Origin of the sequence: Nocardia terrae, from assembly GCF_009760405.1 — a bacterium.
GTDB classification, from domain to species: Bacteria; Actinomycetota; Actinomycetes; order Mycobacteriales; family Mycobacteriaceae; genus Nocardia; species Nocardia terrae.
This window is the reverse complement of sequence record NZ_WRPP01000003.1, coordinates 911739-1022887: the sequence shown is the minus strand read 5'-3', so window position 1 is coordinate 1022887 and position 111149 is coordinate 911739. Positions and strand designations below refer to the sequence as shown.

116 protein-coding genes, 1 tRNA gene and 1 riboswitch (2 of these 118 cut by a window edge) are annotated in these 111149 nt (G+C 67.7%); of the genes, 69 read left to right on the top strand and 48 right to left on the bottom strand.

Annotated features, from left to right (window positions below; all coding sequences use genetic code 11):
• Positions 1-168: the 5' end (the start) of a transglycosylase domain-containing protein gene (locus GPX89_RS20065; protein WP_328602053.1), read on the bottom strand. Its footprint begins 2199 nt before the window's first position; the window shows 168 of its 2367 coding nt (coding positions 1-168); the start codon lies at positions 166-168; the stop codon falls past the left edge of the window.
• Between the two features lie 301 nt (positions 169-469).
• Here GPX89_RS20065 and GPX89_RS20060 point away from each other — a divergent pair, with 301 nt between their 5' ends.
• Entirely contained in the window at positions 470-793 is a 324-nt protein-coding gene (locus tag GPX89_RS20060; RefSeq protein WP_033089817.1) for a WhiB family transcriptional regulator, read from the top strand.
• A 124-nt stretch (positions 794-917) separates the two neighbouring features.
• On the opposite strand, the gene GPX89_RS20055 is transcribed toward GPX89_RS20060, so the two are convergent.
• Both GPX89_RS20055 and GPX89_RS20050 read right to left on the bottom strand, forming a co-directional pair.
• A complete protein-coding gene (locus tag GPX89_RS20055; RefSeq protein WP_157389038.1) occupies positions 918-2099 on the bottom strand; it encodes an ArsA family ATPase in 1182 nt (393 codons plus the stop codon).
• 2 nt (positions 2100-2101) lie between these two features.
• A complete protein-coding gene (locus GPX89_RS20050; protein WP_328602052.1) occupies positions 2102-3124 on the bottom strand; it encodes an ArsA-related P-loop ATPase in 1023 nt (340 codons plus the stop codon).
• A 167-nt stretch (positions 3125-3291) separates the two neighbouring features.
• Between GPX89_RS20050 and GPX89_RS20045 the strand changes: the two genes are divergently transcribed.
• The 3 genes from GPX89_RS20045 to GPX89_RS20035 all read left to right on the top strand — a co-directional run bounded on the left by GPX89_RS20045 (position 3292) and on the right by GPX89_RS20035 (position 4799).
• A complete protein-coding gene (locus tag GPX89_RS20045; RefSeq protein WP_157389037.1) occupies positions 3292-3456 on the top strand; it encodes a DUF4177 domain-containing protein in 165 nt (54 codons plus the stop codon).
• The gene (locus tag GPX89_RS20040) at positions 3456-3911 is read left to right on the top strand and encodes a RidA family protein (RefSeq protein WP_157389036.1); all 456 of its coding nucleotides are present in this window, start codon (positions 3456-3458) and stop codon (positions 3909-3911) included. The genes GPX89_RS20045 and GPX89_RS20040 overlap by 1 nt, the downstream gene beginning before the upstream one ends.
• Before the next feature lie 81 nt (positions 3912-3992).
• Entirely contained in the window at positions 3993-4799 is an 807-nt protein-coding gene (locus GPX89_RS20035) for an MBL fold metallo-hydrolase (protein ID WP_157389035.1), read from the top strand.
• 70 nt (positions 4800-4869) lie between these two features.
• Here the strand turns inward: GPX89_RS20035 and GPX89_RS20030 are convergent, their stop codons facing one another.
• Both GPX89_RS20030 and GPX89_RS20025 read right to left on the bottom strand, forming a co-directional pair.
• Entirely contained in the window at positions 4870-5544 is a 675-nt protein-coding gene (locus GPX89_RS20030; protein ID WP_213558957.1) for a Crp/Fnr family transcriptional regulator, read from the bottom strand.
• 272 nt (positions 5545-5816) lie between these two features.
• A complete protein-coding gene (locus GPX89_RS20025; protein WP_033089361.1) occupies positions 5817-6059 on the bottom strand; it encodes a hypothetical protein in 243 nt (80 codons plus the stop codon).
• 271 nt (positions 6060-6330) lie between these two features.
• Here GPX89_RS20025 and nth point away from each other — a divergent pair, with 271 nt between their 5' ends.
• The 4 genes from nth to GPX89_RS20005 are packed head-to-tail and all read left to right on the top strand — an operon-like array spanning position 6331 to position 9585.
• Positions 6331-7011 (top strand): endonuclease III, encoded by a 681-nt coding sequence (gene nth / locus GPX89_RS20020; RefSeq protein WP_157389251.1) that lies wholly within the window; start codon positions 6331-6333, stop codon positions 7009-7011.
• Complete coding sequence (locus tag GPX89_RS20015) at positions 7008-7670, top strand: TlpA family protein disulfide reductase (protein ID WP_328602051.1); 663 nt, start codon at positions 7008-7010, stop codon at positions 7668-7670. Before nth ends, GPX89_RS20015 begins: the two co-directional genes overlap by 4 nt.
• The gene (locus GPX89_RS20010) at positions 7667-8395 is read left to right on the top strand and encodes an NUDIX hydrolase (protein WP_328602050.1); all 729 of its coding nucleotides are present in this window, start codon (positions 7667-7669) and stop codon (positions 8393-8395) included. The genes GPX89_RS20015 and GPX89_RS20010 overlap by 4 nt, the downstream gene beginning before the upstream one ends.
• On the top strand, positions 8392-9585 hold the full coding sequence (locus tag GPX89_RS20005; RefSeq protein ID WP_157389034.1) for a MarP family serine protease: 1194 nt from the start codon (positions 8392-8394) through the stop codon (positions 9583-9585). The genes GPX89_RS20010 and GPX89_RS20005 overlap by 4 nt, the downstream gene beginning before the upstream one ends.
• Before the next feature lie 54 nt (positions 9586-9639).
• Here the strand turns inward: GPX89_RS20005 and GPX89_RS20000 are convergent, their stop codons facing one another.
• The 4 genes from GPX89_RS20000 to acs form a co-directional block, all read right to left on the bottom strand.
• On the bottom strand, positions 9640-10590 hold the full coding sequence (locus tag GPX89_RS20000; protein ID WP_328602049.1) for an alpha/beta fold hydrolase: 951 nt from the start codon (positions 10588-10590) through the stop codon (positions 9640-9642).
• 23 nt (positions 10591-10613) lie between these two features.
• Positions 10614-11129 carry a phage holin family protein gene (locus GPX89_RS44700; protein WP_157389033.1) on the bottom strand — a complete coding sequence of 172 codons (516 nt, stop codon included), beginning with the start codon at positions 11127-11129 and terminating at the stop codon, positions 10614-10616.
• 41 nt (positions 11130-11170) lie between these two features.
• Complete coding sequence (gene nhaA, locus GPX89_RS19990) at positions 11171-12397, bottom strand: Na+/H+ antiporter NhaA (RefSeq protein ID WP_328602048.1); 1227 nt, start codon at positions 12395-12397, stop codon at positions 11171-11173.
• A gap of 201 nt (positions 12398-12598) precedes the next feature.
• On the bottom strand, positions 12599-14548 hold the full coding sequence (gene acs, locus GPX89_RS19985; RefSeq protein ID WP_157389031.1) for an acetate--CoA ligase: 1950 nt from the start codon (positions 14546-14548) through the stop codon (positions 12599-12601).
• A gap of 373 nt (positions 14549-14921) precedes the next feature.
• Here acs and GPX89_RS19980 point away from each other — a divergent pair, with 373 nt between their 5' ends.
• The 5 genes from GPX89_RS19980 (at position 14922) to GPX89_RS19960 (ending at position 20941) form a co-directional block, all read left to right on the top strand.
• Positions 14922-16517 carry a peptide ABC transporter substrate-binding protein gene (locus tag GPX89_RS19980; RefSeq protein WP_235947525.1) on the top strand — a complete coding sequence of 532 codons (1596 nt, stop codon included), beginning with the start codon at positions 14922-14924 and terminating at the stop codon, positions 16515-16517.
• Positions 16518-16588: 71 nt separating this feature from the next.
• Complete coding sequence (locus GPX89_RS19975) at positions 16589-17515, top strand: ABC transporter permease (protein ID WP_157389030.1); 927 nt, start codon at positions 16589-16591, stop codon at positions 17513-17515.
• Positions 17508-18482, top strand: coding sequence for an ABC transporter permease (locus tag GPX89_RS19970; protein ID WP_157389029.1), 975 nt, complete (start codon positions 17508-17510; stop codon positions 18480-18482). Before GPX89_RS19975 ends, GPX89_RS19970 begins: the two co-directional genes overlap by 8 nt.
• A 4-nt stretch (positions 18483-18486) precedes the next feature.
• A complete protein-coding gene (locus GPX89_RS19965) occupies positions 18487-20175 on the top strand; it encodes a dipeptide ABC transporter ATP-binding protein (RefSeq protein ID WP_157389028.1) in 1689 nt (562 codons plus the stop codon).
• A gap of 19 nt (positions 20176-20194) precedes the next feature.
• Entirely contained in the window at positions 20195-20941 is a 747-nt protein-coding gene (locus GPX89_RS19960) for a Fic family protein (RefSeq protein WP_328602047.1), read from the top strand.
• 435 nt (positions 20942-21376) lie between these two features.
• Here the strand turns inward: GPX89_RS19960 and GPX89_RS19955 are convergent, their stop codons facing one another.
• A complete protein-coding gene (locus GPX89_RS19955) occupies positions 21377-22186 on the bottom strand; it encodes an HAD family hydrolase (protein ID WP_157389245.1) in 810 nt (269 codons plus the stop codon).
• Positions 22187-22615: 429 nt separating this feature from the next.
• Here GPX89_RS19955 and ssd point away from each other — a divergent pair, with 429 nt between their 5' ends.
• The 7 genes from ssd (at position 22616) to GPX89_RS19920 (ending at position 27871) form a co-directional block, all read left to right on the top strand.
• Positions 22616-23932, top strand: a complete 1317-nt coding sequence (gene ssd / locus GPX89_RS19950) for a septum site-determining protein Ssd (protein WP_157389027.1) — start codon at positions 22616-22618, stop codon at positions 23930-23932.
• A 147-nt stretch (positions 23933-24079) separates the two neighbouring features.
• Entirely contained in the window at positions 24080-25276 is a 1197-nt protein-coding gene (locus tag GPX89_RS19945; protein ID WP_157389026.1) for a TadA family conjugal transfer-associated ATPase, read from the top strand.
• Positions 25277-25468: 192 nt separating this feature from the next.
• Complete coding sequence (locus GPX89_RS19940; RefSeq protein ID WP_157389025.1) at positions 25469-26281, top strand: type II secretion system F family protein; 813 nt, start codon at positions 25469-25471, stop codon at positions 26279-26281.
• On the top strand, positions 26278-26874 hold the full coding sequence (locus tag GPX89_RS19935) for a type II secretion system F family protein (RefSeq protein ID WP_157389024.1): 597 nt from the start codon (positions 26278-26280) through the stop codon (positions 26872-26874). Before GPX89_RS19940 ends, GPX89_RS19935 begins: the two co-directional genes overlap by 4 nt.
• Positions 26875-26976: 102 nt before the next feature.
• The gene (locus GPX89_RS19930; RefSeq protein ID WP_157389244.1) at positions 26977-27147 is read left to right on the top strand and encodes a DUF4244 domain-containing protein; all 171 of its coding nucleotides are present in this window, start codon (positions 26977-26979) and stop codon (positions 27145-27147) included.
• Positions 27148-27182: 35 nt separating this feature from the next.
• The gene (locus GPX89_RS19925; RefSeq protein WP_157389243.1) at positions 27183-27497 is read left to right on the top strand and encodes a TadE family type IV pilus minor pilin; all 315 of its coding nucleotides are present in this window, start codon (positions 27183-27185) and stop codon (positions 27495-27497) included.
• The gene (locus tag GPX89_RS19920; protein ID WP_157389023.1) at positions 27494-27871 is read left to right on the top strand and encodes an Rv3654c family TadE-like protein; all 378 of its coding nucleotides are present in this window, start codon (positions 27494-27496) and stop codon (positions 27869-27871) included. Before GPX89_RS19925 ends, GPX89_RS19920 begins: the two co-directional genes overlap by 4 nt.
• Positions 27872-28224: 353 nt before the next feature.
• Here the strand turns inward: GPX89_RS19920 and GPX89_RS19915 are convergent, their stop codons facing one another.
• Positions 28225-30621, bottom strand: coding sequence for a DEAD/DEAH box helicase (locus GPX89_RS19915; protein WP_157389022.1), 2397 nt, complete (start codon positions 30619-30621; stop codon positions 28225-28227).
• 435 nt (positions 30622-31056) lie between these two features.
• On the opposite strand from GPX89_RS19915, the gene GPX89_RS19910 reads away from it, so the two are divergent.
• The 5 genes from GPX89_RS19910 to GPX89_RS19890 all read left to right on the top strand — a co-directional run bounded on the left by GPX89_RS19910 (position 31057) and on the right by GPX89_RS19890 (position 36518).
• The gene (locus tag GPX89_RS19910) at positions 31057-31260 is read left to right on the top strand and encodes a cold-shock protein (protein ID WP_033089373.1); all 204 of its coding nucleotides are present in this window, start codon (positions 31057-31059) and stop codon (positions 31258-31260) included.
• Positions 31261-31576: 316 nt separating this feature from the next.
• Positions 31577-34459: a type I DNA topoisomerase gene (gene topA / locus GPX89_RS19905; RefSeq protein ID WP_328602073.1), complete on the top strand. Its 2883-nt coding sequence runs from the start codon at positions 31577-31579 to the stop codon at positions 34457-34459.
• A gap of 118 nt (positions 34460-34577) precedes the next feature.
• A complete protein-coding gene (locus GPX89_RS19900; protein WP_157389021.1) occupies positions 34578-35084 on the top strand; it encodes a DinB family protein in 507 nt (168 codons plus the stop codon).
• Between the two features lie 61 nt (positions 35085-35145).
• Positions 35146-36360: a DNA polymerase III subunit delta' gene (locus GPX89_RS19895; RefSeq protein ID WP_328602044.1), complete on the top strand. Its 1215-nt coding sequence runs from the start codon at positions 35146-35148 to the stop codon at positions 36358-36360.
• Between the two features lie 82 nt (positions 36361-36442).
• Positions 36443-36518 (top strand) — tRNA-Thr (locus GPX89_RS19890).
• 89 nt (positions 36519-36607) lie between these two features.
• On the opposite strand, the gene GPX89_RS19885 is transcribed toward GPX89_RS19890, so the two are convergent.
• From GPX89_RS19885 to GPX89_RS19790, 20 genes are all read right to left on the bottom strand, one after another.
• Positions 36608-37222 (bottom strand): hypothetical protein, encoded by a 615-nt coding sequence (locus tag GPX89_RS19885; protein ID WP_157389020.1) that lies wholly within the window; start codon positions 37220-37222, stop codon positions 36608-36610.
• 142 nt (positions 37223-37364) lie between these two features.
• Positions 37365-38636 (bottom strand): site-specific integrase, encoded by a 1272-nt coding sequence (locus GPX89_RS19880; protein WP_235947522.1) that lies wholly within the window; start codon positions 38634-38636, stop codon positions 37365-37367.
• Between the two features lie 50 nt (positions 38637-38686).
• A complete protein-coding gene (locus GPX89_RS19875) occupies positions 38687-38917 on the bottom strand; it encodes a hypothetical protein (protein WP_157389018.1) in 231 nt (76 codons plus the stop codon).
• Positions 38918-38919: 2 nt separating this feature from the next.
• A complete protein-coding gene (locus tag GPX89_RS19870; protein WP_157389017.1) occupies positions 38920-39876 on the bottom strand; it encodes a DUF2637 domain-containing protein in 957 nt (318 codons plus the stop codon).
• A complete protein-coding gene (locus GPX89_RS19865) occupies positions 39873-40289 on the bottom strand; it encodes a hypothetical protein (protein WP_157389016.1) in 417 nt (138 codons plus the stop codon). Before GPX89_RS19865 ends, GPX89_RS19870 begins: the two co-directional genes overlap by 4 nt.
• A gap of 42 nt (positions 40290-40331) precedes the next feature.
• Positions 40332-41327 (bottom strand): toprim domain-containing protein, encoded by a 996-nt coding sequence (locus tag GPX89_RS19860; RefSeq protein ID WP_157389015.1) that lies wholly within the window; start codon positions 41325-41327, stop codon positions 40332-40334.
• A gap of 6 nt (positions 41328-41333) precedes the next feature.
• A complete protein-coding gene (locus GPX89_RS19855) occupies positions 41334-41792 on the bottom strand; it encodes a hypothetical protein (protein ID WP_157389014.1) in 459 nt (152 codons plus the stop codon).
• Positions 41789-42214 (bottom strand): hypothetical protein, encoded by a 426-nt coding sequence (locus GPX89_RS19850; RefSeq protein ID WP_157389013.1) that lies wholly within the window; start codon positions 42212-42214, stop codon positions 41789-41791. The genes GPX89_RS19855 and GPX89_RS19850 overlap by 4 nt, the downstream gene beginning before the upstream one ends.
• Positions 42186-42566 carry a hypothetical protein gene (locus GPX89_RS19845; RefSeq protein WP_157389012.1) on the bottom strand — a complete coding sequence of 127 codons (381 nt, stop codon included), beginning with the start codon at positions 42564-42566 and terminating at the stop codon, positions 42186-42188. The genes GPX89_RS19850 and GPX89_RS19845 overlap by 29 nt, the downstream gene beginning before the upstream one ends.
• Positions 42567-42568: 2 nt before the next feature.
• Positions 42569-43549, bottom strand: a complete 981-nt coding sequence (locus GPX89_RS19840) for a hypothetical protein (protein ID WP_157389011.1) — start codon at positions 43547-43549, stop codon at positions 42569-42571.
• A 35-nt stretch (positions 43550-43584) separates the two neighbouring features.
• Positions 43585-43950, bottom strand: a complete 366-nt coding sequence (locus GPX89_RS19835) for a hypothetical protein (RefSeq protein ID WP_157389010.1) — start codon at positions 43948-43950, stop codon at positions 43585-43587.
• 46 nt (positions 43951-43996) lie between these two features.
• Entirely contained in the window at positions 43997-44548 is a 552-nt protein-coding gene (locus GPX89_RS19830) for a hypothetical protein (protein ID WP_157389009.1), read from the bottom strand.
• Between the two features lie 40 nt (positions 44549-44588).
• Positions 44589-45266 carry a hypothetical protein gene (locus GPX89_RS19825; RefSeq protein ID WP_157389008.1) on the bottom strand — a complete coding sequence of 226 codons (678 nt, stop codon included), beginning with the start codon at positions 45264-45266 and terminating at the stop codon, positions 44589-44591.
• 20 nt (positions 45267-45286) lie between these two features.
• Positions 45287-45910, bottom strand: a complete 624-nt coding sequence (locus tag GPX89_RS19820; protein WP_157389007.1) for a hypothetical protein — start codon at positions 45908-45910, stop codon at positions 45287-45289.
• A gap of 35 nt (positions 45911-45945) precedes the next feature.
• Complete coding sequence (locus tag GPX89_RS19815; RefSeq protein WP_157389006.1) at positions 45946-47979, bottom strand: hypothetical protein; 2034 nt, start codon at positions 47977-47979, stop codon at positions 45946-45948.
• The gene (locus GPX89_RS19810) at positions 47976-49043 is read right to left on the bottom strand and encodes a hypothetical protein (protein WP_157389005.1); all 1068 of its coding nucleotides are present in this window, start codon (positions 49041-49043) and stop codon (positions 47976-47978) included. Before GPX89_RS19810 ends, GPX89_RS19815 begins: the two co-directional genes overlap by 4 nt.
• Positions 49040-49519, bottom strand: a complete 480-nt coding sequence (locus GPX89_RS43890) for a GIY-YIG nuclease family protein (RefSeq protein ID WP_198347500.1) — start codon at positions 49517-49519, stop codon at positions 49040-49042. The genes GPX89_RS19810 and GPX89_RS43890 overlap by 4 nt, the downstream gene beginning before the upstream one ends.
• A complete protein-coding gene (locus tag GPX89_RS19800) occupies positions 49516-49836 on the bottom strand; it encodes a hypothetical protein (protein WP_157389004.1) in 321 nt (106 codons plus the stop codon). The genes GPX89_RS43890 and GPX89_RS19800 overlap by 4 nt, the downstream gene beginning before the upstream one ends.
• Positions 49833-50129 carry a hypothetical protein gene (locus GPX89_RS19795; protein ID WP_157389003.1) on the bottom strand — a complete coding sequence of 99 codons (297 nt, stop codon included), beginning with the start codon at positions 50127-50129 and terminating at the stop codon, positions 49833-49835. Before GPX89_RS19795 ends, GPX89_RS19800 begins: the two co-directional genes overlap by 4 nt.
• Positions 50130-50277: 148 nt before the next feature.
• Positions 50278-50532: a hypothetical protein gene (locus tag GPX89_RS19790; RefSeq protein WP_157389002.1), complete on the bottom strand. Its 255-nt coding sequence runs from the start codon at positions 50530-50532 to the stop codon at positions 50278-50280.
• Positions 50533-50816: 284 nt separating this feature from the next.
• Between GPX89_RS19790 and GPX89_RS19785 the strand changes: the two genes are divergently transcribed.
• The 4 genes from GPX89_RS19785 (at position 50817) to GPX89_RS19770 (ending at position 54103) form a co-directional block, all read left to right on the top strand.
• Positions 50817-51563: a GntR family transcriptional regulator gene (locus GPX89_RS19785; protein WP_328602043.1), complete on the top strand. Its 747-nt coding sequence runs from the start codon at positions 50817-50819 to the stop codon at positions 51561-51563.
• A gap of 11 nt (positions 51564-51574) precedes the next feature.
• Positions 51575-52243 carry a YdcF family protein gene (locus GPX89_RS19780; RefSeq protein ID WP_157389000.1) on the top strand — a complete coding sequence of 223 codons (669 nt, stop codon included), beginning with the start codon at positions 51575-51577 and terminating at the stop codon, positions 52241-52243.
• A gap of 257 nt (positions 52244-52500) precedes the next feature.
• On the top strand, positions 52501-52938 hold the full coding sequence (locus tag GPX89_RS19775; protein ID WP_328602042.1) for a hypothetical protein: 438 nt from the start codon (positions 52501-52503) through the stop codon (positions 52936-52938).
• Positions 52939-53473: 535 nt separating this feature from the next.
• Positions 53474-54103 carry a hypothetical protein gene (locus GPX89_RS19770; protein ID WP_157388999.1) on the top strand — a complete coding sequence of 210 codons (630 nt, stop codon included), beginning with the start codon at positions 53474-53476 and terminating at the stop codon, positions 54101-54103.
• A 54-nt stretch (positions 54104-54157) separates the two neighbouring features.
• On the opposite strand, the gene GPX89_RS19765 is transcribed toward GPX89_RS19770, so the two are convergent.
• The 3 genes from GPX89_RS19765 to GPX89_RS19755 form a co-directional block, all read right to left on the bottom strand.
• Positions 54158-54871, bottom strand: a complete 714-nt coding sequence (locus GPX89_RS19765) for a hypothetical protein (RefSeq protein WP_157388998.1) — start codon at positions 54869-54871, stop codon at positions 54158-54160.
• Positions 54872-55188: 317 nt separating this feature from the next.
• Positions 55189-56253: an NAD(P)H-dependent amine dehydrogenase family protein gene (locus tag GPX89_RS19760; protein WP_157388997.1), complete on the bottom strand. Its 1065-nt coding sequence runs from the start codon at positions 56251-56253 to the stop codon at positions 55189-55191.
• A 25-nt stretch (positions 56254-56278) separates the two neighbouring features.
• A complete protein-coding gene (locus GPX89_RS19755; protein WP_157388996.1) occupies positions 56279-57067 on the bottom strand; it encodes an SDR family oxidoreductase in 789 nt (262 codons plus the stop codon).
• Between the two features lie 111 nt (positions 57068-57178).
• On the opposite strand from GPX89_RS19755, the gene GPX89_RS19750 reads away from it, so the two are divergent.
• Positions 57179-57814: a TetR family transcriptional regulator gene (locus GPX89_RS19750; protein ID WP_157388995.1), complete on the top strand. Its 636-nt coding sequence runs from the start codon at positions 57179-57181 to the stop codon at positions 57812-57814.
• On the opposite strand, the gene GPX89_RS19745 is transcribed toward GPX89_RS19750, so the two are convergent.
• The gene (locus GPX89_RS19745; RefSeq protein ID WP_157388994.1) at positions 57811-58305 is read right to left on the bottom strand and encodes a hypothetical protein; all 495 of its coding nucleotides are present in this window, start codon (positions 58303-58305) and stop codon (positions 57811-57813) included. The genes GPX89_RS19750 and GPX89_RS19745 overlap by 4 nt on opposite strands.
• A 121-nt stretch (positions 58306-58426) precedes the next feature.
• Between GPX89_RS19745 and GPX89_RS19740 the strand changes: the two genes are divergently transcribed.
• Entirely contained in the window at positions 58427-58882 is a 456-nt protein-coding gene (locus tag GPX89_RS19740) for a DUF2752 domain-containing protein (RefSeq protein ID WP_157389239.1), read from the top strand.
• Between the two features lie 20 nt (positions 58883-58902).
• Positions 58903-59091: a hypothetical protein gene (locus GPX89_RS19735; protein ID WP_157388993.1), complete on the top strand. Its 189-nt coding sequence runs from the start codon at positions 58903-58905 to the stop codon at positions 59089-59091.
• 15 nt (positions 59092-59106) lie between these two features.
• Here GPX89_RS19735 and GPX89_RS19730 read toward each other — a convergent pair whose 3' ends face one another.
• On the bottom strand, positions 59107-60420 hold the full coding sequence (locus GPX89_RS19730; RefSeq protein WP_157388992.1) for an aminotransferase class V-fold PLP-dependent enzyme: 1314 nt from the start codon (positions 60418-60420) through the stop codon (positions 59107-59109).
• A gap of 67 nt (positions 60421-60487) precedes the next feature.
• Positions 60488-60601: riboswitch (SAM riboswitch) on the bottom strand.
• A gap of 231 nt (positions 60602-60832) precedes the next feature.
• Here GPX89_RS19730 and GPX89_RS19725 point away from each other — a divergent pair.
• Complete coding sequence (locus GPX89_RS19725) at positions 60833-61492, top strand: biliverdin-producing heme oxygenase (protein WP_157388991.1); 660 nt, start codon at positions 60833-60835, stop codon at positions 61490-61492.
• Positions 61493-61648: 156 nt separating this feature from the next.
• On the top strand, positions 61649-62287 hold the full coding sequence (locus tag GPX89_RS19720; protein ID WP_157388990.1) for a LysE family translocator: 639 nt from the start codon (positions 61649-61651) through the stop codon (positions 62285-62287).
• A 1-nt stretch (position 62288) separates the two neighbouring features.
• Here the strand turns inward: GPX89_RS19720 and GPX89_RS19715 are convergent, their stop codons facing one another.
• The 3 genes from GPX89_RS19715 to GPX89_RS19705 form a co-directional block, all read right to left on the bottom strand.
• Positions 62289-62837 carry a flavin reductase family protein gene (locus GPX89_RS19715; protein WP_328602040.1) on the bottom strand — a complete coding sequence of 183 codons (549 nt, stop codon included), beginning with the start codon at positions 62835-62837 and terminating at the stop codon, positions 62289-62291.
• Between the two features lie 100 nt (positions 62838-62937).
• Positions 62938-63411, bottom strand: coding sequence for a YbaK/EbsC family protein (locus tag GPX89_RS19710; protein WP_157388989.1), 474 nt, complete (start codon positions 63409-63411; stop codon positions 62938-62940).
• A gap of 40 nt (positions 63412-63451) precedes the next feature.
• On the bottom strand, positions 63452-63766 hold the full coding sequence (locus tag GPX89_RS19705; protein ID WP_235947518.1) for a 2-oxo-4-hydroxy-4-carboxy-5-ureidoimidazoline decarboxylase: 315 nt from the start codon (positions 63764-63766) through the stop codon (positions 63452-63454).
• Between the two features lie 152 nt (positions 63767-63918).
• On the opposite strand from GPX89_RS19705, the gene GPX89_RS19700 reads away from it, so the two are divergent.
• Together GPX89_RS19700 and GPX89_RS19695 are read left to right on the top strand one after the other, a co-directional pair.
• Positions 63919-64740, top strand: coding sequence for a crotonase/enoyl-CoA hydratase family protein (locus GPX89_RS19700; protein WP_157388987.1), 822 nt, complete (start codon positions 63919-63921; stop codon positions 64738-64740).
• A gap of 83 nt (positions 64741-64823) precedes the next feature.
• A complete protein-coding gene (locus GPX89_RS19695) occupies positions 64824-66479 on the top strand; it encodes an MDR family MFS transporter (RefSeq protein WP_157388986.1) in 1656 nt (551 codons plus the stop codon).
• Positions 66480-66550: 71 nt separating this feature from the next.
• On the opposite strand, the gene ppa is transcribed toward GPX89_RS19695, so the two are convergent.
• Positions 66551-67042, bottom strand: a complete 492-nt coding sequence (gene ppa, locus GPX89_RS19690) for an inorganic diphosphatase (RefSeq protein WP_328602039.1) — start codon at positions 67040-67042, stop codon at positions 66551-66553.
• A gap of 168 nt (positions 67043-67210) precedes the next feature.
• Between ppa and dacB the strand changes: the two genes are divergently transcribed.
• From dacB to GPX89_RS19665, 5 genes are all read left to right on the top strand, one after another.
• Positions 67211-68671, top strand: coding sequence for a D-alanyl-D-alanine carboxypeptidase/D-alanyl-D-alanine endopeptidase (dacB, locus tag GPX89_RS19685; protein WP_328602038.1), 1461 nt, complete (start codon positions 67211-67213; stop codon positions 68669-68671).
• Between the two features lie 13 nt (positions 68672-68684).
• Positions 68685-69785, top strand: a complete 1101-nt coding sequence (locus GPX89_RS19680; protein ID WP_198347499.1) for a zinc-dependent metalloprotease — start codon at positions 68685-68687, stop codon at positions 69783-69785.
• A 130-nt stretch (positions 69786-69915) separates the two neighbouring features.
• A complete protein-coding gene (gene tilS, locus GPX89_RS19675; protein ID WP_157389235.1) occupies positions 69916-70860 on the top strand; it encodes a tRNA lysidine(34) synthetase TilS in 945 nt (314 codons plus the stop codon).
• A 59-nt stretch (positions 70861-70919) separates the two neighbouring features.
• A complete protein-coding gene (gene hpt, locus GPX89_RS19670; protein WP_040802845.1) occupies positions 70920-71474 on the top strand; it encodes a hypoxanthine phosphoribosyltransferase in 555 nt (184 codons plus the stop codon).
• A 381-nt stretch (positions 71475-71855) separates the two neighbouring features.
• Positions 71856-72743 (top strand): LysR family transcriptional regulator, encoded by an 888-nt coding sequence (locus GPX89_RS19665; protein ID WP_157388984.1) that lies wholly within the window; start codon positions 71856-71858, stop codon positions 72741-72743.
• Positions 72744-72903: 160 nt separating this feature from the next.
• On the opposite strand, the gene GPX89_RS19660 is transcribed toward GPX89_RS19665, so the two are convergent.
• Positions 72904-74358 (bottom strand): amidase, encoded by a 1455-nt coding sequence (locus GPX89_RS19660; RefSeq protein ID WP_235947517.1) that lies wholly within the window; start codon positions 74356-74358, stop codon positions 72904-72906.
• A 193-nt stretch (positions 74359-74551) separates the two neighbouring features.
• Here GPX89_RS19660 and GPX89_RS19655 point away from each other — a divergent pair, with 193 nt between their 5' ends.
• From GPX89_RS19655 to GPX89_RS19645, 3 genes are read left to right on the top strand one after another with little or no spacing between them, the layout of a single operon-like run.
• Positions 74552-77065 carry a serine/threonine-protein kinase gene (locus GPX89_RS19655; RefSeq protein WP_157388983.1) on the top strand — a complete coding sequence of 838 codons (2514 nt, stop codon included), beginning with the start codon at positions 74552-74554 and terminating at the stop codon, positions 77063-77065.
• Positions 77062-79257 carry a protein kinase domain-containing protein gene (locus GPX89_RS19650; RefSeq protein ID WP_328602037.1) on the top strand — a complete coding sequence of 732 codons (2196 nt, stop codon included), beginning with the start codon at positions 77062-77064 and terminating at the stop codon, positions 79255-79257. Before GPX89_RS19655 ends, GPX89_RS19650 begins: the two co-directional genes overlap by 4 nt.
• A 19-nt stretch (positions 79258-79276) precedes the next feature.
• A complete protein-coding gene (locus GPX89_RS19645) occupies positions 79277-79963 on the top strand; it encodes a nucleoside/nucleotide kinase family protein (RefSeq protein WP_328602036.1) in 687 nt (228 codons plus the stop codon).
• On the opposite strand, the gene GPX89_RS19640 is transcribed toward GPX89_RS19645, so the two are convergent.
• The 3 genes from GPX89_RS19640 to GPX89_RS19630 are packed head-to-tail and all read right to left on the bottom strand — an operon-like array spanning position 79948 to position 83347.
• On the bottom strand, positions 79948-80856 hold the full coding sequence (locus GPX89_RS19640; protein ID WP_157388982.1) for a PfkB family carbohydrate kinase: 909 nt from the start codon (positions 80854-80856) through the stop codon (positions 79948-79950). The genes GPX89_RS19645 and GPX89_RS19640 overlap by 16 nt on opposite strands.
• A 17-nt stretch (positions 80857-80873) precedes the next feature.
• A complete protein-coding gene (locus tag GPX89_RS19635; RefSeq protein WP_157388981.1) occupies positions 80874-81704 on the bottom strand; it encodes an SDR family oxidoreductase in 831 nt (276 codons plus the stop codon).
• Positions 81704-83347: an aldehyde dehydrogenase family protein gene (locus tag GPX89_RS19630; RefSeq protein WP_328602035.1), complete on the bottom strand. Its 1644-nt coding sequence runs from the start codon at positions 83345-83347 to the stop codon at positions 81704-81706. Before GPX89_RS19630 ends, GPX89_RS19635 begins: the two co-directional genes overlap by 1 nt.
• A gap of 156 nt (positions 83348-83503) precedes the next feature.
• On the opposite strand from GPX89_RS19630, the gene GPX89_RS19625 reads away from it, so the two are divergent.
• Positions 83504-84751 carry a PucR family transcriptional regulator gene (locus GPX89_RS19625; protein ID WP_328602034.1) on the top strand — a complete coding sequence of 416 codons (1248 nt, stop codon included), beginning with the start codon at positions 83504-83506 and terminating at the stop codon, positions 84749-84751.
• Positions 84752-84762: 11 nt separating this feature from the next.
• Here GPX89_RS19625 and GPX89_RS19620 read toward each other — a convergent pair whose 3' ends face one another.
• Entirely contained in the window at positions 84763-85029 is a 267-nt protein-coding gene (locus tag GPX89_RS19620; RefSeq protein ID WP_157388980.1) for a DUF2277 domain-containing protein, read from the bottom strand.
• A 193-nt stretch (positions 85030-85222) separates the two neighbouring features.
• Between GPX89_RS19620 and GPX89_RS19615 the strand changes: the two genes are divergently transcribed.
• On the top strand, positions 85223-86047 hold the full coding sequence (locus GPX89_RS19615; RefSeq protein ID WP_033087693.1) for a DUF1266 domain-containing protein: 825 nt from the start codon (positions 85223-85225) through the stop codon (positions 86045-86047).
• 41 nt (positions 86048-86088) lie between these two features.
• Here the strand turns inward: GPX89_RS19615 and GPX89_RS19610 are convergent, their stop codons facing one another.
• Positions 86089-86955: a hypothetical protein gene (locus GPX89_RS19610; RefSeq protein ID WP_328602033.1), complete on the bottom strand. Its 867-nt coding sequence runs from the start codon at positions 86953-86955 to the stop codon at positions 86089-86091.
• A gap of 367 nt (positions 86956-87322) precedes the next feature.
• Between GPX89_RS19610 and ftsH the strand changes: the two genes are divergently transcribed.
• From ftsH to GPX89_RS19505, 21 genes are all read left to right on the top strand, one after another.
• Positions 87323-89674 carry an ATP-dependent zinc metalloprotease FtsH gene (gene ftsH / locus GPX89_RS19605; RefSeq protein ID WP_157388978.1) on the top strand — a complete coding sequence of 784 codons (2352 nt, stop codon included), beginning with the start codon at positions 87323-87325 and terminating at the stop codon, positions 89672-89674.
• Between the two features lie 175 nt (positions 89675-89849).
• Positions 89850-90449, top strand: coding sequence for a GTP cyclohydrolase I FolE (gene folE / locus GPX89_RS19600; RefSeq protein ID WP_328602032.1), 600 nt, complete (start codon positions 89850-89852; stop codon positions 90447-90449).
• Between the two features lie 11 nt (positions 90450-90460).
• Positions 90461-91384 (top strand): dihydropteroate synthase, encoded by a 924-nt coding sequence (gene folP / locus GPX89_RS19595; protein ID WP_456237930.1) that lies wholly within the window; start codon positions 90461-90463, stop codon positions 91382-91384.
• A complete protein-coding gene (gene folB, locus GPX89_RS19590) occupies positions 91381-91779 on the top strand; it encodes a dihydroneopterin aldolase (RefSeq protein WP_328602031.1) in 399 nt (132 codons plus the stop codon). Before folP ends, folB begins: the two co-directional genes overlap by 4 nt.
• A complete protein-coding gene (gene folK, locus GPX89_RS19585; protein ID WP_328602030.1) occupies positions 91776-92309 on the top strand; it encodes a 2-amino-4-hydroxy-6-hydroxymethyldihydropteridine diphosphokinase in 534 nt (177 codons plus the stop codon). Before folB ends, folK begins: the two co-directional genes overlap by 4 nt.
• Before the next feature lie 16 nt (positions 92310-92325).
• The gene (locus GPX89_RS19580; RefSeq protein WP_328602029.1) at positions 92326-92793 is read left to right on the top strand and encodes a DUF3180 domain-containing protein; all 468 of its coding nucleotides are present in this window, start codon (positions 92326-92328) and stop codon (positions 92791-92793) included.
• 69 nt (positions 92794-92862) lie between these two features.
• Positions 92863-93879, top strand: coding sequence for a DUF6779 domain-containing protein (locus GPX89_RS19575; RefSeq protein WP_157388976.1), 1017 nt, complete (start codon positions 92863-92865; stop codon positions 93877-93879).
• A gap of 122 nt (positions 93880-94001) precedes the next feature.
• Entirely contained in the window at positions 94002-95003 is a 1002-nt protein-coding gene (locus GPX89_RS19570; RefSeq protein ID WP_328602028.1) for a Rossmann-like and DUF2520 domain-containing protein, read from the top strand.
• A 5-nt stretch (positions 95004-95008) separates the two neighbouring features.
• Complete coding sequence (gene panC, locus GPX89_RS19565; RefSeq protein ID WP_157388975.1) at positions 95009-95935, top strand: pantoate--beta-alanine ligase; 927 nt, start codon at positions 95009-95011, stop codon at positions 95933-95935.
• 13 nt (positions 95936-95948) lie between these two features.
• The gene (gene panD / locus GPX89_RS19560) at positions 95949-96368 is read left to right on the top strand and encodes an aspartate 1-decarboxylase (protein WP_157388974.1); all 420 of its coding nucleotides are present in this window, start codon (positions 95949-95951) and stop codon (positions 96366-96368) included.
• A gap of 13 nt (positions 96369-96381) precedes the next feature.
• On the top strand, positions 96382-97188 hold the full coding sequence (locus GPX89_RS19555) for a type III pantothenate kinase (RefSeq protein WP_157388973.1): 807 nt from the start codon (positions 96382-96384) through the stop codon (positions 97186-97188).
• Positions 97189-97381: 193 nt separating this feature from the next.
• Complete coding sequence (locus GPX89_RS19550) at positions 97382-97987, top strand: cysteine dioxygenase (RefSeq protein ID WP_157388972.1); 606 nt, start codon at positions 97382-97384, stop codon at positions 97985-97987.
• Positions 97984-98415, top strand: coding sequence for a rhodanese-like domain-containing protein (locus GPX89_RS19545; protein WP_198347498.1), 432 nt, complete (start codon positions 97984-97986; stop codon positions 98413-98415). The genes GPX89_RS19550 and GPX89_RS19545 overlap by 4 nt, the downstream gene beginning before the upstream one ends.
• A gap of 169 nt (positions 98416-98584) precedes the next feature.
• The gene (gene lysS / locus GPX89_RS19540; RefSeq protein WP_157389222.1) at positions 98585-100051 is read left to right on the top strand and encodes a lysine--tRNA ligase; all 1467 of its coding nucleotides are present in this window, start codon (positions 98585-98587) and stop codon (positions 100049-100051) included.
• Between the two features lie 116 nt (positions 100052-100167).
• Complete coding sequence (locus GPX89_RS19535) at positions 100168-100530, top strand: histone-like nucleoid-structuring protein Lsr2 (RefSeq protein ID WP_157388971.1); 363 nt, start codon at positions 100168-100170, stop codon at positions 100528-100530.
• A 238-nt stretch (positions 100531-100768) separates the two neighbouring features.
• Positions 100769-101392, top strand: a complete 624-nt coding sequence (locus GPX89_RS19530; protein WP_036545715.1) for an FHA domain-containing protein — start codon at positions 100769-100771, stop codon at positions 101390-101392.
• Positions 101393-101510: 118 nt separating this feature from the next.
• Positions 101511-102197: an anthrone oxygenase family protein gene (locus tag GPX89_RS19525; RefSeq protein ID WP_157388970.1), complete on the top strand. Its 687-nt coding sequence runs from the start codon at positions 101511-101513 to the stop codon at positions 102195-102197.
• A 196-nt stretch (positions 102198-102393) separates the two neighbouring features.
• Positions 102394-103338: an esterase/lipase family protein gene (locus GPX89_RS19520; protein ID WP_157388969.1), complete on the top strand. Its 945-nt coding sequence runs from the start codon at positions 102394-102396 to the stop codon at positions 103336-103338.
• A 273-nt stretch (positions 103339-103611) separates the two neighbouring features.
• Positions 103612-106164: an ATP-dependent Clp protease ATP-binding subunit gene (locus tag GPX89_RS19515; RefSeq protein ID WP_157388968.1), complete on the top strand. Its 2553-nt coding sequence runs from the start codon at positions 103612-103614 to the stop codon at positions 106162-106164.
• Positions 106165-106296: 132 nt separating this feature from the next.
• Positions 106297-107088, top strand: coding sequence for a phytanoyl-CoA dioxygenase family protein (locus GPX89_RS19510; protein WP_157388967.1), 792 nt, complete (start codon positions 106297-106299; stop codon positions 107086-107088).
• 60 nt (positions 107089-107148) lie between these two features.
• Positions 107149-107799, top strand: coding sequence for a vWA domain-containing protein (locus tag GPX89_RS19505; RefSeq protein WP_157388966.1), 651 nt, complete (start codon positions 107149-107151; stop codon positions 107797-107799).
• On the opposite strand, the gene GPX89_RS19500 is transcribed toward GPX89_RS19505, so the two are convergent.
• Together GPX89_RS19500 and GPX89_RS19495 are read right to left on the bottom strand one after the other, a co-directional pair.
• Positions 107800-108462 (bottom strand): response regulator transcription factor, encoded by a 663-nt coding sequence (locus GPX89_RS19500; RefSeq protein ID WP_157388965.1) that lies wholly within the window; start codon positions 108460-108462, stop codon positions 107800-107802. It abuts the gene before it with no gap.
• Positions 108463-108489: 27 nt separating this feature from the next.
• A complete protein-coding gene (locus GPX89_RS19495; protein ID WP_157388964.1) occupies positions 108490-109716 on the bottom strand; it encodes a sensor histidine kinase in 1227 nt (408 codons plus the stop codon).
• A 125-nt stretch (positions 109717-109841) separates the two neighbouring features.
• Here GPX89_RS19495 and GPX89_RS19490 point away from each other — a divergent pair, with 125 nt between their 5' ends.
• Together GPX89_RS19490 and GPX89_RS19485 are read left to right on the top strand one after the other, a co-directional pair.
• Complete coding sequence (locus GPX89_RS19490; protein ID WP_157388963.1) at positions 109842-110738, top strand: ABC transporter ATP-binding protein; 897 nt, start codon at positions 109842-109844, stop codon at positions 110736-110738.
• On the top strand, positions 110735-111149 hold the beginning of the coding sequence (locus tag GPX89_RS19485; RefSeq protein ID WP_157388962.1) for an ABC transporter permease subunit. Its footprint extends 434 nt past the window's final position; the window shows 415 of its 849 coding nt (coding positions 1-415); the start codon lies at positions 110735-110737; the stop codon falls past the right edge of the window. Before GPX89_RS19490 ends, GPX89_RS19485 begins: the two co-directional genes overlap by 4 nt.

Genomic DNA, 111149 nt, shown 5'->3' with positions numbered 1-111149 from the left:
GGGCACGGTGCCCTCGACCAGTTCGGCGGAGACATTGTCCACGGCGTCCGCGGCTCGGTTGGAGATGAACCCGAAGCCACCGGCGAGGGGGAACAGCAGACCGGCGAGCAACACCGCGGCCAAGACGCACGCGCCTGCCAGTCTCCAGAGCGTTCGTGTGATCGGCACGGGCCCTAGCCTAATTGGCCTTTCGGACACTCGGTGTTCGCCCGTCGGGGTGTCCATTCGTCCTAAAAGAGACGGACTGCCCGGTTCCGTGCAACGAATGCGTGGACGGACGTACCAGAAAATCTCGGGACGGTCTTGCGCAGGCCATGCACCTTTACCTAGATTGAGAACCCAGTGTGATAGAGCTAACACTCAAAGTGGAATGTGGTGCAGAACGCAGTGGGGTTGGGTAACTGCGCGCTGCACTCGCGATTCTGGAGCGCCGTTGACCCGGTGTTCGGACTGCAAAGGGGCACACCAAATGCACATGACTACCCCGATCGCTCGATTGGACGTGGAGCAGGCCGAAGCGAGAATCGCCTGGGTTTCCCAGGCCCGATGCAAGGAAGTGGATCCCGACCAGCTGTTCGTGCGTGGCGCCGCGCAGCGCAAAGCGGCCACCATCTGCCGGCACTGCCCGGTCCTGATGGAGTGCGGGGCGGATGCCCTGGACAACCGCGTCGAGTTCGGTGTGTGGGGCGGCATGACCGAGCGGCAGCGCCGTGCGCTGCTGAAACAGCATCCGGAGGTGACGAGTTGGGCGGACTTCTTCCGCGTCCAGCGATCACAGAAGGTAGCGATGTAACCGAGTATCCCTTACCCAGATCCCCCCTATAAGCAGAACGGATCGAGCCCGCGGAAGCGGGCTCGATCCGTGTCCGGGGTCAGATCGGGCATACGTCGCAGATGGGTCGAAAGCCCTCGGCGTGTCAGGCGGACTTGGCAGAACCTGCGTCTACCAGCTGATCGCCGACCGCGCGTAGCGCTTCCAGGTCGGCGACCTCGAACGGCAGCGTGGTGACGGCCACCATCGGGACACTCGGGTGCGCGCCCGTGAAGCGGTGCAGCAGATGCTGTTCCCGCTTGGCGGTGGCGGCACGGCGAGCGTGGATGCGCAGTACCGCGGCCGCGAGCGACTCGGGCGTGTCCGAGTCCGGCTCGGAGCCATTGCCGTTCGGTGACGTCAGGGGGGCTAGACGGTCCGCGGCGACCTGAGCCTCCTCCGCGGACAGGCTGCTCAGCACCGGATGCGTCCGATTCAGCACCAGACCCGCCAGCGGCATCTTGTCGTGCGAGAGCCGATCCACGAAGAAGCTCGCCTCGCGCAACGCGTCCGGCTCGGCCGCGGCCACCACCAGGAAGTGGGTGCCGGGCCGCGAGAGCATGGCGTAGGTGCGGTCGGCGCGATCCTGGAAACCGCCGAACATGGACTCCAGTGACTGCAAGAAGACACTGGCGTCTTTGAGTAATTGCCCGCCCACGATGGTCGAGACGCCGCGCAGCGCCAAGCTCATGGCACCGGCCACGAACTTCCCGACCCCGCGGCCCGGCGCCATGATGACGCGGATCATCTTGCCGTTGAGGAAATTCCCCAGCCGCTTCGGCGCGTCGAGGAAGTCCAGCGCATTACGCGAGGGCGGGGTGTCGACCACGATCAGGTCCCATTCCCGCTTGGACGCCAGCTGTCCCAGCTTCTCCATCGCCATGTACTCCTGCGTGCCACCGAAGGAGGACGCCACGGTCTGGTAGATGGGGTTGGCGAAGATCTGCTCGGCCTTCTCGGGGCTGGTGTGCTCGAGCACCATCTCGTCGAACGTGCGGCGCATGTTCAGCATCATGGCGAACAGCTCGCCCTTGGCGTCGGAGCCGAGCTCGACCTTCTGCGGCACGTTTCCGAGGTCGCTCACGCCCAGCGACTGGGCCAGTCGGCGCGCCGGGTCGATGGTCAGCACCACGACCTTGCGGCCCGACTCCGCCGCGCGCAGCGCGATGGCGGCGGCCGTCGTCGTCTTGCCCACGCCGCCGGAACCGCAGCACACCACGATGCGGGCCGACGGATCGGCGATGATCTTCGAGATGTCCAGGGGCACAGTGCCTGCCGGAACGACCATGACTAGCGAACCCCCTGCGCGCTCAAGACTTCGGCCAGCTCGTAGAGCCCGCCCAGATCCATGCCGTCGGTCAGCGACGGCAGGTACAGCCGCGAGATGTCGACCGCCGACAGCTCGGCGGCGCTCTCGTCCTGGGCGGCCAGTCGCGCGGAATGCTCCACGGTCTCGGCGACCAGGCCCTGGAAATCGGCCTCGGACAGGGTGATTCCGGCCTCGGCCAGTCCGGCCTTCAGGGCGTCGGTGTCGATCTCGCCGGTGGCGGCGCGTTCGCGGACCGAGCGCGGCAGGTAGCCCTCGCTCGCCCGATTCACGATCACCGTGCCGATATTCAGGTCATTGGCCGTGAGTTCGGCGATGGCGTCGGCGGTTTCCTGCACCGGCAGCGCTTCCAGCAGCGTGACCAGGTGAATCATGGTCTGCGGCGAGTGCAGCAGCTTGGAGACGCCCTCGGCCTGCGAGGCGATCGGCCCGCCGCCGGCGATCTCGGCCATGGCCTGGGTGACGTCCAGGAAGCTGGCGATGCGGCCGGTCGGGGGCGCGTCGATGACGATCTCGTCGTAGGCCGGCTTGCCGGTCTTCTTGTCCACCCGGACCGCGCATTCCTTGATCTTGCCGGTGAGGATGACGTCGCGCAGACCCGGCGCGATGGTGGTGACGAATTCGATGGCCCCGACCCGCTTCATGGCGCGACCGGCGAAGCCCAGGTTGTAGAACATGTCGAGGTATTCCAGGAAGGCGTGCTCGACATCGAGTGCCAGCGCGATCACCTCGCCGCCGCCGTCCGCGGTGGCGATGCGAGTCTCGGTGGGCGGCAACGGCGGCAGATCGAACAGCTGCGCGATGGACTGCCTGCCCTCGACCTCGACCAGCAGCACGCGGCGGCCCCCCGCCGCGAGTGCCAGGGCCAAGGCCGCCGCGACCGTCGACTTACCGGTCCCACCCTTGCCGGATACGTAATGCAGGCGAGCCTTGTCCGCTCGCTCCGGCCACCCTGCTTCGACCCCCGGCTCAACCGAAACGGGCACTGCTATCGGTACTCCCACGCTCGCGAGCCTATAACTCGTTCTGGATTCCTGCCCACAGGACTCGGCAACTGTCTGATACACCACTCGGGACTTGTATTTCCCAATCCCGCAGCGTAGTCGGAGGGTCCGGGGAACTGGGGTTACCTCGCCGGGGCTAGTCTCAGGCCATGAGTGATGTGACCGTGTGGGAATACGCCACCGTGCCGCTGTTGACCCATGCCACCAAGGCGATTCTGGACCAGTGGGGCGCCGACGGATGGGAACTCGTCACCGTGCTTCCCGGGCCCACCGGCGAACAGCATGTCGCCTACCTGAAGAGGAGGAAGGGCTGATGGGTTGGGCCGAGAACCTGAAGGAACTCGGGCTCGAACTGCCGCCGGCTCCCAAGCCTGTCGCGGTGTACGTGCCCGGTGTCCGGTCCGGCAACTACGTCTACACCTCGGGTCAGCTGCCGTTCGTCAACGGTGAACTGCCGCTGACCGGCAAGCTCGGCGCGGAGATCAGCATCGAGCAGGGCGCGGAAATGGCCAAACTGGCCGCGCTCAACGCACTTTCGGTCGTGCACGATCTGGCCGGGCTCGACAATGTGGTGCGCATCGTCAAGGTGGTCGGCTTCGTGGCCTCCGCGGCCGGGTTCAACAGCCAGCCGCTGGTCATCAACGGTGCGTCCGAGCTGCTCGGCGCGGTGCTGGGCGATGCCGGAGTGCACGCGCGCTCCGCGGTCGGCGTCAACGAGCTGCCGCTGAACACCCCGGTCGAGGTGGAACTCATCGCCGAGGTGCGATAACCCCGAAACGCTTGGGGCACAGTCGAAAACGTGATGCGTTCAACCCTGGACGCATCACGCTCGGTGCATTAGGACGAAAAGATGACGCTCACCCATCCCGCGTATGGCCAACTGCGGCAAGTGACTCCGTCCGCCGCCGTCGTGCTGGCCGACAATCCCAGCGGAATGACGTTGCAGGGCACCAACACCTGGCTGCTGCGCGCGCCCGGCGCCACGGAATACGTTCTGGTCGACCCGGGCCCGAAGGACCGCGAGCACACCGCGAACCTGGTGCGTGAGACCGGCGGGAACATCGCGCTGACCCTCATCACCCACCATCACGCCGACCACACCGGCGGCATCGACCATCTGGTCAAGGCCACCGGAACCCCGGTGCGCGCCAAGGAAACCGAATTCCTGCGCGGCACCGACGAAATCTTGGCTGACGGCGAGGTCATCGAAGCCGCCGGACTGCGCATCACCGTCCTGGCCACCCCCGGCCACACCGAGGACTCGCACAGCTTCCTGCTCGACGGCCCGGACGGCGAACGGGCCCTGCTCACCGGCGACACCGTCCTGGGCAGCGGCACGACCGTCCTGGAATCCCGAGACGACGCGCTGGCGGACTATCTGGACTCGCTGAACCGGCTCGCGGCGGTCGCCCCGGGGCGGCATCTGCTCCCGGCCCACGGTCCGGACCACGCCGACGCCGATCCGGTCATTCGCTACTACATCGCGCACCGCGAGGAGCGGCTGAACCAGGTTCGCGCGGCCCTGGAGAAGCTCGGGCCCAAGGCGGGCTCGCTGCGGATCGTCGCCGAGGTCTACGCCGATGTGGACAAGCGGCTGTGGCCCGCCGCCCAGAGCTCGGTGAAAGCTCAACTGGCCTACCTGCGCTCACGAGGCTAGAAACACGAGAGGACCGGGCATCACCGCTACGGCAGGTGACGCCCGGTCCTTCGTCTGTAGTTGTGGCGCTTTACCGGGCGCGGCGAGCCAGTCGCTCGGAGTCCGAGATCAGCACGCTCTTGCCCTCGAGCCGCAGCCAGCCGCGGTGCGCGAAGTCGGCCAGCGCCTTGTTCACGGTCTCGCGGGAGGCGCCGACCAGCTGGGCGATCTCTTCCTGGGTCAGGTCGTGGGTCACGCGCAGCGCACCCGCTTCCTGGGTGCCGAAACGCTGAGCCAGCTGCAGCAGCGCCTTGGCGACACGACCCGGAACGTCGGTGAAGATCAGGTCGGCCAGGTTGTTGTTGGTGCGGCGCAGGCGGCGGGCGAGGACCCGCAGCAGCTGCTCGGCGATCTCCGGGCGCTGATCGATCCACGCCTTGAGCGCGTCCCGGTCCATGGTGACGGCTCTGACCTCGGTGACGGTGGTTGCCGTCGACGTCCGCGGACCCGGGTCGAAGATCGAGAGCTCGCCGAACATGTCGGACGGGCCCATGATCGTCAGCAGGTTCTCGCGACCATCGGGCGAACGGCGGCCGATCTTCACCTTGCCGGAGGTGATGATGTACAACCGATCGCCGGGCTCGCCCTCGTTGAAGATGACGTGGCCGCGCGGGAAATCAACGGGCTGCAGCTGTTTGGTGAGAGCGGCGACCGCGGTGGGCTCGACGCCTTGGAAGATGCCTGCTCTGGCGAGGGCCTCGTCCACGAATGTGCTCCTTATGGGAAATGGCTCTGTCCTGGACCGAAACGACTCGGCCGACAGTGCAGTCTACTTTGCAATACCGCCGGGTAGTGATAGACACCACGCGCCGAGCTCATTCTCAGACACGTGGAGCCCCAGTACGCGACATCCAACGACGGTTTCGCGACACGCTTCCCTAAGAATCTACGACACGCCGTGAGACCGGCGTCATGAAGATCGTAAAAGTGGTCCGGAGCCGTTTGCCACCGGACCACTCGATCACCGACCAGCCCCGATCAGCTGGCCTGAGCCACATCCATTCCCTTGGCCGCGGGCCGGGCGCGCCGCGGACGCGCCGCAGCGGCGGGTAAACCCAGCTTGGTCAGATCGCTGACCTCGGCATTCGTGGCTCGATCGAGGTACTGCTGGACTTCGGGGTCGGGTTCGAGGAGCTTGCGAAGCCGATTCTCGACTCGTTCCATCACCAATGCGAACAGCATCAGCGCTATCGGAAACAGCACCACAGCGAGTCCTTGCATAGGCAGCAGTAAACACGCCGAAGGTCTCAGATGGAACACGGCGGGTACTCAGCCCGGTTGTGGCGACAGAGTGGTTCCGTAAGGTGGACGCGTGCGTGTCACTGAAACCAACGCGGCCGTGAGCGGGGCAGACCCGGATAATTCGGGCGTTCCTACAGCTGCCGACGCGGCGTCGGCGGATGTCTCGGATGCGCCACGGTTTTCGCGTCCCGGCAAAGCGAACAAGCGCGCGAAAGAGACTCGAATCGGCCTGGTCCGGCGCGCGCGGCGCATGTACCGGGATATGACCGTCGAGTTCCCCGGCGCGCACTGTGAGCTTGATTTCACCACCCCCCTCGAATTGGCGGTCGCCACAATTCTTTCCGCCCAGTGCACCGATGTGCGGGTCAACATGACTACGCCGGCGCTGTTCGCGAAGTACCGTGGCGCAGCCGATTACGCGCAGGCCAATCGCGCCGAGCTGGAGGAGTACATCCGGGCGACCGGCTTCTATCGCAACAAGGCCAATTCACTGATCGGGCTGGGGCAGGAGCTGGTCGAGCGTTTCGACGGCGAACTCCCGGGCACCCTCGAAGAACTCGTCACCCTGCCCGGCATCGGGCGCAAGACCGCGAACGTCATCCTCGGCAATGCCTTCGGTGTGCCGGGGATCACGGTCGACACCCACTTCGGCCGCCTGGTGCGGCGCTGGAAGTGGACCGCCGAGGAGGATCCGGTCAAGGTCGAGCACGCCATCGGCGAGCTGATCGAGCGCAAGGACTGGACCATGCTCTCGCACCGGGTGATCTTCCACGGTCGCCGCGTGTGCCATGCCCGCAAACCCGCCTGCGGGGCGTGCTTCCTGGCCAACGAGTGCCCGTCCTACGGCGAGGGCCCGACCGATCCGACCGAGGCCGCCAAACTCGTCAAGGGCCCGGAGACCGAGCATCTGCTCGAGCTGGTGGGGCTGTGAGCGCCGACCCGGCGACGGGCAATACCTGGTGGCGATGGGTGCTGGCCGGGGTGATCGTGGTCGTGGCGGCGGGCGTCGCCCTGTGGCCGCAGTTCGCCCGCCACGACTCCGGGCACACCGCGACCGGCTCCACCAGCGTCGCTCCGCCGGTCGAAGCGGCTGTCCCCGAGGCGGATCGGGCCGATGCCGCGCTGGCCGCCTGCCCGCAGCCCAGCGGCGCGCCGGTGGGCGACAGCCCGTTGCGCGGGATCACGCTGAACTGCCTGGCCGACGGCACGCCGGTGGATCTGGTCGCGGCGCTGGCCGGAAAGCCCGCCCTGCTCAACCTGTGGGCGTACTGGTGCGGTCCCTGCGCCGAGGAACTGCCGCTGCTGCAACGATTCTCGCAGCAGGCCGGGAACGCGCTCACGGTGCTCACCGTGCACAGTGACGCCGGGGCGTCGAAGGCGCTGTCCCGGCTGACCGGGCTCGGCATCCACCTGCCCGGCGTCGAGGATCCGAATACGAAGGTGCGCACGGCCGTCGGAGCGCCCGCGGTGCTGCCGATCTCGGTGCTGTTGCGCGCGGACGGCACCGTGGCCAAGGTCGTGGTACGTCCTTTCACCAGCGTCGACGACATTTCCGCTACCGTCGCCGCCGAATTGGGAGTGAAAGCGTGAGACTAGAGGCGTCCGCCAAGGGGATTCCCGCGTGGCTACGCGGTGTGGCCGAGCACGATCCGGCCGATCCGACGGGCGTGAACCCGGTACTGCGGCGAACCACCATGCGGCGCTTCGCCGCCGCGGTGACCCCGTCCCGGGAGGCGGCGGTGCTGGTGCTGTTCGGCGGCTCGCCGGAGGCGAATCCGGCCGGGCCGGGCGGACTTCCGGACGATGCCGACGTGCTGCTCACCCAGCGCGCCGCCACCCTGCGCCAGCACAGCGGCCAGGTGGCCTTTCCGGGCGGCGGCGTCGAGCCGCAGGACGACGGCCCGGTCAGCACCGCGCTGCGCGAGGCGTGGGAGGAGACCGGCCTGGACCCGGCGAGCGTGGAGCCGCTGGCGGTGCTGCCCAAGATCTTCGTGCCGCCCTCGCGGTTCGATGTGACGCCGGTGGTCGCCTATTGGCGCACCCCCGGCCAGGTGGGTGTGGTGAGCGAGACCGAGGCCGCGCGCGTCGCGCGGGTGCCGCTGGCCGAACTCATCGATCCGGCAAACCGTTTCGTGGTGCGGCATCCGCTGGGCTATATGGGTCCCGCGTTCGCCGTGGACGGAATGCTGGTGTGGGGGTTCACCGCCGGCGTGCTCGCCGGGCTGCTGGCGGTGTCGGGGTGGGAGACGGAATGGGACCATCACGATGTACGTGATCTGCAGGCCTCGCTGGCCGCGGTAGGGATGACATTATGAGCGCCTCTGGCTGGCTCGACCTCGGAATCATCATTCTGGCGCTGCTGGCGGCCACCTCGGGGTGGCGGCAGGGCGCGGTCGCCTCGGCACTGGCCTTCCTGGGCGTGATTCTCGGTGCGGTGGCGGGCATTCTGATCGCCCCGCACATTCTCAAGCACCTCAGCGAGGGCCGCACCCGCGTGCTGGTGGGCGTGCTGCTCATCGTGGCGCTGGTGATCGTCGGCGAGGTCGCGGGCATGGTGCTGGGGCGGGCCGCACGCGGCGGCATGCGGGATCCGTTCACCCGCAGCGTGGACAGCGTGGTGGGCGCGGGCCTGCAGGCGGTGGCGGTGCTGGCCACGGCCTGGCTGCTGGCCCTGCCGCTGACGAACTCCTCCCAGCCCGGAATCGCGGCCGCGGTCACCAACTCCCAGGTGCTGCGCAATGTCGACCACGTCGCGCCGGACTGGCTGCGCCGGGTGCCGACCGACTTCTCCAACCTGCTCAACACCTCCGGCCTGCCGGACGTCATCGGCCCGTTCGGGCACGTCCCGATCACGGCGGTGGAGCCGCCCGACGCGAGCGTGCTGCAGCTGCCGGTCGCCCAGCAGCTGCAGAGCAGCGTGCTGCGCATCCGCGGCATCGCGCCGAGTTGCCAACGGCAGCTGGAGGGTTCGGGCTTCGTGGTGGCTCCGGACCGCATCATGACCAACGCTCACGTGGTGGCGGGCACCAACACCGTGAGCGTGGATACCGCCACCGGCAACAAGCCGGCCACCGTGGTGCTGTTCGACTCGAACAAGGACATCGCGATCCTCGCGGTGCCGGGCCTGAACGCGCAGCCGCTGCAGCTGGCCCCGGCCGACGCCACCTCGGGCGAGAGCTCGATCGTGCTCGGCTACCCGGGCGGCGGGCGCTACACCGCCAGCGCGGCCCGCGTGCGCGAGACCCTGAACCTCAAGGGGCCCAACATCTACCGCGACAACGACGTCAAGCGTGAGGTGTACACGATTCGCGGGCAGGTGCGGGCCGGTAACTCCGGCGGTCCGCTGGTGGACACCGACGGCCGGATCCTGGGCGTGGTGTTCGGCGCGGCGGTCACCGACGACGACACCGGGTACGTGCTGACCCTCGACGAGGTACGGCCGGAACTGAATTCGGCGGCGAACCAGACGCAGGCGGTCGGCACGGGCAGCTGCGTGCTGAGTTAGCGAGAACGAGAACGGCCCCGGCGAACCTGATTCGCCGGGGCCGTTTTTCGTCTGTCAGGCCAGGAGTTTCGCGATCTCCGCCGTGACCGGTTCCGGATTCTCCTGATGCGCATAGTGACCCGCGTCCGGAATGGCCACCAGCCGTCGCTGCGGTGACAGCTGCCCGGCGCGGCGGATGGTGTTCGGCAGGATGTACCGGTCCCGGTCGCCGTAGAGGGCCAGGGTGGGCACGCGCACCGGTTCGCTCATGGCCGACATGAATCGCCTGCCGTCGGGCCGCCATTGGCTACGGAAGGCCCAGCGCTGATACTCCAGCGCACAGTGCGCCGCGCCGGGAATCCGGATGGCGGTGCGCATGCGGCGGGCGGTGTCGGCGAATTCGGCGGTGGCCGACCACTGTTCGCCGACGCGTTCGCGCAGCATGAGTTCGATCTCGATGCCGTCGTCGCGGGTGAGCCGGGCCTCCGGCAACCGCGGCAGCTGGCAGTTCAGGAAAGCGGGCAGCCAGGCCGAGCGCTGTGCCTTGTCGCGCAGCACGGCTCGTTTCAGGGCTACCGGATGCGGGGAGCTGATCAGGGCGATGGAGCGCACCACGCGGGGATGCAGCACGGCGGTCGCCCAGCAGACCAGGCCGCCCTCGGCGTGGCCGACCAGGGTGGCGTCGGTGTGGCCGAGCGCGCGGATCAGGCCGGCGACATCACCGGCGAGGGTCCAGCCGTCATAGCCGCGCGGCGGCTTGTCGCTGTCGCCGTAGCCGCGCAGATCCACCGCGACGGTGCGGAACCCGCGGGCGGCCAGTCCGGTCAGCTGGTGCCGCCACGTCCACCAGAAGTCGCCGAAGCCGTGCAGCAGCACGACCAGCGGGGTGTCCGGGTCGGCGTAGGCCGTTCCGGCGGGCACGGCCTCGACGACATGGAAGCGAATGCCGTTGGCGTGCACGTCCCGATGGGCCCACGGTCCGTCGTAGCGGACTGTGGACGGATCGGGATGCGTATTCGACGACACGCCGAAGCAGCGTAATCGAAGGTCTAGGTCCGGGGCTTGCCGAGTTCGACCGTGGCGTCGACGGTCTGCTCCTCGCTGTGACCGAAACCGCTCGGCAGCACGCTCTTCGCCTCCTTGAGGGACTCGATGGTCTTCTCCGGGGCGCGCAGCTTGCGCACCTTCAGATACCCGAGCAGCGCGAACGCGGCCACCGCGGCGATCATCAGCAGGAAGACCACCAGGAACGCGGCCCAGCGGTACAGCCACACGTCCAGCAGTTCGGCGAGGAAGAAGAAAAAGAAGAAGGAGCTGAACAGCAGGATGGTCAGCGCGACGATGAAGTAGACGCTGCCCTGCAGGCCCTTCTTGATCTCACCGGTCACCTCGGCCTTGGCGAGCTCCACCTCGGCGCGCACCAGGGTCGACATCTGCTCGGTCGCGTCGCGGACCAAGGTGCCGAAGGTGGCCGACTGATGGGCGTCGACATCGGACAGCGGAATCGAGGTGACGGTGCGGGTGCGGTTCCCGTCGTAGCCGTTACCGCCCTGTGTGAAGCTCAATTGCTCGACCCTTCTCCATGTCCCGGTAGTACTGTCCGGTGTCACTCTTGACTTTGCAGCGCTCGCGCTTCTCGTCGTGCCTGGTGAACACGCCCACGACGCAACAGTAGCGCCGAACCGGCCAGGGAAGCCGCCAAAGACGTGAGCAACACCGCCGCTTTTGCGAGTTCTGCCTCGCTGCCGTCGCCGACGCCTTCCAATGCCAGTTCTGCCACCAAGAGGCTAACGGTGAAGCCGATCGCGCCCAGTACCGACAGGGCGAACATGTCCCGATAACCGAGATCCGCCGGTCGCACCGCGATCCCCAATCGCACCGCGAGCCAGCTGAATCCGAAGATGCCCACCGTCTTGCCGACCAGCAGGCCCACGATGATCGCCAGCGACAGCCGGTTGGTGAAGATCTCCGAGAGCACCCTCGAATCCAGCGGGACGCCCGAGGCGAACAGGGCGAACAGCGGCACGCAGAGCGCGGCGGAGATGGGCTGGAAGAAGTGCTCGAGCCGGGCGGCGGGCACACAGTGCTCGTCCTCGTCCGGATCCGGGCGCACCCGGGTCAGCAGGCCGCACGCCACCCCGGCCAGGGTGGCGTGAATCCCGGCCTCGTGCAGGGCATACCAGGCCAGCAGGCCCAGCGGCACGTAGATGAACGGACTGCCGAGCCGGAACCGCTGGGCCAGCGCCCACCCGGCGAGGCACAGCACCGCGATCAGCAGCCACAGCATCTTCAGGGTGGTGGTGAACAGCACCGCGATCAGGATGATGGCGATCAGGTCGTCCACCACGGCCAGACTGAGCAGGAACACGCGGGCGCTGGCCGGAATCCGCGAACCCGTCATGGCCAGCACGGCCAGTGCGAAGGCGATATCGGTGGCGACCGGGATGGCCCAGCCGCGGTCCATGCCGTCCACGCCCCAGCCGATGCCCATGGCGATGAGCGCGGGCACCAGCACCCCGCCGACGGCGGCCACGATGGGCAGGGTGGCGCTCTTGCGGTCGGCGAGTTCGCCCACGACCAGCTCGCGTTTGAGCTCGAGCCCGGCCACGAAGAAGAAGATGGCCAGCAGACCGTCCTTGGTCCAGTCGGCCAGGGTGAGATCCAGGTGCAGGGCGGGTATCGCGAGCCGGGTGTCGACCATGGTCGTGTAGCTCGCTCCCCACGGCGAGTTGACCCAGATGAGCGCTCCGGCCGCCGCGATGAGAAGCAAAGCGCCGCCGAAGGTTTCGGTTCTCAGATAGCGGGCCAGCTCCGATCGGACCTGAGCGATCACGGGTGCACCTTTCAGCCGTACGTTCGACAGAACAGCGGCGTGCACACCACTGACGGGATCCTCGGCACACCGCATGCCGACCAGACTTCCCGGCACACCTTTTGCGCAATTCTAACGGTTTGCCTGGAACTTCTTGACCACCCGGTACGCGAAGAGGCCCCGTGACCGCAGGTCACGGGGCCCCGCCGACTGTCGACGCGCTTACGCGTTACCCGCCCGAATGGCTTCGAAAACGTTGGGGTCCACCAGGGTTGAGGTGTCACCCAGCTCGCGGCCCTCGGCCACGTCGCGCAGCAGGCGGCGCATGATCTTGCCCGAGCGTGTCTTCGGGAGTTCGGGCACCACGTGGATCTCGCGCGGGCGGGCGATCGGGGAGATCTCACGCGAGACCTCGGCCTTGAGCGCGTTCACCAGGTCCGCGCCGGTGTCCTTGGCGTCGGCGGTCAGGATGACGAACGCCACGATGCCCTGGCCCGTGGTCTCGTCCGACGCGCCGACCACGGCGGCCTCGGCCACGTGCTCGTGCCCGACCAGCGCGGACTCCACCTCGGCGGTGGAGATGCGGTGGCCCGAGACGTTCATGACGTCATCGACCCGGCCGAGCACCCACAGGTCCCCGTCCTTGTCGAGCTTCGCGCCGTCACCGGCGAAGTACCAGCCCTTGTCGGCGTAGCGGGACCAGTAGGTGTCCACGTAGCGGGCATTGTCGCCCCAGATGCCGCGCAGCATGGACGGCCACGGCTGATCGAGCACCAGGTACCCGTTGGCCTCGGTCTCGCCCAGCTCGACCGGGTTGCCTTCCTCGTCAACGACTTTCGCGGAGATGCCGGGCAGTGGGGTCATGGCCGCGCCCGGCTTGGCGGCGGTGACGCCCGGCAGCGGGGAGATCATGATCGCGCCGGTCTCGGTCTGCCACCAGGTGTCGACGATGGGAGTCCGGTTGCCGCCCACCACATCCCGGTACCAGCGCCAGGCTTCGGGGTTGATCGGCTCGCCGACCGAGCCCAGCAGCCGCAGGCTCGACAGGTCGTGGGCGTCGGGGATCTCGCGGCCCCACTTCATGAACGTGCGGACCAGTGTCGGCGCGGTGTAATAGATGGTGACGCCGTACTTTTCGATGATCTGCCAGTGCCGGTGCTCGTCCGGGAAATTCGGGGTGCCCTCGTAGACCACCTCGGTGGCCCGGTTGGCCAGCGGGCCGTACACGATGTAGCTGTGCCCGGTCACCCAGCCGATGTCGGCGGTGCACCAGTACACGTCCTTGCCCGGCTTGTGGTCGAACACGTAGTTGTGGGTGTACGCGGCCTGGGTCAGGTAGCCGCCGGTGGTGTGCAGGATGCCCTTGGGTTTTCCGGTGGTGCCGGAGGTGTAGAGGATGAACAGCGGGTGCTCGGCGTCGAAGGGCTGCGCCTCGTGCTCGGGGGAGGCCAGAGCGACAGTCTCGTCCCACCAGATGTCGCGGCCCTCGACCATCGGGGTGTCCAGGCCGGTGCGGCGCACCACGAGCACGTGCTCGATGGTCGAATCGCCTTCCGACAGCGCCTCGTCGACCGCGGTCTTGAGCGGGGCCGGCTTGCCGCGCCGCCACTGGCCGTCGGTGGTGATGACCAGCCGGGCCTCGGCGTCGTCGATACGCTGACGCAGGGCGCTGGGGGAGAAGCCCGCGAACACCACCGAGTGGGTCAGGCCCAGGCGGGCACACGCGAGCATGGCCACGATCGCCTCGGGGACCATCGGCATGTAGATGGCGACGCGGTCGCCCGCGACCAGGCCCAGGCCGGTCAGGTAGTTGGCGGCACGCGACACCTCGGCCAGCAGATCGGCGTAGGTGAGGTCGCGGGAATCGCCGGGCTCGCCCTCCCAGTGGATGGCGACCTGATCGCCGTGCCCGTCGAGCACGTGCCGGTCGACGCAGTTGTAGGCGACGTTCAGCTTGCCGTCGGCGAACCACTTGGCGAAGGGCGCGTCGTCCCAGTCCAGGACCTGGGTGAAGGGCTGATGCCAGTGCAGGCGCTTCGCCTGTTCGGCCCAGAACCCGTCCCGGTCGGCTTGGGCTCGAGCGTAAAGAGAGGCGTCGCCATTGGCAGCGGCCGCGAACTCAGTGCTGGGCGGATACGCGTCCAGGTGGTCGGCGGCGGAGGTTTCGGTCATCTCGTCTCTTCTTCTCTCGCGTGCAGGCCGCGCGGGGTGACGGCGGCCACGTTCGACCCTAACCGACTGTGACCTGCGTCGTGTCCTGCCGTCTCGATCGGTGGGCGGTCGTGATGAACCTGCCAGAGCGGGTATGACCGAACCGTGAACGGTCTTCCCTCGGCGCTGTGCACTGTGTCACCCGAAGTCCTCTCTCCGTATGACCCATGTTGCCGGATTGCTAACAAGCTGAACATTCCTGTTTCGATCCGCTGACAACACCGGCGGGGATGGTTACTGTCCGATTCACCCAAGGTGGATTGTTATAACCACCGGCGACCCCGGCTGGTTGTCCGATCCTCCTTCGCACCTTCCTGGACACGGGAGTAAAGCGTTGAGAATCAAGACGATTACCGCACTGGCCGCGGCGGTCATACTGGCGACCGGCCTGGCGGTGACAGGTTGTTCCTCCGGAGGCGGCGACGATTCCGGCTTCGTGACGGTCAACGGCGGTGAGCCGCAGCGACCACTGGTACCCACGGACGTCAACGAGAACATGGGCGGTCGCGTGATCGACCGGCTCTGGGCGGGGCTGAAGTACTACGACGTCAACGGCACCGCTCACAACGAGGTGGCGCAGTCCATCGAGACGACCGATCGGCAGCACTACAAGATCACCCTCAAGGACTGGAAATTCACCGACGGGACGCCGGTGACCGCGAAGTCCTTCGTCGACGCGTGGAACTACGGCGCTCTCTCCACCAACGGCCAGTTGCAGAACTGGGCTTTCGAGGGGATCGCCGGCTACGACGACGTCCAGGCGAATCCGCCCAAGGCGCAGACGATGTCGGGTCTGAAGGTGATCGACGACCACACCTTCACCGTCGACCTGACCAACCCGTCGATCGACTTCGAGCTGAAGCTGGGCTTCGCCCCCTTCTATCCGATGCCGGACTCCTTCTACAAGGACCCCAAGAAGTTCGGTGAGAACCCTGTCGGCAACGGCCCGTACAAGTTCTCGACCTGGCAGCACAACGTCAAGATCGAGGTGGTCCCGAATCCGGACTACCACGGCGGCCGCCCGGCCAAGAACAAGGGTCTGCGGTTCGTGATGTACCAGTCCTACGACACCGCCTACGCGGATCTGTTGCAGGGCAACCTCGATGCCCTCGACATCATCCCGGATACGGCCCTCGCCACCTATGAGAAGGATCTGGGCGACCGCGCCATCCACAAGCCCATCGCCTACAGCCAGCACATCGGCATCCAGCCGACCGTGCCGCACTTCGCCGGCGCGGAGGGCGTGCTGCGCCGCAAGGCCATCTCGATGGCGATCAACCGGGAACAGATCGCGCAGAACATCTTCCACGGCACCCGAGTGCCCTGCCAGGACTTCACCGCGTTCACGCTGCCCGGCTTCCGCAAGGATCTGCCCGGTTCGGACGTGCTGAAGTTCAACCCGGACGAGGCGAAGAAGCTGTGGGCACAGGCGAATACGATGTCGCCGTGGTCGGGCACCTACCAGATCGCCTACAACGCCGACGGCGGTCACCAGGCGTGGATCGAGGCCGTGGCCAACAGTGTCAAGAACACCCTGGGCATCGACGCGGTCGGTGTGCCGTACCCGACGTTCAAGAACATTCGTGACGAGATCACCAACAAGACCATCGGCAAGGCGTTCCGCTACGGCTGGCAGGGCGACTACCCGTCCATGTTCGAGTTCCTGACCTCGCTGTACCTCACCGGATCCGGCACCAACAACACGCAGTACAGCAACCCGGAGTTCGACAAGCTGCTGACCCAGGCCCAGGGGGCCGCCACCCCGGAGGCCGCCTACGACATCCTCGCGCAGGCCCAGCAGCTGTTGTTCAAGGACATGGCCGATATCCCGATCTTCGACTACAACGTCGCGGCCGGGCGCTCGGACAAGGTCAAGAAGGCCGAGGTGTCCTGGTCGGGTCTGTTCGACTTCGAGAACATCGAGAAGTAGCCGCCGCGGGTGGTGCGGCGGCGCGCTCACCCGTGCCGCCGCACGCCCGCTCTCGCAGTGGAGTGTGAACCATGGCTTGGTATGTCGTGCGGCGGTTGCTCCAGATGATTCCGGTCTTTCTCGGAGCGACGCTGCTCATTTACGCGATGGTGTTCCTGGTTCCGGGCGACCCGATTCAGGCGCTGGCCGGTGACCGGCAGATGACACCCGCGGTGGAGGCGGCCCTCAAGGCGCGCTACCACCTCGATCAACCCTTCTACATCCAGTACCTCGAATACCTGAAAGGCATTGTCACCCTGGACTTCGGCACCTCGTTCTCGGGGCGGCCGGTCCGCGACGAGCTCGTTCGCGCCTTCCCGATCACCTTCCGGCTGGCCATCATGGCGGTCTGTATCGAGTTCTTCTTCGGTGTCGTGTTCGGCCTGGTCGCCGGACTGCGCAAGGGCAAACTGTTCGACTCCACCATGCTGGTGCTGAGCCTGATCATCATCGCCGTGCCGATCTTCGTGGTGGGCTTCCTCGCCCAGTACCTGCTCGGCATCAAATGGGGCATTGCCCCGGTGACCGTCGGCGGCAAGGCGAGTTTCGGCGATCTGCTGGTGCCGGCGTTCGTGCTGGGCTCGCTGTCGTTCGCCTACGTGCTGCGGCTGACGCGAAACGCGGTGGCGGAGAACATGAGCGCGGATTACGTGCGCACCGCGACCGCCAAGGGGCTGAGCCGCCGGCGGGTCATCGTGGTGCACATCCTGCGCAACTCGCTGATCCCGGTGATCACCTTCGTCGGCACCGATCTCGGCTTCCTCATGGGCGGCGCGGTCGTCACCGAGGGCATCTTCAACATCCCGGGCGTGGGAGGCACGCTGTACCAGGCGATCACGCGCGGTGAACCGCCCACGGTGGTGGCCTTCGTGACCGTGCTGATCGTGATCCTGCTGCTGACGAATCTGATCGTCGATCTGCTCTACGCCGCACTCGATCCGAGGATCCGCTATGCCTGAGCCGCAGACCGAAACCCGGACTGAGACACCTGACGAGAACCGGCCCGGGCAAGAGCATTTCGTCGCGCCGCCGGACGAGGTGGAGGTGCTCGCGACCGACCGGGTCAACGAAACCGCCGCCCCGACCAGCGTGTGGCGCGAGGCCTGGCAGCAGCTGCGGCGCAATCCGATCTTCATCGTCGCGACGCTGCTGATCCTGTTCATCCTGTTGGTCGCCGTGTGGCCGTCGCTGTTCAGCGGTCAGGATCCGCGGTACTGCAGCGGCGATTTCAGCATGCATCCGCCGTCGTCGGGCCATCCGTTCGGCTTCGACAAGCAGGGCTGCGACATCTACACCCGCACCGTGTACGGCGCGCGGGCGTCGGTGGAGACCGGGCTCGGTGCGACCCTGCTGTTCGTGCTGATCGGCGGCACGCTCGGGGCGTTCGCCGGGTACTACGGCGGACTGCTCGACGCGGTCGTGTCGCGCATCGCGGAGATCTTCTACGCGCTGCCCCTGACCCTCGCCGCGATCGTGCTCATGCAGCTGCTGCACACCCGCACGGTGTGGACGGTCATGATCACGCTGGCCTCGTTCAGCTGGCCGCAGGCCGCCCGCATCGCCCGGGGCGCGGTGATCGAATCGCGCAACAGCGAATACGTCACGGCGGCAAAGGCGTTGGGCGTCTCCAGATTCCGGACCCTGATCCGGCATGTGCTGCCCAACTCCACCGGGCCGCTCATCGTGGTCAGCACCATCTCCCTCGGCGTCTTCATCGTCACCGAGGCGACGCTGTCCTACCTCGGCGTCGGGCTGTCCCGCCAGATCGTGTCCTGGGGTTCGGATATCGCCGCGGACCAGAAGGAGATCCGCACCTCGGCCATCCTGTTCTATCCCGCGACGGCACTGGCGCTCACGGTGCTCAGCTTCATCATGCTCGGCGACGCGGTGCGCGACGCCCTGGACCCCAAGGCTCGGAAGAGGTGAGGACATGACCGAACCACTGCTCGACGTCCGCGACCTGAACGTCTGCTTCACCTCCGAGGGCAAGAAGATCCCGGCGGTGCGCGGGGTGAATCTGACGGTGTACCCCGGACAGACCGTCGCCATCGTCGGCGAATCCGGTTCCGGCAAGTCGACGACCGCGCACGCCATCATCGATCTGCTGCCCGGCACCGGCCAGATCACCTCCGGATCGATAGCTTTCGGCGGCAAGGACCTGGCCAAGGCGTCCAAGCACGAGATCGTCAAGGTGCGCGGCAAAGGTATCGGCTTCGTGCCACAGGACCCGATGTCGAACCTGAATCCGGTGTGGAAGGTCGGATTCCAGATTCGGGAAACCCTGGAGGCCAACGGGATCGCCAAGGGCAAGGCCGCGCGACAGCGTGCCGTGGAACTGCTCAGCGAGGCGGGCATGCCCGACGCCGAGCGGCGGGTCAACCAGTACCCGCACGAGTTCTCCGGCGGTATGCGCCAGCGCGCCCTCATCGCCATGGGCCTGTCCTGCCGGCCCCAGCTGCTCATCGCCGACGAGCCGACCTCCGCGCTCGACGTCACCGTGCAACGGCAGATCCTCGACCACCTCGAGGGACTCACCAACGAGCTCGGCACCGCTGTCCTGCTCATCACCCATGACCTGGGCCTGGCCGCCGAACGGGCCGAGCACCTGGTGGTCATGTACCGGGGCCGGGTCGTGGAATCCGGTCCGGCGCTGCAGATCCTGCGCGAACCGCAGCACCTGTACACCAAGAGACTGGTGAACTCCGCGCCCTCGCTGGCCTCCCAGCGATTGTCCTCGATGCGCAAGCGGGCCGAGGTGCGCGAGCAGGCCGTCCAGGTCGCCGGGCAACTGGCGGAGACCAATGCCGAATTCGCCAGCGCCCCCGACGATGTGCTGGTCGTCGACAAGCTCACCAAGGTGTTCCGCATCCGCGGCAACGCGCCCTGGAAATCCACCGAACTCGTTGCCGTGGACGATGTCTCGTTCACCCTCCGGCGCGGGACCACCACCGCCATCGTCGGCGAATCGGGCTCCGGGAAATCGACCGTGGCGCAAATGGTCCTGGGCCTGCTGCCGCCCACCTCCGGCCGCGTCACCTTCGACGGCCGCCAGGTGGCGACACTGGATGCCAAGGGCGCGTTCGCGTTCCGCCGTCGAGTACAGCCGGTCTTCCAGGACCCCTACGGCTCCCTGGACCCGATGTACTCCATCTACCGCACCATCGAGGAGCCCCTGCGCACCCACCGCATCGGCACCCCGAAGGAGCGGGAGGCCACCGTCCGGGACCTCCTCGACAAGGTCTCCTTGCCGGCCTCGGTCATGCGCCGCTATCCCAATGAGCTCTCCGGCGGCCAACGCCAGCGCGTCGCCGTCGCGCGCGCCCTGGCGCTGTCGCCGGAGGTGGTGGTGTGCGACGAGGCCGTCTCGGCCCTCGACGTTCTGGTCCAGGCACAGATCCTGCAGCTGCTCAACGAACTGCAGGCCGAACTGGGCCTCACGTATCTGTTCATCACCCACGACCTCGCCGTGGTCCGGCAGATCGCCGACGACGTCCTGGTCATGTGCCAGGGCAAGGTCGTCGAGGCCGCCTCCACCACCGAGGTCTTCGACAACCCGCAATCCGACTACACCCGGCGCCTGCTCGACGCCATCCCCGGCCGCGATCTCCTCGCGGGGTGACCCGCTAGCCTCGTACCTCGTGACCGACCCGCTGCAGCCCCTCGTCGACCTGCCCGGTGTCCGCGATGCCGCCGACAAGGCCCGCGACGCCCTCGCCGAGGTGCACCGCCACCGGGCCAACCGCCGTGGCTGGCCCACCACCGCCGCCGAGGCCGCCGTCCGTGCGGCGCGGTCCTCGGCGGCCATCGAGGGCGGCACCATCGACCTGCCCGCCGACGGTCGCGTCGAGGACCCGATCCTGGCCGGCTCCCTGCGGGTCGGCCAGGCCCTCGACGCCGAAGCCCTGACGAACCTGGTCGGCGTGTGGCAGCGCGCCCCGCTGCAGGCCCTGGCCCGTCTACACCTCTTGGCGGCGGCCGACATGGTCGAGGACGAACAGCAACTCGGCCGCCCCCGCGATGTCCCCGGCGTCGCCGAGCGCCTGGACCTGCTGGCCCAAACCATCACCACCACAAAGGCCCCCGCCCCGGTGATCGCCGCCATCGTGCACGGCGAACTGCTCACCCTGCGTCCCTTCGGCACCGCCGACGGCATCGTCGCCCGCGCCGCCTCCCGCCTGGTCGCGGTGTCCAGCGGTCTCGACCCGCACAGCCTCGGCGTCCCCGAGGTCTTCTGGCTGCGTCGCCGCCAGACCTACCTCGACGCCGCGGCCGCTTTCGGCATGGGCACCCCGGAAGGCGTGGGCGGCTGGGTGATCTTCACCTGCGGCGCGCTGGAAGATGGTGCGCGAGAGGCTCGTTCGATCGCTGACTCGGCCTCGGGGTAACTCCCCCTGAACATCAGAGCGGGCGGCGTTGTCGCGATTTGCGACCTCACCGCCCGCTAGCACGGACTACCCGGTTACCAAGCGTGCTTCTCGGGTTGTGTCTTCTCGGCCTCGGCGAGCTCTCCAGGATCCGGTGGTTCATCCCCGCGTTGATGCGAGGCCCTCGCCGTCGAAATCCCGGATAACGCAGGCCCACAACTACTCGTGCCCTTGTCGCGGCGTGCTCCGCGTGGGTGCCTGGTGTCCGTGCTGGGAAGGGTGGGATGGGAGGTCGAACCTTCTCTTCCGATCCGATCTTGGCCTTCCGTCCTTCCGTGCCTCCATTGTTACCCCGTGACCGCCGTCACATCAAGACCTGGGGAAACATTCCATTACTCGGCGTGTTCGGCAGTTTTGCGTCCGGGCGTTTCGGTTTTGTTCTCCGACGGCCGGGCTTCAGCCGCGCCGGCGCAGCAGCCGATAGGTGAGCGCTCCGGCGGCCAGCGCGCCCAGGCCGACCGCGGCGGTCGCAGCCACCGTGGTGGTCGTCGGAGCCGGGATCCGGGCCCACAGCGACACCGGATTCGAGAAGGTGAGCACGGGCCAGCCGCGGGCGGCGGCCTCGCGCCGCAGGCCGCGGTCCGGGTTCACCGCCGTCGGATGGCCGACCACCTCGAGCATCGGCAGATCGGTGACCGAATCGGAGTAGGCGTAGCAGCGGCTGAGATCGTAATCGTATTGGGCCGCAAGCTTTTCGATTGCCTCGACCTTGCCCTTGCCGTAACAGTAGAACTCGACTTCGCCCGCGTACTTGCCGTTTTCGATGACCATGCGGGTGGCGGCGAAGTGATCCGCGCCCAGCGCCGCGGCGATCGGCGCGACCATCTCCTCGCCCGAGGCCGACACGATGATCACATCGTGTCCTCGAATCCGGTGGTCCGCAATGAGATCCGCGGCTTCGGCGTAGATGAGCGGATCCACGATGTCGTGCAGGGTCTCGGCGACGATCGAGCGCACCTGATCCACGTCCCAGCCCGCGCACATCTTGGTGAGGTGCTCGCGCATGCGTTCCATCTGATCGTGGTCGGCGCCCGATAAGAGGAACAGGAAGTGCGCGTAACTGCTCTCCAGCACGGCACGGCGGCTGAGCAGGCCCTGATCCAGGAACGGCTTGGAGAACACGAAGGCACTCGACCGGGCGATCACCGTCTTGTCGAGATCGAAGAAGGCGGCGACTCGTCCGCGTTCGGCTGTCACGTGGTCCAGGATATGGTTCGGCGGCTCGCCGTGGGCATCCTGGGCGTCGCGGGCGGGTCTCGTGACGTACCTGCTCTTTTCATGCGGCGTCCGGGCTCGGGTGGCAGTGGTCACTTCCGCGGCAGGAATGTCCGGGTTAGCCAGCCGGAAGCCGGGCCGCTGGGGCGGGAAAAAGACTCGCCGGGCGGACTTGCAATCCGGCCGGGGCTTGGGTGTAGTATCGCAGTTACCTGGACATGGTCCAGGCGCGTTCAGCCCGACCCCCCGGGGCTGAACCCGACGGCCCCAGCCTCCTCCCCCCCCGGCTGGGGCCGTCCTCTATTTCCGGACAGTTCGGATTCCATTCGTATCGGCAGAGTTCTGCACAGGCCGCGTGTTATCCACACTCGCCGTGCGGCCGCTTTCGGAGGGTGGGCCGATCGGGCGACGCTGACCAGCATGAACTCCGATGCCGCCACACCGCCGGCCCTGTCACTGGTCGCCGATCCCCGTTTGCGCGAAGAGATCCGCCGCATCGCCGCCGCGGCCGACCGTCCGCTCGACGAACGGGTGCCGCCCCCGGGCCGGCCCGCCTGGACGGCCGCGTCGGTGATCATCGTCGATACGGCGGCCGCGCTTAGCTGCGCATCCGCCGGGTACCCCCGACGCGCCGGAATTCTCCTGGTGACACTCGGCGAGCCGAGTTTGCTCGACTGGCAGACCGCAACGGCCGTCGGCGCCGAACCGGTGCTGGAACTCCCGGCCGGCGCCGACTCCCTCATCGCCGCCTTCGCCGCCCACGACGGCCGCCGCCCCGGCGACGGCGCGGTCCTCGCGGTGGCAGGTGCGGGCGCGGGTGCGGGCGCCTCCGTCCTCGCCGCGGCCGTAGGCCTCACGGCCGCAAGCCGTTTCCGCGACCGCACCCTGCTGGTCGACTGCGCCCCGTACGGCGGCGGTCTGGACCTGCTGCTCGGACTCGAGAGCGTCCCGGGGCTGCGCTGGCCGGACCTCACCATCGAACACGGCCGGATCGCCGCGCCCGCTCTGCACGCCGCCCTCCCCGCCGTCTCGGGCCTGGCCGTTCTCGCTTGCGGAAGGGCGGTCACCGCAACCGAACTCGGCTCGACGGGCCCGGCGGCCGTGGAACCCGTTGGGCCGTCGACCGACCCGGGCAGCTGTGAGTCCGTCGATTGCCTGATCGAGCGGGGTGCTCCGGCATCCGCGTTCGAATCCGGGGGTACCGCAACCGCACTCGCGCCCGCCGCGGTTCGTGCCGTGATCGAGGGCGGCCGGGCCGCGGGGGATCTGGTGGTCGTCGATCTCTCCAGTGATCACGGGCCTTACACCGAGCAGGTGCTCGATATCGCCGACCTGGTGGTGCTGGTCGCTCAGGCCCGGCTGCGATCGATAGCGGCCGCGAAATCGGCCGCAGCCTATCTCCGTGCCCGGAATCCGAATGTGTGCTCGGTCGTGCGCGGTCCGGCCCCGGGCGGGCTCGCGCCCTCGGACATCGCGCAGTCTCTCGAAGTACCACTGCTGACGGCTGTTCCCTCGCAGCCCGGGCTCACCGAGCGGCTGGAACGCGGCGGGCTCACGGTGCGCCGCCGCGGCCCCCTGCGCACCGCCGCCGAAACCTGCCTGACCGCACTGTTTTCCGAGGGCGCGCGGCACGCCGGGGCATCCGTCGGGCCAGGGCCCTCCTGGTGGCGGATAGCCCGCTCGCGGAGCGAGTCCTGCACCCCCGCGGTGCCGCAGTCCGCCGGAGCGCGGTCGTGAGCGCCGCGCACCGGCCGGGTCCCCCGATTCGGGTCGGGGTGTGGCCAGGGACGAGGAGATCGCGTTGGGCCGAGCTGCGGCGGGGATATTGCCGGATCAGCTCCGGCGGCGTGTCCCGGTGGTTCGTCGTCGGGGCGCAGGTCCGCGATGAGTGAGCTGGTGACGGCGGAACTGCTGGAACGTGTGCGGGAGCGATTGGCGGACGGCACTGCCTATCCGGATCCGGCGCGGGTGGCGGCCGCCCTCCGCACCGAGGCGGGCGGGGTCCTCGCGGACACGGATCTGTTGCGCGCCTTGCGATTGCTGCAGACCGAGATGACCGGGGCCGGGGTGCTGGAGCCGCTGCTGCACGATCCCGACGTGGCCGACGTACTCGTCACCGGGCCGGATTCGGTGTGGGTGGATCGGGGCCGGGGGTTGCGGCGGACCTCGGTGCGGTTCCCGGACGAAGCGGCGGTGCGCCGGCTGGCGCAACGGCTGGCCCTGGCCGCGGGCCGCCGGCTCGACGACGCGCAGCCCTGGGTGGACGGACGACTGGCGGGAACCGAAGCGGCGCAGGGCGATTCCTTCGGCGTGCGGCTGCATGCCGTGCTGTCGCCCATCGCGCACGGCGGCACCTGCCTCTCGCTGCGGGTGCTTCGGCCCGCCACCCAGGGGCTGGACGCGCTCGCTGCGGCCGGGGCGGTGCCGCCGGATGCGAAGGCCCTGTTGGAGCGGATTGTTCGAGCCCGGCTCGCCTTCCTGGTGGTGGGTGGCACCGGGGCGGGCAAGACCACGTTGCTGTCGGGTCTGCTGGCGAAGGTCGACCCGGCCGAGCGCATCATCTGCGTCGAGGACGCCGCCGAACTCGCGCCGCCGCATCCGCACGTGGTCCGTCTGGTCGCGCGCCCCGCCAATGTCGAGGGAGCGGGCCGGGTCACCGTGCGTGATCTGGTCCGCCAGGCCCTGCGCATGCGTCCGGATCGCATTGTGGTGGGCGAGGTTCGGGGCGCGGAGGTCGTGGATCTGCTGACAGCCTTGAACACCGGGCACGACGGTGGGGCGGGCACGGTGCACGCGAACTCTCCCGGTGAGGTTCCGGCGCGCCTGGAGGCCCTCGCGGCTCTGGGCGGCATGTCCGCGGCGGCGCTGCACAGTCAGTTGGCGGCGGCCATCCAGGTCATCCTGCATGTCCACCGCCGCCCCGACGGCCGTCGCGCCCTGCGTGAGATCGGCCTGGTCGAACCGGTCGACGGCCGCGTCCGCATCACGCCCGCATGGACCGCCGACGCCCGGCCCGCCCCGGCGGCCAGCGGTTTGAAAGACCTTCTCGAGGAAAGGCTTCCGGATGATTCCCGCGAGTGATGAGGGCGAAGCCGGTCGGCTCCAGCCCAACTGTGTCAGTGGAAACTCGCTGTGTTGCAGTCCCTTCGGAATCCGCGGCTCGCGATTCTCGGGGCTCCGGCTGGTTCGGCGGCGTGGGTGTCTCGACTGTGACTCGATCGATCACGCTGGTGCCGAGGATGATTCGGGGCAGTTGCCGAGCGAGGGGTGCTGATGTCACCCGATATCGGGTCGCTGGCCCCGGCCCTCGCCTGCGTCGGTTCGGCCGTACTCGTGGCGCCTCCGTCCGCCGGGCGTCGCCGGTTCGAGCGGTTGTTCGCCCGAACCCGTCATGCGCGAAAGACGCTTTCCCGGTGGGGTATTCGAGTCGTGCCACCGGCCATGATTTTTGGTGCGCTGCTGGCCGGTCCGGGGGTTTCGGTCGCGGCGGTGCTGGTCACCGCCACCGTCGTGTTCCGCCGCCGGCGGGCGCGGATGACACGGCTGCGGATCGCCGACTCGGCGCAACTGCTCGACGGTTTGGACGCCGTGATCGGGGAGTTGCGGGTGGGCGCGCATCCGAGCGCGGCGGCTCAGGTGGCAGCCGCGGAAACAGCGGGGGAGGTGGCGCGGGCCTTCGCGGTCAGTGCCGCGCGCAGCCGGCTGGGCGGCTCGGGTGCGGAGGGCTTGCGGCGTCCGGGCACGGCCGTGGCCCGCGAGTTCGCATGTGTGGCCGCGGCCTGGCAGCTGGCCGAGCGCCACGGCCTCGCCCTGGCCGAGCTGCTGGCGGCCGCGCGCCTGGACCTGCTCGGCCGCAAACGTTTCCGGGATCGCACCCGGGCCGCCCTGGCGGGCGCTCGGGCCACCGCGACGGTACTGGCCCTGCTTCCCCTGCTGGGTATCGGTCTCGGCCAGCTGATGGGCGCGTCGCCGCTGCGTGTGCTGTTCCTGTCTCCGGCCGGCACTGTGCTGCTGCCCCTGGGTTCCGCTCTGACCTGTGCTGGTCTGCTGTGGGCCGACGCCATTACGGACAGAGCGTTGCGATGACCGTTGCGATCGCCGCGCTGCTGGCCGCCCTCGCGCTGATGATGCTGCCCGGGCGTGTGGGCGCGGTGCGTCGGCTGCGGCGGCTGCACGACTCGGGTCGGGCCGAACCACCGCGGTCCGCCGCCGGAACCGCCGCGGATCCGCTCGGCGTCGCCACGGCCCTCGACCTGCTCGCGGCCTGTCTGCGTGCCGGATTGCCCACGGCCGCGGCCGCGGCGGCCGTCGCGATCGAGGCGCCCGAGCCGCTGGCCTCGGTCCTGCGCCGGGCGTCGGATCTGCTGGCGCTGGGCGCGGATGCCGCCACGGCGTGGGAACAAGCCGCCGCCGGGACCACCGACGACTCCGTCGTGGGTCTGGCCCGCACGGCTCGCCGCTCGGCGCGGTCGGGGACCGGATTGGCCACGGCGGTAGCGGAATTGGCGGAGCGCCGCCGGGGTGAGCTCGAGGACGCCGCCGCCGCGTGCGCCGAGCGGGCCGGTGTGCTGATCGGCGGCCCGCTCGGTCTGTGCTTCCTGCCGGCCTTCCTGTGCCTGGGGATCATCCCGGTCGTGATCGGTCTGGCCGGCCGGGTGCTGGAGGGCGGGCTGCTGTGATCGCCGACGACTGTGCCGGTGCGGAACCGCCGCGCCGGAGCGAGGGAAGGAGCGACCGTGGGAACGACTGTCCGAAACCTCTTCTGGGAAGCACGAACCCGCCTGCTGCGCGTGCTGACCGCCGAAAACGGTATGAGCACGGCGGAATACGCGATCGGGACCATAGCCGCCGCGGCCTTCGGAGCCGTGCTGTACACGGTGGTTACCGGCGACAGCATTGTGAACGCGCTGACCAAGATCATCGACAAGGCGTTGAAGACTCCCGTCAAGTGACGTATGCCACACCACCTCCGGATGCCGAGGCGGGCATGGCGACGGTCGAGGCGGCCATTGCGCTGGCCGCGCTGGTCGCGGTGCTGGTCCTCGGCCTCGGAGCCCTGCTGGCGGTATCGGCGCAGGTGCGCTGTGTCGATGCCGCCCGCGAGGCGGCCCGGCTGGCCGCCCGCGGTGACCGGGCCGCAGCGGTACCCGCGGCCCGCCGGGTCGCGCCGCCGGGCGCACGGGTCGAGTTGCGGTCCGAGGGAGACCTGATCGTCGCCGAGGTCAGCGCCCGCGCTCAGCTGCTTCCGCTCACCCTGCACGCGGCCGCGGTGGCCGCGCGCGAGCCCGGGGAGCCCCGATGACGACCTTCGTCCGAAGCCCGGCGGACGGTGAGGCCGGAGGAGTCACCGTGACCGCGTGCCTGGCCCTGCTCGGGATGCTCGCCACGATGGTCCTGATCGCGCAGATCGGCGTGGCCGTGGCCGGACGGCACCGGGTGCAGTCCGCCGCTGATCTCGGCGCGCTCGCCGCCGCAAGTGGCCTCGACGCGGGAACCGTGGCGGGCTGCCGCCGGGCGGCGGACATCGCGGACCGGATGTCGGTGCGGCTGGTGGCCTGCGAGGTGCGCGGGTGGGACGCGACGGTGACCGTCGAGGGGCGGATATCGCTGGGTGCGCTCGGGGCGCGAGAGGTGCGCGCGGCGGCGCGGGCGGGACCGGCGGAAGGGGTCGGGTAGCGAGGCAATATCTCGTACCGAGCGGTTGGTTAGAAATGCGATGGCGCGGGCCACATCGGTAGTCGATCAATGTCGAAATTCGATGAATGTCATAGGCGAATTGATTGGGTATCGATCGCTTTCCAATTCGTTCTCGGAGACTCATTGGAATGAATGCACAGGTAAATCCGGGAGCGACATTATCGAACGGAGCAACCCCCCAGTTAACAGGATCACATCCCTTTTTATTCGACTCGGGGCCCCGGCGTGTCGCAGACACCCCCCAGCACCCTGATTGCCCCCGATACCAACCAGCTGACAACGCCGACCAGTTGGTCGGATGGCGGTCCGGTCTCGCCCCGACGACGGCGGCGTCACGGTTCGGCGTGGTCGCCGTCACCTTCCCCGAGCTCGGCCAGCACGGCCCGCAACAGCCGTGCCGCACCCGCCTTGTCCAGCGGATTGTTGCCGTTTCCGCACTTCGGTGACTGCACGCAGGACGGACAACCGCTCACGCACACGCAGGACCTGATCGCCCCCAGGGTCGCGGCCAGCCAGTGCCGCAGCTGGGAGAACCCGCGCTCGGCGAAACCCGCCCCGCCCGGATGCCCGTCGTAGACGAACACCGTCGGAAGCCCCGTATCGGCGTGTTCTGCCGTCGACACGCCGCCGATGTCCCATCGATCGCAGGTCGCGACCAACGGCAGCATGCCGATGGCGGCGTGCTCGGCCGCGTGCAGCGCGCCCGCGGCGTGTCGCGCGTCGATTCCGGCGCGGGCCAGCAGCTCCGTCGTGACGGTGTAGAAGACGGCCCGGGTGGGCAGGGTCTGCGCCGGCAGGTCCAGCTCGACCATGTCCAGGACTTCGCCGCTGGGCAGTCTGCGCAGGTAGCCGATGACCTGCCGGGTCACCAGCACGCGCGCCAGAGCGGTGGTGACCGGGCCGAACCGGCGTTCCTCGGTCACCTCCTCGATCTCGAGCGAGGTCACCGCCCGCGCGCTGGTGGTCCATCCGGGCGTGTCAGCGTGCACCAGCGCCACGCCTTCCTCGAGGTCCAGCTCATCGACCACGTAGCTCTCGCCCTGGTGCAGGTGGACCGCCCCCGGATGCAGGGTGGCCGGGGCGCGCCCGGCATCGGTGGTGCCGAGCATGCGGCCGGACTCGCCGTCCACCACCGCGATCGCGGTGCCGATGCCGCCGCGCACGTCGACCGCGTCGTGGGGATGCGCGTCGGCGGTCACGAACCAGCGTGCCGTCCCGTCCCGCGCCACGCCCGCCCGCCGCCGGATCAATCCCTGTTCGGCCAGGTCGGACAGCAGTTCCCAGGCTCGGAAACCGTGCACCTCGGCATCGCTGAGCGGCTGTTCCAGGGCCGCGCACAGCAGGTGCGGCCCGAGCACGTACGGGTTGTGCGGGTCGGTGATGCTGGCCTCGAGCGGCCGCCCGAGCAGTGCCTCCGGATGGTGCACGAGATAGGTGTCCAGCGGGTCGTCACGCGCGATGAGCAGCACCAACGACCCCTGCGTGCGGCGCCCGGCCCGGCCGGCCTGCTGCCAGAACGAGGCCACCGTCCCCGGATATCCCGCCACCACAACGGCATCCAGCCCCGCGATGTCGACGCCGAGTTCCAGCGCGTTCGTGGTGGCCGCGCCCAGTAGCGAGCCTTCCGACAGCGCCGCCTCGAGCGCCCGCCGATCCTCGGCGAGATACCCGGCCCGATAGGCGGCGACACGCGGGGGGAGCTGGGCATCCACGTCCGCGAGCAGCCGCTTCGCGTCCATCGCCACCGCTTCGGCCCCGCGTCGCGAGCGCACGAAGGTCAGCGTGCGCGCACCCTCGGCCACCAGATCCGCCATCACGGCGGCGGCCTCGGCCCCCGCCGAACGTCGCACGGCCGCACCGTTTTCCCCGGTCAAGCCCGCCCCGAGCAGCGGCGGCTCCCACAGCGCCACGGTCCGCGACCCCTGCGGCGATCCGTCCTCGGTGACCGCGACACACGGTGCGCCGATCAGTTTCTCGGCGGTGCCAGCTGGGTCCGCGGTGGTCGCCGAGCACAGCACGAAAACCGGATCCGCCCCGTACCGCTCGGCGAGTCGCCGAAGCCGCCGCAGCACCAGCGCCACGTGCGACCCGAAAACCCCACGGTAGATATGGCATTCATCGACCACGACGTATTTGAGCTGCCGCAGCAGTCGTGCCCACCGCTGATGCGATCGGAGCATTCCGACATGCAGCATGTCGGGATTGGTGAACACCCACCGCGCGTGCGCTCGCACCCATTGCCGGATCTCCGCCGGCGTGTCGCCGTCGTAGGGCGCGGGATGCACGTTTCGCAGCGGATCTTCGCTGGTCAGCTCGTTGACCATGCGTAGCTGATCGGCTCCCAGCGCCTTGGTCGGCGAGAGGTACAGCGCCGTGGCCCGCGGATCGGCCTGCAGGGTGGTCAGCACGGGGAGTTGATAGGCCAGCGATTTTCCAGACGCCGTACCGGTCGACACCACCACGTGCCGCCCGGCCGCGGCCAGGTCCGCGGCCCGGCTCTGGTGGCTCCAGGGCTCGGCGACTCCGGCCGCCTGAACTGCGGCGATGACATCCGGAGATGTCCATTCGGGCCATTTCGTGACCTGTGCCGCGCGCGGCGGTAGCTCGGTCACATGGGTGAGGCGGGGGTCACCGGACACCGGTCCGTTTAGGACACGATTCAGCAACGATCTCCCATAGCTGATCTCGCTGTAGTCTCCGGTTGGACGCTGCTGATCTTCATCATTCATCGAAGCGTCACCGCGACACGCCCAACGGGTGCGAAAGGTGTGTGCGCCCGAGGCTCTACCTGCCATTTCACTACCGAGTAGCGTCCCGCCTCACACCCGGTTTGCCAGATGCTCGCTCTGTTATCCGGAAGCAAACCAACTTCAAGTACGGATTTGGGCATTATGCCCCTCACCTGCGCATTCGCAAGATCAACTTTTTTGCAAATTGTGGGTAACTCGGCTGTTGAATTGCCCGAAGACATGGTTCACTGGTTCCTGGTCGCAAGCTTCTGTGTTCGAGGGAACGGATCGAAAGTCCAAACCATCAGCAGGATCGATGTTGCGAACGGTGTACTAGGTGCTTTCCTGCAGGGGGAACAGAGTACAGCGGTCTCAACGGACCCGGTGGATGAACCCAGTTGTCCGCCGTTCCGGTATGGAAAGAGAAGGAACAGAATGGCACAGGGAACTGTGAAGTGGTTCAACGCGGAGAAGGGGTTCGGCTTCATCGCGCCCGAGGACGGCTCCGCTGACGTCTTCGTCCACTACTCCGAGATCCAGGGCACGGGCTTCCGCACCCTCGAGGAGAACCAGAAGGTCGAATTCGAGGTTGGCCAGGGCACCAAGGGCCCGCAGGCCACCGGTGTTCGGGCGCTCTGAGCGAGCCCTCCCGAAGGTATCCGTCCCCCATCGCCCCCTGGCGGTGGGGGACGACCCATATCTGGACCCATTACACTCGATCACGATCAGGGGCTACATCGTCGCCGCGCACCAGCCGCGGCCTTTGAACACGGTATAAACGTTGCTGGCAGCGATATCGGACATCGCAGCCGTATGCCCCAGCCGCGTAGAGCGCGTACACCAGCTCCGACGCGGATCGAGACGAAAGGTGTGTTCGCCGGTGGCAACACGAGACCGCGGTGCAGCGCCGAACTCCCAGGCAGCGCCCGACCAGGGCCGTTCCCTGCGTCGTCTCGTGATTGTCGAGTCGCCGACGAAGGCCAAGAAGATCGCGCCCTATCTGGGGCGCGGATACGTGGTGGAGGCCTCGGTCGGCCACATCCGGGACCTGCCGCGCGGTGCGGCGGACGTGCCCGCCAAATACAAAGGACAGCAGTGGGCGCGGCTCGGCGTGGACGTCGACCACGACTTCGAGCCCATCTACGTTGTCAGCCCCGATAAGAAGGGGAAGGTCAGTGAGCTGAAGAGCCTGCTGGCCGACGCCGACGAGCTCTACCTCGCCACCGACCCCGACCGCGAGGGCGAGGCCATCGCCTGGCACCTGCTGGAGACGCTCAAGCCCAAGGTGCCGGTGCGGCGCATGGTGTTCCACGAGATCACCGAGCCCGCCATCCAGGCCGCCGCGGCCGACACCCGCGAGCTGGATCAGGATCTGGTCGACGCGCAGGAGACGCGACGCATCCTGGACCGGCTCTACGGCTACGAAGTCTCGCCGGTGCTGTGGAAGAAGGTTATGCCGCGGTTGTCGGCGGGCCGGGTGCAGTCGGTGGCGACGCGCGTCATCGTGCAGCGGGAGCGGGAGCGCATGGCGTTCCGGTCCGCGGAGTACTGGGACATCGCGGCCAAGCTGGACGCAGGCGGCGACGAGAGCGGCGGGAACCCGCGGGTCTTCGGCGCGCGACTGGTCAGTGTCCAAGGTTCCCGGGTGGCGACCGGTCGCGACTTCGGGTCCGACGGGCAGCTGAAATCCCAGGGCGTCGTCGTGCTCGACGCCGGTTACGCGCAGCGGCTGGCGGAAGGGCTGCACGGCGCGGACCTGACGGTCAGCTCGGTGGAATCCAAGCCGTACACGCGAAAGCCGTACGCGCCGTTCATGACTTCGACGCTGCAGCAGGAGGCCGCGCGCAAGCTGCGCTTCACCTCCGAGCGCACCATGCGGGTGGCGCAGCGGCTGTACGAGAACGGCTACATCACCTATATGCGTACCGACTCGACGACCCTGTCGGAGTCGGCGATTCAGGCGGCGCGCTCGCAGGCCACGCAGTTGTACGGCGCGGAGTACGTGAGTCCGACGCCGCGGCAGTACACCCGCAAGGTCAAGAACGCGCAGGAGGCGCACGAGGCCATCCGTCCCGCGGGTGACACCTTCGCGACGCCGGGGCAGCTGCACAACAAGGTCGACACCGACGAATTCCGCCTGTACGAGCTGATCTGGCAGCGCACAGTGGCCTCGCAGATGCAGGACGCGCGCGGCACCACGATGACCGTCCGGATCACCGGTAACGCGAATTCCGGTGAGGAGTGCGTGTTTTCGGCATCGGGCCGGACCATCACGTTCCCCGGCTTCCTCAAGGCGTATGTGGAGAGCGTCGACGAGGAGGCGGGTGGCCAGTCCGATGACGCCGAATCGCGCCTGCCGGCGCTGACCGAGGGCCAGGGCGTGACGGCCATCGAGCTCGCGCCGGACGGGCACACCACCAATCCGCCCGCGCGCTTCACCGAGGCCTCGCTGATCAAGGCGCTGGAAGACCTCGGCATCGGCCGTCCTTCCACCTACTCCTCGATCATCAAGACCATTCTCGACCGCGGTTACGTGTACAAGCGCGGAAGTGCGCTGGTGCCGTCGTGGGTGGCGTTCGCGGTGATCGGGCTGCTGGAGGAGCACTTCGGGCGGCTGGTGGACTTCGACTTCACCGCGGCCATGGAGGATGACCTCGACGCCATCGCCGGCGGTCGCGAGCAGCGCGGAAACTGGCTGTCCTCCTTCTATTTCGGCGGCGATCACGGTGCCGAGGGTTCGGTGGCGCGGTCGGGCGGCCTGAAAAAGATGGTGGGCGAACGGCTCGACGGCATCGACGCGCGAGAAGTCAACTCCATCAAGCTGTTCAGCGACGACGAGGGTCGCGACGTGGTGGTGCGGGTCGGCAAGTTCGGGCCGTACTTGGAGCGCATGGTCGCCAATCCCGATGACCCGGACGGGACTCCGGTCTCGCAGCGCGCGAACCTGCCCGACGATCTGCCGCCGGACGAGCTGACGCCGGAGGTCGCGGAGAAGCTGTTCGCGACGCCGCAGGAGGGTCGCTCGCTGGGCACCGATCCGGTGAGCGGGCACGAAATCGTCGCCAAGGAAGGGCGTTTCGGGCCGTACGTGACCGAGGTCCTGCCCGAGCCGGCCGAGGATATCGACACCGGCGCGAAGAAGACCGCCAAGAAGGCGGCCGACAAGCCCAAGCCGCGCACCGGGTCGCTGTTCAAGTCCATGAGCGTGGAGACGGTGACGCTCGAGGAAGCGCTGAAGCTGCTGTCGCTGCCGCGCGTGGTGGGTGTGGACCCGACCTCCGGCGACGAGATCACCGCGCAGAACGGGCGCTACGGGCCGTACCTGAAGAAGGGCACGGACTCGCGTTCGCTCACCGGCGAGGATCAGATCTTCTCGGTGACGCTCGAGGAGGCGCTCAAGATCTACGCCGAGCCCAAGCGGCGCGGCGGGCAGTCGGCCAGTGCGCCGCCGCTGCGCGAACTGGGTGTGGATCCGGTGTCGGAGAAGCCGATGGTGATCAAGGACGGGCGGTTCGGTCCGTATGTCACCGATGGTGAGACCAATGCCAGCCTGCGCAAGGGTGACGAGGTCGAGTCCATCACCGACGCGCGGGCTTCGGAGCTGCTGGCGGATCGGCGGGCGCGCGGGCCGGTGAAGAAGGCCGCGAAGAAGACGGCCAAGAAGGCGGCAGCGAAGAAGACCCCGGCCAAGAAGACCGCGGTGGCCAAGACCGTGGTGAAGAAGGCGGCCGCGAAGAAGGCGGCTGCCAAGACGGCTGACGGTGTGACGACCAAGAAGGCCGCGGCGGCCAAGAAGACTCCGGCCGCCAAGAAGACCGCGGCGACCGCGCAGTCCTGAGCGCGAGCTGTTCGAAGCGCCCCTGTTCAGATGGGGGCGCTTCGCTTTTCCGCCACGTTCCTGTCGGTGCCCTGCCGTAGCGTGTAATCCGTAACACGCACCAGCGGAAGGACATTCGATGACCGTCGACCATGAGCGTGAAGAACTGATCAAGATCCTCGACAGCCAGCGCGAGCTGTTCCGGATCACCGTCCGCGGCATCGATGACGAGCAGGCGCGCCAGCGCACCACGGTCAGTGAACTCACCCTCGGCGGTCTGGTGAGCCACACCGTGAATATCGAGAGGCACTGGACCACGATCCTGCTCGAGCGCGACCCGAACTCCGAATTCGATGTCTCCCGAATGGATTCCGAATACCGGCTGGACCCGGAGCAGACGGTCGCCGGGCTGCTCGCCGAGTGGGAGGTCGTCGCCGAGCACACCGCGAAGGTGATCCGGGAGCTACCCAACCTGGAGGACTCGGTGCCGACGCCGACCGCGCCGTGGGCGCCGGAGCGGGTGTATCTGACGGTCCGCTACATCCTGCTGCACATCTTCCGCGAGATCGCGCATCACTCCGGCCACGCCGACATCATTCGGGAGGCGCTGGACGGGGCCAACACCACTTATCAACGGGCCAACTGATCATCAGCGCGCCGGCTGACCGTCGGCCGGGCTGTCGGGGGTGGCGGCTAAGGTGGTCGGCGTGGCGGGTGTCTTCGATCGACTGGTCGGCCAGGGTGCGGTCGAGTCCGAGCTCACCGCTGCCGCGATAGCGGCGCGGGGTGGAGCCGGATCCTCGTCGGCCATGACGCATTCGTGGTTGTTCACCGGGCCGCCCGGATCGGGGCGGTCGGTGGCGGCGTTGTGCTTCGCGGCGGCTCTGCAGTGCACCGACGAGGCGACGCCCGGGTGCGGGCGCTGCCACGCGTGCACCACCACCATGGCCGGAACGCACGGCGATGTGCGGCGTGTGGTGCCGGAGGGTTTGAGCATCGGCACCAAGGAGATGCGCGAGATCGTGCAGGTGGCGTCGCGTCGGCCGAGCACCGGGCGGTGGCAGGTGGTCGTAGTCGAGGACGCCGACCGGTTGACCGAGGCGGCGGGCAATGTGCTGCTGAAGGTGGTGGAGGAACCGCCGGAGCGGACGGTGTTCCTGCTCTGCGCGCCCTCGGTGGACCCGGAAGACATCTCGGTGACGCTCCGATCCCGGTGCCGGCACGTGCATTTGGCGACGCCCTCGGTCGCCGCCATCGCGCAGGTGCTGCGCGAGCGGGACGGGCTGGACGAGCGGACGGCCGGCTGGGCGGCCTCGGTCAGCGGCGGACATGTGGGCCGTGCGCGCCGGCTCGCCACCGATGACCAGGCTCGGGCCCGGCGCAAGCGGGCGCTGGCGCTGGTCGCGGCGACCGCCCGGCCCGCGGCGGCCTACGGCGCCGCCGACGAGCTGGTGAAGTCCGCCGATGACGAGGCCAAGCAGGTCAGCGCCGAGCGGGACGAGAAGGAGCGCGAGGAATTGGCCATCGCGCTGGGCGCGGGCGGCACCGGCAAGGGCGCGGCCTCGGCCACCCGCGGTTCGGCGGGAGCGTTGAAAGAACTGGAGAAGCGCCAGAAGTCGCGGACCACCCGGACCGGGCGCGACGCCCTGGACCGGGCGCTGATCGATGTCGCGGGCCTGTACCGCGACGCGCTCGCGGTCCGCTTCGGCGCCGCGAGGGCGGACTCCTCCGCCGGAGTCGTTCTCACCCACCCGGACATGGCCGACCAGATCCGCGAGCTCGCCACCGACGTCCGCCCCGAGGGCCTGCTGTTGTCCATCCAGGCCGTCCTCGACTGCCGCGAGGCCCTCGAGACCAACGTCAAGCCCCGCTTCGCCCTGGCCGCCATGGCCGCGGCCCTCATCGCGGCCCGCTCCGCCTGACCCCGGCGTGTCCCCGATCACCCCGAGCACCCGTTTTCGCGTTTCGGGCACGAGACGATAGACTCGCACCGCCGGAAGGCACGCCGCCTTAGCTCAGTCGGTAGAGCGCTTCACTCGTAATGAAAAGGTCGGGGGTTCGATTCCCCCAGGCGGCTCCAAAAGACCAGGTGGAGAGCGTTCATCGCTCTCCACCTGTGACGTTCGGGGAGTCTGGAACCCGTCTATATCCCAACAAACTCCGTCAGTGTTAAACCTCATGCGGTGGACCAGCTGCTGACCCACCTATGAGTCGTCCTAGCCGTCTGGACGTGGGATTGCCCTTGGAACGGTGGAAACGCCCCAGCCTTTGCCGAATCGGTCTGGTGAGATCCGCCTTAATCGACAGACTTAGCTGATGGATCTCGACGCTGGCCACCTGAGCGACCTCGCCGTAAGAAGCCTTGAGACGGTCGATCGTATGCGTGAGACCGCTGTTCCAATCGTCGTCCTCTGTGCTCTCCCACAGTTCGGCCAGGACATCTATGACCGTGCTACATGATGCGGAGATCGTCGGGGCGTTGAGCATCTTGAGCACTGCGACATTCGTGCTGATCTTGTTCATGTATTCGTCCGTCATGGACTTCAGTTGGGCAGCTGTGATCAGCGGGTCATCAAATGCACGCCAGTACATGTCGTGCGCCGCCGTTGCGGTCTCGATCACCTCACTGCACTGCCGAAGTATCATCTCCCGCTGCCATTTCCGATACTCACGCTCGTCAGCAGCAGCGATCGCCGCTCGATTGGTGCGGTTATTGATCCGGATGCCGATGAGCGTCACAGTCGCGACGACAAGGGAGCTGATCAGCGGGAGCCAGACAGTCATGCGCCGAGCATCGCACCTCCTCGAACGGCCTGGGGCCGGAACAACCTGTCGTAGGAGATCACTACTGAGCCAACCAACGTCATCAGATGGCACACTTAGATGGCTGTACCAGTACCGTTCGGCAGTAGCGACTTTCGAGAATTCATTCGGCGCTGACTGCCCGGTGCAATGCGTCGGCTGCTGCGGGGTGGACTCGGCCGCGGGCCATGTAGCGGCGCTGGGTCATTGACGGGTCGGCGTGGCCGAGGACGTCGGCGGTGACTCGGGCGGAGAGGCCCGCATCGTCGAGGATGGTGGCGACCGCGCCACGGAAGCTGTGGGCGGTGATGTCGTCGGGGATGCCGAGGGACTCGCGGACGCGCTGCCATTGGTGTTGGACGTTGTTCGGGTCGCGCAGGGTCCAGTTCTCGGACGGGAAGACCAGGTCGTACGCGGGTGGTTCAGCTGGCGGGTGATTCTTCTTCCGGGCTTCCAGCGTGGCCTTGCGGTTCGTGAGCATCATGATTGCGAAGTCGGGCAAGGCGATTCGGCCCTTGCGGTTCTTGGGGTCGTTCTCGATCTCCTGACGGACGAGCCCAATTCCGGTGATTCTCAGCACTTTTCCGGTCGTTCGGAGGGTCTTGCCCGCGAGGTCGATGTCGGACCACAAAAGGGCGAGTATCTGGCTGCGGCGCAGGCCGGTTCCTGCCAGCAGCGTGACCCAGTCGGTGAGGTCGGCGGATTCGCAGAACTCGGTGACGGTCGGCGGGGTGTAGGACTTGATCGGGTTCGCGCGCTCGCGCTCCTTCTTCATGAGCTTGCGCGGGCAGGGGAGGACCGAGGATCGGACTGCGGTGAGAATGAAGCGGAGTTCGTCGACGGTGATGTCTCGGGCTCCGCCGGTCCGGCCCTTGGGTTCGAGGTTCTCCGGCAACTCGACCTCGCGGAGCGGATTGACCGTGAGCGGGGTCTTGCGGACGGCGTACTTGAACATGCCGGACAGGACCGAACGGGCCGTATCCATGGATCCGGGTCCTTGGGTCTTGCCGACCTCGATCAGGAATTTCTCGGCGGTGATCGTCTCGACCTCGTACAGGCGGAGATCGCCGAATGCGGTGGTGAACATCGCCGCGACGTCGTCGTAGCGATCGAGGGTGTTCGCTGCGCGCTCGAGCGCTACCAGGTGATTGCGGTAGTGCTCCCACAACCTGCGGACGGTGATCGAATCTGTCAGCTCGCCCTGGACCGCGACGCGGACCTCGCGAGCGGCGGCGAGGACGGCCTCGGTGGCGCGAGAGCCATTGCGGTCCGGCACTTTCCGTCCACGCGAGTCCAACTTGAGCGGCGATCGGCGGGTGACCTCGCGGCGCCTGCCGGACCCGTCACGAACCAGGACACGCGCTTCGAAGTGGCCGGGCGCCAGCTCGGTGAGCATCACAGCGCCCGGTACTCCGATCGGCCGTGGCGGCCGGCCACGCGGCATGGCTACCGGCCTTCCGGTCGGTCGACACGAGCGTCGATGGCGGCGTCGAGTTCATCGAGGTCCCACAGCAGGTTTTTCCCGACCCTGCGCGGCATCGGGAGCCACGGGTGTTCGTCGCGCTCTCGATGCCAGCGGCGCAGCACCTCGGGGTGGCGATGGATGTGCGCGGCAGCATCTTTCGTGTTCGCCCAGCGGCGTACCCGCGGATGGCTGCTCTCGTAGTGGGTTGTCACGGCTATCCCTCTCTCGGATCGGGCAGTGGGGCAAGAGTGTTGGTTGGGTGGATAGGTTCGCCGGATTCCCACCCCTCGAGGTGGTCGCGGGCAGCGGTGAGGGTGCGGGTGACCGCGGATGAGCTGAGTTCGACCTGCTCGGCGATCCGCGAATGCGACCAGTTCTCTTCGAATTTCAGCCGCAGGATTGTGGCGACCTTGTCGGGGTCGCGGCGTCCGGCGGGGTCGGCGTTGCACACCGATTCGGCGATTTCGATCCATCGATCCTGCGCACCGCCGGCCTCGATCACGGTCGGCTGCGCCGATTCGATCTCGGCCATGGGTCTCGGGGCGTGCAGTTCGGTTGCAGTTGAGCGGGTCTCGGTGTGGACTTCGCGCACCGACGTGGTGCGTACGGTTCCGGTGGTGCGCACCGGGTCGTAATCGGTGCGTAACGGCTGCGCAGGTGCCTCGTTGTCGGTGCGTGGGCTGCGGGCCAGGACGAGCAGGGCGATGGTGGCCTGCCCGATCGCGCCGTCAATGATCAACGGCACCAGCAGGGCCAGGTGGGCGGCCATCCCGACCTGAATGGCCAAGGCGCGCAGGGCATCGAAGGACAGCCGGAACGCGATCAGCGCAATCGCGCTGGTCAGAGAGACAACGAACCAATATGCCAGCGTCGCGTTCGCGCGCGCCCGGACCAGGAGCCCTACACCGTGGGTGGCGGCCAGCAGCGCGATGGGCGGGAACATGGCCACGAATCCGGCGACGACAGCCAGTCCGTGTGGTGCGTTGAGCACTGCGTGGACGGTGTTGCCGCCGATGGACATGAGTGCCATGAGGATCAGCTCGCCCCAGAAGAATCGGACCGCAGCGGTCTCGGCTTCGGGGCGTGCGGCCTTGTACGCACTGCCCGGTGCGCTGCGGTGCGCAGCGTCGTTGCTGCGCACCGCGTCCGCACCGGCGTCGTTGCCGGTCACGCCTCACCTCCCGCCGCGGTCGTAGTCGGGTTGTACACGGCGGTGTAGAGGCGGGCTCGATCGTCAGCGGGATCGGTCCCGGTGTAGGTGATCGACAGGGTCGCGCCAATGTCGAAACCGGTGGCGCCGGCCTTGGTCATAGCCGCGCCGATCGCGCGTTCCATGCGTGGGGTCGGGTACAGGTTTCGAAGTCCGGCAGGGGTATCGAGGGTGATGAACAGTTGCATCACCGGGTTTCCCTGCTTGTCCTTCTGGACTTCGCCGGGCGCGCCGTTGAACTTCAGTCGTGGCTGTTCACCGATCTCGGTGATGCGTCCGTAGACGGTGGTGCCGGGAGTGGCGTTCTTGCCGAACGCGCTCGGCGGTTTGGCGGCGGCCTGCTTGAACCGCTGTCCGTAGTCGATGCCGGTCATGATGGGATTTCCTCTCTTGTGGTCGATCAGGGATAGGTGGGTTCAGCGGCTGCGGGTGATCTGCTGGGACCGCTGGGCTGGTTGGCGGTAGTGCCGATCCAGGTACGGGACCAGCTCGAGCTGGTCGATGCCGTGGCCGGCGGCGAGGTGGTCGGTGAGGTCCTTGCCCGTGGCCGCTTGCAGAACACGGATCTCACCGACGTGGCCGTGTAGGGACTCGGCGACGCGGGCGGCGTGGCGGTAGCCAGGGCGGTCGCGGTCGGCCACCACGATCACCCGTCCCGCGCCGTGGAGCCATTGGGCGTGATCGCGGTTCCAGCTGCCGGCGCCCATGGCGTTGCAGGTGGCGATCTGCCCGGCTGTGAAGGCGGACAGCACGTCCTGCTCGCCTTCGCAGACATAGATCTCGCGTCCGCGGCTGAGGGAGTCGGTGACCTCGGGGAGTCGGTAGGGGATGGGCGCGAACCCGGTGTTCTCCCAGTCGGTTCCGGTCCAGTGCCGTTGGGTGAACCCTTTGCCGTAGCCGTGCTCGTAGGGGATGCGCTGGCGGATGATCGCGCCCTCGATTCGGCCATCTGGCCACCGGTAGAGGTAGGAGTGGACGTTCTCCGCGGGCCCGGTCTGCTCACCCAGGCTCGGCTTGTGCGGTACCGGGAACCCGGCATAGTCGATGGCCTTGTCCACCAACGACATCTGAGGCTGCGCCTGAGTGTTCGGCCTGCCGCCGCGGCCGCCGGCGTGGTCGCGACGGTTCCCAGAGCCACGTTCGGGCAGTCGGTCCCACAGGTCTCGGACCTGGAGGTTCAATCGGGTCAGGACGTCCTGGTCATCGCAGCCGGCCCAGCATCGCACGATTGTCTTTCCCTGCACTGGGTCGTACCGCACACCCAATGACGGATTGTGGTGCTGGCCGTCGGCCTCGTGGACCGGACACAGGTAGTTGGTCCAGCGCGGTCCGGGACGGCCGGGTCCCATGTGCGCGGTGAGCGCTGCGGTGATCTTCTGCCACGAAAGACCCTGCGGGGCTGTGAAATCCACGGCATTTCACCGCCCTCGCTCGATCGGAGGACGGTCCCGGTCGGCACCGAATCGCAGGATCGGTGTGCCTGGCGCGCACCGGTAGGTGTCGGGTGCGTTGCGTTCGTAGGGAACCTCGAAGGTGTTGCCCGACAGCTCTTGTGCTTGCTCGATGCTGCGCCATTGCAGCGGGGTGAGCTGGTCCTGGCCGACCTCGTCGCGGTAGTACTTGGCCCAGTCCAGATGCTGGCGGGCCTGCTCGGGTGCGAACGCCCAGGTGTTGAACGCGATATTGAGGTAGCGCCAATCCTTGGCGTGCGGCCCGCGGTACCAGCCGATATCGATGCTGTTGCGCTGCATATCGAGATCGGCGAGTTCAGCCTCGGTCGCACTGGTCTGAAGGGCCAAACCCATTTCGTCGGTGAGCCGGACACGTTCGGCGAAGTCGACGCGCATGGCTTCCTCATGCTCGGGTTGCATGCTCATCGCCACCGTTCCAAACCCAGGTCGCGTTCGGGGTGCTGGTAGCGCTGGCGGATGCGGTCCTCGTGGGCGATGTTGTGGGCCTGCACCAGGCTCTGCCACTGCGTTTCGTCCACGCCCTCGGGCCGGCCGAACGCGCGCCGCTGGTAGTCCAGGACGGCCAGGTAGGAGTCCATCTCGTCGGGGCGGGTCTGCCAGTCCCGCAACGCGTTCGACAGATACTGCCAATCGTCCGCGTGCGGCCCGCCCGACCACCGCTGGTCATAGTCGGCGACCTGGCCGTGCAGGCTGGCCTGCTCGGCGTCGCTGATCCCGGGCCGGTCGGCCTGCCATGCCAGGGTGGTGCGGTCGTGGAACTCCGAACGCATCAGGTCTTCGTGTTCACGGTGCATGAGCTCATCGCCCCCGCTCGACACCGTGCTCATGCTCGGCAGGGGCGCGAGTGTGATCGATGGTGACCAGATCGCGGGCCTGTTCCAGGCTGCGGCGGCGGACGTCGGTGAGGCCGAACACTTTTCCGTGGTGGGCGTGGATGTGGTCGAGGTTGTTCATCAGCACGGTCATGGATTTCGGGTCGCGCTGCCAGTCCTCGTAGGAGGCGCTCAGGAACGCCCATTCCTGCGCATGCGGGCCGGCCAGCCAGCGGTCGTCGTAGTTGGCGCGGGTGAGGGCGAGGCGCTCGTACTGGAACTCGGAGCGGGTCTGGGCCTGAGTACGGGCGAGTTGGGCCTGTTCGAAGAACTCGCGGCGCATCAGTTCTTCGTGTTCGCGATGCATGTCTACCGACTCCGCTCGATCCCGTTGGGCCGCTGCGGCTGCGTGCGCTGTTGGTCGGGCGGGACACCGTTGTTCTCGGCTGCGACACGCTCGCGACTGCCGTAGCGGTCGTGTTCGGGGGTGGCTGCCTTGAGCTTCCCGACGGCCTGGTCGCGTTCTGTCTTGAACTTGTCGCGTTCGACTCCGACGGTTATCACGGTGTCGCGCAGGCTCTTCAGCTCGGCGGCCTGGCGGGTGTTGGCGTTCTTCAACGTCGCCACCTCCGCCTCGGCGGCTTCCACACGGCGCTTGTGGTTGTCCCGGTCGGAGGTGACCGCGTCCAGGCCACGCTGGAGTACCTGCACCTGGCGTGCCTGCTGATCCCGGTCCGCGGTCAAGACGGCCAGCTGCTTCTCGACCTCCGCGAGCCGCTGTTCGGCACCGGGCTGTGAGCGATCCGGCGACGTGGGCGGGGTCCGGTAGGCCGGCGGGCGCTCGATACCGGTCTCGGCGTGGGCACGGGCGACCTGCGCCCGATAGCGAAGCGCGTCAACACCTTTGACCTTGCGTGCCTTCGAGAAGAGCTTGCCCAGCTTGAACTCCGGGAACGTGGTCGCCGCGTCCATTCCGTCCAACGCAATGCCCTGCTCGATGGGAGTCAACAGATCCGACTGGAGCACCTGCTTCTTCAACTGGTCGTGATGGCGTGCCAGCGCTTTGCGATCGTGGGCACGCCGGTCGGGGTGACTCCCCGGGTTGTTGGCGCTGGTGGACACTCGCGAGGAGTGCTGGCGGTAGGTTTCGAGCGCCTCGGCGGTGGCTTGAACCTCCAGTGCGCGAGCCGCTTCGGCCTGGCGGGTCTGCTCACGGACCAGGCGGCTGATGTCCTTCTTGATCCGGCGGCGCTCCAACCAGTTGGTGGCGTGGGCCAGCTGAGTCAGAGCCTGTGCCATGGCGCCGGTGAATCGGCCGGCCTCTTGGGTGATCTCGTCCATCTCGGACATGAGTGGGTATTCCTTTCAGAACTAAGGGGTTTGGGTTATCGGGTGCGTTCGATACGGTGCTGCTGGGCGAGCTGTTGCTCGCGGTGTTCGGCCGCGGCGTCGGTGAGGCTCAACCGGCTGCCGGCGCGGTGGGCCCAGCCGAGCGACTCGGAGGTGTCGTCGAGGTTGAACTCGGCGGAGTCCAAGGCCTGGTAGGCGGCCTCGACCGCTTCCCGCGGCTCGATCGCTTGGCCCAGGTTGTCTACGCGCAGCGACTGCGGGGACTGCCGCAGCTCGGCGTAGCGATTCCGCAGTCGGCGTACATCGCGTCGCAGCTCGTAGATTCGTTCCTCGATCTGCCCGATCTCGGCGTAGAGATCCGACGGGATCGGCAGGATCTGCTCATTCGTGTTGTCGTGCATGGGTACTCGGCTCCTTTCTGGTTGTGGTTCTGGCTGGTACGAGCGATCAGCCGCGGCTCGGGTAGCCGGCTTCGGCAGGGCTGTCGTCTTCGGGACCGAGGCCCAGCAGTTGTTTGCTGAACCGCCAATCGGTGAGGGTCTTCTCGTCGGCCTCCACCAGCACCTCGCGAACGTGGTTGTAGGCGTGGGCAGCCCGTAGATCGCCGGTGTCTTCAGCCGACACGTGATCTGCGCCGAGGTCAGCGGGAAGCATCCGGTAGGCCGGTGCAACTAGGTCGTCGATGTCGAGCAGACGCTGGCCTTTGTCGAGGGGCGCTAGCGGGGCGCGCATGATGACATGGGCGAGTAGGAACCACATGCCGCGCAGCAGCCCACCGCGCCATTGGTCCTCGGTATCGCGGGCGAGCAGCCCCAGTGTTCGTGCGTGATGCTCACAGGCGGTGCGGGCGGCGTTGGCACCGTAGAGAACGGCGAGTTCGTCGAGCCAGTCCTCGATAGCCTTGGCCGGCACCACGTTTGTGGCCTGGGCCTCGGCATTTGGGACAGCCGAGCTGTTGTCATCACCGGGAGCGGTCCGGCGGAATTGGTTGATACTCATGGGTTTTCCTCTCGGGTTGTGCGGTCGGCGAACGGCGGCATCACGGCTCCTCGGTGCTGGTTGGGGCGGTGGGTCCGGAGAAATCCGGGTAGGGCGGGTACGTCGTCAGCGGGTCACTGGCGACGACGGCCTGCTCCTCGTGGAAGGTGGCGGCGGTCTGTTCGGTGGCCGGATTGAAGGCGCGGAATGGCGGCCATTCGTCGTCGTGGCTGTTCACGTCGTGGCGGGCCGCGTTATGGCGGGCACGGTCGAGGAATGACAGCGGCTCGGTGTCACGGCGCTGGAATTCGCTGCGCAGGGCGGCGATCTGCTGGGTCCACATGTCGGTGCTGTCGCCGCAGGTGAACGTGCCTCGTGCTGTTTCGATCGCGCGGCGCTTGCGGGTCTTGGCGTAGCGGATTTCGCTGATCAGGGCTTCGAGCGGCAGCTCCGACAGCACCGGCACCTTCGGGGAGATGCTGAGCAGGTCGGGCCGGAACTTCGCGCGGACTTCGAGCTGGGCCTGCTCGCGTTTGCGGTCGGCGTCGGCGTACTTGTCGGTCTGGGCCTGGCGGATGGCGTCGTATTCGGTGCGATCGGCCGGGGAGAGCTGCCAGCGGTGGATGGCGTTGGGGATCTTGACCTCCAGATCCAGCGCGAAGTATGCGATGGTTCCGATGGCGACGACCATGCCGCCCGCGATGCCGAAGCCGGCAGCACGGATGTCGTTGCGGTTCATTGTTTTTCCTTTCGTGGAGTTCATGCGGTGGCGGTGCGTCGGGTCTCATGGCGGTCGCGGGAGCGGTCCATGCGTGCGATGGCGCCGGTGAAGGTGCGGCAGATTCCGCGTAGGAGTGCGGCGAGAGCGCGGCCGATGGCGGTGGTGAGGGCGATGAGGGTTTGCGGCAGCGGTGGGCGCAGGGCGGCGTTCCACCAGAGGTAGGCGACCCAACCCAGTCCGTAGACCGCCAGGGGTGCTGCGACCACTGCGGGCTGTCGCCAGTCCGCAATCAGCAGGATCACGGCCACCAGTGCCGACCCGCCGAGTCCGGCGCGCAGCAACCGCGGCCGCAAACCCGCCTGGGCTGGCGAAGACGGGGCAGTGTCGAGGTGCTTCTCGGGAGTGACCAGCCGCAGAACAGGTTTCGCGGGGATGCTTTCCTCCGGCACGTCGAGGCCGAGTGGGAAGCCGGGGCCGTCGGCGGCTACGGTCGCGGCGGCGATGAAGGCACTGGCCTCGTCGCCGAGGATGTCTCCGACTTGCCCGTCGGGCAGGCCGGCGACCAGCTCGCCGAGCTCGTTCGGACCGCCGGATCCGCGTTTGCGATTGTGCTGGTGTTCATGATCGTCGTCGTGGTCGTCGTTGCTGCGGATGATGCGCATAGTGGTTGTGCTCCAATCGATTTCGTAGGGAAGGCTCAAGCGGTGGCGAGAGTGGGGCCGTCGCCGGGTGCGGCTTGGTGCTGGGCGGCTTCGGCAGCGGGGGTACCGGGCAGTGGGGTGAGCTGGGTGAGGTCGAGAAGGGCCACGCGGCCGAACCAGGCGTGGCCGGCCTTGGCGAAGACGAACTCGCCCGGCTGGAAGCGGCGGACGCGGTCGGGGTCGACCAGCCAGCGCTCGCCGACGGAAACCTGTCCCTCGTCGCCGTGGCGCTGCCCCTTGATCAGGTGCCGGGAGGGCAGCATGGTGCGGACCGAGCCGAAGTGTTTGCACATTTCGCCGACGTTTTCGCAGTAGCCGATGATCAGTCCGCCGGCGAGGGCCTTCAGCAGCCGGTCCAGGGTCCATTTGTCGGGGGCCAGGGATTCGGGAGACTGCCCGGACACGACGAGCGCAACGCCCTGCGAGCTACCGCGTTCGGCGATCTCTTCCAGCCCGAGTGATCCCTTCTTTGTGGTGAGGGCGGAGGCTTCGTCGAGGTAGAGGGTGTTGGAGCGGCGCAGGTGTTTGAGGGTGCGGCCGGCGCGTTGCATGACCAGGCGCATGGTGGCCGCGACCTGGGCGCGGGCGGCGTCCTTGTCCAGGGCGGGCACGGTCATGAACAGCAAGGTCAGGTTGTCGATGTTCTTGCCGTTGTCGAACACCACGTGGCCGTCGGGGTCTTTGAGCAGTTCGAACAGGTTGGTGCACTTGATGAGTGCGTCGTCGATCTGCGGGACCTTCTCCTTCTGCAGGGCGTCGACCTGGCGGATCACATCGGGCGCGTAGTCCCATGCCTTCTTGATCTCGCCCGGGGTCAGCCGGGCCAGGAACTCGGCGCTGCTGTTGATCTCGCCGTTCGGGGCGCCGAGGACCAGATCGATGATGCGGCGGCGCATCTCGTCGAAGTGCTGGCCCTCGCTGGTGGTCGCTTCTCCGGCGTTGAGCAGGTCAGCGACGATGGCGCGCTTGTCGCGGACCGGCAGGCCCTTCCACAGCTCGACGCGGTCCTCTCCGGGCATCACCAGGGCGATCTCGTCGCGGGGGATGCCCAGGGCGATTGCGATGGCGAGCAATTCGCGGCCGAGGGCCCTGTCGTCCTCCCCGCCCTTGCAGGTGATCATCACCAGCCGCGGTTTGGGGTGCCGGGTGCTCATGCCGGGCACGTCCTTCCACCGTTGCCAGGCATGCCACTCATAGATGAAGGTCGCGACGGCGTGGCGTTTGATCAGCTCGGTCTTGCCGCTGCGGGTGGTTGCCACGATCCCCTGATGCCGTTTGATCTCGTTGTGCGGCACCATCAGCCAGTGCCGGTGGCGGTCGGTGAGCTCCCGCCACAGCCCTTGCGGGCGGGAATCGTGGTGATCGGCCAGGGTGCCCAGCACGATCGAGCTGCCGGCGCTGTAGGGGGCGCCGAGCTTGGCCGCGCGGGCGGCGGCTCGGAACTTCTTGGCTGCCAGCGCTTCCTGGACGCGTTCGGTGCGGCCGAGGTGCTTGAGCCCGACGGTGTTGGTCTTCAGGACGAACGAGGCCCACCAGTAGGTCGCGGCCAGCATCGCGACGGGCGCACCGAGCGCGAGCATCATCCGCAGCCCGGACCAGTCGCCGGCGGCGACCTCGCAGGCCCCGGCCCAGAACAACGTGACCGGTGTGGACAGGGATCCGCCGGCCACCATGGAAGCGAACGGCAGCAACAGAGAGGCGATGGCGAAGTTGCGCAGCCGATGCGGTTCCAGCGGCCAGCCGTAGGCGACGGCCACGATCATGATGAGCATCGCGACCAGTACCACCCCGGCCACCAGCGAGGTTCCCGCGATGTGGGTGGCCTGTGACAGGTCCGGAGCGTGCCAGCCCGCCAACTTCACCTGTGGGGCTCCGGGCGGTGCTTGAGGCCCAAGCTGGTCGAATCCGGTCCCGGTGGGTGCGGGCGTGGTGGTCGGGACGGTCGGGGTGGTGAAGGGATTGAAGATCGCGGGCGGGTCGGCGTGGTCGCAGTCCTGCGGGGTGATCAGCGGGACACAGTCGCTGCTCATGATGCTTCCTTGCTGGTGTGAATGCGCTTGTCGCGCTTGGCTTTCTCGGCGGCCTTGCGTTCGGCGCGGCGGGCGAGGAACGCGCTCCAGTCGTCGTCGAGGTCGCGGGTTTCGAAGTCGATGTCGATCGCGGCGACGTCGCCGGGCAGGCGGCCGACCGCGGCGGTGACACCGTCCATGACGCTGCTGGTGCGACACAGGTACAGCAGCCCGGCCAACTCGGTGACCTGCCGGAACGGTGGTGCGGATTGGGTGGCTCGCATGGCGCCTTGCAACGCGATGTCCATGTCGGTCGACCACTTGCGGGTGAGCTCGACTTCCACTGCCCACCACTGCAGTTCGCCGTTGGTCTTGCGCAGTACCCAGCCGTCGTGGATGTGCGGGCGGCCGGGGCGCGGCTCGCGGCTGGAGCTGAACTCCGCCGCATCCCGCGCCGCAGCGGCAATCTCTTCGGCACGGCGGCGCAGCTGGCGTTCGGACACCCAGCGGTGCGGGTCAGAGCCGACCAGCATGATGCGGGCCTGAGCAGTGGCTCGATCGTGGTTGGCCCACATCATCGAAGGGGCCCAGTCCTTCGTCCGCCACCCAACTCGAGGTGAGGCGGCCTCCTTCTTCGGGACAGCCCATGCTCGGCCCTGCCCCACGCGAATGAGCGGGAACAGCAAGCCTTTGTCGATCAGCGACGACACGATGTTGTAGGCGGTGCTCAGCTCGACGTCGAGGTATGCGGCGATCAAGTCCACCTGTACGCCGCGCATGTCGGAGGTGAGATCAAGGACCTGGTTCTGGCGGGCCGTGATTGTGGCACTGTGCGCGGCGGGCAGCATCCGACTCAGCGACCCGTAAGGCACCCGCAGTAACTCGGCTACCTCGGCCTTGGTCAAGCCCTGCGCCCGCAGGGTCGCGGCCTCGCCGAGGCACTTCTCGACCTTGCTCAGCGAGATCTGCAGTGTGCGGGCGATCTCGGAGTAGGTGTAACCGTAGTCACGCAGGCTCCCAATCAGTTCCGTGCGGTGCAGGGCCTCGAGCGGGGTGTAGCGGTCCCTCCTCTTCTGCGTGCTCATCGGGTTCGCTCCCTTCGTGCACGGGCGGCCTGCCGGGCGGCAATGCCGTCCAGTAGCGCTGCCAGTTCCTCGGCGGGCATCGGGCCTACCCATCGCTCCGGACGACGGGCTCGGTCACGGACTTGGTGGCGGGCCGCGATATCGCGACGGGCCTGCACGATCACTGCGGCCATCTCGGCAGTGCCCGAGTCGGGTTCGCGGCGTGGTGTGACTCCGCACTTCGGGCAGCGTCGGGACGCTCCACCTTCGCGCTTGAGCTGGCGCTCGCGGCCTCGGGTGCCCGACCAGGTGCGGGCCAACTCCCAACCGATCCCCTTGTCGCGCAATACCTCCAGCAACCGAGCACCGCGACCGGCGCGATGCTCGGCCAGTCGAGCCTCAAGGTCGGTGGTCCAGCCCGTGTAGTGACGCGCGTGGTGGAATGGCTGGTCGAAATGCAGCAGATAGACCGTGCCAGGAACGTTCTTGCGAGTCATCGCGACCGCCCGATTCCCCGGTGTGCCCTGGCGACGTTCTCTCGGGCTGCACGGATCGTCTCCATGGAGTTCCGACCGAGGAGAGCCTCGTGGTAGGCATCCGCGGCACTGTCTCGGTCGGTCCGTACCGACTCGTGTGTCGCGTCCCAGTGATCACGCTTCTGCCGCGCGCCGCCCCAACCGCGCCGGTCGCCGCGCTCCATCACATCGAGCGCGGCTGCGAGCAAGTCCGATAGGACGCCCTCGGTCACGGCGAGCCGCTGTTCCTCGGCGGCCAGCGTGCGAATGTCGCTGTGCCCCTTGTCCAGCGCACTCATCGGATCACCGCCACGGCGGTCGGAGCGGGCTGAGTTACGTGGACACAGTCGATGCGGTCGACCTCATCAGCGCGGCACACGTTCACCGACGCCGGCATCGCCGGGGTCTGCTTCTCCAGCTGAATACCGATCACGATTCCGGTCGCGAACAGCACCAAACCGAAGAACACCGGCAACCGCCAGCGCAACGGAACCGCCTGGAATCCGGTTAGCAGCAGCCCGTTCGCGTCGTACTCGACCCGGTTGTACGCGGACAGCCCGATCCGATGACGCGCGTAATCGTGGCTGTTCATCGTCGCCCCCAAGCGCCATGCCTGCGCCGACGGTTTGCGGCGTACAAGGCCATCAGGAACGCCGGGACGATGATGACTGCGGGATGAGTCACCAAGACGTAGGCGACTGTCAGGGACGTGATCACGAGGAGGCTGGTCCGCATGCGCATCACGCGACCGCCTTTGGCCCGGCTGCGGATTCCCTCAGGGCTGCGGCGTCCTGGACCAGGGCCACCGCCAAACCGAACATGAGGGCGTGAGCATCTTCGATATCGAGCTCCAGCGAACCGTCCCCGAACTTGACGGACACGAGTCCCGGAATGCGGATCTGGTGTTGCTTCGCCGCGCCGTAGTGGATGGTCTGTCCAGCAACGTAGCGAACTTCTTTCAGCTGCTCAGCGCGGCTTTTTGCGTACACGCTCACGGCCATCACGCACCTGCCCCGCGGTCAGATGAGCTGGCTGGATGAGTCGAATTCTGGAGAGCCATCGGCCCCACTCCCTTTGAACTAGTTGGAGTTTCGAGCCTCTGGAGCAAGTAGCTCCAATAGAGGTAGCTCTATTGGAGCAAGTAGCTAGTAGTTGGGCAATACAGCTGGTTCTATTTGACCGTATTCCTCAATTGCTGGATTATGGCTACTCTTATTGGCGACGACTCCGCAGACCAGCGACGAGAGAGCACCTGAGCGACATGAGCGGATACCGAGAAGTGGCGGCCAACCTGCGTGAAGCCATCAATCAGGGCGAATACCTGCCTGGCGCAACGCTTCCCAAGCAGGAGGAGTTAGCCGAGCGTTACGGCGTCAACATCAAGACCATCCGCCAGGCGGTCGGGCAGCTGGAATCGGAAGGGCTGGTGACGCCGATCAGGCGCCGCGGAACCGTCGTACGCGAGCGCCCGCCTATGCGACGGATGGGCACCGAGCGGTACTCGAAGAAGAAGTGGAAGTACGGCGACACGGTTGCGTTCATCGCTGACCGTGAGGCATCCGGCCGGCCGTGGCAACGAACCGACCAGACACAGACCGTCAGGCTCATGGAGGCGGATCCGGAGATCGCGGAAGCCTATGGGCTGCAACCAGGTTCGCTTGTCTACGAGCGCGCACGCACCGTCAAGGACGCAGGAAGGCCGACCCACACCCTGAACAGCTACTACCTTCCCGAGATCGTCGAGGGAACACCGTTGGTGGATCCCACACCGGGACCTGCGGGCCCTGGTGGTGGCCTGGCCGTTCTCACCCTCCAGGGCTACGAACCCGACCACATGTCGGAAACGATCTTCGCGCGCATGCCCACCCCGGAAGAGGCCGAGACCCTCGAACTGCCCTCTGGGGAACCGGTGATGATCCTTACGCGTCGCACCTACACCGCGAATGATGTTCTGATCGAGTTTGCGCGTGGCGTCCACGCGGCATCCCGGTTCTCGTGGACGTACGACTTCAAGCTGCCCGAGTAGAGGAGCCTCCGATGCCGACGACAACCTTGCCTGCGGAGTACCGCTCGGATGTCGAGATCCTCTGGGACTACAACCAGATGCATCACGAGCCGCGTCCGGTCGATGTTGGTGTCGGCCTCGGTGGTCACGACATTGGAGTCGCTACCTATGTCGCCGACCTTTATCACGCGGGGACCTTCCCACTCATCGTGTTCACCGGTGCGAACGCGCCGACGACGGTAGACCGGTTCCCCCGCGGAGAGGCCGTGCACTTCCGGGAGCGTGCCATCGACCTCGGGGTGCCGGCCGAATCAATCCTTGTCGAGCCGAAGGCGACCAATACCGGCGACAACATCGACTTCACCCGGTCGCTGCTCGCTGAACGCGGCCACCTCGACTCGATCAAGTCGGTCATGCTGATCTCGCGCCCGTACCAGCAGCGTCGCAGCTATGCGATCTGCCGAAAGCGTTGGCCCGAGGTCGATGTGGTCTGTGGATCGCTGCCGCTCGACCTGGACGACTATGTCGCCGCCATCGGCGATACGGATCGCGTGATCAACATGCTGGTGGGTGATACGCAGCGAATCTGGGTCTACCCAGCGAAGGGTTGGGCCATAGAGCAGGACGTGCCTGGAGAGGTTCTGAAAGCGTATTCCAGCCTTGTGGATGCAGGCTTCACTCGGCGCTTGCTCGCGGAGTGAAGCTGAAGCGGGACAACTGGTTCGGTCTGCTAGCTGCGGTTGGTCAGGCAGCGCTGTGAACTCCCAAGCCTGGCGAGATCGTTCCGGGGCATCCGGTGGATGATTTAGCCTTCCTCGCAACCACATTCGGTGACAATCATGTGGTGATAGAGGGAGGGGCCGCTGGTCGGGAACGTGGGCTCACACTGGAAACGATCCGTTGGCATATTGCGCGCGAGGATCAGCTCAGAGGCGCCGTCACAGCGCGAGCTGGGGCAGTGCTGAGTACCAATGCACTGGTGGTCGCGGGCACTGCGTTGGCTCTGTCCCTGAAAGGCACGCACCGGCTCAACCTCGCGGTGCTGATTTCGGCATTTGGTGCACTCGTCGTGGTCGCCGCATCAGTCACCTGTGCGGCGACGGCGCTGATCACTTTGTTCCGCATCGATCATCGGTTCTACGGCCCCCGAGAGGCTGCGGCGGCTGTCTACAACTACACGAGCATCAGCTCCCGCTGGCCGACTTTCGATGAGTTCCGACAAGCGATAGCTGAGCAATCCCCGGAACAGCAGCTTCGGGGTGCGCTTGTCGAGCTATGGAGAGCATCCGGCCTGCACTGGTACCGCTACCAGAGACTCCGATGGGCGACACGGCTACTGCTCGTCGCCATCGGTCTACTGCTGATCACCGTGGCGTTGGCTGCAGTCACCTACTAGCTGTGCGTCTGCGTGCTGGGCCTATCCCTTCTTTGTGGTTGTCGTGTTCCGCAACATTGAGTACCGGCTGTACCACCGCACTGAGCGCGCCCTGGCGCGCGAATACGCCGCCGAAGGCGGCGGACTTCCCAACGTGCCTAGCTCTGCCAACGCAAGGTTCGTTGTGAACCCTCTCTTTGTGGTCCTCCTATTGTGGTCTTTCTTCTTATGGTTTTACCTATCTCCCAACACTTTTCGTGACTTCTGACCCCCAACCCAGTTGAAATGGCTCTCGCGTGCACGACCCCAACTCTCTGCAGCGAAGCGGTAGAGAGTTGGGGTCGTGCACGCGAGAGCCATGCGCCGAAGGCGCAGGTTAGAGCGATGCTGATCCAGTCCTGATGCGACTCTGATGCGACTGGGAATCGCATCAGGTCCGCGACACGATCGCATCAGATCCGCAGCGAGACCGTGTTAACCGACGAGCGCCATAGTTCTCGGTACTCTCACGGCCGTGAGTCTGTCTTGGGCACCAGTCGTTGGAATCCCAGCTGCCATGGTCGCAGTGAACACACTTCTAGCCGCCGTTCCCCTTACGGACAGGCGTCGGCGCATTCGACGGGCAGAGCAACTAGCGAAACTCGTCAGCGCCGCGGGCGATGGCTGTCCAAAGGTGCTGCGCGCGAACCTCATGGAGGAGATCCGTTGGGTAGCTGCATACAGCGAGATTCGATACACCACACGTGACCGGACCATCCTCTGGTTCGGATGGGTCCTCGCAGTGGTCACGACCGTCTGCCTCTTCGCGCTGGGTGCGGTCTTTAAGTGGTATCGGTCCCCGTCGCCCATCCTCTACAACGGTCCGACTATCGGATTCGCGCTCATGGCGGCGCTCCAGATCCTGCCCGCTGCGATCATCTTGGATTGGATGAACGCGCGACGTCTCATGTACGTCAAGCTGGGAGGTCGAGCCGGTCTCCCGGCCCTACGGCGTCCGAGCCTGCGACGGCGGTCGGTCACATCAGGCGTGATCAAGATGCTGATCGCAAGGGTTTTCGGTGATCTCAATCCGAACTTGGAGGCTATCAAGACTAGTGACATCCTTGCGCTTCGTCATGCTGTGGCCGAATGGGAAGCTAAGCCCAGGTCGTGGTCTCGGAGCCTCGGAGAAGGTTCAGATCGCTGAGCATCGCCGAAACAGCTCTGCGGCCACAACTTTGAGGGTCAGATTGCTGTGGCGCTACTGCCTATTCTCGACAGACCGGCCGTCGCGGCCGGCGGTCTGACCAAAGAAGAATCCCAAGATCAACAGAACCATGTTGATCAGAACCTCCGGAGTTGTTGTATGGGTGAACATCCCGATCACCAGCGTTCCGGTGAGGACGACCAGGAGGAGTCCGCCGATTAGGACTGCGGCCGGTTCGCGTTCGAGCATTGTCTTACGCATCTGCCACCGGCGCGCCTGCAAGTCGATCCTCCGAACCTCGCGGATGTGATCAGCTTCCTCCTGTGATCGGCGGTTGGCGTCGAGCTCTCTCTGCTTCTGCGCTGTCTCAGCTACCAACTGTGCAAGCTCCTGGCGGACCTGGGGGTCCGCAACCTTCGTCTCGACTGCACTCTTGATCACGTCTAGCTGTTGTTGCCTGGCCAATTCGGCGTACCGGACGGCGTAGTCATTCCTACGTCGGCGAACGAAGCTCGCTGCGTCGCCCTCTAGGAACCTGACTATGGAGCCGTCGGTCTCCTGGGTAATGATCTTCCCCACGCCACCCTGATGGGCCCGCTCGATCAGCTCGTTAAAGAAGTCAAGGGCGCGTTCCGCATCGGTAAGCGACACTATGTCGGAGGCTCTCAGGGGAATCCCCGCGTCCTTCTTCAGGCCGGCTAGCCAGAGGTTCATGGCTCTGTATCGGTTGACGCCTTCGGATCGATCCTCATCGTCTGGGTCCGCCACCTGACTCGTCCCTCCCCGTGATGTCCGACGGTCAACTGACGGAATCCTAGCCGGGGTGGATGCGGTCAATCCCAAGAAAGTCCCAGCAAAATACTGACACGCTGGCGTTGTTTAGGTGTGCGGCGGAGTGTCGAGAGTTGTCTGCTGCGAGTCAATCTCGCAGGGCAGCAGCGACTTTGCGGTGATCTCCGGTGGATTGGTGTCGCGTCTGGTAGTCGCAGTCTGCCGTAATGAAAAGGTCGGGGGTTCGATTCCCCCAGGCGGCTCAGAGAAAAGGGTGAGGACCATTGGTCCTCACCCTTTTTGCGTCGGTGGGGTCAGGAGACCAGGCCGCGGCCGGTGGTGAGGGGGAGGTCGGTGGCTGTCAGGAGGCCGGGGCGGGCTTGGATTACGGCGGGGACGGCGCTGACCAGACGGGCGGCGGTGCCTACGATGCCTGCCTCGGCGTGGTCGCCGTTGCTGTAGAGCTGGAGGTCCAGGAGGTAGTCGGGTTCGCCCTTGACTTCTACTCGGTAGCAACCCTTTCCGGCGGGTTGGGGCCACTCGGGGGCGAGGTCGGGGTGGAGGCGGGTGGTGTGCTCGAGGGTGAGGATTTCGCGGCCCTTGCTGACGCCGTGGACCTGGAAGCGGAGGGCGGCGGCGGTGCCCTCGGCGATGGTGTGGCTGCCGACCTTCAGTTCCTCGGTGGCGGGCAGGCGCTCGAAATGCTGTGTGACGGAGTCGAGTTCGATGTCGAGAGCGGCGGCCAGCTGGCGGATCACGCTGCCCCAGGCGAGGGTGAGGACGCCCGGCTGGAGTAGGAGCGGGAGCTCGTCGAGGGCGCTGCCGAAGCCCATGATGTCGAACAGGACCTTGGGATTGTCGTAGGTCGAGTAGTCCATCACCTCCGAGCAGATGATCTTGTCGATGCGCTCGGAGCCGCTGGTCAGCAGCAGGGGTAGCCAGTCGTTGGCCCAGCCGGGGTCGATGCCGTTGACCCACAGGGAGGCGCCGCCCTCCTCGGCGGCCTCGATGATCGGGGCGATGGCCTCGTCGGGCAGGGTGCCGTAGGGGAACTGCAGGAAGACCGGGCTGCTGGAGACGACATTGATGCCGGCTCGGAGGAAGGTCTTCAGGTCCTCCACGGCCTCCATCAAGCGGTCGTCGGCCATGGCGGTGTGGACGATGCAGTCGGGTTTCAAGGCCAGCAGTGCCTCGGCGTCCTGGGTTGCGGTGACGCCGATTTCGCGGTCGAGACCGGCCAGCTCACCGGCGTCCTTGCCGGCCTTGCCGGGGCCGGAGACCCAGACGCCGACGAGATCCAATTCGGGGCGGGCGATGATGGAACGCAGGGTTCGGCGGCCGACATTGCCGGTGCTCCACTGCACTACGCGGTAGGTCATGGGAATGCTCCTGTGGTGCAGTGGTTTACAGGTCGGGGATGGGCAGATCCAGGTTCGGGCGGTCGATGCCGCCGTCGACCTCGAGTACCTTGCCGGTGATGTAGCCGCCCGCGCGGGAGCTCAGGTAGACGATGGCGGCGGCGATCTCCCAGGGCTCGCCGAGGCGGTGCAGCGGGGTGGCGTCCTCCATCTGCTTCTTGATCTCCGGTTGTGACGCAACGACTTCCAGCGCGGAGGTGAGCACCGAGCCGACCGCGATGGCGTTCACCCGGATGCGCGGGGACAGGTCGGTGGCGGCCAGCTTCGTCCAGTGCGCGAGGGCGGCCTTGGCCGTGCCGTACGCCAGGAAGCCGCGCCCGGCGGAGACGCCCATCCGTGAGGAGATGTTCACGACCGACCCGCCGCCGTTCTTCAGCATGTGCGGAACCGCGGCCTGGGTGAGGGCGTGGGCGGTGGAGACGTTGAAACGGAATGCCTCTTCGAGGAATTCGGTGGTGGTGGTGAGGAAGGTGTTGGGCATGGTGCCGCCGACATTGTTGACCACGATGTCGATGCGGCCCAGTTCGGCGGCCGCGGTCTCGGCCAGGGCGGTGACGGCGGAAAGGTCCGACAGGTCCGCGGGGACGACCACGGCACGGCGGCCCAGCGCGCGGATCTTGCCCGCCACCTCGTCGAGCTGGGCGGTGGTGCGGGCCGAAATGGCCACGTCCGCACCGGCTTCGGCGAGAGCGAGGGCGGTGGCGGCGCCGATGCCGCGGCCCGCGCCGGTGACGACGGCAACGCGGCCGTCCAGTCGGAAGGTATCCAGGATCATCGCGAGTTCAGTCCTTCTCGGGTGACGACAGTCACAAGCAGCCTTAAGCAATTGTTCTTAATCGTCAAGGAGAAGTTCTTTATCCGCTGGTGAGCGGCTATGGTGCAGTCTGTGGGAGTGACGGACGCGCGGGAGCGCATCATCCTCGCGGCGGAGCGACTGATCGCCGAACGGGGGCAGGCGGTGGCGCTGCGCGATATCGCCGCGGCCGCCGAGCAGCGGAACAATTCGGCCATCCAGTACCACTTCGGGTCCCGGGACGGGCTCATTCTCGCGGTGGTCGAGCATCGGCTGGCCACCCTCGAGGTGCGACGGCTGGAACTGCTGGCCGAACAGGCGGGGGCGGGGGCGACCGGCGTGCACGAACTGCTGGAGGCGCTGGTCATCCCCATGCTCGAACTCGGCGACCGGCTCGGGATCAACCATTACGGGCGGTTTCTCGAACAGATCCACACGCATCCGGCGGTCACCGACGCCGCCAATCTGGAATCAGCGCGCCGCACCTCGGTGCGGGTGATCATGCGGCAGCTGGACCGGGAACTGGCGGAGCTGCCGAAACCCTTGCGGCGGCGTCGATTACGAGCCCTGCCGACCGTGCTGTTCGCGCTGCTGGCCGATCATGAAAGGGCCGTGGAAGCCGGGCGGGTCAGCGCCGGGGACGTGACGGCGTGGGGGGAGATCGTCGACATGCTCGCCGGTGTGTTGACCGCGCCGGTCGCCGTTCGGCAACCGAGCGCGGTGGACTAACGCTGGTAGGGCTGCGGGTAGTTCGGCGGCGCGGGCTGCTGATAGCCGCCCTGCTGTGGGTAGCCCTGCTGTGGGTAGCCGCCCTGCTGAGGCGGATATCCCTGCGGCGCGTACGGGTTCGACGGCTGGGCGCCGTACGCCGGCTGATTCGGCGCGGGGTATCCGGGCTGGGGCTGTGGCGCTTGATAATTCGGCTGCGGGAAGGTGCCCATCGGGGCCGGGTAGCCCTGCACCGGGGTGTTCTGCTGGTCGTACGGACTCGGGGCCTGCGCGTAGGGCTGGACGTTGTTGATGAGCGGTGGTTCTTTGTCCTGCATCTTGGTGATGACGAACCACAGGCCCACACTCACGGGAATGACGGCGAGCAGGCCGATGATGCCGAAGGCATTGCCGATGAAGCGGATGCCGACCCGGATGGCGATGACCACGACGATGGCGCCGACCACGGCCAGTACGGTGCGGGCCTTGCCGCGGCCTTGATTTTGAGGCATGAGTGGAATTCCCCCGAACTCGAAAATGATTGCCGGGGCAGCATACCCAAGCGCGCTTGGTATTTGTGGGGTGCGAAGTCCGGTGCGACCTGGCAGGTTGGTGGCGGTGCGGCTACCGTTGATGGTCGTGGATACCACGGCAGCAGTTACGGAATCATCCGCGCGCCCGCGGTGGCTGGGCGCGGGGCTACCGCTGCTCGCCGGTGGAGCGGTAGCAGGCGGGCTGGCCTTGCTGCATTTTCGGGATCCGCATACGTCGGGGTCCTACGGGTACTGCCCGTTCTACGAGCTCACCGGGTACTGGTGCCCGGGCTGCGGCGGGCTGCGCGGCCTGCACAATCTCACCGACGGCCGCATTCTCGACGCCATTCAGAGCAATGTGCTGCTGCTGCCGCTGACGCTGGGCTTCATCGCGTGGTGGGGCACCTGGCTGGTGCGCGGGTGGCGCGGCAATCCGGTGCCGCCGCGCCTACCGCAGGTTCTGCCCAAGTCGGCGCTGTGGATGGCGCTCGCTTTTCTCATCGTCTTCACCGTCGTTCGGAACACGCCATGGGGGACCTGGATCGCGCCCGTGTAGTCCTGGGGCATGCTCTGCGTATGAGTGATTCGCTGAAGGAACGCGTGCGCGAGAAGCTGGTTCGTCAGCTCGCTGAGGACGGGCCGCCCGATCCGGAGCAGGGCGACACCCGGCAGGTCTCGGTGCAGGACGACCTGGACCTGCTGGACTCGGTCGCCGAGGACGATCCGGTGATCGAGGAGCTCGCGGCCCGATACCTCGTGCCGTAGTTCAAAAGCCGCAGTTCAGAATCCGCAGGGCGCCGCGCCGTCGGTCGAGCCGGTGAACGGGCGGGTTTCCGGAACCGGGTTCCAATGTCCTTCGGTGCGGGCGTAATTCCAGGCCGGGCCCCGCTCGACCAGGGTGGCGACGGCATCGATGAGGCGGTCCACATCGGCGGCCGTGGTGCCCAGGCCGATGCTGGCGCGCAGGGCGGCGTCGACGCCGAGCCGCGACAGCAGCGGGTGGGCGCAGAAGCGTCCGTCGCGCACGCCGATGCCGTGCTCGGCGGAGAGGTACGCGGCCACCTGGCCGGGCTCGAAGCCGTCGATGGTGAAGGCGACGATGCCGACGGCATCGGTGCTGTCGCGCCAGATGCGCAGGAAGTTCACGCCCGGAACGGTTTTCAGGCCGTAGCGCAGCCGGTGGGTCAGGTACTGCTCGTGCTCGGTGACCGTGGCCTGATCCAGATCCGTGAGGGCGTCGCAGGCGGCGGCCAGGGCGGCCACGCCCAGCACGTTCGGCGAACCGGCCTCGTGCCGCTGCGGGGCCGGGGCCCAGTCCACGCCGTCGGTGGTGACCGAGCGCACCGCGCCGCCGCCCGCCAGGTAGGGCTCGGCGGCGTCGAGCCAGTCCCGGCAGCCGACCAGCACGCCCGCGCCGAACGGGGCGTAGGCCTTGTGGCCGGAGAACGCCAGGTAGTCGATGCCGGTGGTGCGCAGGTCGATCCGGCGATGCGGGGCCAGCTGGGCCGCGTCCACCAGGATGCGGGTGCCGCACTGATGGGCGATCCAGGCCAGCCGCTCCAGCGGCAGCAGCTCGCCGGTCACATTGGAGGCACCCGTAACCGCCAGCAGCGCAGCGGGTTTCGAGCACAGCTCGGCGACCACGCGCTGGATGGTCTCCTCGATGGTGTCGGCGACCGGCACCACCCGGCGGCCGTGCCGGGTCCAGGGCAGGAAGTTGGCGTGGTGTTCGACATCGAGCACCACGGTGTCGCCGGGGACGCAGGCGGCCAGCAGGTTCAGCGAGTCGGTGGTGTTGCGGGTGAAGACCACGACCTGGTCGCCGGCGGCATTGAGGAAGCGGGCGACCGAGCCGCGCGCCGACTCGTAGCAGTCGGTGGAGACGCGGGAGGCGTAGCCCGCGCCGCGGTGCACGCTGGCGTAGAACGGCAGCAGCTCGGCGACCCGGTCGGTGACCTGCTTCAGCGCGGGCGCGCTGGCGGCGTAGTCGAAGTTGGCGTAGCCGATGGTTCCACCCTGAACGAGCGGAACCTGCAGGTCACAGCCGGAGACGGCGGCGAGCGGGGCACAGGTCTGGTCGGCGAATGCGGTCATCACGAAATCCCATCGGGTTCATGGACGCGCGATCGGAGCTGTTCCGTTTCCAACAGAATCGATCGAGAGTCCGCGCTTGCCGTGCCCGGTCGGGCTACGGCCCGGTCGTCACCCGGAGCACCCCGCCGCGGAGGAGGGTTGCCGACCAGCTAGCCGGGGCTTGACGCTGGTACTCATGACCTGATTGCAGAGACTGGCAGACGATTCGCGGGCTTGTCAACCCGCACTCCGGGCCGGAATGCCGCGGATCGGTGTGATGAACGGCACGACCGTATCGGAAAAATCGTCCGAAAGTTGGAGTGGGTGGGCCGCAAAGTTCGAATCGCGCGATCGTTGCTGAGGCGTAGGGTTGGGAGGAAGTTAGGGTAGCCAAAGTGGGGTGCCCCCGGAGTTGATCACGAGGAGCGCGACCATGTTGGAGACCAGTACCCCGTTCTCGACGCTCATTCGGACCGCGACCGAGCAGCAGCACAATGAGGCGGAGCACTCGACCTTCATGCGCGATCTGCTCACCGGGCAGCTCGGGGTGGAGGCCTTCTACCGCTACACCAGCCAGCTCTGGTTCGTGTATGCCGCGCTCGAAAAGCACTCCGACGCACTGGCTTCCGATGCCGTTGCCGGGCCCTTCGTCAAGCCGGAGCTGGCCCGGCTGGCCTCGCTCGAGGCCGACCTGGCCCACCTCGGTGGTGAGAACTGGCGCGACGAGCTGACCGCGCTGCCGTCCACCGCCGCTTACGCCGCCCGTATCGAAGAGGTCGCGAGCGACTGGACTGCCGGGTACGTCGTGCACCACTACACCCGCTACCTGGGTGATCTCTCCGGCGGCCAGGTCATCCGCGGCACCGCCGAGAAGCTGTGGAACCTGCCCAAGAAGGGCGACGGCGTCCGGTTCTACGTCTTCGACGGCATCGACAACCCGGCCGCGTTCAAGCGCGGGTACCGCGAAGCCCTGGACCGGCTTCCCATCGACGGTCCCGAGGTCGATCGCGTACTCGACGAGGCGCGACTGGCGTTCACGATGAACACCGATCTGTTCCGTGAACTGGGTGCGGAGTTCAGCGCGCGGAACTGAAACACTCGCAGCCAGAAGGCCGTCGACCTCCGTTTCATCAGGCGGGGGAGGCGGCCTTCGCTGTGCCGTCCGTGCGTCGTTGACCCTGTTCGTCGGGGGCAGGGTCAACGACGGCACCCTTGCGTCGAGTCGCACCGGTGAGTTGCCATGGTGGGTATGAGTTTTGCGTTGTTGCTGAGTTTCGTGGGGCTGTGCGTGCTGCTGGCGCTCACGCCGGGGCCGGATACCTTTCTGGTGCTGCGCTTTTCGATGGCCGGATCGCGGCCCGGGATCGCGGCGGCGGTGGGGTCGGCATTCGGGGGGATCGTCTGGGCGACGGTGGTCGCGGCGGGGGTGGCGGCGCTGCTGGAGCAGTCGGCCACCGCGTATCGCACGCTCAAGGTGATCGGCGGAATCTACCTGGTGTACCTGGGGATTCGGGCCTTGCTGGCGCATCGGCGCGGGCAGGCGGACGATGCCGGGGAGACCGATGTCGCGGTGGCGACGGGGAAGCCGGTGTCGATGCGCTCGGCGTTCGCCGCGGGATTGCTGTCCTGCATTTTCAATCCGAAGGTCGGGTTGTTCTATCTCGCGGTGCTGCCGCAGTTCCTCACCCACGTGACATTCCTGAACACGCTCACGCTGGGAGCGATCGAATCCACCATCGCCGCAATCGAAATGATCGTCCTGGCCGTAGCGGCCGCGCGGGCCGTCGCCCTGTTGAAGCGGCCCAAGATCCGGGCTCGGCTGGAACAGGCCAGCGCCGCGATTCTGGCGGCCTTGGGGATCGGGACCGCCGCGTCGGCGGGCGCGTGAGTCAGTCGGCGATCTCGGCGCGGTGGTACGCGCCGTTGTAATAGACGAGCGGGCCGACCGCGGGGGAGCTCTCGGTGTTGTCGTGCACCTGGGTGACCAGGCCGATGACCAGGGTGTGGTCGCCGATCGGGAGCAGCTGGTGGACGGTCGCGCGGACCCAGATCGGAGTGCCGTGCAGGACCGGTTCGCCGGTGCTCAGGGCGGTCCAGAGCGACCGGTCGGTGAAGCGGTCCTCGGCGGTCCGGCTGAAGCGCTGGGCCAGGTGCTTCTGATGCTCGCCCAGGAAGTGCACGACCAGGGATCGGGCTCCCAGCATCGCCTCGATGCTGGAGGAGGTCTCGGCGATATTGAACGAGATTAGCGGCGGTTGCGCCGAGAGCGAGGCGAACGAGGTGGCGGTGAAACCGACCGGGCCGTCCGCGGAGTTCAGGGTGACGATCGTGACGCCGGCCGGATAGTGCCGCATGGCGGCGCGATACTGCTGCGCGGTAATGCCGCTCAGGTCGTCGGGCACATGTAGCTCGGTGCCGGGCGTCGGAGAATCGCTCACGTCACGAACCTACGTGGTCGGGCGCTTGGTTATTCCACGCTGTAAGAAATCGCTCAATCGACCCGACGGCTCGCCGTCAATCGACCCCGACGGCTCGCCGTCAATCGACGTCGATGGCCAGCCCCGCGGTGATCCGCACCAGTTCCCCGAACGTCGTGCGGAAGACCGTATTCGGATGCCCGGCCGCGGCCCACAGCTCCTGATGCCGCGACAGCGCGTTGTCGACGAAGGTCGGCAGATTGGTGGGATGGCCGAGCGGGGCGACACCCCCGATGGGCTGCCCGGTCACCTCGCGGACCATTGCCGCGGGTGCGCGGGTGAGAGTGCCCTCGAGTCGCTCGCCGGTGCGGTCCAGGTTCACCTGGTGCGCGCCCGAGACCAGCAGCAGTACGGGATCGTCGTCGAGCAGGAAGACCAGCGATTTGGTGATGGCCCCGACGGTCACGCCGAGGGCATCGGCCGCTTCCTGCGCGGTGTGGGTGGGCGTGGGCTGGGTGATGATCACCCCGTGATGTCCGCGCGCGATCAAGGTGTCGGAGACCCTCGAGGCGACGGGTGGCAGCGACCGGCGCATGGCAACCAGCGTAGAGCGATTGCGGTGGATGTGCGGGGGATCAGTATTCGGGATAGCCCTCCTCCGGGCCCAGCAACTCGAGCAGGCGGGCGCGGACGAGGGGATTCACCCCCTCGACGGTGTGCTCCGAAACCTGCTCGTGCACACAGGAATCGAAGACCCGTTCCAGATCCACCGCGGACAGCGCGTGCAGTTCCGCCTCGGCGGCGGTGAACAGCGCGGCATGACCGGGATACGGGCGGCCGTCGGCGATCTTCTGCGCCCAGGTGACATTGCAGCAGCAGGCGTAGAGGGCGTGGATCGCGCGCAGGCGAGACAGGGAATTGAACCGGTCCAGGCCGATTCCGTGATGCATCGACACCATGACCTCACAAACGGGAGGAGCAGAATGTGCGGACCGAATAATCGTGGCTCGGGAACCGGCCGGAAAACACTGGGACGCAGCAGATTTAGCACAGCGTTTACACCGCCCCGCTCGACCGCCGGCACCCCCGATACGCTGGACCGATGACCGAATGGAAGGCTTTCGACGTCGAAAGCAAGGACCACATCGCCACCGTGACGCTCACCGGTCCCGGCAAGGGCAATGCCATGGGCCCCGACTTCTGGCGCGAGCTGCCGCTCATCTTCGGCGAACTCGACGCCGACCCCGAGGTGCGGGCCATCGTGCTCACCGGATCCGGCAAGCACTTCTCCTACGGCCTGGACCTGCCCGCCATGAGCCCGCTGTTCGGTCCGCTGCTGGCCGACAAGGCCCTGGCCGCGCCGCGCACCGACTTCCTCAAGCACGTGCGCAGCATGCAGGACTCGGTGACCGCGGTCGCCGACTGCGCCAAGCCGGTCATCGCCGCCATCTCCGGCTGGTGCATCGGCGGCGGGCTGGACCTGATCGCGGCCGCCGACATCCGCCTGGCCAGTGCGGACGCCAAGTTCAGCCTGCGTGAGGCCAAGGTGGCCATCGTGGCCGACATCGGCTCGCTGCACCGGCTGCCCGGGATCATCGGCGAGGGGCACGTGCGCGAACTCGCCTACACCGGCAAGGACATCGACGCGGCGCGGGCCGAGAAGATCGGGCTGATCAACGACGTGTTCGAGGATCAGGACGCCGTGCTGGAAGCGGCTTACGCCATGGCGGGGGAGATCGCCGCCAACCCGCCGCTGGTCGTGCAGGGCATCAAGGATGTGCTGGATCAGCCCAAGCGCGGCAAGGTCGCCGACGGGCTGCGGTACGTCTCGGTGTGGAATTCGGCCTTCCTGCCGTCGGAGGATCTCACCGAGGCCATCACGGCGGTTTTCGAAAAGCGGGCCCCCGAATTCAAGGGTAGGTAACCCCGGAGGGTTCGCCCTTAAAAGGACTGCACACCTCCGGTTTCCGGCCTATCGTTCTTGGGGCGGGGACCGGAGGTTTGGTCATGGCTACATCCGAAGTAGGCGAGTCGACCGAAGAGGGCGGCTTCACCCATCGGCAGATATTGGTGATCCTCAGCGGACTGCTGCTGGGAATTCTGCTCGCGGCGCTCGATCAGACCATTGTCTCGACCGCGATCCGCACCATCGCCGATGACCTGAACGGATATTCGCTGCAGGCGTGGGCCACCACCGCGTATCTGATCACCGCCACGCTGGCCACGCCGCTGTACGGCAAGCTCTCGGATATGTACGGGCGCAAGCCCTTCTATCTGGCTTCGATTTCGATCTTCGTGAGCGGATCGCTGCTCTGCACGCTGTCGCAGTCCATGTACGAGCTGGCGGTGTTCCGGGCCCTGCAGGGATTGGGTGCGGGCGGGCTGATGTCGTTGGCGCTCACCATTGTCGGCGATATCGTCAGTCCCCGGGAGCGGTCCAGATATCAAGGGTATTTCCTGGCCGTTTTCGGCACCTCGAGTGTGGTCGGACCGGTGCTGGGCGGCCTGTTCGCCGGGCAGCACAGCATTCTCGGCATCGCGGGCTGGCGCTGGGTTTTCCTGGTGAACGTACCGATCGGGCTGTTCACCCTCGTGGTGGTGACCCGCGTGCTGCATCTGCCCCCGCGCGAGAAATCCCGTGACCGCGTGGACTATTGGGGCGCACTGGTGCTGATCATCGCCATGAGCCCGCTGCTGATCGTGGCGCAGCAAGGTCGCGAATGGGGCTGGACCAGCGCGAAATCGCTGCTCTGCTACGGCGTCGGGGCGCTGGGCGTGGCCGGGTTCATCCTGGTGGAAGCGGCTCTGGGGGACGCGGCGCTGGTGCCGCTGCGTATCTTCAAGAATCGGACCTTCGCGCTCGGCGTGGTCATCTCGTTCGTGGTCGGCGCGGGCATGTTCGGCGGGATCCTGCTGCTGCCACAGTATTTGCAGGCCGACCGGGGTGCGAGCCCGATGATCGGCGGTCTGCAGATGATTCCCATGGTGCTGGGCATGATGATCGGCTCGGTCGTCTCGGGCCAATTGATCTCGCGCACCGGGCATTACCGCGTCTATACGCTGCTCGGTTCCGCCATGATCACCATCGGATTGTTCCTGCTGCACTATTTGAAGGCCGATACCGCCTTCTGGATCGTGGTGCTGTTCATGCTGTGCGTCGGATTCGGGCTCGGCAATCTCATGCAGCCGCTCATCGTGGCCCTGCAGAATGCGCTGCCGCCCAAGGACATGGGCGTCTCCACGGCCGCCGCCACTTTCTTCCGTCAGATCGGCGGCACGCTCGGCGCGGCGGTGTTCCTGTCGATCCTGTTCGACCGGCTCGGACCCAATATCCGTTCGCAGCTGCTGGAGGCGGGCAAGGATCCGGAATTCCAGCGCGCCGTGGTCAACGGTGCGCACGATGGTAATCCCGCGGATATGGCCTTGTCGCAAGGCTTTCTGAACCACGACACCTCGGCAGCACAGGGTGTGCTGAACGACAGTTCGGTGATTCAGAAGCTCAATCCCGTACTCGCGCACCCGTTCAAGGTCGGCTTCGCGGATTCACTGTCGACGGTCTTCCTGACCACGTCCGCGGTCACCCTGGTGGCATTCCTGCTGGTGCTGCTGTGGCGCGAGGTGCCGCTGCGCACCACCGCCGGATTGACCACCGCCGAGGGCTGACATCGGCCAGATCGTAGCGAAATGCGAAGGGGTGGCGCGGTTCCCGCACCACCCCTGCGTCGTCGCGGGGCTCAGTGGCCGCCCTGCTCCTTCAGGCGCGCGTACGCCTCCTCGACCAGCTTCTCGGCCTTCTCGCGGCCTTCCCAGCCCTCGACCTTGACCCACTTGCCGGGCTCCAGGTCCTTGTAGCGCTCGAAGAAGTGCGCGATCTCCTTGCGCTGGAACTCCGGGATGTCCTCGACGTCCTGGATGTGGGCCCAGCGCTTGTCCTTGTTGGGGACCGCGACCAGCTTCTCGTCGGTGCCGGCCTCGTCGCTCATGATGAGCACGCCGACCGGACGGGCCTCGACCAGCACACCCGGGAAGACGGGCTCGGGCAGCAGCACCATGCAGTCCAGCGGGTCGCCGTCGCCACCCAGGGTGTTCTCGATGTAGCCGTAGTCGGCCGGGTACATCATCGGGGTGTAGAGGTAGCGGTCCAGGCGCACGCGTCCGGTCTCGTGATCGACCTCGTACTTGTTGCGCTGACCCCGGGGGATCTCGATGGTGACGTCGAACTCCACGTCATCTCCTTCTGTGGGCGGTAGGGCTGCCGACTCGCCAGCTCGTTCGAGGGAACGACTGCGCAACGAGGATAGTGTGGACCGCGAGTGTGTGGGTTCGGCAGGGACGTCCCGGGGCCCCGAGCAGTAGCCATAGCCCCACCACAGGTATCAGGGAGACAGCGGCAGGTGTTTGGTCGGAACAAGCAGAACGTCGGTGGTCTGGAGGCCAAGCGGCGGCGCAGAACCTGGATCCTGGTGTCGTTGGTGCTGGTCATGGTCCTGGTCGCGGCCGGGTCGGTGGCCCTGATCCTGAAGCCGTGGACCGAGGAGTTCCGGCACGGGGGCTTGACGATCGCCGCCCCGCCCGCACCCTCGAAGCCGATTCCGCAGGTCGCCCCCGCGCCGGTCACCGCGCCCGCCGCCACCGCCGGCGGTCTGGCCGCCGCGCTGGGGCCCGTGGTCGGGAACCCCGATCTGGGAATCTTCGCGGGCTCGGTGTCGGACGGCGACAGCGGCAAGGTGCTGTGGACGCAGGACCCGGACAAGGGCATGATCCCGTCGTCGACCGCCAAGGTCCTCACGACGGCGGCAGCGCTGCTGGCCCTGCCCGATGACCACCGGCTGACCACCAAGGTGGTGGCCGGTGCGACCCCGGGGCAGATCGTGCTCGTCGGCGGCGGTGATCCGACCATCACGGCGCAGCCGGACGGCAAGGGCTACTACCCGGACGCACCCAAGCTGCAGGACCTGGTCGCGCAGATCAAGGCATCCGGGCAGCGGGTGGACTCGATCCTGGTCGACACCTCCGCCTACACCGGACCGAACTTCGCGCCCGGCTGGGAGAACTCCGACATCGCGGGCGGGTCCATCGCGCCGATGGATCCGGTGATGATCGATGGCGGCCGGTTGGATCCGCTGGTCGAATATTCGCCGCGCACCGCCACTCCCGCGCTCGACGCGGGCAAGAAGCTGGCCACCGAGCTCGGGGTGGATCCGGCGAAGGTCACCGTGGGCGCCGCCCCGGCGGGCGCGAGCCAGCTGGCCGCCGTGCAGTCCGCGCCGCTGCGCGAACGCATGCTGCAGGCCATGGTGCACTCGGACAATGTGCTGGCCGAGGCCATCGCCCGTGAGGTCGCGGTGGCGCTGGGTCAGGAAGCCTCCTTCACTGGTGGCGTGGCCGCGATGCAGACCGTGCTGCAGGCCGCTGGATTCGACCTGAACGGGCTGAAAATGTCCGACGGCAGCGGACTTTCGACCGAGGACCGCATTCCGCCGCGACTGCTCAACCGGGTGCTGACCGTGGCGGCGCTGCCCGGAAACGCCGGTTCACAGGACAATTCGACCGCCGACCCGGCCTCGGACAAGTCCGCCGGATCTCCGCTCGCGCCGCTGCTGGACTACCTGCCCGTCGCGGGCGGCACCGGATCGCTGGCGAGCCGGTATGTCGACCGGGATCGCGAAGGGGCGGGTTGGATCCGGGCCAAAACAGGAACTCTGTCCGTATCGAGTGCGTTGGTGGGTTATGTGCTGGACCGCGACGGACGGGTGCTGACGTTCGCCCTCATGTCCAACGATCGGCCCCCGGAAGTGAGCCGACCCGCGCTGGACGCCGTCGCCAACGCACTGCGCAACTGTGGCTGCTCCTGACGGGTGGATGAACATGACCGGACCCGAAAACCCCTCGGCCCCCGCCGATTCGGAAGATCGTGAACCGACCCGGCGGACGCGCACCAATCTGACCGGCGTCGTCGACTGGAGCGTGGCCGCCCGCACGGGCGCCGCGCTGGTGCCCGCCGGGCCGCGCACCTCCCGGTATTCGGCCGAGCAGGCGGTCGCCGAACTCGCCTCCGCCTCGGTGCGCGCCGAGGGGCCGGTGCGCGAGGTCAGTGGGCTGGACGACGGATCCGTGGTGCCGGACGCGCTGGTCGTGGACCGGCCGGGCTGGATCAGGGCGGCCGCGGAGTCCATGTCGCAGCTCACCGGCAGCGGCGTCGACGCCGGTGCGCCCGGCAAATTCGTTGGCAAACCGGCCGGTTTGCAGGCCGGGGCCATGCTGGCATTCCTGTCCACGGCCATCCTCGGCCAGTACGACCCCTTCACCGGACCCGACGGCACGCTGCTGCTGGTCGCGCCCAACATCATGGCGGTCGAGCGCGCCCTGGGCGTGCCGCCCAGCGACTTCCGGCTCTGGGTCTGCCTCCACGAGGTCACCCACCGGGTCCAATTCTCTTCGGCTCCTTGGATCGCCGACTACATGCGCCGCAATGTGGAGGTGCTCGGCGAGGCCGGGGACGAACCGCTGGCCGACATGCTGGCCCGGCTGGCCGAGGCCGTGCAGGCTCGCCGTCGCGGCGAGGAGGACCCCGCGGGCGGCGTCATCGGCCTGCTGCGCGCCACCCAGGCCGCACCGCAGCGCGAGGCCCTCGATCGCCTCCTCATGCTCGGCACCCTCCTGGAGGGCCACGCCGACCATGTCATGGATGCCGTCGGACCGGCCGTGGTTCCCTCGGTGACCCGCATTCGGGCCGCCTTCGACCAGCGCCGCAAGCGCCCCGCCAACCCCATTCAGCGGCTACTGCGCGCCCTGCTCGGCATGGACGCCAAGGTCGCCCAGTACGTGCGCGGGAAAGCCTTCGTCGACGCGGTCGTGGACACCGTCGGCATGGAACGCTTCAACACCGTCTGGACCGAGCCCGAAACCCTGCCCCGCACAGACGAAATCGGGGAACCGCAGCGCTGGGTGAGCCGCGTCCTCGGCTGATACCGATTGTGCCTGCGCGGGATCCATTGCGCCAGCGTGGCCCGGCAAGGCGGGGAGCCGGTGCGGCGCATGCGACGATCTGGGCGTGAACGATCGGCCCCGGCTGCCCGAAACGCGCGCCGCGCTGGAAATGCGGCGTGCCGTGCGGGAGTGGCTGGGCCGGTACGCACCCGACGGCGTGGTCGCGGTGGCCGTCTCGGGCGGGTCGGACTCGCTGGCCCTGGCCGCCGCCGCCTGCGCGGAGGCCGACGTGGTGCACGCCCTGACCGTGGACCACGGGCTGCAGCCGCATTCGGCGGAGGTCGCGGCCGAGGCCGCCGCGGTGGCGCTGCGCCTGGGCTGCCGGTCGGCCTGGGTGCGGACGGTGACCGTCGATCGTCGCGACGGCCGCTATCCGGGCGGCCCGGAGGCGGCGGCCCGGCTGGCCCGGTACGCGGCGCTGGACGAAGCGCGCGAAGGACTTCCGGTCCTGCTCGGCCACACCCTCGATGATCAGGCCGAAACCGTGCTGCTCGGCCTGGCCCGCGGGTCGGGCTCCCGATCGATTCGCGGCATGGCCGAATTCGACGACCCGTGGGGCCGGCCCCTGCTCGGGGTGCGGCGGGAGACGACCCGGGAGCTGTGCGCGGACCTGGGGCTGAAGCCGTGGGAGGACCCGCACAACAGTGCGCCGGAGTTCACCCGGGTGCGGCTGCGCGGGGAGGTATTGCCGCTGCTCGAGGACGTCCTCGGCGGCGGGGTGGCGGTCGCGCTGGCCCGGACCGCGGCCCAGTTGCGTGAGGACGGCGAGGTCCTGGACGCGCTCGCCGGAGAGTTGCTGGCGGATGTGCGGGAGGACGGGGGGCTGCGAATCGAGACGCTCGCCACTGCCGCGCCCGCGCTCCGCCGACGCGTCATTCGCGCGTGGTTGCTCGAGCGTGGCGCAAAATCATTGACCGACAGCAATTTACGGGCGGTCGAGGCGCTGGTCACGCAATGGCGTGGACAGGGCGGGGTCGCGGTGGGCGGTTCGGCCGCCGGGACGAGGTTGGTTGCCGCGCGTGAACATGGCAGGCTCATACTCAGGTCAGAGTGACCCCGGTCGGCGAGCAAGCGCGGCCGGGTCGACACATCACTGAAGGGATACCAGCGGACGTGTACGGGGACGACATCGCGTCGGTGCTGATCAGCGAGGACGAGATCGCCGCCAAGGTCGAAGAACTCGCGGAACTGGTCGCCAAGCGCTACCCGGCCGGGGCCCCCGAGGGTGACCTGCTGCTCGTGGGCGTGCTCAAGGGCGCGATCTTCTTCATGACCGATCTGGCCAAGAAGCTCACCGTGCCGACGCAGATGGAGTTCATGGCCGTCTCGTCCTACGGATCCTCCACCTCGTCCTCGGGCGTCGTGCGCATCATGAAGGACCTGGACAAGGACATCGCGGGCCGCAATGTGCTGATCGTCGAGGACATCATCGACTCCGGTCTGACGCTGTCGTGGCTGCTGCGCAACCTGTCCAGCCGCAACCCGGCCTCGCTGGAGGTCGTGACGCTGCTGCGCAAGCCGGACGCGCTGCGCACGCAGGTCGACGTCATGGCGGTCGGCTTCGACATCCCGAACGAGTTCGTGGTCGGCTACGGCCTCGACTACGCCGAGCGCTACCGCGATCTGCCCTACATCGGCACCCTCGACCCGAAGGTCTACGGGGGCTAGAAACACCTCTCGGACTCCCCGCAGCGAAGGCCGTCCCATGATTCGGGGCGGCTTTTCGCGTTGATGTGATGAATGTCACTCGGTGATTTTGTTTGAGTTCAGGGGGCTGGACAGGTGCTGTTGCTGGAAGTCCGCGTGCGGGTCCGGGGGTGTGTGGCCGGTCGCGGGCGTGATGGGCGTTACTACTGGTCAATCGTTCGCTTGGGAGTGGGAGGGGGTGTCCCGCTGAATGGCCAGAAATTCGCGGATCCAGTTAACAGAATGTTTCACCCGCGCCCTATGCTGTCAGGAACAAACCTGACGGCTGTTTTCTGATCCTGTTGCAAACTTTCGGGTCGGATACGGCTGGAAAATCAAGACCGATTCTGATAGCAAGGGGCTATGGACCCGCATTTGCGCGACCTGCGGTATTTCGTCGCCGTCGCTGAGGAACTGCATTTCACCAACGCCGCCCAGCGGCTGCACATCGCACAACCCACCCTGTCACGACAGATCCGTCAGCTGGAGCGCCAGCTCGACGTCGTGCTGTTCGACCGCAACCAGCGCAGCGTGGCCCTGACCGTCGCCGGCAAGGAACTCCTCGAAGGCGCGCGGAAGATCCTGGAACTGTGGGAAGTCACCAATGTCGCCCTGCAGGAGGCCGGTGAGGTGCTGCGCGTCGGCATCCAGTCCTCCATCGGGCGCGGCCTGATCACCGACCTGGAGAGCGCCAGCGGCCACCGGCTCGCCCTGCACTCCGCGTCCTGGACCGACCCGTCCAGCGGGCTGGCCGGGCGACAGGCGGATCTGGCCCTGATGTGGCTGCCGGTGCCCGACACCAGCCGCTACCGCTGGCAGGTGCTGCGCACCGAGCCGCGCTGGGTGCTGCTGCCGGAAAACCACGCGCTGGCCAACCAGGAGAGCATCGACTTCGCCGACCTGATCGACGAGCCCTTCATCGCCATGCCCGCCGAAGCCGGTGCGGCGCGCGACTTCTGGCTCGGCGCGGACGCCCGCGGCGGCCGGCAGGCCAAGATCGGCGCGGAGGCGGCCACCGCCGAAGAGCGGCTCGAAGCCGTCAGTCTCGGCCTGGGCGTCTGCCTGCTGGCCGAGAACAACGTCCCCATGTACCGCTGGCCCGGCCTGACCGCCCGCCCGGTGACCGGTCTGGCTCCGTGCGAGCTCGCGGTGGCCTGGCGTGCCGACGACGACCGGCCGACCATTCTCGAATTCGCGGCCCGCGTCCTCGAGGGTGGCTTCGCCGAGCAGGAAGCCGTCGCCGCGCAGTAGCGCGGAACACAGCCCGGTCCGCCTCTGGCGGCGGCAGTAGGTCGGAGGTTGCCGCCGCCCGCCGGGCAGTGCCGAGCTATCGGTGCGACACCGAATCGCTCGAAGCAGCGCCGAATACCACCAGCGCCGCGTCACCAGGTGACGCGGCGCTGTGTCGTCCTCAGGGCGCGAGACGCTGCCACGGGTGGGCGGCCTCGATCTGGGCGGCCAGGCGCAGGATGGTGGATTCGCTGCCGGGCGGGCCCGCGATCTGCGCGGCGACCGGCGTGCCGTTGCGGGGGTGGATGCCCATCGGGATGGACAGGGCCGGCCAGCCGACCAGATTCCACAGCGGCGTGAACGGTGAGAACTTCACGTTCGCAAGGACATTCGCGAGCCAGGGCCGGGAGTGCCAGCGGCGGGCACGCGGGGCCGCGGTGGCCAGCGTCGGGGTGATGACCACGTCGTAGCGCTCGAAGTAGTCCAGCAGCCGGGCCTCCACCCGATCCACCTGGGACGGGCGCAGCAGACCGGACTTCAGCACCGCCCGGCCCAGCGCGACATGGGTGCGGGTGCGGCGCTGCAGGCGTTCCGGATGCGGGACCGTCGCCGCCTCCCGGGCGGCATTGCCCAGCCAGCGCAGTGCCAGCGCGAAAGTCGCACCCTGGTAAGGGAGTTCGGCCACGCCGATGATGTGACCGGCCTGCGACGCGGCCGCGGCGGCCTTGTCGGCGGCGGCCGTCCAGGCCAGATCGATATGGGTGAGCGGCGTCGGCGCCGCGGTGGCCAGCCCGATGCGCAGGGTCGGCGGTGTCTCCAGATCGGCCAGGTCCGGGCGGTCGGCCAGCACCGAGAGCATGAGCGCGGTGTCCGCGACAGTCGTTGCGAGCACACCGTTTTCGGTCATCCCGCCCCACGAGTCGACGCCGACCTCGGAAGGGACCAGCCCGCGGCCGGGCTTGAGGCCGACCACGCCGCAGCACGCGGCCGGAATGCGGACCGACCCCAGACCGTCGTTGCCGTGCGCGATCGGAACCATGCCGGAACCGACGGCCGCACCGGAACCGCCCGACGAACCACCGGACGAGTAGCGGGTGTTCCACGGGCTGCGGGTGATGCTGCCCGGACCGTCGGTGACGCCCCAGAGCCCGAACTCGGGAACGGAGGTGAGGCCGACGACGACCGCGCCGGCCGCGCGTAGCCGCCGCACCACCGGGTGGTCGGAGTCCGCGGGAACCTCCGAGCCCGACAGCGAGCCCCCGCGGGTGACCTCGCCGCTGACATCGATGTTGTTCTTCACCGCGATCGGCACCCCGGCCAGCGGCAGCATGTCCAGGTCTTGGCGTTCGGCGACCGCGCGGGCCTCGGCGCGCGCGGCCTCCTCGCGGACCAGGCTGAAGGCGCTCAACTTCCGGTCGCGGGCGCGAATCCGCTCCAGCGCGGCGTCGAGGGCCTGCTCGGGGGAGATCGAACCGTGCTGGACGGCCGCGGCGGTGCCGGTGGCCGTGGTCAGATCCACGGGCGGGCGGGGCTCGGATGGGGTGTCGGAATCGGTCGTGTTGGCGGCCACCGGTACCTCCTCGGTGGTCTCGGCGGTGACGCGATCGGCCGTCATCGCCGTGCCCTCGTCGTACATGCTCGTTTTCCCCCGTCGCCTCGTGTCGAAATCGGGTGATCCGCTCGTGAGCCGCAAGTTATCATTCCGGCTAGTGGTCGGGGATGATGGTGTCGGGTGTGGCGGGTTCTTTGTCCGAATCTAAGAATCCACGACACCTATGGATCGACAGTACGGATCATCGACATCCGTGCCGAGCCAGATGGGTGCGGACATGACTTCTGGTTCCGACCACCGCTCCGGGGGTTACACGGCCGGAACGGAATTCAGCGCGGTCGCCGCCTTCGCCGCGGCCTGGGACACCGCCGCCGCGGCCCCGCCGCGCATCGCCGACTACCTGCCCGACGCGACCACGCTGCGCCGCGGCGCGCTGGTGGAGCTCATCCGGGTGGACATGCGTCACCGCTGGTTGCGCCGCCCCGGCCCGCCGTCCGGCACCACGCCGGCACCCAAGCGATTGCGCGAATACTGTTCCGAATTCCCCGAACTCGCCGCGCGGGATCTGCCCGCCGGGCTGGTGTACGAGGAATTCGTGATCCGGCGGCACAGCGGCGAGCGAGTGGATCCGCGCGACTGCCTGCGCGAGTACCCGCACCAGGCGGGCGAGCTGCGGGAACTGCTCAATGCCGACGACGATGACCAGAGCACGCGGCGCACGCGGCTGGACGAGTCCACGCGCGGCGGGCTCACCCTCGAACCCACCACACCCGCCCCCAGCGAGGAGACCCTCCACTTCGGAAGCCAGCTCGACGGTGAGACCACCCGGGTCCCCGAACCCGGTGAGCTGACGCTGTTCGAGGAGCCCTCGCAACCGGTCGGCACCGCCACCGATCGCACCCGTGTCACCGGCGGAGTCGGCGCGCCGGACACCGGGGAGTTGCTGGATCGCATCGAAATCGGCCAGCGCATCGATGATTTCGATCTGCTCACCAGCCTCGGCTCCGGGGCCTTCGCGCGCGTCTTCCTGGCCCGGCAGCGGTCGCTGCAGCGACTGGTGGCGGTGAAGATCTCCGCCGACCACGGCAGCGAGCCGCAGACCCTGGCCCAGCTCGACCACGACTACATCGTGCGGGTCTTCGACCAGCGGCTGATGTCGGAGCTGCGCACCGAGTCCGGGCGGCGGCTGCGGCTGCTGTACATGCAGTTCCTGCCCGGCGGCACCCTGCTGGGCGTGCTGCGCTGGGTGCGGGCCACTCCGCCGGCGCAGCGCAGCGGGCAGTTGCTGCTGGACGCGGTGGACGCGGCCATGGAGGAGAAGGGCGAGATCCGGCCCACCGATTCCAGTGTGCGCGCCGAGCTGGCCGGACTGAACTGGCCGGAAACCGTTGCGTGGCTGGGCCGTCGGCTGGCCGAGGCGCTGGACTACGCGGACGGGCACGGGGTGCTGCACCGGGATGTGAAGCCCGCGAACGTGCTGCTCACCGCCGAGGCGGTACCGAAACTGGCGGATTTCAATATCAGTTTCAGCCGGAATCTGGACGGCTCCAGTCCGGTCTCCTACTTCGGTGGTTCGCTGTCCTACATGTCCCCCGAACAGCTCGAGGCCTGCCACCCGGGCACCGAAGGGAGCGCCGCCGACCTCGACACCCGCGCCGACATCTTCTCCCTCGGCGTGGTGCTGTGGGAGTTGCTGACCGGGGCGAAACCCTTCGACGACAGCACCGCCGGACCCGGCGACCACGGTGATCGCACCACCCTCGAGGCCATGCTGGACCGGCGGCGGCACGGCGTCGACACCGCGGCCCTGGACCGGGTGCCGCCCGACTGCCCGGCCGCGCTGCGCCGCGTCCTGCTCACCTGCCTGGACCCCGATCGCGAACAGCGCTGGCGCAATGGCGCGGTGCTGGCCAAGCAGCTCGACCTGTGCCTGGACGAGCGGGCCCGCGACCTGGTCGACCCGCCGCCGCACAGCTGGCGGATGCGCTTGCGGCCGTGGCTGATTCCGCTGGTCGTGCTGGCGGTGATCGTGCCGAACACCCTGGCGTCGCTGTACAACATCGCCCATAACCGGGCGTTCATCATCAGCCACCTGTCCGACTCGGCCATGCACACCTTCGTGCTGACCACGGCGACGGTGAACCTGGTGTTCTTCCCGCTCGGCGCGGTGGTGACCGCCTATCTGTGCCGCTATGTGATCGTGGTGCCGCGCGGGTTGCGCACCGGACGCGAATACGACCCGGACACGCTGCGGCGCGCCCGCGCCGACGTATTGCTTGCCGGGGAACGTATTTCGCTGGTGGTGTTCTCGCTGTGGGTGCTCGCGGGGATCACCTTCCCGCTGATCCTGCGGCTCACGGCCAGTGACCTGCCGGTGGGCGGTGTGGTGCACTTCCTGGTGTCGCTGGTGGTGTGCGGAGCCATCGCGGTGGCGTATCCGTTTTTCCTGGTCGCCTTCTACCTGGTGCGCTGCATCTATCCGATGTTCCTGCGGCACGGGGACATCAGCGCCGAGGACGCGGTGTGGCTGCACCGGCTGGGCCGGCGCTGCACCACGTATCTGGCGGTGGCGGCGTCGGTGCCGCTGCTGGCGGTGGCGGGCGTGACCTTCCTGCCGCCGGACGACATTCCCCGGGTCATCGTGGCGGTGCGGGTGCTCAGCGTGGGCGGCATCGCCGCGTTCGTGCTCGTCTACGCCATGTTCCGGGCACTGGAGGCCGACCTGGCGGCACTGGAGCGGGTGGTGTCGCCGACGCGGGCGCCCGGGAACCCGGCGGGTACCGAACCGTGAGTGAGCTTCCGGCGCAAGCCCTCGCGCGCTTCTCCGCCGATTGGGAATCCACCCTGAGGGGTGAGCGTGGTGAACCGCCGCGTCTGGCCGGTTACCTGCCCGACGGCGACACCGTGCGATTGGCGGTCCTCACCGATCTGGTGCGGGTGGACATGCGCCGGCGGTGGCTGCGGGCCGGGCTGGAGAAGCGGATCGCCGAATACCGCGCGGAGTTCCCGGAATTCGGCGACAGCCCGGACTTCGCGGACCTGGTGTGCGAGGAGTACGTGGCCCGCAGTCGCTTCCGGCCGCTCGACGTGGACAGCTTCACCGCCGAATACCCGGAGGTCGCCGGGGAGATCCGCCGCCGGTTCACCGGCGCCGCCCCGCCGCCCGCGCCGCCGCTGCCCGACGGCATCGAAATCGGGCGTCGCCTCGACGATTTCGACCTGCTGACCGATCTCGGCGGGGGTGAGCGCGGCCGCATGTTCCTGGCCCGGCAGCGGTCCATGCAGCGGCTGGTGGCCGTGCGGGTGGAGGCGGGCGCGGACAGCGACACCGAGACCGTCGCGCAGCTCGATCACCAGCACATCGTGCGGGTCTTCGACCAGCGGTTGATCGCCGACGGCAGCACCGGGAAACCCCTGCGGCTGTTGTACATGCAGTACCTGCCGGGCGGGACGGTCGACGGCGTGCTGGCGCAGGCCCGCGCGGAACCGGGTGCGGTCGCCGACGGCGGGCTGCTGCTGCGGGCCATCGACGCCGCCATGGAGGCGAAGGGTGAGAGCCGCCCGTCCGGTTCGCGGGTGCGGTCGGACATCGCCGGGCTCTCGTGGCCGGAAACCGTTGCGTGGGTGGGTCGTCGGCTGGCCGGGGCGCTCGAATACGGTCAGCAGCACGGGGTGCTGCACCACGATATCCGGCCCGCCAATGTGCTCTTCACGGCTGAGGGCGTACCCAAGCTCGCGGATTTCGCGCTGGGACCGGGCTATTGGAACAACGGACTCCCCGGCTCCCGCGGTCTCGGCGCGAACGGTACCGAGGCGCTGCGCTATCGCTCGCCGGAGGCACTGGCGGCACTGCTGGATCCGGCCGCGCCGATACCCGATACCCGCGGCGATATCTACTCGCTCGGACTGGTGCTGTGGGAGATGCTCACCGGCGCACTGCCCTTCGAGGACGAGGACGATGCCGCCGGGGACGAGGCGGTGGCCGCCATGCTGGCCCGCCGGATCGCCGGGGTGCCGGAGGCCGCGCTGACGGCCCTGCCCGCCGACACTCCGGCGGCGCTGCGGCGCGTGCTGCTGGAATGCCTGCGGCCCGATCCGGCGCGGCGCTGGCAGAGCGGGGGACAGCTGGCGGGTCAGCTGGACCTGTGCCTGGACGCACGGGCCAGAGACCTGGTCGATCCGCCGCGCCGCAGTCCGTGGGCGCGACTGCGGGGCTGGCCGGTGCCGATCGCCGTGCTGTGCGTGGGCCTGCCCAATGCCCTGGCCAGCTGGTACAACATCCGAATCAACAAGAGCCTCATCGTGGATGAGATGTCGGTGCTCGATCAGCACCGCTTCGGGCAGGTGGCTTTGGTGAACAATGCCATCACCTTCCCGCTGGCCGCGGTGCTGCTGCTGTGGCTGGCGCGGCGGCCGCTGACCGTGTCGTATCGACTGGCCCACGGACACGAGTACACCCCCGCCCAGCTGGCCCGAGCGCGCGCCGACACGCTGCTGATGGGGGAGCGGGCGGTGTGGATTCCGTTCGCCATGTGGATGATCGCGGGCATCGTCTGGCCGCTGGCGCTCGAGGGCGCGGGAGCGGACCTGCCGCACAATGCCTTCTGGCACTTCCTCACCGCGCAGGTGGTGTGCGCGCTCATCGCGCTGGCCTATCCGTTCTTCCCGATCATGGTGTATTCGGTGCGGTCGCTGTATCCGCAGTTGCTGGCGCGCGGTTCGGTGGGTCCGGCCGATCGGCGGCAGCTCTCTGCGCTGGCCCGGCGCAGCAATCTGTATCTGGCCGCGGCCGCCTCGGTGCCGCTGCTGGGCGTCGCGAGCATGACCTTCGTGTCGACCGCGGACCTGTGGCTGGTGATCGTTCCGCTGCGCTGGTTGAGCGTGGGCGGGGTGCTGGCGTTCGTGCTCACCTATCGGCTCTCGCGGCTGCTCGAGGACGACCTGCGGGCGCTCGTGCGTGCCATTCCCGAAGGCGGGCACTGACTCCCCGTAGGGTTGGGGGGTGGCGATACGCGGCGGTGTCGAAACCTCCTTGGCGGAGTTGGCGGCTCGCGTCCGCCGCCGCGCGGAAGGTCATTCCGGTCGGTTTCTGCTCGGCATCGCGGGCCCGCCCGGCGCGGGCAAATCCACTCTCGCCCGCGGCATTCGCGACGAACTGAACCTGGCCGCGGGCGCCGCCATCGCCGAAGTCGCGCCCATGGACGGCTTCCACCTCACCAACGCACAACTACGCGCCGCCGGAATCCTCGACCGCAAGGGCGAACCCGACACCTTCGACACCGCGGGCTACCTCGCGCAGCTGCGCGCGATCCGCGACACCGCGCCCGGCATCCCCGTGTCCTGGCCCACCTACGATCGCGCGATCCACGAACCCGTGCCCGGCGGTGTGGTCGTCGACCGCCAGACCATCGTCATCACCGAGGGCAACTATCTGCTCCTCGACGATCGCGCCCACCCCGCCTGGTCGGCCGTGCGCGTGCTGCTCGACGAGACCTGGTACCTGGACGTGCCGCGCCCGATCATCGAACAACGGCTGCTGCGCCGCCACATTCGCGGCGGCCGCACCCCGGAGGCCGCGCGGACCAAGGTCGTACAGAGCGATCTGCGCAATGCCGTCCTCGTCGAATCCACCCGCGCCCGTGCGGATCTGGTGCTGCGCAAGGCTGGACGCGGCTACCGGATCGACTGAATATCGAAGTGCCGCATCCATTCCCGGGTTCCGGTGTACCGGCACGAAAAGGAGGCGACCTCGGCGGCGTGGCGCAATGCGAGCGGGAATTCCTCGCCGAGCGCGGAGAAATAGCAGAACGCGCCGTGCAGAATGTCGCCCGCGCCGAGCGTGTCGACAATGCCATCGGTCGCCACCGGGATCTCGCCGCGGCCGTCCGGAGTGGAATAGCGGATGGACCGGCCACCCCGGGTGATCGCGACCAGTCGCGGACCCGTCGCGTGCAGGAAGTCGATCACCTCGTCGATATGGCCGGAGTCCAGTTCCGGTGGCGCGAACTTCTCGGAGCAGATCGCAATGGTGATGTCCGGCAGCAGTTTCCGGTGGACCTCCTCCCGCCACCGCCCACCGTCCAGAACCACCGGGATGCCGCCTGCCAGGCCCGCGGCCTCGAACGCCAAGCGCGGGTAGTGGCCATCGACCAGCACGATATCGGCGTCGTCCAGGTAGTAGGGCTCGCCGGGCGGGTACGGATCCCGCTCCGCGCCGTCGGTCGAGACGATCGTCCTGGTCCCGGTTTCCGAGGCGACGACGATGGAGGACACCGGGGGACGGTCCGCGTCGCCCGCGGCCTCATCCCAGATCTGTATCCCGAATTGCTGCAACTCCGTCCGAATCGGCTGAGCCAGTGCATGACTGCCCAGCGCAGTCATCAGGCCGGTGCCGCGGGCCAGGCCGGGGAGTCGGCGATGCGAGAGGTACGCATGGGTGATCGCGGCATTGGCGGCCGGACCGCCCGCGCCGAGGAACAGTTCCCCGGCGCGGGTCTTGGTGTCTTCGACGGGATATCGGTCGACGGTGTAGGAGAGATCGAGCGTCGACAATCCGACGAACACCCCGGTCTGGTTGTCCATGCCGCCGACCCTACGAGCTATTCACGCACCCGGTGCTCGTAGGCCCTGCGCGCGTCGGAGTCCACATCGTCGAGGAAGGCGGACTGCGCGCCCAGCGCCCGTCCGAGAGCATCGCCCCACGCCTCCGGGAGGAAGCCCACCACCTGCGAGATGACCCCTGCCACGGTGGTGACCCGCACCTTGGAGCGCGGCGTGACGATCAGCTTGGCGATGGCGTCGGCGATCTCCTCCGGCTCCGCGGGGCGCAATACCTTGGGGGCCGTGATGCCCGTTCCCAGTTCGGTTCTGGTGAGCGTCGGCAGCACCGACGAGAACCGCAGCCCGGTGCCCCGGTACTCCTCGCGCAGCGTGTCGGTGAAGCCCAGCACCGCGTGCTTGCTGGCGTTGTACGTGGCCAGGCCCGGGATGTGGGTCTCACCCGCCAGCGACGCGATATTGATGACGTGCCCGCGCCCGCGCGGCAGCATGCGCGCGATGGCCAGCTTGGAGCCCAGGATCACGCCGTACACATTGATGTCGAGAATGCGGCGGGTGATCTGGTCCGGCTCGTCCACCACACGACCGGTGGGCATGATCCCGGCATTGTTGATCAGCACGTCGACCGGCCCGAGGCGGCGCTCCACGTCATCGAGGAACGCCTCGAAGGACTGGTGATCGGTGACGTCCAGCGTGCCGTACACGTCGAAACCCCGTGCGGCGCCGGACTCCTTGACGGTGGTCTCGTCGATGTCGCCGATGGCGATCTTCGCGCCCAGCGCCTGCAGCGCGGTGGCCGTGGCCAGGCCGATGCCGCGCGCACCGCCGGTGATGACGACGACCTTGCCCGCGATCGTTCCGAAATCGGTCATCACAGCCCCCGGACGGTCTTGATGATGGCGGGCAGGTTGACGCGCCGCAGCCCGCGTGTGCCCGCGGCCCGCATGGCGGCCATGGCGAAGGTCAGCTTGGGCGGCGAATACGGGAACCACAGCGGCTCTTTGGTCTGCGTCGGCAGCAGCGGCTTGGTGATGGCCTGCTGACGGCAGTACTTGCGCACGCCGTTGGGGCCGCCCCAGCGCGCGCCGGTGCCCGACAGCCCCCAGCCGCCCATGGGCAGCGCGAAGCTGAACATATTGGCGAACACGTCGTTGATGTTCACCGCGCCCGCGTTCAGTTGGCGCGCAACGCGTTCGGCGCGATCCTTGTCGCCCGACCACACCGAGGCCGACAGCCCGTAGATCGAATCATTGGCCAGCCGAATGGCTTCCGCCTCGTTCGCCACCTTCATGACCGGCAGCGTCGGGCCGAAGGTCTCCTCGGTCATGCAGCTCATGGTGTGGTCCACGTCGGCGAGCACGGTCGGCTCGAAAAGCGTTCCGACACCGGTGCGCTTGCCGCCGGTGGTGATGCGCGCACCCGCCTTGACAGCCTCCTCGACGTGCCGCTGCACGATCTGCGCCTGGTTCTCGTTGGCCAGCGCGCCCATGTCGTATTCGGGCTTGCGGCCGTCCACGCCCTGGCGGACCTCCTTGACCGCGGCGGTCAGCTTCGCCAGGAACTCGTCGTAGACGGGCGCTTCCACGTACACGCGCTCGACCGAGATGCACACCTGCCCGGCATTGAACAGCCCGCCGAAGGCGATGCCGTGCGCGGCCCGGTCGAGATCGGCGTCGGCCAGCACGATGGCCGGATCCTTGCCGCCCAGCTCCAGGCTGAACGGGACCATGCGCTCGGTGCAGGCCGCCGCGATCTTGCGGCCGGTCGCGGTGGAGCCGGTGAACTGGATGTAGTCGGCGTTCCCGACCACGGCCGCGCCGGTGTCGCCCGCGCCGGTGACCACCTCGAACACCGGCGGTGCGCCGATCTCACGCCAGCCGCGCGCCAGCTCGACGGCCGAAAGCGGGGTCACCTCGGAGGGTTTCAAAATGACCGCCGCGCCCGCGGCCAGCGCCGGGATGACGTCGATGACCGGCATGGCCAGCGGGAAGTTCCACGGGGTGATCACGCCGACCACCTGGTAGGGCCGGAACACGGTGGTCAGCTGCTTGACCCGGGCGAGCGGGCTGTGCGGCGAAGGATGTTCGTCGGCAAGGAATTTCGCGGCGCGGCGGGCGTAGTAGCCGGTGAGGTCGACCGAGAAGGCGGGGTCGATGAGCGAGTCCACGCGGGCCTTGCCGGTCTCGGACTGCAGCACGTCGGCCAGGCGATCTGTGTTGTCCACCAGCCAGTCCTGCAGTTTGAGCAGCCACTCCTTGCGGCCGTCGGGGCCCAGCGCCTCCCACGCGGGCTGGTGCGCGCGCAGTTCGCGAACCTTGGCGGCGACCGTCTCGGCCGAATCGATCGGGACCGTGCCCGCCAGCGCGCCGGTCGCCGGATTGCGGACCTCGAGCTCGGTGGGCTGCTTCGGCGCGTCCGGTTTCGGGGTGGCCGCTGTCTTCGCGGCGGCCTTGGCGGCGGGCTTACGGGTCCCGGTCTTGCGAGCGGTGCCCGCGGCGGGTTCGGTATTGGTCACGGTGTGCCTTCCCCACGTGCGCTACGTTGCGACGGTGAGCTGTGTGGCAGCTCACTGGACTATGATCGTGACACAATTTCCAGGGCCGATGCTTGGCCAATCGGGTCAATTGTTCCGGTCGGTTTTGTGCTCTGAGTACAAGTCTGGAGGGCTTTCGTGGCGACGACGGCGAACAGCGCGGAGATCCGTCAGTGGATCGCCGACTTCGTCGCCGAAACCCTCCCCGGCGACACGCTGGAACAGGTCGTCACCCGCCTGGACAACGCGATCATCGCCCGCATCCCGGAACTGCGGGACCCCGATATGCGCCGCGACCTCGCCGCCAGCAGCCGGGCCCACGCCGTCGAGGTGCTCAGCGGGCTCACCCAGGACCGCTTCCACTATCCGGTCCCCGAGGAGGCGCACGCCTTCGCCCGCACGGTCGCCCGCCGCGGCTACGACGTCCGGCTGCTGCTGCGGGTCTACCACCTCGGCCAGGAAGCCGTCATCGATTACATGACCGAGGTGATCGAACAGCGGCAGCTGCCCCAGGACATCGAAAGATCGGTGCTGCTACGACTTTTCGACCGCACCACACGCTGGGCGAGCCACTCGGTCGAAACCCTCACCGACACCTACATGGCCGAACGCGAAAGCGGGCTGCGCGCGGCCTTCACCCAGCGCGCCGAGATCGTGCGCGCCCTGCTCGACGGCGCCGAGGTCGACACCGAAACCGCTTCCGGCAGGCTGGGATACCGGCTCGCGCAGCGGCACCTGGCACTGGTGCTGTGGACGGATGTGGACAGTGCGCCACTGCCCTCGGACGGCAACGGCGAGGCCGTCGGCCAGCTCGACCGGATCGTGGCCCGCTACGCGACCGCGCTGGGCAACGGCAGCCTGCTCACCATGCCCTCGGGCGCGACCGCCCTGTGGGCCTGGATCGGAGTGGACGGCGAACTGCCCGAGCCGGACGATCCGGCGTGGTCGGTGGAGGCTCCCGTGCGGGTCGCGGTCGGGCTGCCGGCCGCGCACACCACCGGATTTCGCGACAGCCACCGCGAGGCCGTCGCCGCGCGGCACGTGGCCGAGCGGGCCCGCCCGGACGGGCCGCGCGTGCTGCACTACTCGGAGGTCGAGGTCGCCTATCTGGCGGGAGCCGACGAGAGCGCCATGCGGTCGCTCATCGACAGGGAACTGGGCGCACTCGCCGCACCCGACGCACAGTCGGCGCGATTGCGGGAAACCTTGCATGCCTACCTGCGAGCCCGCCGCAGCCCGGACGCGGCCGCGAAACTGCTCGGCGTGCACAAGAACACGGTGCGATACCGGATTCAGCGCATAGAAGAACTACTCGGTCACTCTCTCGACCAACGGGGTCCGCGCCTGGAGATCGCGCTCGACTGCGTGTCGGTGTACGGCGTGTGAACGCGCGAGCGTCAGCTCGCTTCTTCGGTGACGGTGTCGCGCACCCGGCGACGCGCCGGCGCCTCGCCCTCGGCGGCCCGGCGATCCGGTAATTCCGCCAGCAATTGGGTGGTGGCCTCGGCGATCGCCTGCACCGCCTTGTCCACCGCGGCCTTGGTGGCCGTGGTCAATCCCGATACCCCGCCGACCTTGCGCACGTATTCCTGTGCGGCGGCGTAGATTTCCTGCTCCGTGGCAGCCGGCGTGAGCCCGCGCAGCAGGGTGATGTTCCCACTCATGCCCCCAGAGGTTAGCGCCCGATTACCCGCTGTGACAGGGCAAGATTCAGACAATTGCGTGAGTGTGTCGCGGTGGGTTCCGGGGATTCAGAACCGACCGGTTTGCTCAGTGTTCGCAACCGACCCGCCCGGTGTGGCACACGCGATCGGCGAATAGCGGGCCACTCCAAGATCGATGGTGAACAATCGTGGTATGCCCGCCCGCGACGTGCCAACGCTGACGACCTTCCCCTACCCGGAGCTCGACCAGCGCGAGGACGACCATTGGTCAGGTGCGCAGGTCTCCGACGACGAGCTGCGCGCCTTATCGCTGGGTGGCTTCTATTCGGCGCGCTGGGACGCCTTCCACGACGCGCTGCTGCTCGGTCCCGAACGCGAGCATCCGCTGGGCGATCGCCGGGAGCTTGCCATCGATACGCTCACCGGCGCGTGGGGCATCACCGACGGCACCGAGGCCATGGCCTCGATGGAACAACTCCTCGACGGTATGCACGGTCCCCTCTACGCGCTCGTGCATCCGCTCGTCATGGCGGCCATCAACTCCCCTGAACGCGATCGCTTCGGCGAGCGCGCCGATCGGCACCGCGCCTTCCTGCGGCAGGTCGGTTCCTTCCGCGGCATGGAGAATCCCGAGGCGCTGGTCCGCGATTACGACATCTGGTCGCAGGCCATCAAACTCGGCCTCACCGACCATCTGGTCCGGCCGCTGCCCACCGATATCCAGGCCTGGGATCTGGCCCGCGTGGTCGCCGTCGCCCGCATGGCCTACACCGCCGGCTACCTCGACGCGGACGTCGCCTGGGACTACCTCATGCGCGCGCTGCCCCCGGCCCAGCGCAAATACCGCAACTGGCGGCAATTCGGCGACGCCTACCTGGCCGGGTGGACGTATTGGCAGGCGTGCGAGGACCTCGCGGAACTGAAGTCCGGCGGCGTGGATCGGCGCATGGAATTGCTGCGCCTGTGGATGCGGCCCACCAGCCCGTGGCGGCGCATCACGCTGCAACCGGACGAATAAATAGATCGGGTTTTGGGGGCTCGGCCCCCAAACCCTTTCGTCTAATCGGGCAGAGACCGGAGAATTCCGCGTCCATACCGCTGGAATTGCGCGTCGTCGACCATGCCGAGCGAATGCCGCTCGACCAGTAATTCCCATTCCGAGTACAGCTTCGACACGCCGGGATCCGCCGGACCCGCCGCGCCGTCGGCCACCTCGCGCTGGATCGCGAAATTCAAAGCGCCCGTGACCCGATCGGTGTCGGCCCGATCGGTGCCGGTGAAATGCCAGGTCAGGTTGCCGTCGCTGACCTCGACCCCGTACTCGCCGGGCGCGGCGCCCGGTGCCTCGGCATCGTCGGTGGTGCGCGCCCACAGCAGGGTCGCGATCGGTAGCTCATGGGCGAAACGCTTGCCCGAGCCGAGCGCGACGAAGATCAGCCGGGTGGTCGTGACGGCCAGCAGCCCGGTCGCCTTGGGGGCGGGCGGCTGTGCGGTGACCAGGGCCGCCTCGAGCACGTATTCCTCGGCGGTGACGTAGCGCTGCAGGGCGGCCACGGCCGGCTTGGCGTCGCGCTTGGGGGCCATGCGCCGCACCGCGCGATCCACGTCGGCGCGGGCGGGCCCGGTGCGACCCCAGGAGGGTGCGGGCGGGGTCAGGTCCGGCGCGGCCACGTCCAGCCGCTGGGTGGCCAGGATCTGATTGTTGATCCGCTCGACGATGACGGTGGCGGCGGGCACATCGTGTTCGGCGATGAGCACCGGCAGGGGCGTGCGGTCGGCGGGGACTCCGGTCAGGACCGGGGTGGGATAGCGCAGATAGATTTCGATGACGACGGCGTCATCGGCACGCCGGTTCAAACGCACCTTCAACAGGTCGCTGACCGGCACGTCGAGCACGCGCTCGCCGTCGGTTCCAGGTCGCAGCACAGTCAACCGGCCGTTGCCGTGCCGCACAATCGCCGTGGGTGTCCGTAGCTCGACTATGTCCATACCCCCTGCGCTCTGTTGTGTCGTCACTCACGATGAGACGACCATGCCATGATTGTGACCACTCGTGCCGACACCAGGGGGTGATCGACCCGATGTGTTGCCGCAGATGGTCGGGGAACCACCCGCGTTCTCCAGCCGTTTACTTCTTGAACTGCACCAGCAGCCGAACTGCGCGATGTATCGACTAGACCGTACGCGGTAACGTGGCATGTCCGCATCCGTTCGCCGGAACGGGCGTGCCCCGCAGCATCGCAGGCAAACCGGATACACCCCCCGGAAAGGACTGGCCGCCGGCCGACGCTCTATGAACCGCAAGACTGTGTTCCGCAACCTGGCCATAGTCGCGGGCTTCTTGCTCGTGATCTGGTTGGTCAGCTATTTCAGCAACGACACGCGCGACTGGCACAGCGTCGATACCTCGGTGGCTTTGTCCCAGCTCCAGGACAAGTCGAATGTCGAGTCCGTCCAGATCGACGACAAAGAGCAGCAACTGCGCGTCACGCTGAAGAACGGCAATGATGCCACCAAGGGTCAGACCAAGATCATCACCAAGTACCCGGGTGGCGGTGAGGTCTCCGCGCAGGTCTTCAAGGCCGCCGAGGATTCGGGCGCGAAGGTCAACACCACCGTCAAGCAGGACTCGTGGCTGAGCCAGATCCTGCTGTTCATGCTGCCCATGGTGATCCTGCTGGGCCTGTTCATCTTCGTGATGGCCCGCATGCAGGGCGGCGGTCGCGGCGGCATGATGGGCTTCGGCAAGTCGAAGGCCAAACTGCTGTCCAAGGACATGCCCAAGACCACGTTCCAGGACGTGGCGGGCGCCGATGAGGCCATCGAAGAGCTCTACGAGATCAAGGACTTCCTGCAGAACCCGTCGCGCTACCAGGCGCTGGGCGCGAAGATCCCCAAGGGCGTGCTGCTCTACGGCCCGCCCGGCACCGGTAAGACGTTGCTGGCCAAGGCCGTTGCCGGTGAGGCCGGGGTGCCGTTCTTCACCATCTCCGGTTCGGACTTCGTCGAGATGTTCGTCGGTGTCGGTGCTTCCCGCGTGCGCGACCTGTTCGATCAGGCCAAGCAGAACAGCCCCTGCATCATCTTCGTGGACGAGATCGACGCGGTCGGCCGCCAGCGTGGCGCGGGACTCGGCGGTGGCCACGACGAGCGCGAGCAGACCCTGAACCAGCTGCTGGTCGAGATGGACGGCTTCGGTGAGCGCACCGGCGTCATCATCATGGCCGCCACCAACCGGCCCGACATCCTGGATCCGGCGCTGCTGCGTCCCGGTCGTTTCGACCGGCAGATCCCGGTCGGCAACCCGGACCTCAACGGTCGCCGCGCGATCCTGCAGGTGCACTCCAAGGGCAAGCCGATCTCGCCCGACGCCGACCTCGAGGGTCTGGCCAAGCGGACCGTCGGCATGTCGGGCGCGGACCTGGCCAACGTGATCAACGAGGCGGCGCTGCTCACCGCGCGTGAGCACGGCAACGTGATCACCGGTGCGGCACTGGAGGAGTCGGTCGACCGCGTCATCGGCGGCCCCCGCCGCAAGTCGCGCGTGATCAGCGAGCACGAGAAGAAGATCACCGCCTACCACGAGGCCGGGCACACCCTGGCCGCGTGGGCGATGCCCGATATCGAGCCCGTCTACAAGGTCACCATCCTGGCCCGCGGCCGCACCGGCGGCCACGCCATGACCGTGCCCGAGGACGACAAGGGCCTGATGACCCGCTCGGAGATGATCGCCCGCCTGGTGTTCGCCATGGGCGGCCGCGCGGCCGAGGAACTGGTGTTCCACGAGCCGACCACGGGCGCCTCCTCCGATATCGACCAGGCCACCAAGACCGCGCGGGCCATGGTCACCGAGTACGGCATGAGCGCCCGCCTGGGCGCCGTCCGCTACGGCCAGGAGCAGGGCGACCCGTTCCTGGGCCGGTCCATGGGCACGAATTCGGACTACTCGCACGAGGTGGCCCGCGAGATCGACGAGGAGGTGCGCAACCTCATCGAGGCCGCGCACACCGAGGCCTGGTCGGTGCTCAACGACTACCGCGACGAGCTCGACTCGCTGGCCACCGCGCTGCTGGAGCGCGAGACCCTGCACCGCAAGGAGCTCGAGACGATTCTGGCCACCGTCGAAAAGCGGCCGCGCATCACGGCTTTCAACGATTTCGGCGCCCGCACTCCCTCGGATCGCCCGCCGGTGAAGACGCCGCGCGAGCTGGCCGCCGAGCGCGGTGAGCCGTGGCCCGAGGAAGACTCGCGTCCGGTGGCGCAGCCCGCCAACGGCCACCCCGAGCCGGCCTACGGCGGCGCGCCGCAGTACGGCTACCCGGCTCCCGCACCGCAGGGCTATCCGCTGCCGCAGGCTCCGGCCTACCCGCGCCAGGGGACTCCGACCCACGGTTCGCGTCCGGATTACGGCGCTCCGGCCGGTTGGTCGGCCCCGGGCTGGCCGCCGCAGGAGGAAGAGGGCCAGGCCCCGCAGCCGCGCGGCGCGTACGGCGGCTGGGCGCCCGCGGGCAACCAGCGGTACCAGCCGGGCGGCGGGCAGTACCAGCCGGGTTACGGCCAGCCGGAGTATCCGGCCGCGCCGCCGCCGTCCGGGAATGACGAGGACGAGAAGAACGGTTGGGACGGACCGAACGGTCGTCGCTGACCGCGGTCCCGATACGCTCATTGGGTTCGCGGCCCGGCTCGGGCCGGGCTCGGTAGCAGGGTGAATGCCCGGCGCCGAGCCCGCCCGAGTGGTCGGCGACCGCGTCCAGGCCGCGAGTGCATGTGCGGCAAGTCAACACAGGAGGTGTCGATTGTCGGCCACCAACAATCAAGTCGTGTCCGGCCCGATCGCGCTCGACACCGGTCGGCCCTTCGACCAGGAGCGCGCGGAGGCTGCCGTGCGCGAACTGCTGATCGCGGTCGGTGAGAATCCGGATCGTCCCGGGCTCGCCGACACTCCCGGACGGGTGGCTCGTGCGTACCGGGAGATGTTCGCCGGGCTGTTCACCGATCCTTCCGACGTGCTCAACACCACCTTCGACGAGGGCCACCAGGAGTTGGTCCTGGTCCGCGACATTCCGATGTACTCGACCTGTGAACACCACCTGGTGGCGTTCCACGGCGTCGCGCACGTCGGCTACATCCCCGGCCAGCACGGCCGGGTGACGGGACTGTCCAAGCTGGCCCGCCTGGTCGACCTGTACGCCAAGCGGCCGCAGGTGCAGGAGCGGCTGACCTCGCAGATCGCGGACGCGGTCATGGCCAAGCTGGATCCGCGCGGCGCGATCGTGGTGATCGAGGCCGAGCACCTGTGCATGGCCATGCGCGGTATCCGCAAGCCGGGAGCCTCCACCACCACGTCGGCGGTGCGCGGCCTTTTGCAGTCGAACGCGTCTTCCCGGGCAGAAGCCCTCGACCTCATTCTCCGGAAGTGAGCGCAGCGACCATGACCGAGAGCGGTACGCGGGGGGCCGATTTGGTTGTTCCTCGTGGTGGCCGCTCGTGTGTGGTGATGGGCGTCGTGAACGTCACCAGCGATTCCTTCTCCGATGGCGGCCGCTACCTGGATCCGGGGCTGGCGGTCGCGCACGGTCTCGAGCTGTACGAGATGGGTGCGGACATCATCGATGTCGGTGGTGAGTCCACGCGTCCGGGCGCGGTCCGCATCGATCCGGAAACCGAAGCGGCGCGGGTGGTTCCGGTGATCCGGCAGCTGGCGGCAGCGGGCGTCCCGACGAGCGTGGATACCATGCGGGCGAGCGTGGCCGAGGCGGCCATCGCGGCCGGGGTGTCCATGGTCAATGACGTCTCCGGTGGCCGCGCCGATCCGAACATGGTGAAAGTCGTTGCGGAGACCGATATTCCGTGGATTCTCATGCACTGGCGGGCCGACGCCAACTATGAGCACACCGGCCCGGCCGAACAGTACGACGATGTGGTGACCAAGGTCTGGGAGGAGTTGAACGCGCAGGTCGAGTTCGCGCTCGCGGGCGGCGTCGACTTCGGGCAGCTGGTGCTGGATCCGGGTCTGGGCTTCGCCAAGAACGCCGACCACAACTGGGAGTTGCTGGGCGGCATGTTCTATCGCATGACCGAGATGATGGACGCGGGGATCCCGGTCCTGATCGGGGCCTCCCGCAAGCGCTTCCTGGGCGGGCTGCTGGCCGACGAGCAGGGTCCGCGCCCGCCCGACGGCCGCGAGGTCGCCACCGCCACCATTTCCGCCCTGGCCGCCGAGCACGGGGCCTGGGGTGTGCGGGTGCACGATGTGCGGTCCTCGCTGGACGCCATCGCGGTGGTCGACGCGACCACCAATGCCGCCCGGCGGCTGCGCGAGCGATACCGGCGCGCGGCGGGGGAGTCGCTGTGAGCATCGATCGAATCGGATTGTCCGGGGACCGGATCGAACTGCGCGGTCTGCGCGTGTTCGGCTATCACGGCGTCTTCGACTTCGAGAAGCGCGACGGCCAGGAGTTCGTCGTGGACCTGACGCTGTGGACGGATTTCACCGCGGCCGCCAAGTCCGACGACATCGCCGACACCATCCACTACGGCGAGCTCGCCGAGCAGGTGGTGCGGATCGTGGCCGGTGAGCCGCGCGACCTGATCGAGACGGTGGTCTCGAACATCGCGGACGACGTGATGGCCGATCCCCGCATCGAGGCCGTGGAAGTGGTGCTGCACAAGCCTTTCGCGCCGATTCCGCATACCTTCGAAGACGTTCGAGTAGTCACGTCCCGCCGGCGTGGAGGAGTGGAACGGTGACCCGCGTAGTCCTGTCGATCGGATCCAACCTGGGTGACCGGCTGGCGCATCTGCGCAGCGTCGTGGCGGCGCTGGGCCCGCGCGTGACGGCGGTCTCGTCGGTGTATTCCACGCCGCCCTGGGGTGGGGTGCCGCAGCAGGACTACCTGAATGCCGTTCTGGTGGCCGAGGATCCGGCCCTGGAGCCCTCGGACTGGCTACGGCTGGGCCAGGAGCTGGAGCAGGCCGCGGGGCGGGTGCGCGAGGTCCGCTGGGGCGCGCGCACGCTGGACGTGGACGTGGTGTGGGCCGAGCGGCGCCGCCGCGATGTGCGGGTGGTGGTGCGCAGCCTGGATCCGGTGCTGACGCTGCCGCATCCGCAGGCGCACAATCGCGCGTTCGTGCTGGTGCCCTGGCTGGAGGTGGACCCGGACGCGGAGCTGGCGGTGGCGGGCGCGGCGCGCTCGCTGCGAGAGTGGCTGTCCGCCTTGGATTCCGACGAGGTGGCGGGTGTGCGCCGCACCGAGCTCACTTTGGGATGGACGCCGTGATGCCGGAGCTGATGCGGTGAAGCCGACCCGCGTTCTCGACCTGTGTGCGAATGTCCTGCTGGCCGCGATCGTGGCCTGGGTCGCCACCAATATGGCGTATTCGTCGTTCCCGCCGATCTCGGTGTTCTCGGGCGCCTCGCTGCTGCCGGTGGCGCTGCTGGAGGCGGTGCTGGCCTTCGTGATTCGGCAGCGCAAGGACAATCACGGGATCGGCCCGGGTTCCGGGCAGCTGCATCCGATCACGGCGGCCCGGGCGGTCGCGCTGGCCAAGGCGTCGGCGCAGGTGGGCTCGCTGGTGGGCGGTATCTGGGTGGGCTTCCTGGTGTGGCTGCTCACGCATTCGGATCTGCGTGCGGCGTCGTCGGATACGCCGGGCGCGGTGGTGGGTCTGGTCGGTGGTGTGGCGCTGGTGGCCGCGGCCTTGTGGCTGGAGTATTGCTGCCGTGCTCCCATCGATCCGCCCGATGAGGCAGCTACTTCTTAGCTAACGCTTTGGTGATGATGATCGCCAAGGTGGGGGTCCTGGTCGGAAGATCAAGCTACGCTGGCGGACATGGTTTCACCCTCCCGTAGCAGTGCTTCCCGTCGGAGGCGGGAGGACGCGGGAAAGTTGTTCACCGGCTTTCTGCTTCTCCTCGGACTGGTTGCCAGTGTTTTCCTGGTCTTCAGCGACAACCTCCATCTGATCCGTGTCGGCTTGGTCGCGGCCCTGTGGGCGGCCGCCATCGGCGCCCTGGCGGCCACGCGTTATCGCAGGGAGGCGGCCATCGACAAGGCGAAAGTGGGTGACCTCCAGAAGGTCTACCAACTCCAGCTCGAGCGCGAGGTTGCTGCCCGCCGCGAGTACGAACTCGGCGTGGAGACCCGGGTCCGCCACGAGGTGGGCGCCGACGCCACCGAGATGGCCGCGCTGCGTGCCGAACTCACCGTCCTGCGCGAGAGCCTGCAGCGTCTCTTCGACGGCGACCTGCCCTTCGAACGCCCGGCCCTGCGTGCGGATGCCGTTCGTGTCCAAGAACTTCCGGGCCGGGACGCCGAGCCGACCGCCGAAGCGGCGAATGATAGCTGGCCGGATGCCGATCCGTGGGACCCGTGGTCGTCGCCCGATCAGCCCGAGGACGACGAGGACCCGCGCGCCCGCATGTCCCCCAAGGTCGACCCGGCCCACCCGGAGGCGCCCGCCTTCGCGACCCCCTTCGACGACCCGGTCACCGCCGAGACCTCGGTCATCACCGACGCCATGCGCGCCGACTATGAGGCCGGGCTCGCCGCCGAAGCCGCCGAAGCGAATTCGGCCACCGAGACCCCGAAGCCGGAGCCGGCCAACGACTCCCGGCCCGCGGACTCCCTCACCAATCTCGGCGACAAGGGCGACGCCAAGAAGGTCGACGACAAGGTCGACGGCAACGCCCCCCTCCCGCGCCTGGCTCCCGATCCGGCCCCGATCGCCCCGGTCGGCCGTGCCACCGCCCGTCGCCGTCGCCGTGGTGACGACCCCGACCCGCAGGGCACCCACCGGCTCTCGGTCGCCGAGATCATGGCGAACCTGAAATCCGAGAACGCGAACTAGCGCCCGTCCGCCGGAGTTGCCTATCCCACATACAGTGGCTCCGGCGAATGGGCGGCGATATCCTCGCCGAGTAACGTCCGGTACCCGCAAGGCGGGACTGGAACGACTTTCGAGAGGACAAAGTGACCTCGGACAAGGATGTCTGGAGTGATCCTGCGCCCGCACGACTGACGGTGGGAATCGTCTCGGCGGGACGCGTCGGATCCGCGCTGGGCGCGGCACTCGAGCGTGCCGGTCATGTCGTATTCGGGGTATCCGCGATTTCGGATGCCTCGCTGCGCCGTGCCGCCACGCGCCTGCCGGATTCCCAGGTCCTGCCCGCCGAGGACGTGGCCGCCCGCAGCGAACTGCTGATCCTGGCCGTGCCGGACAGCGAATTGGCCGCTCTGGTGGCCGGTTTGGCGGCGGCGAACGCGGTCCGCCCGGGCACCATCGTGGCGCACACCTCGGGCGCGAACGGTGTGGGAATCCTCGCGCCGCTCACCGCGCTGGGCGCGCTGCCGCTGGCCATCCACCCGGCCATGACCTTCACCGGCCACGACGAGGACGTCGCGCGGCTGGCCAATGCCTGCTTCGGCGTCACCGCCGCCGACGACATCGGCTACGCCATCGCGCAGTCGCTGGTGATCGAGATGGGCGGCGAGCCGGTGCGGGTCTCGGAGGAGAACCGGACCCTCTATCACGCCGCCCTCGCGCACGGCAGCAACCATCTGGTGACCTTGATCGTGGATGCCGTCGAGGCCCTGCGCGCCGCGCTCTCGGGTCCGGGCCTGCTGGGCCAGCAGGCCATCGACGAGCAGCCGAACGGGCTGGCCGAGCGCATGCTCGCACCGCTGGCCTCGGCCGCGCTCGACAACGCGCTGCGCCGCGGCCCGGCCGCGCTGACCGGTCCGGTGGCCCGCGGTGACGTGGCCGCGGTGGCCGCGCACCTGAATGCGCTCGAGGCCCTGAATCCCCGTCTGGCCGCCGGGTATCGCGCCCAGTCGCTGCGTTCGGCCGAGCGTGCCCAGACCAATCCCGACCTGATCGATCTGCTGGAAGGACCCCGGCCCGGCGGTCAGGCCTGGAGGAGGCAGCGAAGCGTAACCACGGAAGGCCCCGATGGGCCGGAGAAAGGACTCTGACGCCCATGGACCCCAAGCTGATCGGCTCGTACAAGCGCGGCGAACTGACCGTGCACCACGATCCGGCCGTCATGACCAAGGTCGTCAAGGCCCTGAAGTCGGTCGGCCGCCGGGTCGCGCTGGTGCCGACCATGGGTGCGCTGCACGAGGGCCACCTGGAGCTGGTGCGGCTGGCGAAGCTGACCAACACCACGGTCATCGTGTCGATCTTCGTGAACCCGCTGCAGTTCGGCGCGAACGAGGATCTCGACAAGTACCCGCGCACCCTGGACGCCGATGTCGAGCTGCTGCGCGGTGAGGGCGTCGAGCTGGTGTTCGCGCCGAGCGCCAAGGACATGTACCCGTTCGGCCCGCGCACCACCGTGCAGGCCGGTCCGTTCGGCGACATCCTCGAGGGCGCGACCCGGCCGGGCCATTTCTCCGGCGTGCTGACCGTGGTCTCGAAGCTGTTCAACGTCTGCCAGCCGCACGAGGCGTTCTTCGGCGAAAAGGATTACCAGCAGCTGGCTCTGATCCGGCAGATGGTCGTCGACCTGAACATGGACGTGAAGATCGTGCCAGCGGCCACCGTCCGCGAGGCGGACGGCTTGGCCCTGTCCTCCCGCAACCGGTACCTGAGCGCCGAGGAGCGCGAGCTGGCCACCACCCTGTCGGCCGCGCTGCTGGCCGGTCGGCACGCCGCGGGCCGGGGTCCGGAGGCCGTGCTCGAGACAGCTCGGGCGATTCTGGATCTGGCCCCCGACATCAAGGTCGACTATCTGGCCCTGCGCGGTTCCGACTTCTCCGACCAGTGGCCCAGCGGCAATGCCCGCCTGCTGGTCGCGGCCCGGGTCGGCACCACCCGCCTGATCGACAATATGCCCGTCTCCATCGGCAAGCCCCTCGACGGCCTGCCCACCGTTCCCGACCAGCCTGCCCAGGCATCTCTCTAGGAGGGCGACGACGATGTTGCGCACCATGATGACGTCGAAGATCCACCGCGCCACGGTGACTCACGCCGATCTGCACTACGTGGGCTCGGTGACGGTGGACCAGGATCTGCTGGACGCCGCCGACCTGCTCGAGGGCGAGAAGGTCTCGATCGTGGACATCACCAACGGGGCCCGCCTCGAGACCTACGTGATCGCGGGCGAGCGCGGTTCCGGCGTGATCGGAATCAACGGCGCCGCAGCGCATCTCGTGCATCCGGGCGACCTGGTCATCCTCATCGCCTACGGCATGCTGGATGCCGCGGAGCTGAAGGACTATGCCCCGCACGTGGTCTTCGTCGACGAGCGCAATCGCCCGATCGAGCTCGGCACCGATCCGGCGCACGCCCCGGAGGGGTCGGACCTGATCTCCCCGCGCTCGCTCACCATGGCCTGAGCGGCGGGCGGGGATGCTGCTCTGTATCGATGTCCGCAACACCAGCATCGAGCTTGGCCTGTTCTCCGGAAGCGGGGACCACGCGAAGCTGGTGCGGCAGTGGCGGACGCACACCAATCCACTGCTGACCGCCGACGAGTTCGCGTTGCAGGTGCGCGGCCTGATCGGCGCGGACGCCGAGCAGGTGGTGGGCGTCTCGGCGCTGTCCACGGTGCCGCCGGTGCTGCGCGAGCTACGCGAGATGCTGTCGCGCTATTGGGGCCATGTCCCGCACGTGCTGGTGGAACCCGGTGTGCGCACCGGTATTCCGCTGCTGGTGGACAACCCCAAGGAAGTCGGCGCCGACCGCATCGTGAATTGTCTTGCGGCGTATCACCGTTTCCAGTCACCGGCCATCGTGGTGGATTTCGGCACCGCGATCTGTGTGGATCTGGTGTCGGCCAAGGGTGAATTCCTGGGCGGCAGTATCGCTCCGGGCGTGGAGATTTCAACGGAGGCGCTGATCGCGCGCAGCGCGCTGCGTCGGGCCGAGCTGACCCGCCCGCGTTCGGTGGTGGGCAAGAACAGCATGGAATGTCTGCAGTCGGGCGCTATTTTCGGTTTCGCGGGCCTGGTGGACGGCCTGATCGACCGTATTCGCGATATCGACGCGTTTTCCGGCGACGATGTGGCGGTGGTGGCCACCGGCGCCACCGCGCCGTTGATCGTGCCGGAGTCGGAGACCATCGAGCACCACGAACCGCATCTGACTCTGGACGGTCTGCGCCTGGTCTACGAGCGCAATCAGCAGCGCCGGGCTCGCGCGGACGCCCGGCCCTGAACGGACCGGCTGGAATAAAAGTGATGCAGTCGTCGCCGGGAGGCCCTGTTGAATCCCGGCGTCCCTCTGTTAGGCTCGCCGACGTGTATTCCCGCGTGAGCACCCAGGAGTGTTGTCGAGGCTGATTCGCCTCGACGGTCGTCGAGGCTTCGTATAGCCCCCGACCACTTTCACATTTCTTGGAGTTTCGCTCATGCGTTCCTCTGTTTTTTCCCTACCTGTCGACGCCCCGGTCTCGCGCCTGCTGCCCGAGGTCACCGAGCGGGCCACCGCCTCCGCCCTGCCCACCCGGCTGCGCCCGGCCGACCTGCTGCGCCTGACCGACGAGGGCGCCCAGGACGTGCTGGAGGGCCGCTACGACCACCTGCTGCCCGAGGACGGCCTCTGGCCCACCGAAAACCGCTGGGCGGCAAGGCTCGTCGCCGATGACGAGGTGGACATCTGGCTGATCAGCTGGGTCGAGGGGAAATACACCGAGCTGCACGACCACGCCGGCTCGCTGGGCGCGCTGACCGTGCTCTCCGGCGCGCTCTCGGAATACCGCTGGAACGGCCGGGAGCTGCGCCGCCGCACCCTCACCGCGGGTGATCAGGCCTCCTTCCCGCTCGGCTGGGTGCACGACGTGGTGCGTGCCCCGGCCGCAGAAGCCGGAATCACCGGCCCGCTGAATCCCACCTTGAGCGTCCACGCTTATTCACCGCCGCTGACGGCCATGTCCTATTACGAGGTCACCGGCCACGGCACCCTGCGGCGCACCCGTTCCGTCCTCACCGACCAGCCCGAAGGCGAACTCGAATGACCCACTTGACGATCGACGGCATGCTCGCCCACGCCCGGCAGCAGCTGCGCCGGGTGCTCCCGATCGAATTGCCGCAGGCCATCGCGCGCGGTGCGATTCTGGTGGATATTCGCCCGCAGGCGCAGCGCCTGCGCGAGGGCACCCTGCCGGGCGCGCTGGTCATCGAACGCAATGTCCTGGAATGGCGTTTGGATCCGTCCAGTTCCGCGCGTCTGGCCATGGCCGAACACCACGATGTGGAATGGATCATCGTCTGCTCGGAGGGTTACACCTCGAGCCTGGCCGCGGCCTCCTTGCAGCAGCTGGGACTGCGTCGCGCCACCGACCTCGAGGGCGGATATCAGGCCCTGAAAAAGGCGGGCCTGCTGACCGTCGCGGCCTCCGCCCCGCACTTCGAACGAGAGGTCGCGACTCTCGCCTGGCTGTAAAGCTCCGACTCGGGGTAGCCGAAGGGCGGCGGATCAAATCGATTTCCGCCGCAAGATAGGCTAAGGATCCGTGAGCGCCTCCAACCCCTCTTCTCCCGCAAGCACCACTGTTCCCGCTGGCCAAAAGCGTGCCGCGGCGGCTGTCGTGGAGCACGATGTCCCCGAGCAGATGCGGATTCGCCGGGAGAAGCGCGAGCGGTTGCTGGCCGAGGGCCGTGAGGCTTACCCGGTGGTGGTGAACCGTACCCACACCCTCGCTGAAATTCGCGAGGCTTACCCGGATCTGGCCCCCGATACCCAGACCGGTCAGCTGGTCGGGATCGCGGCCCGCGTCATTTTCGTCCGCAATACCGGAAAGCTGTGTTTCGCCACCCTGCAGGACGGTGACGGCACCAAGCTGCAGGCGATGATCAGCCTCAACGGTGTCGGCGCGGAGTCGCTGGCGGCCTGGAAGGCCGATGTGGACCTCGGTGACTTCGTCTATGTGCACGGCGAGGTGATCGCCTCGCGCTCGGGCGAATTGAGCGTCATGGCCGATTCATGGGAGATGGCCGCGAAGTCGCTGCGCCCGCTGCCGGTCGCGCACAAGGAGATGAACGAGGAGTCCCGTGTCCGTCAGCGCTATGTGGACCTGATCGTGCGGCCCGAGGCCCGCGAGATGGCCCGCACCCGCGTCGCCGCCGTGCGCGCGCTGCGAAACGCCTTGGAGCGCAGGGGATTCCTCGAGGTCGAGACCCCGATGCTGCAGACCATCCACGGCGGCGCGGCGGCCCGCCCCTTCGCCACCCACTCCAACGCGCTCGATATGGAACTGTTCCTGCGCATCGCGCCGGAGCTGTTCCTGAAGCGTTGCGTGGTGGGCGGCATCGAGAAGGTCTTCGAGATCAACCGGAACTTCCGTAACGAGGGCGCGGACTCCACCCATTCGCCCGAGTTCGCAATGTTGGAAACCTACGAGGCGTACGGCACCTACGATGATTCCGCGACCATGATGCGGGAATTGATCCAGGAAGTCGCACAGGAGGTCTACGGAACGCAGGTGGTGACGCTTGCGGACGGCACCGAATACGACCTGTCCGGCGAGTGGGCGACTGTCGAGATGTACCCGTCGCTGTCCGAGCAGATCGGTGTCGAGGTCACGCCGGAAACGACGGTCGAGGAATTGCTGGCACTCGCCGATCGGGTCGGTCTGGAAATTCCCGAGGGCAAGGGCTATGGCCACGGCAAACTGGTCGAGGAACTCTGGGAGCACGTCTACGGCGACAAGCTCTACGCGCCGACTTTCGTGCGGGACTTCCCGGTTGAGACATCGCCGCTGACGCGCCAGCATCGGAGCAAGCCCGGGGTTACCGAGAAGTGGGACCTGTACGTGCGCGGCTTCGAACTCGCCACCGGCTATTCCGAACTCGTGGATCCGGTCATCCAGCGTGAACGGTTCATGGATCAAGCGCGTTTGGCCGCGGCCGGCGATGACGAGGCCATGCGTCTGGACGAGGACTTCCTCGCCGCGATGGAGCACGGTATGCCCCCCACAACCGGAACCGGTATGGGTATCGATCGTTTGCTGATGGCCCTGACTGGCCTGGGAATCCGGGAAACGATACTCTTTCCAATTGTGCGTCCGGCAGCCCGTTAGTTCTCCGGATTGCATTTCCGGGGCTAGTTCTGGGACTATCGGAATTAGCGGTATTCTGGCGTCGGGTAATCGGCCTGACTATGCGGGTCGCACGATTTCGAGAGGACGTTCATCTCATGGCAAAGAAGGTCACCGTTAGCTTGATCGACGATGTCGACGGTGAGTCCATCGCGGAGGAGACCATCGAGTTCGCTATCGATGGCGTCTCCTACGAGATCGACTTGTCCACCGACAACGCGGCCAAGCTTCGGGAAGGTCTGGAGACCTGGGTTTCCGCCGCTCGGCGCGTGAGCGGGCGGCGTCGTACCAAGGTGGCCGGTGCTCCGGCCGCGGGTCCGAAGAACCGGGTGTCGATCGATCGCGAACAAAGCGCGGCCATTCGTGAATGGGCGCGCCGGAATGGCCACAAGGTGTCCGCTCGGGGTCGTATCTCGGCTGACATCACCGAGGCTTACAACAAGGCCGCATCTAAGAACTAGTTGTCCGACTAGTCGCCGATTCGACTGCCGTCCGGGTGTTCGTGCGAACCCGGGCGGCAGTGGTTTATTCATACGCTTTGCGTATAACACCAAGATCAAGTCATGGAACTTTCCGTCGCGTCCTCGGAAAACCAGTAGCCTGGGCCCCGCGTGATCTTGCTCGTGCCGGGGTCGCCAGGCACCATTGAGACGTGCGGACGATGTCACTGGCTGGATGTAGAGAAGAGGTATCGGCGCAGTGACCGCATTCCACGGTTCCTTCCTTCGAGTCAAGGATCAAGAGGGACGCCAGCACGAGCTGATGCTGTCCCCTGACCAGCCCCGCATCACCATCGGGCGCTCACCGCAGGCCGACCTGTCGCTGTTCTGGGACGTGGAGGTCTCGCGCCTGCACGCCACCGCCGAATATCTGGGCGCGCACTGGACGATCGTGGACGACGGCCTTTCTCGCAACGGCACTTTCGTCAATGGGGATCGCCTGGTCGGCCGGCATCGGCTGCAGCCCGGGGACGTCATCCGGATGGGCACCTCGCGCGTCACCTTCCACGATTTCAGCGGCGCCGCAGGCGATGTCACCCAGACCTCCACCGGCGGTCTGCCAACCCTGCGCTCCCTCACCGAAACTCAGCGGTCGGTCCTCATCGCCCTGTGCCGCCCTCTGCGTGGCAACGACGGTTTCGCCTCACCCGCCTCGAATCAGCAGATCGCGGCGGAACTCTTCCTCAGCGTCGACGCCATCAAGACCCATTTGCGCGCCCTGTTCGCCAAGTTCGGGGTCGAGGACCTGCCCCAGAACCAGAAGCGGGTCCGCCTGGCCAATCTGGCCATGCAGTCGGGCGTCATCTCCGAACGCGACCTCTGAGACTTCGCCGCATGCGTGCGAGCTTCTGAGCCATGGGTTTCCGCGCCCGCCGGCGATTGACTGGATGTAGTCGATCACCCGGGAGAACGCGGGTGGCGGATCCAGTCAGGAGAGAACGATGTTCGCATTTCGCACCGCCGCCCTGGTCGCGGCGACGCTGACCACCGGGCTGATCGCCGGCGTGTTCTACGCCTACGCGACCTCGGTCATGGGGGCTTTGCATCGGTCCGACGACCGCACCTTCGTCGATGTCATGCAGAAGATCAACGTGGTCATCATCAACCCGTGGTTCATGCTCGGGTTCATGGGCACGGTCGGCTTCACCGTGCTCGCCGCGGCGCTGCATCTGGGCAAGAGCAACCGGACCACACTGATCTGGATCGGTGTCGCGTTGCTGCTCAATGTGATCGCCTTCTTCGTCACCTCGGGCCTGAACGTCCCGCTCAACAACCAGCTCTCCAATGCCGGTGACGTGGGGCAGATCGGTGATCTGGCGGCGGTGCGCGCCCAGTTCGAAAGCTCGTGGGTGACTTGGAACATCGTGCGCGCGGTCGTCCACACCCTGGCCTTCCTGGTGCTGATCGGCGCCCTGTTCGTGGCGGGCATGCAGCATGCGAAGGCGAGCGCCCTGGCCGGGTCCGCTCCGGCTCGCCCCGGGGTCTCGTCCGCGCAGCCCGGATTCTCGCAGGTTCCGGGCGCCTACCCGGCCCCGGTCTACGCCCCGACCAAGCCTTTCGCGGCCGCCCCGGCGCAACAGTTCGCGCCCACCCCGCAGCAGCCGGGATCCGCTTCCGGACAGCAGTGATCGGAGTTCCGTTCCGGCGGTGGCCGGGACCCGTCGTGCGGCATCGCAAGCCGCCTGCGGGTCTCGGCCACCGCCGTTTTCCTGTGCTGGAACAAGTTGCAGAACTTACCGGCCAGTAAGCCATCCTCCGTGCTTGTTTTCCGATTAGGTTTCGGGAACGCGTTCTAATTTGGGAGGGAACATGCAGGGGATGCCCATGCGTCGAACGCCAGGATCGCTGCTGATCATCGCGGTGCTGGCGGTCTTGGGGATAGCCATGAGCGGGACCGCCCGGGCGGAATACCCGGTCACTTTCAACTTCTTCGCGGGCATCCCGTACGAGCTCACCAATCCCGGGGGCTCGCTGCCCGGGGCCAACGACTGGGCCTGCAAGGTGACGGCCGCGCATCCCGACCCTGTGGTGCTCATCCACGGCACGGCGGGTGGCGCGCAGACCAATTGGGGCGCGTACGCCCCGCTGCTGGCCAACCAGGGCTACTGCGTCTACGCGCTGACCTACGGCAGCCTGGACGTGCCCTGGCCGCTCTCGGCCATGGGCGGCATGAAGCCGATCCCCGAAAGCGCCGCCCAGCTGGCCGCTTTCGTGGACCGCGTGCTGACCGCGACCGGCGCGGCCAAGGTGGACTTCGTGGCCCACTCGCAGGGCAACACGGTCGGCGACTACTACATCAAGCGCCTCGGCGGGCACGGCAAGGTGGACAAGTTCGTGGCCATCGCCCCGCCCTGGCTGGGCATCTTCGGTGACCAGATGAACGTGATGCGCGAGTTCGGGCACCGGCTCGGCGTGGACGCCGACACCGTCGACAGCATTCCGACCATGAGCGCCATCTGCCAGGCGTGCCCCGAGATGCTCGGGAACTCGTCCTTCATCAACGCCTTGAACGCCGACGGCGTCTACGACCCCACGGTCACCTACACCAATCTGGCCTCCAACTTCGACGAGGGCGTCTTCCCGTCCGTCGCCCTGGTGCCCGGGCCCAATGTCACCAATGTGCTGATGCAGGACGGCTGCGCCACCGACTTCTCCGACCACCTGGCCATCGCCGGCAGCCACCGCGCGGCCATGGTCGCCCTCAACGCCTTGGATCCCGAGCACCGGAATCCGGTGCCCTGCGAGTTCGTTCCGCCCTTCACCGGGTAGCCGATCCGCCCAGATTTCGGGATTGACCGGTGTGTTCGCTGTGGGCGTAGCCCAAACGGAAACGGACCGCGCAACTGCCCCGTTATGACTGAATGAGTCGTACTGAGGCCCGTTCGCAATAGGGTGGACGGACGACGTGCGTGACCCCCGGCAACTAGAGTGGAGTCGGGGGATGCAACCCCAGGGCTTCATGGCAGGCTGGCGACCAGAAGGGCAGCACAGGGTCTGAAGCGCCGGATGCCGTAGATGGCGGAGCAGGAGAGTGAGGGAGCGATGTTCGAGAGGTTCACCGACCGCGCGCGGCGGGTCGTTGTCCTGGCCCAAGAAGAGGCCCGGATGCTCAACCACAACTACATCGGCACCGAGCACATCCTGCTGGGCCTGATCCACGAGGGCGAGGGTGTCGCGGCGAAGTCGCTGGAATCCCTGGGCATCTCGCTGGAGGGTGTGCGGTCGCAGGTCGAGGAGATCATCGGTCAGGGCCAGCAGGCCCCGTCCGGTCACATTCCCTTCACCCCGCGCGCCAAGAAGGTGCTGGAGCTGTCGCTGCGTGAGGCGCTGCAGCTCGGCCACAACTACATCGGCACCGAGCACATCCTGCTCGGCCTGATCCGCGAGGGTGAGGGCGTCGCGGCGCAGGTGCTGGTCAAGCTGGGCGCGGATCTCAACCGCGTGCGTCAGCAGGTCATCCAGCTGCTGTCGGGTTACCAGGGCAAGGAGCCGGTCGAGGGTTCCGGTTCGCGCGGCGAGCAGGGCACCCCGTCCACCTCGCTGGTGCTGGACCAGTTCGGCCGCAACCTGACCCAGGCCGCCCTCGAGGGCAAGCTCGACCCGGTCATCGGCCGCTCGAAGGAAATCGAGCGCGTCATGCAGGTGCTGAGCCGCCGCACCAAGAACAACCCGGTCCTGATCGGTGAGCCCGGCGTCGGTAAGACCGCCGTCGTGGAGGGTCTCGCCCAGGCCATCGTCAACGGCGAGGTGCCGGAGACGCTCAAGGACAAGCAGCTCTACACCCTCGACCTGGGGTCCCTGGTCGCGGGCAGCCGCTACCGCGGTGATTTCGAGGAGCGCCTGAAGAAGGTGCTCAAGGAGATCAACACCCGCGGCGACATCATCCTGTTCATCGACGAGCTGCACACCCTGGTGGGTGCGGGCGCGGCCGAGGGCGCGATCGACGCGGCCTCGATCCTCAAGCCCAAGCTGGCTCGCGGTGAGCTGCAGACCATCGGCGCGACCACCCTCGACGAGTACCGCAAGTACATCGAGAAGGACGCCGCCCTCGAGCGCCGGTTCCAGCCGGTGCAGGTGGGCGAGCCGACGGTCGAGCACACCATCAATATTTTGAAGGGTCTGCGCGATCGGTACGAGGCGCACCACCGCGTCTCCATCACCGACGGTGCTCTCGTTGCGGCTGCCACCCTGGCCGACCGCTACATCAACGACCGCTTCCTGCCGGACAAGGCGATCGACCTCATCGACGAGGCGGGCGCGCGCATGCGCATCCGCCGGATGACCGCGCCGCCGGACCTGCGCGAATTCGACGACAAGATCGCCGAGGCGCGCCGGGAGAAGGAGTCCGCGATCGACGCGCAGGACTTCGAGAAGGCCGCGCGCCTGCGCGACAAGGAGAAGCAGCTCGTCGCCAAGCGGGCCGAGCGCGAAAAGCAGTGGCGCTCCGGTGATCTGGACGTCGTGGCCGAGGTCGACGACGAGCAGATCGCGGAAGTGCTGGCCAACTGGACCGGTATCCCGGTGTTCAAGCTCACCGAGGAGGAGACCACCCGTCTGCTCCGCATGGAGGACGAGCTGCACAAGCGGATCATCGGCCAGGAGGACGCGGTCAAGGCCGTGTCCAAGGCCATCCGCCGTACTCGCGCCGGTCTGAAGGATCCGAAGCGTCCCTCGGGCTCGTTCATCTTCGCCGGTCCGTCCGGTGTCGGTAAGACCGAGCTGTCGAAGGCGCTGGCGAACTTCCTGTTCGGCGAGGACGACGCGCTCATCCAGATCGACATGGGCGAGTTCCACGACCGCTTCACCGCCTCGCGTCTGTTCGGTGCCCCTCCGGGCTACGTGGGCTACGAAGAGGGCGGCCAGCTCACCGAAAAGGTGCGGCGCAAGCCGTTCTCGGTGGTGCTGTTCGACGAGATCGAGAAGGCGCACCAGGAGATCTACAACACCCTGTTGCAGGTGCTCGAGGACGGCCGCCTGACCGATGGTCAGGGTCGCACGGTCGACTTCAAGAACACCGTCCTGATCTTCACCTCGAACCTCGGTACCTCCGACATCTCGAAGGCGGTCGGCCTCGGCTTCGCCCAGAGCAATGTCGAGGGCTCGAACTACGAGCGGATGAAGCTCAAGGTCAACGACGAGCTGAAGAAGCACTTCCGGCCCGAGTTCCTCAACCGTATCGACGACGTGATCGTGTTCCACCAGCTCACTCAGGACCAGATCATCCAGATGGTCGACCTGATGATCGGCCGCGTCGCCAACCAGCTGAAGAACAAGGACATGGAGATCGAGCTGTCGGAGCAGGCCAAGAGCCTGCTGGCCAAGCGCGGATTCGACCCCGTGCTCGGCGCCCGCCCGCTGCGTCGCACCATTCAGCGCGAGATCGAGGACCAGCTGTCGGAGAAGATCCTCTTCGGCGAACTGGGCCCCGGCCAGGTCGTGGTGGTCGATGTCGAGGGTTGGAACGGCGAAGGCCAGGGCGAGAGCGCGAAGTTCACCTTCTCGCCCAAGGCCAAGCTGACCAAGAAGACCGACGCCGCCGAGGACAAGCCGGTCGCCGCCCTCGCGGGTGACGCCCCGGCCGCCTCCGGCGAGTAAGGCTCAGCGAGACAACGGAAGCCCCGCTTCTCCTTCGGGAGGAGCGGGGCTTCCGCGTTGTCCGGGAAGGAAATTCGGTGGCGGTCCGATCGGGTTATCGCCGATGCTCGGAGGACCGAGCGGAAGGATCACATGCTTACCGATGATCAGATCACCGGGTTCATCACCGATGGATTCGTGAAGGTGGACCGGGCCTTTTCGGCCGAGACCGCCGCCGCGGGGCGCGAAATTCTCTGGCGTGGAACGGGATGCGACCCCGATGATCCGTCGACCTGGACCAAGCCGGTCATCCGGCTGTGGGATTACTCCGACGAGCCCTTCGAGCGGGCCGTGACCGCGCCCGCGCTGCGGGAAGCCTTCGACCAGTTGGTGGGTCCCGGCCGCTGGCTGCCCCGGAAGAGCCTGGGCAGCTGGCCGATTCGCTTCCCGAGCCCGGAACCGCCCGGCGACGACGGCTGGCACGTCGACGTGAGCTTCCAGGGCGACGCCGCGCTCGACGACTTCCTGAGCTGGCGGCTCAACGTCTTCTCCAAGGGCCGCGCGCTGCTCATGCTGTTCCTGTTCTCGGATGTCGGACCCGACGACGCCCCGACTCGCATCCGGGTCGGCTCGCATCAGCGGCTGGCTCCGGTCCTGGAGCCCTTCGGCGAGGCGGGCACCACCATGTTCGATCTGCACGAGTTCTACACCGACAGCGCCGATCTCCCCGAGGCCATCGCCACGGGCCGGGCCGGCGATGTGTACCTGTGCCATCCGTTCCTGATCCACGCCGCCCAGCCACATCGTGGCCGGACTCCGAAGTTCATGGCGCAGCCGCCGCTGCTGCTTCGTGAGCCGTGCGTCCTGGAGCGTCCCGACGGCGCGTATTCGCCGGTGGAACAGGCGATTCGGCAGGGCCTGGGATACAAGCGAAACCTACGGTGAGCCGTAAGGACCCGAGCGTACGGTGGACGGCGTCCGACATCGTCCAGCTCGGGGGAGCCGATGACCAATCCTGATCTCACACTCATAGCCGTCCTGCTGGACCGCTCCGGTTCCATGCAGTCGATCAAGTCCGATACCGAGGGCGGGTTCGCCGCCTTCATGGAGCAGCAGCGCGAGGTGCCCAACCGGATCGAGGTGACGCTCGCGCAGTTCGATACCGAATACGAACTGGTGTACGCGAATCGGCCGCTGGCGCAGGTACCGCCGTTGAACCTGCAGCCGCGCGGCATGACGGCGCTCTATGACGCGGTGGGCCGCGTGATCACCGATGTGGGGACGGAACTGTCCGGCCGGCCGGAGCAGGACCGGCCGGGTACCGTCATCATCGTGGTCCTCACCGACGGTCACGAGAACTCCAGCCGCGAGTGGAGCCACGCCGCGGTGAAGGCCCTCATCACGCAGCAGCAGGACGAATGGAAGTGGAACTTCCTGTTCCTGGGCGCGAATATGGACGCCGTCGAGATCGGCGCCCAGATGGGCTTCTCACCCAAGCAGTCCATCACCTACGCCGCCGCGCCGCAGGGTGTTTCGGGCGTCTTCCGTGCCGCGTCGGCCTACTCGGCCCGCCTGCAGGCCCCGCCCGCGCCGGGCGGCATGCCCGATGCCGGATTCACCGATGAGGAACGCGAGCAGTCGAATCCCGGTCGTTGATCACTGCCAGCCCGGGCGCACCAGGCCGGACTCGTAGGCCATGACGACCAGTTGAGTGCGGTCCCGGGCGTTGAGCTTGACCAGGATTCGGCTGACATGGGTGCGGGCGGTGGCGGGGCTCATGTAGAGCCGCTCGGCGATCTCGGCATTGGTGAGGCCCTCGGCGACGAGGGTCATGACCTCGCGTTCCCGGTCGGTGAGTTCGGAGAATTCGGCGGTGGGAGCGGGTTTGGCGTGCGAGGCGAATTCCTCGACCAGGCGTCTGGTGACGCTGGGGGACAGCAGCGCGTCGCCGCCGGCCACCACGCGCACGGCCTTGACGAGATCGGCCGGCTCGGTGTGTTTGACCAGGAAGCCGGTGGCTCCGGCGCGCATGGCCTCGAAGACGTATTCGTCGAGTTCGAAGGTGGTCAGGACGACCACCTTGACCGCGGCCAGGGCCGGATCGGCGGCGATGACGCGGGTGGCGGCCAGGCCGTCCAGCACCGGCATGCGAATGTCCATGAGGACGACATCGGGAATCAGCTCGCGGGTCAGTTCGACGGCGCGCTCGCCGTTCTCGGCCTCGCCCACCACCTCGACGTCGTCCTGCGCGCCGAGCAGTGCGACGAAGCCGGCCCGCACCAGCGCCTGATCATCGGCGATCACGACCCGGACGGCCATGCGCACCTCCTCGCTCGAATTGTTCGCTCACGCAGCCGGTTCGGGTCGTGACAGATGGGTGGGCAGCCGGGCCCGGACCCGGAAACCGCCGTCCGCCTTGGGTTCCGCGGAGAGATTCCCGCCCAGTGCGTGAGCGCGTTCGGTCATGCCCGTGATGCCGTGCCCGCCGGTCGGGGACTGCGGCGCGGGCTGACGGGTGGGGCGGGTGTTGTCGATGGTCAGTTGCAGCCGTTCGGCCGCATAGTGCACGGTGACCAGCACACTCGCGCCCGGCGCGTGCCGCACCACATTGGTGAGCGACTCCTGCACAATGCGCGCCGCGGCCACATCCACCACCGCCGGCAGCCGCCGCGGCCCGCCGGTCACCATGGTGTGCACCACCAGTCCGGCCGCCCGGGCGGGGCCGGTGAGCTTGTCCAGATCGGTGATCCCGATGGTGGGGGTGGTGGGCGCGGCCACGGTGGCGGTGCCGCCGCGAATGGAGCGCAGCAGCGCGTTCACCTCGCCGAGCGCGTCCTTGCTGGCGGTCTTGATGGCGGCCAGCGCGGTGGCGGCCTGTTCGGGTTTGCGGTCCAACAGTTCCAGCGCGACCGAGGACTGCACATTGATGAGCGAGAGGCTGTGCGCGAGCACATCGTGCAACTCGCGCGCGATGGCCAGCCGCTCCTCGGTGACCCGCTGCTCGCGTTCGGCCAATTCCAGTGCGCGCTCGGCCTGTTCGCGTTCCCGCTGGGCCTGTTCACTGCGCCGGGCGGACTCGGCCCGCTGCCTGCGCGCGGTCATGGCGGCGTTGCGCTGGCGGATACCCTCGGCGCCGGCGGCGAGCACGAAAAGCCAGGCCAGTAAACCGAATTCCTGCCAGCTGTCGGTGTGGTAGCCGCACCAGCCGGGCACCGGCCACACCATGAGCAGATAACCGACGGCGACGAACGGATATGTGTACCAACGGGATCCGGTGAGCGCGGCGCAGATGAAGGCGATGACCAGCGAAACGAAGATCGGCCCGTACCCGTAACCGGCCAGCAGGTACGCGACGGCGGTGGCGAGCGTTCCGTAGAACACCTGCAGCGGGTAGCGGCGGCGCAGGATCAGCAGCGCCGGACCGGCGATGAGCAGCGCATACCCGAACACGTCGAGTTCGCGGGCCACGTTCTGGTGGTGGTTGGCGAGGGTGCCGAAACCGAGCTGTATCGCCCCCACCGCCAGCGCCGGGAGCACATCGCGCCGCCCTAGCCTTCCCCCGCGAAAGTCCATAGCTGCACCGTAGCGCCGTACGCGGGCCGTGGCATGGTGTCGCGCTGAAATACGTCGAGATACGTACGGCGGATCGCGCGCCGGGACGGATTATTTCCCGTCGTCACAGGCGGATCGTCTTACTCATGAACGAAGCGATCGTAGTCACCGACAGGTTGACCAAATGCTACGGCTCCCACACCGCCGTGGACGCCGTGAGCATGACCGTCCGCCGCGGCGAGATCTACGGTTTCCTGGGCCCGAACGGCGCGGGCAAGACGACGACGCTGCGCATGCTGGTCGGACTCATCCGCCCGTCGTCGGGCACCGCCACGGTGCTCGGCAGCCAACTGGGCGATCCGGATACCTTGCGGCGCATGGGCGTTCTCATCGAGGGCCCCGGCTTCTATCCGTATCTCTCCGGCCGGGACAACCTGCGCGTCCTGGCCCGCTATCGGGGAGTCGGCGACGACGCGGTCGCCGAAGCCCTGGACCGCGTCGCCCTGAGCGCCCGCGGCAAGGATAAGTTCCGCACCTATTCGCTCGGCATGAAGCAGCGCCTCGGCGTCGCCGCCGCCCTGCTCGGCCGCCCCGACCTGTTGATTCTCGATGAGCCCACCAATGGCCTGGATCCCGCCGGGATGGCCGAGATGCGGGAGCTCATCACCGGACTCGCCGCCGACGGGCACACTGTCGTGCTGTCCAGTCACCTGCTCAGTGAGGTGCAGGAGATCTGTGATCGCGTCGGCGTGATCTCCGGCGGACGCCTGCTCGTCGAGTCGACGGTGCGGGAATTACGCGGCACGGCATCGCTTTTCGTGCGCGCCGAGCCGCTGAGCGTCGCCTTCCCGGCGGTGCGCGCCGTGGTGGGGGAGCGCTCGGCCCTGGTGACCGCCAATGGAATTCGCGTCGACGCCGGCGCGGCCAAGGCCCCGGTGGTGGCGCGCGCCGTCATCGAGGCGGGCGCGGAGCTGCTCGAGCTGCGCACCGACGAGAAGTCCTTGGAAGAAGTCTTTTTCGAGATGACGGAGACCCCGAAATGACCGACCTGCTCGCCGCCACCAGGGCCGACCTGCTGCGACTGCGCCGCTGGCCCGCCTTCTGGATCGTGCTCGGCACCTGGATCCTGCTGAACCTGACCTTCGCCTACCTGTTCAACTACCTGGCCTACAGCACGGGCAGCAGCACCCGCATGTCCAACGGCCTGCCCCGCGACGTGCTCCTGCAGCAGATGCTGCCCGCGGCGGTCCCGGAGGTGTTCACGCAGGGCATGGCCATGTTCGGGGGTGCGCTCATGCTGGTGCTCGGCGCGCTCGCGGTGGGCAGCGGATACGGCTGGGGCAGCTGGAAAACCGCACTCACCCAAGGGCCTTCGCGGGTGAACGTGATCGGCGCGGTCGTGGTGAGCCTGGCGCTGACGGTGGTCGCGCTGGTGCTGGTCGCCTTCGTGGTCG

What these genes read in the sequence shown, in the direction of transcription:
- GPX89_RS20060 (WP_033089817.1), top strand. Translation starts at nt 470, where the DNA reads ATGCACATGACTACCCCGATCGCTCGATTGGACGTGGAGCAGGCCGAA.
- GPX89_RS20055 (WP_157389038.1), bottom strand. Translation starts at nt 2,099, where the DNA reads ATGGTCGTTCCGGCAGGCACTGTGCCCCTGGACATCTCGAAGATCATC.
- GPX89_RS20045 (WP_157389037.1), top strand. Translation starts at nt 3,292, where the DNA reads ATGAGTGATGTGACCGTGTGGGAATACGCCACCGTGCCGCTGTTGACC.
- GPX89_RS20040 (WP_157389036.1), top strand. Translation starts at nt 3,456, where the DNA reads ATGGGTTGGGCCGAGAACCTGAAGGAACTCGGGCTCGAACTGCCGCCG.
- GPX89_RS20035 (WP_157389035.1), top strand. Translation starts at nt 3,993, where the DNA reads ATGACGCTCACCCATCCCGCGTATGGCCAACTGCGGCAAGTGACTCCG.
- GPX89_RS20025 (WP_033089361.1), bottom strand. Translation starts at nt 6,059, where the DNA reads ATGCAAGGACTCGCTGTGGTGCTGTTTCCGATAGCGCTGATGCTGTTC.
- nth (WP_157389251.1), top strand. Translation starts at nt 6,331, where the DNA reads ATGTACCGGGATATGACCGTCGAGTTCCCCGGCGCGCACTGTGAGCTT.
- GPX89_RS20005 (WP_157389034.1), top strand. Translation starts at nt 8,392, where the DNA reads ATGAGCGCCTCTGGCTGGCTCGACCTCGGAATCATCATTCTGGCGCTG.
- acs (WP_157389031.1), bottom strand. Translation starts at nt 14,548, where the DNA reads ATGACCGAAACCTCCGCCGCCGACCACCTGGACGCGTATCCGCCCAGC.
- GPX89_RS19975 (WP_157389030.1), top strand. Translation starts at nt 16,589, where the DNA reads ATGGCTTGGTATGTCGTGCGGCGGTTGCTCCAGATGATTCCGGTCTTT.
- GPX89_RS19970 (WP_157389029.1), top strand. Translation starts at nt 17,508, where the DNA reads ATGCCTGAGCCGCAGACCGAAACCCGGACTGAGACACCTGACGAGAAC.
- GPX89_RS19965 (WP_157389028.1), top strand. Translation starts at nt 18,487, where the DNA reads ATGACCGAACCACTGCTCGACGTCCGCGACCTGAACGTCTGCTTCACC.
- ssd (WP_157389027.1), top strand. Translation starts at nt 22,616, where the DNA reads ATGAACTCCGATGCCGCCACACCGCCGGCCCTGTCACTGGTCGCCGAT.
- GPX89_RS19945 (WP_157389026.1), top strand. Translation starts at nt 24,080, where the DNA reads ATGAGTGAGCTGGTGACGGCGGAACTGCTGGAACGTGTGCGGGAGCGA.
- GPX89_RS19940 (WP_157389025.1), top strand. Translation starts at nt 25,469, where the DNA reads ATGTCACCCGATATCGGGTCGCTGGCCCCGGCCCTCGCCTGCGTCGGT.
- GPX89_RS19935 (WP_157389024.1), top strand. Translation starts at nt 26,278, where the DNA reads ATGACCGTTGCGATCGCCGCGCTGCTGGCCGCCCTCGCGCTGATGATG.
- GPX89_RS19925 (WP_157389243.1), top strand. Translation starts at nt 27,183, where the DNA reads ATGGCGACGGTCGAGGCGGCCATTGCGCTGGCCGCGCTGGTCGCGGTG.
- GPX89_RS19920 (WP_157389023.1), top strand. Translation starts at nt 27,494, where the DNA reads ATGACGACCTTCGTCCGAAGCCCGGCGGACGGTGAGGCCGGAGGAGTC.
- GPX89_RS19915 (WP_157389022.1), bottom strand. Translation starts at nt 30,621, where the DNA reads ATGAATGATGAAGATCAGCAGCGTCCAACCGGAGACTACAGCGAGATC.
- GPX89_RS19910 (WP_033089373.1), top strand. Translation starts at nt 31,057, where the DNA reads ATGGCACAGGGAACTGTGAAGTGGTTCAACGCGGAGAAGGGGTTCGGC.
- GPX89_RS19900 (WP_157389021.1), top strand. Translation starts at nt 34,578, where the DNA reads ATGACCGTCGACCATGAGCGTGAAGAACTGATCAAGATCCTCGACAGC.
- GPX89_RS19885 (WP_157389020.1), bottom strand. Translation starts at nt 37,222, where the DNA reads ATGACTGTCTGGCTCCCGCTGATCAGCTCCCTTGTCGTCGCGACTGTG.
- GPX89_RS19880 (WP_235947522.1), bottom strand. Translation starts at nt 38,636, where the DNA reads ATGCTCACCGAGCTGGCGCCCGGCCACTTCGAAGCGCGTGTCCTGGTT.
- GPX89_RS19865 (WP_157389016.1), bottom strand. Translation starts at nt 40,289, where the DNA reads ATGACCGGCATCGACTACGGACAGCGGTTCAAGCAGGCCGCCGCCAAA.
- GPX89_RS19855 (WP_157389014.1), bottom strand. Translation starts at nt 41,792, where the DNA reads ATGAGCATGCAACCCGAGCATGAGGAAGCCATGCGCGTCGACTTCGCC.
- GPX89_RS19850 (WP_157389013.1), bottom strand. Translation starts at nt 42,214, where the DNA reads ATGAGCACGGTGTCGAGCGGGGGCGATGAGCTCATGCACCGTGAACAC.
- GPX89_RS19845 (WP_157389012.1), bottom strand. Translation starts at nt 42,566, where the DNA reads ATGCATCGCGAACACGAAGAACTGATGCGCCGCGAGTTCTTCGAACAG.
- GPX89_RS19840 (WP_157389011.1), bottom strand. Translation starts at nt 43,549, where the DNA reads ATGTCCGAGATGGACGAGATCACCCAAGAGGCCGGCCGATTCACCGGC.
- GPX89_RS19835 (WP_157389010.1), bottom strand. Translation starts at nt 43,950, where the DNA reads ATGCACGACAACACGAATGAGCAGATCCTGCCGATCCCGTCGGATCTC.
- GPX89_RS19830 (WP_157389009.1), bottom strand. Translation starts at nt 44,548, where the DNA reads ATGAGTATCAACCAATTCCGCCGGACCGCTCCCGGTGATGACAACAGC.
- GPX89_RS19825 (WP_157389008.1), bottom strand. Translation starts at nt 45,266, where the DNA reads ATGAACCGCAACGACATCCGTGCTGCCGGCTTCGGCATCGCGGGCGGC.
- GPX89_RS19820 (WP_157389007.1), bottom strand. Translation starts at nt 45,910, where the DNA reads ATGCGCATCATCCGCAGCAACGACGACCACGACGACGATCATGAACAC.
- GPX89_RS19815 (WP_157389006.1), bottom strand. Translation starts at nt 47,979, where the DNA reads ATGAGCAGCGACTGTGTCCCGCTGATCACCCCGCAGGACTGCGACCAC.
- GPX89_RS19810 (WP_157389005.1), bottom strand. Translation starts at nt 49,043, where the DNA reads ATGAGCACGCAGAAGAGGAGGGACCGCTACACCCCGCTCGAGGCCCTG.
- GPX89_RS43890 (WP_198347500.1), bottom strand. Translation starts at nt 49,519, where the DNA reads ATGACTCGCAAGAACGTTCCTGGCACGGTCTATCTGCTGCATTTCGAC.
- GPX89_RS19800 (WP_157389004.1), bottom strand. Translation starts at nt 49,836, where the DNA reads ATGAGTGCGCTGGACAAGGGGCACAGCGACATTCGCACGCTGGCCGCC.
- GPX89_RS19795 (WP_157389003.1), bottom strand. Translation starts at nt 50,129, where the DNA reads ATGAACAGCCACGATTACGCGCGTCATCGGATCGGGCTGTCCGCGTAC.
- GPX89_RS19780 (WP_157389000.1), top strand. Translation starts at nt 51,575, where the DNA reads ATGCCGACGACAACCTTGCCTGCGGAGTACCGCTCGGATGTCGAGATC.
- GPX89_RS19770 (WP_157388999.1), top strand. Translation starts at nt 53,474, where the DNA reads ATGGTCGCAGTGAACACACTTCTAGCCGCCGTTCCCCTTACGGACAGG.
- GPX89_RS19760 (WP_157388997.1), bottom strand. Translation starts at nt 56,253, where the DNA reads ATGACCTACCGCGTAGTGCAGTGGAGCACCGGCAATGTCGGCCGCCGA.
- GPX89_RS19755 (WP_157388996.1), bottom strand. Translation starts at nt 57,067, where the DNA reads ATGATCCTGGATACCTTCCGACTGGACGGCCGCGTTGCCGTCGTCACC.
- GPX89_RS19745 (WP_157388994.1), bottom strand. Translation starts at nt 58,305, where the DNA reads ATGCCTCAAAATCAAGGCCGCGGCAAGGCCCGCACCGTACTGGCCGTG.
- GPX89_RS19740 (WP_157389239.1), top strand. Translation starts at nt 58,427, where the DNA reads ATGGTCGTGGATACCACGGCAGCAGTTACGGAATCATCCGCGCGCCCG.
- GPX89_RS19735 (WP_157388993.1), top strand. Translation starts at nt 58,903, where the DNA reads ATGAGTGATTCGCTGAAGGAACGCGTGCGCGAGAAGCTGGTTCGTCAG.
- GPX89_RS19730 (WP_157388992.1), bottom strand. Translation starts at nt 60,420, where the DNA reads ATGACCGCATTCGCCGACCAGACCTGTGCCCCGCTCGCCGCCGTCTCC.
- GPX89_RS19725 (WP_157388991.1), top strand. Translation starts at nt 60,833, where the DNA reads ATGTTGGAGACCAGTACCCCGTTCTCGACGCTCATTCGGACCGCGACC.
- GPX89_RS19720 (WP_157388990.1), top strand. Translation starts at nt 61,649, where the DNA reads ATGAGTTTTGCGTTGTTGCTGAGTTTCGTGGGGCTGTGCGTGCTGCTG.
- GPX89_RS19710 (WP_157388989.1), bottom strand. Translation starts at nt 63,411, where the DNA reads ATGCGCCGGTCGCTGCCACCCGTCGCCTCGAGGGTCTCCGACACCTTG.
- GPX89_RS19705 (WP_235947518.1), bottom strand. Translation starts at nt 63,766, where the DNA reads ATGCATCACGGAATCGGCCTGGACCGGTTCAATTCCCTGTCTCGCCTG.
- GPX89_RS19700 (WP_157388987.1), top strand. Translation starts at nt 63,919, where the DNA reads ATGACCGAATGGAAGGCTTTCGACGTCGAAAGCAAGGACCACATCGCC.
- GPX89_RS19695 (WP_157388986.1), top strand. Translation starts at nt 64,824, where the DNA reads ATGGCTACATCCGAAGTAGGCGAGTCGACCGAAGAGGGCGGCTTCACC.
- GPX89_RS19680 (WP_198347499.1), top strand. Translation starts at nt 68,685, where the DNA reads ATGACCGGACCCGAAAACCCCTCGGCCCCCGCCGATTCGGAAGATCGT.
- tilS (WP_157389235.1), top strand. Translation starts at nt 69,916, where the DNA reads ATGCGGCGTGCCGTGCGGGAGTGGCTGGGCCGGTACGCACCCGACGGC.
- GPX89_RS19665 (WP_157388984.1), top strand. Translation starts at nt 71,856, where the DNA reads ATGGACCCGCATTTGCGCGACCTGCGGTATTTCGTCGCCGTCGCTGAG.
- GPX89_RS19660 (WP_235947517.1), bottom strand. Translation starts at nt 74,358, where the DNA reads ATGTACGACGAGGGCACGGCGATGACGGCCGATCGCGTCACCGCCGAG.
- GPX89_RS19655 (WP_157388983.1), top strand. Translation starts at nt 74,552, where the DNA reads ATGACTTCTGGTTCCGACCACCGCTCCGGGGGTTACACGGCCGGAACG.
- GPX89_RS19640 (WP_157388982.1), bottom strand. Translation starts at nt 80,856, where the DNA reads ATGGACAACCAGACCGGGGTGTTCGTCGGATTGTCGACGCTCGATCTC.
- GPX89_RS19635 (WP_157388981.1), bottom strand. Translation starts at nt 81,704, where the DNA reads ATGACCGATTTCGGAACGATCGCGGGCAAGGTCGTCGTCATCACCGGC.
- GPX89_RS19620 (WP_157388980.1), bottom strand. Translation starts at nt 85,029, where the DNA reads ATGAGTGGGAACATCACCCTGCTGCGCGGGCTCACGCCGGCTGCCACG.
- GPX89_RS19615 (WP_033087693.1), top strand. Translation starts at nt 85,223, where the DNA reads ATGCCCGCCCGCGACGTGCCAACGCTGACGACCTTCCCCTACCCGGAG.
- ftsH (WP_157388978.1), top strand. Translation starts at nt 87,323, where the DNA reads ATGAACCGCAAGACTGTGTTCCGCAACCTGGCCATAGTCGCGGGCTTC.
- folP (WP_456237930.1), top strand. Translation starts at nt 90,461, where the DNA reads ATGACCGAGAGCGGTACGCGGGGGGCCGATTTGGTTGTTCCTCGTGGT.
- GPX89_RS19575 (WP_157388976.1), top strand. Translation starts at nt 92,863, where the DNA reads ATGGTTTCACCCTCCCGTAGCAGTGCTTCCCGTCGGAGGCGGGAGGAC.
- panC (WP_157388975.1), top strand. Translation starts at nt 95,009, where the DNA reads ATGGACCCCAAGCTGATCGGCTCGTACAAGCGCGGCGAACTGACCGTG.
- panD (WP_157388974.1), top strand. Translation starts at nt 95,949, where the DNA reads ATGTTGCGCACCATGATGACGTCGAAGATCCACCGCGCCACGGTGACT.
- GPX89_RS19555 (WP_157388973.1), top strand. Translation starts at nt 96,382, where the DNA reads ATGCTGCTCTGTATCGATGTCCGCAACACCAGCATCGAGCTTGGCCTG.
- GPX89_RS19550 (WP_157388972.1), top strand. Translation starts at nt 97,382, where the DNA reads ATGCGTTCCTCTGTTTTTTCCCTACCTGTCGACGCCCCGGTCTCGCGC.
- GPX89_RS19545 (WP_198347498.1), top strand. Translation starts at nt 97,984, where the DNA reads ATGACCCACTTGACGATCGACGGCATGCTCGCCCACGCCCGGCAGCAG.
- lysS (WP_157389222.1), top strand. Translation starts at nt 98,585, where the DNA reads ATGCGGATTCGCCGGGAGAAGCGCGAGCGGTTGCTGGCCGAGGGCCGT.
- GPX89_RS19535 (WP_157388971.1), top strand. Translation starts at nt 100,168, where the DNA reads ATGGCAAAGAAGGTCACCGTTAGCTTGATCGACGATGTCGACGGTGAG.
- GPX89_RS19525 (WP_157388970.1), top strand. Translation starts at nt 101,511, where the DNA reads ATGTTCGCATTTCGCACCGCCGCCCTGGTCGCGGCGACGCTGACCACC.
- GPX89_RS19520 (WP_157388969.1), top strand. Translation starts at nt 102,394, where the DNA reads ATGCGTCGAACGCCAGGATCGCTGCTGATCATCGCGGTGCTGGCGGTC.
- GPX89_RS19515 (WP_157388968.1), top strand. Translation starts at nt 103,612, where the DNA reads ATGTTCGAGAGGTTCACCGACCGCGCGCGGCGGGTCGTTGTCCTGGCC.
- GPX89_RS19510 (WP_157388967.1), top strand. Translation starts at nt 106,297, where the DNA reads ATGCTTACCGATGATCAGATCACCGGGTTCATCACCGATGGATTCGTG.
- GPX89_RS19505 (WP_157388966.1), top strand. Translation starts at nt 107,149, where the DNA reads ATGACCAATCCTGATCTCACACTCATAGCCGTCCTGCTGGACCGCTCC.
- GPX89_RS19500 (WP_157388965.1), bottom strand. Translation starts at nt 108,462, where the DNA reads ATGGCCGTCCGGGTCGTGATCGCCGATGATCAGGCGCTGGTGCGGGCC.
- GPX89_RS19495 (WP_157388964.1), bottom strand. Translation starts at nt 109,716, where the DNA reads ATGGACTTTCGCGGGGGAAGGCTAGGGCGGCGCGATGTGCTCCCGGCG.
- GPX89_RS19490 (WP_157388963.1), top strand. Translation starts at nt 109,842, where the DNA reads ATGAACGAAGCGATCGTAGTCACCGACAGGTTGACCAAATGCTACGGC.